This window comes from Cyclobacterium roseum, assembly GCF_010119225.1.
Taxonomy (GTDB): Bacteria; Bacteroidota; Bacteroidia; order Cytophagales; family Cyclobacteriaceae; genus Cyclobacterium; species Cyclobacterium roseum.
On the sequence record NZ_WNKF01000015.1, the window covers coordinates 1 to 115,343 of the forward strand.

General features: G+C 45.6%; 99 protein-coding genes, 1 pseudogene and 1 riboswitch (1 of these 101 running past the window's edge). Of the genes and pseudogenes, 54 read left to right on the forward strand and 46 right to left on the reverse strand.

Annotated features, from left to right (window positions below; translation table 11 throughout):
- Positions 1-297 precede the first annotated feature (297 nt).
- The 6 genes from GJQ68_RS17760 (at position 298) to GJQ68_RS17785 (ending at position 7,958) form a co-directional block, all read left to right on the forward strand.
- Positions 298-1,272 carry an MraY family glycosyltransferase gene (locus tag GJQ68_RS17760; protein WP_235941725.1) on the forward strand — a complete coding sequence of 325 codons (975 nt, stop codon included), beginning with the start codon at positions 298-300 and terminating at the stop codon, positions 1,270-1,272.
- A gap of 226 nt (positions 1,273-1,498) precedes the next feature.
- Positions 1,499-2,665, forward strand: a complete 1,167-nt coding sequence (locus tag GJQ68_RS17765) for a DegT/DnrJ/EryC1/StrS family aminotransferase (RefSeq protein WP_162418643.1) — start codon at positions 1,499-1,501, stop codon at positions 2,663-2,665.
- Positions 2,666-2,667: 2 nt separating this feature from the next.
- The gene (locus GJQ68_RS17770) at positions 2,668-3,270 is read left to right on the forward strand and encodes a sugar transferase (protein WP_317174455.1); all 603 of its coding nucleotides are present in this window, start codon (positions 2,668-2,670) and stop codon (positions 3,268-3,270) included.
- A 20-nt stretch (positions 3,271-3,290) separates the two neighbouring features.
- The gene (locus tag GJQ68_RS17775; RefSeq protein ID WP_162418645.1) at positions 3,291-3,908 is read left to right on the forward strand and encodes an acetyltransferase; all 618 of its coding nucleotides are present in this window, start codon (positions 3,291-3,293) and stop codon (positions 3,906-3,908) included.
- Positions 3,909-4,325: 417 nt separating this feature from the next.
- On the forward strand, positions 4,326-5,885 hold the full coding sequence (locus tag GJQ68_RS17780; RefSeq protein WP_162418646.1) for a capsule assembly Wzi family protein: 1,560 nt from the start codon (positions 4,326-4,328) through the stop codon (positions 5,883-5,885).
- 156 nt (positions 5,886-6,041) lie between these two features.
- Positions 6,042-7,958 carry a polysaccharide biosynthesis protein gene (locus tag GJQ68_RS17785; RefSeq protein WP_162418647.1) on the forward strand — a complete coding sequence of 639 codons (1,917 nt, stop codon included), beginning with the start codon at positions 6,042-6,044 and terminating at the stop codon, positions 7,956-7,958.
- Positions 7,959-8,661: 703 nt separating this feature from the next.
- On the opposite strand, the gene fabG is transcribed toward GJQ68_RS17785, so the two are convergent.
- Together fabG and GJQ68_RS23560 are read right to left on the reverse strand one after the other, a co-directional pair.
- Positions 8,662-9,408: a 3-oxoacyl-[acyl-carrier-protein] reductase gene (fabG, locus tag GJQ68_RS17790; RefSeq protein ID WP_162418648.1), complete on the reverse strand. Its 747-nt coding sequence runs from the start codon at positions 9,406-9,408 to the stop codon at positions 8,662-8,664.
- A gap of 42 nt (positions 9,409-9,450) precedes the next feature.
- Positions 9,451-9,579, reverse strand: a complete 129-nt coding sequence (locus tag GJQ68_RS23560; protein WP_262888122.1) for a hypothetical protein — start codon at positions 9,577-9,579, stop codon at positions 9,451-9,453.
- A 47-nt stretch (positions 9,580-9,626) separates the two neighbouring features.
- Here GJQ68_RS23560 and lpdA point away from each other — a divergent pair, with 47 nt between their 5' ends.
- The 6 genes from lpdA (at position 9,627) to GJQ68_RS17820 (ending at position 15,399) form a co-directional block, all read left to right on the forward strand.
- Positions 9,627-11,024 (forward strand): dihydrolipoyl dehydrogenase, encoded by a 1,398-nt coding sequence (lpdA, locus tag GJQ68_RS17795; RefSeq protein ID WP_162418649.1) that lies wholly within the window; start codon positions 9,627-9,629, stop codon positions 11,022-11,024.
- Positions 11,025-11,083: 59 nt separating this feature from the next.
- Positions 11,084-11,617, forward strand: coding sequence for an RNA polymerase sigma factor (locus GJQ68_RS17800; RefSeq protein WP_162418650.1), 534 nt, complete (start codon positions 11,084-11,086; stop codon positions 11,615-11,617).
- A complete protein-coding gene (locus tag GJQ68_RS17805; RefSeq protein WP_162418651.1) occupies positions 11,617-12,438 on the forward strand; it encodes an anti-sigma factor in 822 nt (273 codons plus the stop codon). Before GJQ68_RS17800 ends, GJQ68_RS17805 begins: the two co-directional genes overlap by 1 nt.
- 95 nt (positions 12,439-12,533) lie before the next feature.
- Positions 12,534-12,983: a DUF2721 domain-containing protein gene (locus GJQ68_RS17810; protein WP_162418652.1), complete on the forward strand. Its 450-nt coding sequence runs from the start codon at positions 12,534-12,536 to the stop codon at positions 12,981-12,983.
- A gap of 5 nt (positions 12,984-12,988) precedes the next feature.
- Complete coding sequence (locus GJQ68_RS17815) at positions 12,989-14,029, forward strand: threonine aldolase family protein (protein ID WP_162418653.1); 1,041 nt, start codon at positions 12,989-12,991, stop codon at positions 14,027-14,029.
- 107 nt (positions 14,030-14,136) lie between these two features.
- Positions 14,137-15,399: a replication-associated recombination protein A gene (locus GJQ68_RS17820; protein ID WP_162418654.1), complete on the forward strand. Its 1,263-nt coding sequence runs from the start codon at positions 14,137-14,139 to the stop codon at positions 15,397-15,399.
- A gap of 676 nt (positions 15,400-16,075) precedes the next feature.
- Here GJQ68_RS17820 and GJQ68_RS23420 read toward each other — a convergent pair.
- Entirely contained in the window at positions 16,076-16,825 is a 750-nt protein-coding gene (locus tag GJQ68_RS23420) for a hypothetical protein (protein ID WP_235941726.1), read from the reverse strand.
- Positions 16,826-16,987: 162 nt separating this feature from the next.
- Here GJQ68_RS23420 and GJQ68_RS17830 point away from each other — a divergent pair, with 162 nt between their 5' ends.
- The gene (locus tag GJQ68_RS17830; protein ID WP_162418655.1) at positions 16,988-17,905 is read left to right on the forward strand and encodes a ThuA domain-containing protein; all 918 of its coding nucleotides are present in this window, start codon (positions 16,988-16,990) and stop codon (positions 17,903-17,905) included.
- Positions 17,906-18,463: 558 nt separating this feature from the next.
- On the opposite strand, the gene topA is transcribed toward GJQ68_RS17830, so the two are convergent.
- Complete coding sequence (gene topA / locus GJQ68_RS17835) at positions 18,464-20,809, reverse strand: type I DNA topoisomerase (protein ID WP_162418656.1); 2,346 nt, start codon at positions 20,807-20,809, stop codon at positions 18,464-18,466.
- Between the two features lie 169 nt (positions 20,810-20,978).
- On the opposite strand from topA, the gene GJQ68_RS17840 reads away from it, so the two are divergent.
- From GJQ68_RS17840 to GJQ68_RS17850, 3 genes are all read left to right on the forward strand, one after another.
- A complete protein-coding gene (locus GJQ68_RS17840; RefSeq protein ID WP_162418657.1) occupies positions 20,979-21,455 on the forward strand; it encodes a SixA phosphatase family protein in 477 nt (158 codons plus the stop codon).
- Between the two features lie 53 nt (positions 21,456-21,508).
- Entirely contained in the window at positions 21,509-22,576 is a 1,068-nt protein-coding gene (locus GJQ68_RS17845; RefSeq protein ID WP_162418658.1) for an agmatinase family protein, read from the forward strand.
- A 130-nt stretch (positions 22,577-22,706) separates the two neighbouring features.
- Positions 22,707-24,101 carry an MATE family efflux transporter gene (locus GJQ68_RS17850; protein ID WP_162418659.1) on the forward strand — a complete coding sequence of 465 codons (1,395 nt, stop codon included), beginning with the start codon at positions 22,707-22,709 and terminating at the stop codon, positions 24,099-24,101.
- A gap of 513 nt (positions 24,102-24,614) precedes the next feature.
- On the opposite strand, the gene GJQ68_RS17855 is transcribed toward GJQ68_RS17850, so the two are convergent.
- The 5 genes from GJQ68_RS17855 to GJQ68_RS17875 form a co-directional block, all read right to left on the reverse strand.
- Positions 24,615-26,576, reverse strand: coding sequence for a CASTOR/POLLUX-related putative ion channel (locus GJQ68_RS17855; RefSeq protein WP_162418660.1), 1,962 nt, complete (start codon positions 26,574-26,576; stop codon positions 24,615-24,617).
- Positions 26,577-26,759: 183 nt separating this feature from the next.
- Positions 26,760-27,062, reverse strand: coding sequence for a Trm112 family protein (locus GJQ68_RS17860; protein WP_162418661.1), 303 nt, complete (start codon positions 27,060-27,062; stop codon positions 26,760-26,762).
- A complete protein-coding gene (locus GJQ68_RS17865) occupies positions 27,043-27,708 on the reverse strand; it encodes a thiamine phosphate synthase (RefSeq protein WP_162418662.1) in 666 nt (221 codons plus the stop codon). The genes GJQ68_RS17860 and GJQ68_RS17865 overlap by 20 nt, the downstream gene beginning before the upstream one ends.
- Positions 27,705-28,751 carry an AIR synthase family protein gene (locus GJQ68_RS17870; protein WP_162418663.1) on the reverse strand — a complete coding sequence of 349 codons (1,047 nt, stop codon included), beginning with the start codon at positions 28,749-28,751 and terminating at the stop codon, positions 27,705-27,707. The genes GJQ68_RS17865 and GJQ68_RS17870 overlap by 4 nt, the downstream gene beginning before the upstream one ends.
- A complete protein-coding gene (locus GJQ68_RS17875; protein WP_162418664.1) occupies positions 28,748-29,467 on the reverse strand; it encodes a class I SAM-dependent methyltransferase in 720 nt (239 codons plus the stop codon). Before GJQ68_RS17875 ends, GJQ68_RS17870 begins: the two co-directional genes overlap by 4 nt.
- Positions 29,468-29,538: 71 nt before the next feature.
- Positions 29,539-29,634: riboswitch (TPP riboswitch) on the reverse strand.
- Positions 29,635-29,802: 168 nt separating this feature from the next.
- Between GJQ68_RS17875 and GJQ68_RS17880 the strand changes: the two genes are divergently transcribed.
- The gene (locus GJQ68_RS17880) at positions 29,803-31,719 is read left to right on the forward strand and encodes a D-arabinono-1,4-lactone oxidase (protein ID WP_162418665.1); all 1,917 of its coding nucleotides are present in this window, start codon (positions 29,803-29,805) and stop codon (positions 31,717-31,719) included.
- Between the two features lie 97 nt (positions 31,720-31,816).
- A complete protein-coding gene (locus tag GJQ68_RS23565; protein WP_262888123.1) occupies positions 31,817-31,948 on the forward strand; it encodes a hypothetical protein in 132 nt (43 codons plus the stop codon).
- 186 nt (positions 31,949-32,134) lie between these two features.
- Here the strand turns inward: GJQ68_RS23565 and GJQ68_RS17885 are convergent, their stop codons facing one another.
- Complete coding sequence (locus tag GJQ68_RS17885) at positions 32,135-33,697, reverse strand: purple acid phosphatase family protein (RefSeq protein ID WP_162418666.1); 1,563 nt, start codon at positions 33,695-33,697, stop codon at positions 32,135-32,137.
- 537 nt (positions 33,698-34,234) lie between these two features.
- Between GJQ68_RS17885 and GJQ68_RS17890 the strand changes: the two genes are divergently transcribed.
- Entirely contained in the window at positions 34,235-35,719 is a 1,485-nt protein-coding gene (locus GJQ68_RS17890; RefSeq protein WP_162418667.1) for an NAD(P)H-hydrate dehydratase, read from the forward strand.
- 3 nt (positions 35,720-35,722) lie between these two features.
- On the opposite strand, the gene GJQ68_RS17895 is transcribed toward GJQ68_RS17890, so the two are convergent.
- The 7 genes from GJQ68_RS17895 to GJQ68_RS17925 all read right to left on the reverse strand — a co-directional run bounded on the left by GJQ68_RS17895 (position 35,723) and on the right by GJQ68_RS17925 (position 45,242).
- On the reverse strand, positions 35,723-36,898 hold the full coding sequence (locus GJQ68_RS17895) for a PQQ-dependent sugar dehydrogenase (protein ID WP_162418668.1): 1,176 nt from the start codon (positions 36,896-36,898) through the stop codon (positions 35,723-35,725).
- Positions 36,899-36,971: 73 nt separating this feature from the next.
- A complete protein-coding gene (locus tag GJQ68_RS17900; protein ID WP_162340324.1) occupies positions 36,972-37,571 on the reverse strand; it encodes a ribonuclease HII in 600 nt (199 codons plus the stop codon).
- Positions 37,546-40,218 (reverse strand): MGH1-like glycoside hydrolase domain-containing protein, encoded by a 2,673-nt coding sequence (locus GJQ68_RS17905; RefSeq protein ID WP_162418669.1) that lies wholly within the window; start codon positions 40,216-40,218, stop codon positions 37,546-37,548. The genes GJQ68_RS17900 and GJQ68_RS17905 overlap by 26 nt, the downstream gene beginning before the upstream one ends.
- 225 nt (positions 40,219-40,443) lie before the next feature.
- Positions 40,444-41,562, reverse strand: a complete 1,119-nt coding sequence (locus GJQ68_RS17910) for a glycosyltransferase family protein (RefSeq protein WP_162418670.1) — start codon at positions 41,560-41,562, stop codon at positions 40,444-40,446.
- Positions 41,563-41,568: 6 nt separating this feature from the next.
- Positions 41,569-42,387, reverse strand: a complete 819-nt coding sequence (locus GJQ68_RS17915; protein ID WP_162418671.1) for a UDP-2,3-diacylglucosamine diphosphatase — start codon at positions 42,385-42,387, stop codon at positions 41,569-41,571.
- Between the two features lie 142 nt (positions 42,388-42,529).
- Complete coding sequence (locus GJQ68_RS17920) at positions 42,530-43,873, reverse strand: sensor histidine kinase (RefSeq protein WP_162418672.1); 1,344 nt, start codon at positions 43,871-43,873, stop codon at positions 42,530-42,532.
- Positions 43,863-45,242 (reverse strand): sigma-54-dependent transcriptional regulator, encoded by a 1,380-nt coding sequence (locus GJQ68_RS17925; RefSeq protein ID WP_162418673.1) that lies wholly within the window; start codon positions 45,240-45,242, stop codon positions 43,863-43,865. The genes GJQ68_RS17920 and GJQ68_RS17925 overlap by 11 nt, the downstream gene beginning before the upstream one ends.
- A 200-nt stretch (positions 45,243-45,442) precedes the next feature.
- On the opposite strand from GJQ68_RS17925, the gene GJQ68_RS17930 reads away from it, so the two are divergent.
- Positions 45,443-45,871 carry an FKBP-type peptidyl-prolyl cis-trans isomerase gene (locus GJQ68_RS17930; RefSeq protein WP_162418674.1) on the forward strand — a complete coding sequence of 143 codons (429 nt, stop codon included), beginning with the start codon at positions 45,443-45,445 and terminating at the stop codon, positions 45,869-45,871.
- Positions 45,872-45,921: 50 nt separating this feature from the next.
- Here GJQ68_RS17930 and GJQ68_RS17935 read toward each other — a convergent pair whose 3' ends face one another.
- The 5 genes from GJQ68_RS17935 to rsfS all read right to left on the reverse strand — a co-directional run bounded on the left by GJQ68_RS17935 (position 45,922) and on the right by rsfS (position 50,869).
- Entirely contained in the window at positions 45,922-46,356 is a 435-nt protein-coding gene (locus GJQ68_RS17935; protein ID WP_235941728.1) for a hypothetical protein, read from the reverse strand.
- A gap of 159 nt (positions 46,357-46,515) precedes the next feature.
- Positions 46,516-47,349 (reverse strand): hypothetical protein, encoded by an 834-nt coding sequence (locus tag GJQ68_RS17940; protein WP_162418675.1) that lies wholly within the window; start codon positions 47,347-47,349, stop codon positions 46,516-46,518.
- Positions 47,330-48,115, reverse strand: a complete 786-nt coding sequence (locus GJQ68_RS17945) for a UDP-2,3-diacylglucosamine diphosphatase (protein WP_162340489.1) — start codon at positions 48,113-48,115, stop codon at positions 47,330-47,332. The genes GJQ68_RS17940 and GJQ68_RS17945 overlap by 20 nt, the downstream gene beginning before the upstream one ends.
- Positions 48,116-48,396: 281 nt before the next feature.
- Positions 48,397-50,445 (reverse strand): ATP-dependent zinc metalloprotease FtsH, encoded by a 2,049-nt coding sequence (ftsH, locus tag GJQ68_RS17950; RefSeq protein WP_162340332.1) that lies wholly within the window; start codon positions 50,443-50,445, stop codon positions 48,397-48,399.
- A 70-nt stretch (positions 50,446-50,515) separates the two neighbouring features.
- Positions 50,516-50,869: a ribosome silencing factor gene (rsfS, locus tag GJQ68_RS17955; RefSeq protein WP_162340333.1), complete on the reverse strand. Its 354-nt coding sequence runs from the start codon at positions 50,867-50,869 to the stop codon at positions 50,516-50,518.
- Between the two features lie 98 nt (positions 50,870-50,967).
- Between rsfS and GJQ68_RS17960 the strand changes: the two genes are divergently transcribed.
- The 7 genes from GJQ68_RS17960 to GJQ68_RS17990 all read left to right on the forward strand — a co-directional run bounded on the left by GJQ68_RS17960 (position 50,968) and on the right by GJQ68_RS17990 (position 60,981).
- Positions 50,968-51,723 carry a biotin--[acetyl-CoA-carboxylase] ligase gene (locus GJQ68_RS17960; RefSeq protein ID WP_162340334.1) on the forward strand — a complete coding sequence of 252 codons (756 nt, stop codon included), beginning with the start codon at positions 50,968-50,970 and terminating at the stop codon, positions 51,721-51,723.
- A gap of 73 nt (positions 51,724-51,796) precedes the next feature.
- Entirely contained in the window at positions 51,797-53,116 is a 1,320-nt protein-coding gene (ahcY, locus tag GJQ68_RS17965; RefSeq protein ID WP_162418676.1) for an adenosylhomocysteinase, read from the forward strand.
- Between the two features lie 192 nt (positions 53,117-53,308).
- Positions 53,309-53,707, forward strand: a complete 399-nt coding sequence (locus GJQ68_RS17970) for a DoxX family membrane protein (protein ID WP_162340336.1) — start codon at positions 53,309-53,311, stop codon at positions 53,705-53,707.
- A 9-nt stretch (positions 53,708-53,716) separates the two neighbouring features.
- Positions 53,717-54,373, forward strand: a complete 657-nt coding sequence (locus tag GJQ68_RS17975) for a Crp/Fnr family transcriptional regulator (RefSeq protein ID WP_162340490.1) — start codon at positions 53,717-53,719, stop codon at positions 54,371-54,373.
- 219 nt (positions 54,374-54,592) lie between these two features.
- A complete protein-coding gene (locus GJQ68_RS17980; RefSeq protein WP_162418677.1) occupies positions 54,593-58,627 on the forward strand; it encodes a two-component regulator propeller domain-containing protein in 4,035 nt (1,344 codons plus the stop codon).
- Positions 58,620-60,692 carry an alpha-L-fucosidase gene (locus GJQ68_RS17985; protein WP_162418678.1) on the forward strand — a complete coding sequence of 691 codons (2,073 nt, stop codon included), beginning with the start codon at positions 58,620-58,622 and terminating at the stop codon, positions 60,690-60,692. Before GJQ68_RS17980 ends, GJQ68_RS17985 begins: the two co-directional genes overlap by 8 nt.
- A 124-nt stretch (positions 60,693-60,816) precedes the next feature.
- Positions 60,817-60,981 carry a DUF1328 domain-containing protein gene (locus GJQ68_RS17990; RefSeq protein ID WP_162340339.1) on the forward strand — a complete coding sequence of 55 codons (165 nt, stop codon included), beginning with the start codon at positions 60,817-60,819 and terminating at the stop codon, positions 60,979-60,981.
- A 68-nt stretch (positions 60,982-61,049) separates the two neighbouring features.
- On the opposite strand, the gene GJQ68_RS17995 is transcribed toward GJQ68_RS17990, so the two are convergent.
- The 7 genes from GJQ68_RS17995 to GJQ68_RS18025 form a co-directional block, all read right to left on the reverse strand.
- Complete coding sequence (locus tag GJQ68_RS17995) at positions 61,050-62,069, reverse strand: alpha/beta hydrolase (RefSeq protein WP_162340340.1); 1,020 nt, start codon at positions 62,067-62,069, stop codon at positions 61,050-61,052.
- Between the two features lie 4 nt (positions 62,070-62,073).
- On the reverse strand, positions 62,074-62,874 hold the full coding sequence (gene proC / locus GJQ68_RS18000) for a pyrroline-5-carboxylate reductase (RefSeq protein ID WP_162340341.1): 801 nt from the start codon (positions 62,872-62,874) through the stop codon (positions 62,074-62,076).
- Positions 62,875-62,942: 68 nt separating this feature from the next.
- A complete protein-coding gene (locus GJQ68_RS18005; RefSeq protein ID WP_235941730.1) occupies positions 62,943-64,637 on the reverse strand; it encodes a M1 family metallopeptidase in 1,695 nt (564 codons plus the stop codon).
- The gene (locus GJQ68_RS18010) at positions 64,638-65,399 is read right to left on the reverse strand and encodes a creatininase family protein (RefSeq protein ID WP_162418679.1); all 762 of its coding nucleotides are present in this window, start codon (positions 65,397-65,399) and stop codon (positions 64,638-64,640) included.
- Between the two features lie 194 nt (positions 65,400-65,593).
- Entirely contained in the window at positions 65,594-66,979 is a 1,386-nt protein-coding gene (locus tag GJQ68_RS18015; protein ID WP_162418680.1) for an amidohydrolase family protein, read from the reverse strand.
- Positions 66,980-67,027: 48 nt separating this feature from the next.
- Positions 67,028-68,005, reverse strand: a complete 978-nt coding sequence (locus tag GJQ68_RS18020; RefSeq protein WP_162418681.1) for an NAD(P)H-quinone oxidoreductase — start codon at positions 68,003-68,005, stop codon at positions 67,028-67,030.
- Positions 68,006-68,009: 4 nt separating this feature from the next.
- Positions 68,010-68,810, reverse strand: a complete 801-nt coding sequence (locus GJQ68_RS18025) for a universal stress protein (protein WP_162418682.1) — start codon at positions 68,808-68,810, stop codon at positions 68,010-68,012.
- 96 nt (positions 68,811-68,906) lie between these two features.
- Here GJQ68_RS18025 and GJQ68_RS18030 point away from each other — a divergent pair, with 96 nt between their 5' ends.
- Positions 68,907-69,413: an acyl-CoA thioesterase gene (locus GJQ68_RS18030; protein WP_162418721.1), complete on the forward strand. Its 507-nt coding sequence runs from the start codon at positions 68,907-68,909 to the stop codon at positions 69,411-69,413.
- Between the two features lie 23 nt (positions 69,414-69,436).
- Here the strand turns inward: GJQ68_RS18030 and GJQ68_RS18035 are convergent, their stop codons facing one another.
- Together GJQ68_RS18035 and GJQ68_RS18040 are read right to left on the reverse strand one after the other, a co-directional pair.
- Complete coding sequence (locus tag GJQ68_RS18035) at positions 69,437-69,694, reverse strand: hypothetical protein (protein WP_162418683.1); 258 nt, start codon at positions 69,692-69,694, stop codon at positions 69,437-69,439.
- A gap of 72 nt (positions 69,695-69,766) precedes the next feature.
- Entirely contained in the window at positions 69,767-71,770 is a 2,004-nt protein-coding gene (locus tag GJQ68_RS18040; RefSeq protein WP_162418684.1) for an alpha/beta hydrolase, read from the reverse strand.
- Positions 71,771-71,923: 153 nt separating this feature from the next.
- Here GJQ68_RS18040 and GJQ68_RS18045 point away from each other — a divergent pair, with 153 nt between their 5' ends.
- Positions 71,924-72,784 carry a phytanoyl-CoA dioxygenase family protein gene (locus GJQ68_RS18045; RefSeq protein WP_162418685.1) on the forward strand — a complete coding sequence of 287 codons (861 nt, stop codon included), beginning with the start codon at positions 71,924-71,926 and terminating at the stop codon, positions 72,782-72,784.
- A 30-nt stretch (positions 72,785-72,814) separates the two neighbouring features.
- Positions 72,815-73,192 (forward strand): hypothetical protein, encoded by a 378-nt coding sequence (locus GJQ68_RS18050; RefSeq protein WP_202927968.1) that lies wholly within the window; start codon positions 72,815-72,817, stop codon positions 73,190-73,192.
- A gap of 116 nt (positions 73,193-73,308) precedes the next feature.
- On the opposite strand, the gene GJQ68_RS18055 is transcribed toward GJQ68_RS18050, so the two are convergent.
- The 3 genes from GJQ68_RS18055 to GJQ68_RS18065 all read right to left on the reverse strand — a co-directional run bounded on the left by GJQ68_RS18055 (position 73,309) and on the right by GJQ68_RS18065 (position 75,893).
- Complete coding sequence (locus GJQ68_RS18055; protein WP_162418686.1) at positions 73,309-74,121, reverse strand: TlpA family protein disulfide reductase; 813 nt, start codon at positions 74,119-74,121, stop codon at positions 73,309-73,311.
- 161 nt (positions 74,122-74,282) lie between these two features.
- Entirely contained in the window at positions 74,283-75,533 is a 1,251-nt protein-coding gene (locus tag GJQ68_RS18060) for a M56 family metallopeptidase (protein WP_162418687.1), read from the reverse strand.
- Between the two features lie 3 nt (positions 75,534-75,536).
- Positions 75,537-75,893 carry a BlaI/MecI/CopY family transcriptional regulator gene (locus GJQ68_RS18065; RefSeq protein WP_162340353.1) on the reverse strand — a complete coding sequence of 119 codons (357 nt, stop codon included), beginning with the start codon at positions 75,891-75,893 and terminating at the stop codon, positions 75,537-75,539.
- A 115-nt stretch (positions 75,894-76,008) separates the two neighbouring features.
- On the opposite strand from GJQ68_RS18065, the gene GJQ68_RS18070 reads away from it, so the two are divergent.
- Together GJQ68_RS18070 and GJQ68_RS18075 are read left to right on the forward strand one after the other, a co-directional pair.
- Positions 76,009-76,881 carry an ATP-binding protein gene (locus tag GJQ68_RS18070; RefSeq protein WP_162418688.1) on the forward strand — a complete coding sequence of 291 codons (873 nt, stop codon included), beginning with the start codon at positions 76,009-76,011 and terminating at the stop codon, positions 76,879-76,881.
- 167 nt (positions 76,882-77,048) lie between these two features.
- Positions 77,049-77,594: an REP-associated tyrosine transposase gene (locus GJQ68_RS18075; RefSeq protein WP_162340356.1), complete on the forward strand. Its 546-nt coding sequence runs from the start codon at positions 77,049-77,051 to the stop codon at positions 77,592-77,594.
- Positions 77,595-77,768: 174 nt separating this feature from the next.
- Here GJQ68_RS18075 and GJQ68_RS18080 read toward each other — a convergent pair whose 3' ends face one another.
- From GJQ68_RS18080 to GJQ68_RS18105, 6 genes are all read right to left on the reverse strand, one after another.
- Positions 77,769-77,981, reverse strand: a complete 213-nt coding sequence (locus tag GJQ68_RS18080) for a hypothetical protein (RefSeq protein WP_162418689.1) — start codon at positions 77,979-77,981, stop codon at positions 77,769-77,771.
- A gap of 301 nt (positions 77,982-78,282) precedes the next feature.
- Complete coding sequence (locus GJQ68_RS18085) at positions 78,283-79,608, reverse strand: DEAD/DEAH box helicase (protein WP_162418690.1); 1,326 nt, start codon at positions 79,606-79,608, stop codon at positions 78,283-78,285.
- Between the two features lie 167 nt (positions 79,609-79,775).
- Positions 79,776-80,357 (reverse strand): DUF4136 domain-containing protein, encoded by a 582-nt coding sequence (locus GJQ68_RS18090; RefSeq protein WP_162340359.1) that lies wholly within the window; start codon positions 80,355-80,357, stop codon positions 79,776-79,778.
- A 339-nt stretch (positions 80,358-80,696) separates the two neighbouring features.
- Entirely contained in the window at positions 80,697-82,364 is a 1,668-nt protein-coding gene (locus GJQ68_RS18095; protein WP_162418691.1) for a ribulokinase, read from the reverse strand.
- A gap of 116 nt (positions 82,365-82,480) precedes the next feature.
- Positions 82,481-83,005 (reverse strand): hypothetical protein, encoded by a 525-nt coding sequence (locus GJQ68_RS18100; protein WP_162340361.1) that lies wholly within the window; start codon positions 83,003-83,005, stop codon positions 82,481-82,483.
- Positions 83,006-83,288: 283 nt separating this feature from the next.
- The gene (locus GJQ68_RS18105) at positions 83,289-83,795 is read right to left on the reverse strand and encodes a hypothetical protein (RefSeq protein WP_162418692.1); all 507 of its coding nucleotides are present in this window, start codon (positions 83,793-83,795) and stop codon (positions 83,289-83,291) included.
- Between the two features lie 603 nt (positions 83,796-84,398).
- Here GJQ68_RS18105 and GJQ68_RS18110 point away from each other — a divergent pair.
- A complete protein-coding gene (locus GJQ68_RS18110; RefSeq protein ID WP_162418693.1) occupies positions 84,399-85,358 on the forward strand; it encodes a calcium/sodium antiporter in 960 nt (319 codons plus the stop codon).
- A 71-nt stretch (positions 85,359-85,429) separates the two neighbouring features.
- Here GJQ68_RS18110 and GJQ68_RS18115 read toward each other — a convergent pair whose 3' ends face one another.
- Together GJQ68_RS18115 and GJQ68_RS18120 are read right to left on the reverse strand one after the other, a co-directional pair.
- Positions 85,430-85,627, reverse strand: coding sequence for a hypothetical protein (locus GJQ68_RS18115; RefSeq protein WP_162418694.1), 198 nt, complete (start codon positions 85,625-85,627; stop codon positions 85,430-85,432).
- A 201-nt stretch (positions 85,628-85,828) separates the two neighbouring features.
- The gene (locus GJQ68_RS18120; protein ID WP_162418695.1) at positions 85,829-86,404 is read right to left on the reverse strand and encodes a DUF3244 domain-containing protein; all 576 of its coding nucleotides are present in this window, start codon (positions 86,402-86,404) and stop codon (positions 85,829-85,831) included.
- A gap of 467 nt (positions 86,405-86,871) precedes the next feature.
- On the opposite strand from GJQ68_RS18120, the gene GJQ68_RS18125 reads away from it, so the two are divergent.
- The 8 genes and pseudogenes from GJQ68_RS18125 to GJQ68_RS18160 all read left to right on the forward strand — a co-directional run bounded on the left by GJQ68_RS18125 (position 86,872) and on the right by GJQ68_RS18160 (position 97,851).
- On the forward strand, positions 86,872-89,268 hold the full coding sequence (locus GJQ68_RS18125) for a PSD1 and planctomycete cytochrome C domain-containing protein (RefSeq protein ID WP_235941735.1): 2,397 nt from the start codon (positions 86,872-86,874) through the stop codon (positions 89,266-89,268).
- A 3-nt stretch (positions 89,269-89,271) separates the two neighbouring features.
- Positions 89,272-90,729 carry a DUF1501 domain-containing protein gene (locus GJQ68_RS18130; protein ID WP_162418696.1) on the forward strand — a complete coding sequence of 486 codons (1,458 nt, stop codon included), beginning with the start codon at positions 89,272-89,274 and terminating at the stop codon, positions 90,727-90,729.
- Positions 90,730-90,854: 125 nt separating this feature from the next.
- A complete protein-coding gene (locus GJQ68_RS18135) occupies positions 90,855-91,814 on the forward strand; it encodes an aldo/keto reductase (protein WP_162418697.1) in 960 nt (319 codons plus the stop codon).
- A 27-nt stretch (positions 91,815-91,841) separates the two neighbouring features.
- On the forward strand, positions 91,842-92,801 hold the full coding sequence (locus tag GJQ68_RS18140; protein ID WP_162418698.1) for an aldo/keto reductase: 960 nt from the start codon (positions 91,842-91,844) through the stop codon (positions 92,799-92,801).
- 191 nt (positions 92,802-92,992) lie between these two features.
- Complete coding sequence (locus tag GJQ68_RS18145) at positions 92,993-93,421, forward strand: response regulator (protein WP_162418699.1); 429 nt, start codon at positions 92,993-92,995, stop codon at positions 93,419-93,421.
- Between the two features lie 88 nt (positions 93,422-93,509).
- Entirely contained in the window at positions 93,510-94,979 is a 1,470-nt protein-coding gene (locus GJQ68_RS18150) for a sulfatase family protein (protein WP_162418700.1), read from the forward strand.
- An 84-nt stretch (positions 94,980-95,063) separates the two neighbouring features.
- Positions 95,064-96,482, forward strand: a complete 1,419-nt coding sequence (locus GJQ68_RS18155; RefSeq protein ID WP_162418701.1) for a Glu/Leu/Phe/Val family dehydrogenase — start codon at positions 95,064-95,066, stop codon at positions 96,480-96,482.
- 13 nt (positions 96,483-96,495) lie between these two features.
- Positions 96,496-97,851: pseudogene (locus GJQ68_RS18160) on the forward strand (D-arabinono-1,4-lactone oxidase).
- Between the two features lie 38 nt (positions 97,852-97,889).
- Here GJQ68_RS18160 and GJQ68_RS18165 read toward each other — a convergent pair.
- Both GJQ68_RS18165 and GJQ68_RS18170 read right to left on the reverse strand, forming a co-directional pair.
- Complete coding sequence (locus GJQ68_RS18165) at positions 97,890-98,756, reverse strand: 3-keto-disaccharide hydrolase (protein ID WP_394351325.1); 867 nt, start codon at positions 98,754-98,756, stop codon at positions 97,890-97,892.
- A gap of 26 nt (positions 98,757-98,782) precedes the next feature.
- On the reverse strand, positions 98,783-99,883 hold the full coding sequence (locus GJQ68_RS18170) for a hypothetical protein (protein ID WP_162418704.1): 1,101 nt from the start codon (positions 99,881-99,883) through the stop codon (positions 98,783-98,785).
- 155 nt (positions 99,884-100,038) lie between these two features.
- On the opposite strand from GJQ68_RS18170, the gene GJQ68_RS18175 reads away from it, so the two are divergent.
- From GJQ68_RS18175 to GJQ68_RS18200, 6 genes are all read left to right on the forward strand, one after another.
- Entirely contained in the window at positions 100,039-101,451 is a 1,413-nt protein-coding gene (locus GJQ68_RS18175; RefSeq protein WP_162418705.1) for a Gfo/Idh/MocA family protein, read from the forward strand.
- 10 nt (positions 101,452-101,461) lie between these two features.
- On the forward strand, positions 101,462-102,514 hold the full coding sequence (locus GJQ68_RS18180) for a glycoside hydrolase family protein (RefSeq protein ID WP_235941736.1): 1,053 nt from the start codon (positions 101,462-101,464) through the stop codon (positions 102,512-102,514).
- A 6-nt stretch (positions 102,515-102,520) separates the two neighbouring features.
- Positions 102,521-104,068, forward strand: a complete 1,548-nt coding sequence (locus GJQ68_RS18185) for a sulfatase family protein (protein WP_162418706.1) — start codon at positions 102,521-102,523, stop codon at positions 104,066-104,068.
- A 216-nt stretch (positions 104,069-104,284) separates the two neighbouring features.
- On the forward strand, positions 104,285-104,554 hold the full coding sequence (locus GJQ68_RS18190) for a hypothetical protein (RefSeq protein ID WP_235941738.1): 270 nt from the start codon (positions 104,285-104,287) through the stop codon (positions 104,552-104,554).
- Between the two features lie 5 nt (positions 104,555-104,559).
- A complete protein-coding gene (locus GJQ68_RS18195; protein WP_162418707.1) occupies positions 104,560-104,871 on the forward strand; it encodes a type II toxin-antitoxin system RelE/ParE family toxin in 312 nt (103 codons plus the stop codon).
- 83 nt (positions 104,872-104,954) lie between these two features.
- Entirely contained in the window at positions 104,955-105,149 is a 195-nt protein-coding gene (locus tag GJQ68_RS18200) for a hypothetical protein (RefSeq protein WP_162418708.1), read from the forward strand.
- Between the two features lie 211 nt (positions 105,150-105,360).
- Here the strand turns inward: GJQ68_RS18200 and GJQ68_RS18205 are convergent, their stop codons facing one another.
- The gene (locus GJQ68_RS18205) at positions 105,361-105,885 is read right to left on the reverse strand and encodes a VanZ family protein (RefSeq protein ID WP_162418709.1); all 525 of its coding nucleotides are present in this window, start codon (positions 105,883-105,885) and stop codon (positions 105,361-105,363) included.
- A 262-nt stretch (positions 105,886-106,147) separates the two neighbouring features.
- Positions 106,148-109,165, reverse strand: coding sequence for a DEAD/DEAH box helicase (locus GJQ68_RS18210; RefSeq protein WP_162418710.1), 3,018 nt, complete (start codon positions 109,163-109,165; stop codon positions 106,148-106,150).
- 887 nt (positions 109,166-110,052) lie between these two features.
- Here GJQ68_RS18210 and GJQ68_RS18215 point away from each other — a divergent pair.
- From GJQ68_RS18215 to GJQ68_RS18245, 7 genes are all read left to right on the forward strand, one after another.
- Positions 110,053-111,375, forward strand: coding sequence for a site-specific integrase (locus GJQ68_RS18215; protein WP_162418711.1), 1,323 nt, complete (start codon positions 110,053-110,055; stop codon positions 111,373-111,375).
- Positions 111,376-111,393: 18 nt separating this feature from the next.
- Positions 111,394-112,272, forward strand: a complete 879-nt coding sequence (locus GJQ68_RS18220) for a hypothetical protein (protein WP_162418712.1) — start codon at positions 111,394-111,396, stop codon at positions 112,270-112,272.
- A gap of 70 nt (positions 112,273-112,342) precedes the next feature.
- Positions 112,343-112,561: a hypothetical protein gene (locus tag GJQ68_RS18225; protein ID WP_162418713.1), complete on the forward strand. Its 219-nt coding sequence runs from the start codon at positions 112,343-112,345 to the stop codon at positions 112,559-112,561.
- Positions 112,555-112,887 carry a type II toxin-antitoxin system RelE/ParE family toxin gene (locus tag GJQ68_RS18230; RefSeq protein ID WP_162418714.1) on the forward strand — a complete coding sequence of 111 codons (333 nt, stop codon included), beginning with the start codon at positions 112,555-112,557 and terminating at the stop codon, positions 112,885-112,887. Before GJQ68_RS18225 ends, GJQ68_RS18230 begins: the two co-directional genes overlap by 7 nt.
- Before the next feature lie 69 nt (positions 112,888-112,956).
- A complete protein-coding gene (locus tag GJQ68_RS18235; protein ID WP_162418715.1) occupies positions 112,957-114,111 on the forward strand; it encodes an RHS repeat domain-containing protein in 1,155 nt (384 codons plus the stop codon).
- Between the two features lie 126 nt (positions 114,112-114,237).
- On the forward strand, positions 114,238-115,191 hold the full coding sequence (locus GJQ68_RS18240; RefSeq protein ID WP_262888124.1) for an RHS repeat-associated core domain-containing protein: 954 nt from the start codon (positions 114,238-114,240) through the stop codon (positions 115,189-115,191).
- Positions 115,181-115,343, forward strand: partial view of a hypothetical protein gene (locus tag GJQ68_RS18245; RefSeq protein WP_162418717.1) — the beginning only. The gene runs 260 nt beyond the window's last position; the window shows 163 of its 423 coding nt (coding positions 1-163); the start codon lies at positions 115,181-115,183; the stop codon falls past the right edge of the window. The genes GJQ68_RS18240 and GJQ68_RS18245 overlap by 11 nt, the downstream gene beginning before the upstream one ends.

Genomic DNA, 115,343 nt, shown 5'->3' on the forward strand with positions numbered 1-115,343 from the left:
GCGCAAGACCGCGACTACCCCGGGCTGCGCCTCCCTTGTCGGCTTACCCGGGGCTAGTGATATTTCACCCCGTCGGGGCTTGGATTAATTGATTTTCAGTTAATCAGTTAAACAATTAAACCATCGCACCATCATCAAATCACCACATCCTCACAACATCCCTTTGTGCCCTTGGTGACTAAAAAATTCCTGTACGTTCCATCCGTCCCCCAGTCACTGAGTCTCCCCCTCTCTAAGTCTCTTCGTCTCTCAGTCTTCCCCAAATGCCTCTTTAAAATAAATAATAATTAATTACCTTTGCCAGAACCCTTTTTTACAGCCATGTACTACCTGATTGCCTTCCTTTTTTTTCTGGGCGCATTGCTCCTCTATTTTCGCCTGGCCGAACGCTACCGGATCATTGACAAACCCAATGAACGCTCCTCCCATACCCAAAGTACCATCCGTGGTGGGGGCATGGTGTTCGTCCTGGCAGTGATCCTGGCCTGGCTGACGGGGGCAGCCTCCTGGCCACTGGCGCTGGCCATACTGCTGGTCGGTGGGATCAGCATGTGGGACGATATCCGTCCCCTGCATCAATTGCCGCGCATCAGCGCTCACTTCCTGGCCACTGCACTGCTGCTGCTGGACCTGGGGCAGGGCACCCACCTGGGAGTCTGGATACCCCTGCTGTTTTTCATGCTGATCGGCTGGACCAACCTGTTTAATTTTATGGATGGCATCAATGGGATTACCGTGCTCTACGCGCTGGTAGCCCTGGGGAGTTTTGCCCTGGTTCCGGAAATGGCAGGGGAAAGGCAACTGCTCCTGCTGCTGGCACTGGCTTGCCTTGCCTTTGCCTGGTTCAATGTGCGGAAAAAAGCCCGCTGTTTTGCCGGGGACGTCGGCTCTGTCAGCATGGCCATGGTGCTGGGCTACCTGATGATCAAGCTAATTATCCTTACAGGTAATCCGGCGTACCTGTTTTTCTTTACCATATATGGCCTGGATGCCGTGATCACCCTCTTGCTGCGTCTTTACCGAAGGGAAAATATCTTCCAACCCCACCGCAGCCACCTCTACCAGTACCTGGCCAATGAGGCAGGTATTCCCCATGTGCAGGTCTCCCTGGCCTATGCCGGACTGCAGTTGATGATCAACGGGATATGGGTCTATGGTATAGGCCTGGAAACCTTTCATTGGTTCGCTGCCATGATCTTTGTTTTGGTGATGATATCGGGCTATTTGGGATTCCGGCATTGGCTAATTAAAAAAAAACGTAAAAAATATTGAAAAAAAAATTCCTGAGATCCAACCGCCTTATACGGATCAAATAGTTTTAATTATCAGGAAAATGCCACAAGCCCATAAGAAAAAGTACTTGATTTTTTTGGTGAAAAAATTATCCGATTTTTAAGAATTATGGGGGGTTAAATTTGCTTTACCTGGAAGGAATATCATTTAATTTTTCTGCAAATATTTATATCTTTAGCAAGTAGTATCGAATTACAGGGAAGTAATGGAAAAATGTAAAGAAAGAATTTACCTGTCTTTTCCGGAATTTCAGGGTGCAGAAATAAAGCATGTCATGGCGGCCATGGAAGAAGGGCAAATCGCTACTCATGGCAGGTTTATTACCGCATTCGAGCTGGGATTGTCCAGGAAGTTTGAGGCTTCCCATGTAGTGGCCATCAATTCCGGTACTTCCGCTATTCATCTGGCCTTGCACCTGCTGGGGGTAGGACCTGGAGACGAGGTGCTCTGCCAGAGTTTTACATTTATTGCCTCTACCAATCCCATTCTTTACCTGGGAGCCCAACCCCTACTGGTGGACAGTGAAAGGGAAACATGGAACATGTGTCCGGATACCCTGGAACGAACGATTCAGGAGCGGCTTCGAATGGGAAAAAAGCCCAAGGCCATCGTGGTAGTCAACCTTTTCGGCATGCCGGCCAACTGGCCCCGAATCAGGGACATCAGCCAACGGTACCAAATACCCGTGATTGAAGATGCAGCAGAGGCGGTAGGATCCCGTATTGGGGGACAGTATGCCGGAACATTTGGAGATTTGGGCATTTTTTCTTTCAACGGCAACAAGATCATCACCACCGGAAGTGGAGGAGCCTTACTTACCGACAACCGATTTCTGGCCAAAAAAGCCAGCTACCTTTCAACTCAGGCAAAGCTGGATTTTCCCCATTACGAGCATTCCGAATTGGGATTCAATTATAAAATGAACAATATTTCTGCTGGGATCGGTCTGGCGCAGCTCGACAGCCTGGAGGAGCGGATCCAAAAAAGAAGGGCCATCTTCCGGAGGTACCAGCAATTCCTGCAGGAACTCCCAGGTATCCACTTTTTGAAGGAACCAGCAGGTTTTTTCTCCAACCGCTGGCTCACCACCATGGTAATAGACCCCCTTCTGGCAGGGTTTTCTTCCAGGGAGTTGATGATTAGCCTGCAGGATCAGGAAATCGAATCCAGGTTATTGTGGAAACCCATGCACCTGCAGCCCCTATATAAAAACACGCCCTTCTTTGGAACAGGTGTCTCTTCGGCCCTTTTCTCTCAGGGCATCTGCCTTCCGAGTAGCACAGGCCTGACGGAGGAAGAAATGGACCGGGTATTGGATGTGGTTTTTTTGTTGCACAAGGACATCATGAAGGTGTCAGATAAACTGTCGTGAAAGTGGGAAAACGAATCTTTGATTTTTTAGTAGCCCTGGTACTGTTGACGGTGCTTTCTCCGCTGATGGCAGCCTTGGTGGTTCTGCTCTGGTTGAAAGAGGAGGGGCCGGTGTTTTTTACGCAAACCCGTACCGGCAGGTCTGGCAGGCCCTTTGCCTTGCTGAAATTCCGCACCATGTCCGAAGCCCGGGACCTGTCGGGAAAACTATTGAGCGATGAAGAACGGATGACCGAGGTTGGCAGCTGGTTAAGGCAAAGTTCGCTGGATGAATTGCCGCAATTGTATTGTGTGCTCCGGGGAGAAATGAGTTTGGTGGGGCCCCGGCCCCTGCTGCCGGAATACCTCCCCCTCTATTCTGAAGAACAAAACCGCCGCCATGAAGTCCTACCGGGCATCACCGGTATCGCCCAGATCAAAGGCCGCAACATGCTGAGTTGGGAAGAAAAGTTCCGCTATGATACCTGGTATGTACGGAATCGCTGTTTTCTGTTGGATATAAAAATCCTGTACCTGACCATCAGGCCGCTGATCCGAAAGGAATATATTTATCCGGAAGGAAGCCTTTCGGTAGCACCATTCCGCGGAAAGCGGCAAAGTGCCTGAACCAAAAATTTTCTGATTACATGTATATCTTTGGAGCATCCGGCCATGGGAAAGTAATCATTGACCTGCTAGGCCCGGAGGACCGGGTGCATGGTGTCTTTGATGACAATACCCACTTAACCCGACTGATGGAGTTTCCGGTGCTTGGGCCTGTTCCCGATCATTTTATTTTTGATCATCCCTTATTGATAGCCATAGGAGACAATAGCGCACGCCAAAAGGTTTACCTGCGGTACCGGGAAAGGGCGGATTTTGGCCGCCTGATCCATAATTCCGCTATTTTCAGCAAGCGGGCTGCGATGGGAGCAGGCACGGTAGTGATGGAAAGGTGCCTGGTGAAAGTGGACAGCTGGTTGGGCAGGCAGGTCATCGTCAATACGGCGGCTTCCATCGACCACGATTGCAGGATTTCGGATTTTGCACACATCGCTCCCGGAGCCATCCTCTGCGGAGGGGTCCGTGTGGGGGAGGGAACCCTGATTGGTGCTGGCAGTACGGTTTTGCCGGGCATCCAAATCGGGTCCTGGGCCAAAATAGGTGCCGGATCAGTAGTCACCCGCAACGTACCCGATGGCAGCACCTGGATTGGAAATGGCTTGCGTACCGCTCCTCGGGACCCCGCTCCTCGGGATTTGTAATCCCGAGGACAGATAAAGGGGGGCCCGCTCCTCGGGATTTGCAATTCCGATGACAGATAAAGGGGATTTGCAATCCCCGAAACGTCTCCAATTTCCCAAAACGATTCCGCAACCAGGATTACAAATCCTGCTCATCTGTGATTCGACATTGCAAATGTCGAACAGCAAGTATCCTGAGGACAGATAAAGGGGATTTGCAATCCCCGAAACGTCTCCAATTTCCCAAAACGATTCCGCAACCAGGATTGCCAATCCTGCTCATCTGTGATTCGACATTGCAAATTTCGAACAGCGCGGTGCCGGGTGGCGAGCCATAAGATTGCCATTCTTTCCTATTTTTTTTGTAAAAAAGTTTATCTTTCGGCTCAAATGCTACGAACCCTCTTTTTTACAATCCTCTTTCTTTGTGTAAACCACATGACCTTGCAGGCCCAGGTTTTTGCCGGTGAGCCCATGCTGGAAGAAGCCGGCAGGAGAATGCAGCTCCTGGGCAAGGGAGACCACCGGGCCAGTTACCTGATCCGTCCCTTTGATTTACCACTTGCGGAGCTGATGGAAGGTGATAGCCTGGCTCCCGGAAAGGAAATCAGGGAAAATTGGAAATGGTTACCGGTAAGGGCATCCCTGGGCCATTCCGCCAGCAGGCCCTATGGCTACTATCCTTACCTGAAGGTACCCGCCAGAGGACCCCAGCTCTGGTTAAATCCCGGGCTGCTATTCCGTAAAAATTGGCTGGAATTCCGCTTTCAACCGGAATTGGTTTTGGCTGGAAACACCACCTATGAGGGATTTCCGGATAGCTACGGACTGGCCACCAACCGCAGGTATTTCCGTTATCCCAATACACTCAACTATCCGGAGCGTTTTGGTAAGGGAATGCTGTTTCGCCTGGGCTGGGGGCAATCCAAACTGGCCGCGCACTGGCGCAAATGGGAATTAAGCCTCAGTACCAGCAATATCTGGTGGGGTCCGGGACAGTTTCAGTCGCTTATTTTCAGTCATCATGCTCCGGGGTTTCCTCACCTGAGCCTGGGTACCAGGGCACCGCTGCCCACCTTTTTGGGAACCTTTGAAGGACAGGTATTGGTGGGTAGGCTGGCCAGCACCGCTTATGCTCCCTTGCAGGTGGAGGCACTCAATCAGCAATTTTACCGGCCGCACCGGGAAGATCCGCGCTACCTGAATGCACTGATCCTTGCCTACTCTCCCAAGTGGATCAATGGTTTGTCATTGGGTTTTTCGCGGACTTTTCAGATCCATAACCAGGATCGGCCGGCAGGCTTCAGGGCGCTGATGCCGGTAATCATGCCCCTGATCAAGGAAAATTACGGATTTACCAATGCCAATGGGGAATGGGACCAGCAGGTAGCCGTGTTTGGTAGGTGGGTGTTGCCACAGGCACAATCAGAGCTTTATTTTGAATATGGACGGCGGGACCATGCATTGAATTGGCGGGAGTTTATCCTCAATCCCGAACATGCCCGGGCTTATTTGCTGGGATTTTCCAAACTATGGACCCTGGAAAAAGGACATTTTCAAATCCGTGGCGAGATGACTCAGCAGCAGGAATCCATCAACCGCCTGGTCCGCTATTCCGGGAACGCCGGCCTTACCTGGCACGGCCATTCCAGGCTTCGCGGATTTACCCATAGGGGAGAGCCGCTGGGAGTGGGCCTGGGTTCCGGTACCAATATGCAAACCTTGGAATTGGCCTATGTACAGGGCTGGAAAAAAACGGGAATACGAATGGAGCGGGTGGCCCGAAATGAGGATTTTTATTATGCGGCAGCAGGTGCAAATGCAGATTTGGAGCCCTGGACCGATTTGGCCCTGGCCTTGTTATGGGAAAGAAAATTGGCGAACATCAACTTTTCGGCTACCGGGCAATTTATTCATTCCCACCATTACCAATGGCAGGCTGCAGCGGGCTTACGTTCTAATTTCAATTTGGAGGTACAAATGGTTTACCATTGGTGAAAATCGATTCAAAAGCCAGGTATGCGCCTTTTACTGAATGTTATATTCATTTTGAGAAAGTATTTTTCAAAGAATAAGTTTGGCTTTTTTGTAAGGTGAAAAACCATTATCTTTGGTATATATTTATTGGCAGCTCCTAACCATAAGTTTTTATTCATGTTTTTTTCGAAAAAAATCAGCATTCTACCCAGGTGGCTTATCGCTTGTCTTGATAGTATTATTCTTTTCGTATCCATTTTCTTTGCCTATTTCCTCGCTACCAATTTCGATTGGTTACGGATGGCTGACCTGCAGGTTTTTCAGGGAACCCTCACGTTTGTTTTAATTGGCCTTTTTGTAATGTTTCAGACAAAAAGTTATACCGGAATCGTGCGTCATACCGGTATCATGGATGGGATGTTAATCCTGCGTACAGTTGGCTTTACGGTATTGGCGGTGTCGGTTCTTAATTTGTTAAAGGTGATGCTATATGGTGGGGGCAGGGTGGTACCCTTTGCTGTGCTGATCATCGGCGGAGTACTCGCTTTGTTCTTCCTGATTACCTACCGCCTGCTGGTAAAGGATTTTTTCAGAAAAAACAAGCTCAAAGGGATGGATTTGCCAAAGAAAAAAATACTGATCTATGGAGCAGGTGAGGCGGGAAGCATTACCTACCGGGCCGTGGTCAAAGACAGCCAGTACCAGTTTCTGGTCTACGGTTTTTTGGATGATGACCCCCGGAAGAAAGGCAAGTATTTTGAGGGATTGCCCGTGTTCGGTAACGTTGACGAATTGGCGGACCTGGCGGAAAGATATGAGCTGGAAGAATTGATCATCGCCATCATTGACCTCCCGCCCAGACGAAAGCGGGAAATCATTGATGCCTGCATCCGGTTGGATATCCATGCGATGACGATACCTCCGGTAAACCAGTGGATAGGGGGGAACCTTAGTCCCGGGGCACTTAGAGATGTAAAAATAGAGGATTTGCTCGGTAGGGAATCCATATGTCTGAAAAACAGCAGGGTTTCCGCGCTGATATCAGGCAAGCGGGTGCTGGTCACAGGGGCCGCCGGATCCATAGGAAGTGAATTGTCCAAACAGATAGCCAGGTGCGCTCCGGAGGTTTTGGTCTTGCTGGATATGGCCGAATCTCCCCTGCATGATCAGGAGGTATTTATCCAGAATGAATTCAAAGAGCTGCCGCTTCATGCCATTTTGGAGGATGTGACCAACCTGGAAGGGCTCAAAAAGGTGTTTGAGGTTTACAAGCCCGATTTTGTTTTCCATGCCGCGGCGTTAAAACATGTGCCCATGATGGAAAAGTATCCGGTCAAAGCCGTTCAGTGTAATCTCCTGGGCACAAAAAATGTGGCGGATTGTGCGGTGGCCTATGGCGTAAAAAAAATGGTCATGGTCAGCACAGACAAGGCCGTAAATCCCACCAATGTGATGGGGGCCAGCAAAAGGTTGGCTGAGATGTATGTACAATCCCTGGACAAATCTCAAAAGGAGGAACACAAATCAGGTACAGCCTTTATCACTACCCGCTTTGGAAATGTATTGGGATCAAACGGTTCTGTCATTCCCTTGTTCAAACGGCAGATTAAAAATGGAGGACCTTTGACGGTCACTGACCCCGACGTTACGCGATATTTCATGACCATACCCGAGGCCTGTGACTTGGTATTGGAGGCAGGAGCCATGGGTAAGGGAGGTGAGATTTTTGTTTTTGACATGGGTGAACCGATCAGGATCATTGATCTGGCAAGAAAAATGATTTACCTCAGTGGTAAAAAGCCCGGTGTGGACATCGACATAGAAATTACGGGATTGCGGCCCGGAGAAAAGTTGTACGAGGAAGTATTGGATTCCGGAGAACAGTCCGTTGAAACCCACCATCCCAAGATAAAAATAGCCCTGGTCCGCCCCGGCAACTTTCAGGAAATCAAAAGAAAAATGCGATTGTTTGAAACCTTATTTGATCCCGAAGATGAAATGCAGCTGGTGTTGCACATGAAAAAAATGGTCCCCGAATACATCAGCAAAATGTCCCGCTTTGAAGTTCTGGATGGGCAGAAAGTGGAGAAATAATTTCTCCCGCACCGCGTGATTTGCAATAACGTGGTGCAGATAAAAGGGATTTGCAATCCCGATAACGTCCTCATCATCCCCGGACTCAGGGCTCCTCGGGATTTGCAATCCCCATACCGTTCCCCTCATCCCCGAAACGATTCCGCAACCAGGATCGCTAACCCTGTTCCGCTTTCATCCCACAGGGCAACTATCGAACAGCCCGGACTCAGGGCTCCTCGGGATTTGCAATTCCGAGGACAGATAAGGGGGATTTGTAATCCCCATACCGTCCCCATCACCCCCGAAACGATTCCGTAACCAGGATTGCCAATCCTGTTCATCTGTGGTTCGACCTTGCAAATATCGAACAGCTAGTGCTCCTCGGGATTTGCAATTTCGAGGACAGATAAAAGAGATTTGTAATCCCGATAACGTCCTCACCACCCCCAAAACGATCCCACAATCAGGATTGCCAATACTGTTCAGCTGTGGTTTGACATTACAAATGTCGGATAGTCCGGCTCCTCACCAAGCCCTGGCAGCTTTAGGCGCATAGCTCTCGTTTGCTACGTCAAGTGCTACGGCCAGTGTCAGTCAGGCCCATCAGGCATAGAGTAGCAAGTATGGATTAGGCTTGTTTCGAAAAATATCCGAAACAGAAAGGTCGGGAAGGGCATGGCTATTTTGGGTTTAATCGTTATTAATTAGCGTTTGGGTGCCATCAGGTAAGCATGGCACCATTGACCTGAAGGGTCTGTCCGGAAATGTACTTGCTCCTATCCGAGCCCAGGAAGACACAGGCATCCGCGACTTCTTCCGGCTTGCCGCCTCGTTTCATGGGAATGGCATCCCGCCAGCCCTGAACGGTCTTTTCGTCCAGTACGGCTGTCATTTCCGTTTCAATAAAACCGGGGGCAATTGCATTGCAGCGGATATTTCGCGATCCCAGCTCCAAGGCCACGGATTTGGTGAATCCGATGATTCCCGCCTTGGAGGCCGCGTAGTTGGCTTGCCCGGCATTTCCTTTAATACCCACCACGGAGGTGATGTTGATAATGGAGCCGGATTTGGCCTTCATCATGGTGCGGGTAGCGGCTTTTACGGTATTGAAACAGGACTTCAGGTTGATGTTAATGACCTCATCCCAGTTTTCTTCGCTCATGCGCATCAGCAGGTTATCCCGTGTGATTCCGGCGTTATTGACCAGAATATCCAGTCCACCAAATTCGGAAACGACATCGGCAATAAGTTGCTCTGCTGCCTGAAAATCAGAAGCATCGGAGCGAAACCCCTTGGCCTTGATCCCGTAGGTCGCCAGTTCCTTTTCCAGTGCTTCACCTTTTTCCACACTGGACAAAAAAGTAAAGGCCACGTCTGCCCCTTCTTCGGCGAAGCGAATGGCAATGGCCCTTCCAATGCCTTTGGAAGCCCCGGTTACCAGGGCCTTTTTTCCTGTAAGTAATCCCATATTCAAAATTTTTATGTTTATTTCTTTTTCAAAAATAGGTATTTATTCCAAAACATCGGAAAGGAGCTCCCAAATAATGCTTTTGCCTTCTTTGGCATTTTTGTTCTGTTCTATGTTATCATTGCGTTTCTGTCGGCTTTGATTATCAAAACCAAATTTTTTTCTGAACATTATTATTATAAATTTGCATAGCAAAAAAGAAAACAAAATCGAATCATATGTCTTCAACAAAATTTGATGTCATCGTACTGGGCACCGGCCCAGGAGGTTATGTAGCAGCGATCCGGGCCTCACAACTGGGGCTGAAAGTGGCCGTGGTGGAAGCAGAGGAACTCGGAGGAATTTGCCTCAATTGGGGTTGTATCCCTACCAAAGCCCTGATCAAGAGTGCCCAGGTATTTGAATACATCAACCATGCAGCCGATTATGGAATCTCTGTAGACAAGGCCAGTGTCAATTTTGAAGACATGATCAAAAGAAGCCGCGACGTTGCCCACGGTATGAGCAAAGGCGTGCAGTTTTTGATGAAGAAAAATAAAATCGAGCAGCTTTTGGGCTGGGGAAAAGTGAAACCCGGAAAAAAAGTTGAAGTAGAAGACAAGGACGGAAAGAAAACCGAATACAGCGCAGACCACATCATCGTTGCTACCGGTGGCAGGTCCAAGGAATTGCCGGCATTGAAGATTGACAACAAGAAGATTGTGGGGTATCGCAAAGCGATGACCCTGGATAAAATGCCTAAAAAGATGGTTGTGGTAGGCTCCGGAGCCATTGGAGTGGAATTTGCCTACGTGTACCGTTCCATCGGGGTGGAGGTGACCATCGTGGAATTTTTGGACCGCATCGTTCCGAACGAAGACGAGGAAGTGTCCAAAGCACTGGAAAAAATATATAAGAAAAAGGGCATTGAAATCATGACCAGTGCCGAAGTGACCCAGGTGGATACCAAAGGTTCTGGTTGCAAGGTGACCGTCAAAACCAAAAAAGGAGAAGAAAAAATTGATTGCGACCTGGTATTATCCGCCGTAGGCGTGGTATCCAACGTAGAAAATTGTGGTCTGGAAGACGTAGGGATTTTGGTGGATAAGGGCAAGATCAAGGTGGATGAGTATTACAACACCAATATGCCTGGCTATTATGCGATTGGAGACGTGGTAGCCGGTCCTGCTTTGGCCCACGTGGCCTCCGCAGAAGGGATCATCTGCGTGGAGAAAATTGCCGGTCAAAATCCCCAACCCCTGGATTATAACAATATCCCAGGTTGTACCTACTGCATTCCGGAAATTTCATCCGTAGGCTATACGGAAGCAAAGGCAAAAGAAGCCGGGTACGAATTGAAAATTGGTAAATTCCCCTTTTCAGCTTCCGGCAAAGCATCTGCCGCCGGTGCCAAAGATGGGTTCGTGAAATTGATTTTTGATGCCAAATATGGAGAGTTGCTGGGAGCTCACATGATCGGTTCCAACGTCACCGAAATGATAGCCGAAATCGTCGCCATCCGCAAACTGGAGACCACCGGACACGAATTGATCAAAACCGTGCACCCTCACCCTACGATGTCAGAGGCAGTGATGGAGGCCGCAGCGGCCGCCTATGGAGAGGTGATCCACCTGTAAAAACAGGTTCAATGCCGGCATTCAAAAATGATTAACTACCACCTACGGATAACGTTTTTTTGGAAGAACAGGATTTAATAAAGGGGTTACAGGTCAGTGACCGACAGGTGCAGGAATATTTATACGAGAAATATTCCAGGGCGCTGTATGGCATCATCCGTCGGATTATTTTCGATCAGGAGCTGGCCGAGGAGGTGTTTCACGATGCCTTTCTCAAAATCACCAAAAAGATCGGTTCTTACGATGAATCCAAAGGACGCTTGTATACCTGGATGGCCAATATTTGCCGGAATGCAGCCATAGATAAAACCCGGTCCAAAGAATTTTCAAAAAGTAGCAAGACCAATACCATCGATGATTACGTATATGGAATGGAAAGCGAATCCGGAACGGCAGCAGCCGTAGATGGAATCGGGGTCAGAGAACTTATGGAAGATTTGAATGAAGAGCAGCGGCTGGTTATGGAGTGCATTTACTTTAAGGGGTATACGCATACGGAAGTGGCAGAAGCGCATGCCATTCCCCTGGGAACGGTAAAATCCCGGGTTCGCTCGGCCCTACAGGTATTAAAAAAGAAAGCTGATAAAATCTAGTGGATATCCAAGCCTACATATCGTCCGGTAAATTGGAACTCTTCGTTTTGGGAGACCTCAACGAAACAGAGCAGCAAGAGGTGTTGTCCATGGCCAAAAAGTACCCCGAAATCCAACAGGAGATTGAGGAAATTGAAGCGGCCATGTTTGCCTTCGACCAGGCATCAGGTCCGGAGCCATCCCCTTCGGTGAAGAATAAGATTTTTGCCAGCCTGGATGCGGAACGGGAATCCGCAGGCCCTTCCGATAAGTACCTGGAGAAGGAAGTGAAGTTGTATCCCGCAGCGAACCCATGGAAACCGTTTGCCGTTGCCGCTTCCCTGACTGCCGTAATAGCAATTGGTGCTGCGGCATACTTTGGGTACCGCTACTATGATGCGGAAGAGCGCGTTTTGCTGGTATTGGAGCAGAACGCTTCCCTGGCCGAAAACCTCCAACGTACCGAATTTAGATTGGATCAGTTGGATGCGGATACCAAACAGTTACTTTCCGGTAATTTTGACCGGGTCCCCATGAAAGGGGAAGGACTTCCCATGCAGGAAGATGCCCGGGTAGACGTCTTCTGGGACAGGGAAAGCAGCGAAGTGTTCCTGTCTGTAAATCAACTGGCCGAGCTGGACGAGAACAGCGATTACCAACTTTGGGCCATTGGAGAGGATGGTCCGGTGGGAATTGGATTGGTTGATCCGGAGGCAAAGTTAAACCTGCAATCCATGCAGGCTGCCGGAGACGCACAGGCCTTTGCCATTACCATCGAGCCCAAAGGAGGCAGTGAGAGTCCTACCCTCGAAAAACTAGTGGTGCTGGGAGAAATTTCCTGATCGGATACGTAAAAATAATTGCAGAGACCCCGTCGAATCTTGATGGGGTTTTTATTTTGTTTTAACTTGTAAGCGGAACCTTTTGAACCCCACCCATGGAATTACAATTATCTACCCCGGGCCTGCTTTTTTCAGCCATTACCCTGTTGATGCTTGCCTATACCAACCGCTTTCTGGCCATGGCAAACCTGATTCGGGGGCTTCATAAAAAATACCTGGAAAACAGCGGACAGGAAAAGGTGCTGATTGGGCAAATCAAAAACCTGAGAAAGCGACTGAACATGATTAAAAACATGCAGATTTTCGGCGTCTTAAGCTTTTTACTTTGTGTGATTTGCATGTTCTTGCTGTACCAGGAATTCATCACTGCCGCCAATTGGGTATTTATGGGCAGCATGCTCTGCCTGCTGGTTTCACTGGCCATTTCCCTGCTTGAACTACAAATATCCACCAACGCGTTGAACCTGGAACTGCTGGACATGGAAGATGTTCTCAGTAGGAAGACCGGCTCGGGACTGGATCAATTCTTTACCAAAAAAGACTAAAACGAATGGATCAGGAAGATTTTGTCATAGACCTGCGAAGCGACACGCTTACCCAACCCACCCGGGAAATGAAAGAAGCCATGATGATGGCCAGTCTGGGAGACGATGTGTTTGGAGAAGACCCAACAGTCCGCCAACTGGAGGGCAAGCTGGCGGGGATTTTTGGTATGGAAGCGGGCCTGTTTTGTCCCTCCGGTACCATGACCAATCAAATTGCCATCCGGCTCCACACGCGGCCGCAAACGGAGCTGATCTGCCACAAAAATTCCCATATTTACCTGTACGAAGGTGGCGGAATCATGTCCAATAGCCATGCCTCTGTAAAATTACTGGAGGGGGAAGCAGGTAAGATAGATGCAGAAGCCATCCGGGAAGCCATCAATCCCGATGACGATCACGCGCCGGAGACGACGCTGGTATCCCTGGAAAACACCATGAACAAAGGGGGAGGCAGCGTTTATTTTCTCGAAGAAATCCGGCCCATCCGGCAATTGTGCAAGGAAACCGGCCTGAAGCTACACCTGGACGGTGCCCGTCTGTTTAATGCCTTGATCCATTCCGGAGAGCGGGCCCACGATTGGGGTAAAATGTGCGATACCATCTCCCTATGCCTCAGCAAAGGACTGGGATGCCCGGTGGGTTCCGTCTTATTAGGTACTCAGGCAGACATAAAAAAGGCCAGAAAAATACGGAAAGCCCTGGGAGGGGGCATGCGACAGGCAGGGATGCTGGCGGCAGCGGGTATCTACGCTCTGGATCATCACGTAGCCCGGCTGGAGGATGACCACGAACGTGCCCGGTCAGTGGGGGAGATCTTGGGTAAAATTCCCAATGTGACGGAGATGCTACCCGTGCGTACCAATATCGTAATTGCCCGCTTGGAGAAAATAAGCCCGGAGTCTTTCCTGGACCAACTGGCTGAAAAAAATATCCGGGCAGTGAAATTTGGAAAAGACCAAATCCGAATGGTCACCCATCTGGACATAGAAGACAGGCATCTGCATGCACTGGAAAAGCGGCTTTCAACCTGGAAAACCAGGTTATGATCTTTATATAGGCCACTTCTTTACCGATAGGCAAAATTCAGGTTGCCAAAAAACGGTATTTCCCGGATCGGGCATGCCTTTTGATCAATTCTATTAATAAAGAAAACATGGACCAAACCCCATTGGCGGAGCGAATGCGGCCAACAAGGCTGGAAGAACTGATTGGACAGGAACACCTATCCAAACCCGGAACCTTTCTATTCAATGCCATTCGTTCCGGAGCTGTACCTTCCCTGATTTTGTGGGGTCCTCCCGGAGTAGGAAAGACGACCATCGCCAACATCATTGCCAACGAAGTAAAGGTCCCTTTCTATACATTAAGTGCCATCAGTTCCGGTGTCAAAGACATCCGGGAAGTCATCCAAAAAGCTCGGTTTCAGCAAGGAGTGGTCCTTTTTATTGATGAAATCCATCGGTTCAATAAATCCCAGCAGGATGCCTTGCTGGGGGCGGTGGAAAAGGGGATTATCCGATTAATAGGTGCTACCACCGAAAATCCTTCCTTTGAAGTGAATGCTGCCTTACTGTCCAGATGCCAGATTTTCACCTTAAACCCACTGGGCAGGGAAGAACTGGAAGCCATGATGCGGCAGGCCCTGGAAAAAGACCCGGTGTTGAAAAAAGTTACCGTCGAGTTAAAGGAAACCGATGCCTTGTTGCGGATTTCCGGAGGGGATGGCAGAAAGCTGCTCAACCTGCTCGAAATTGTCATCGACAGCTTCCAGGGTGAAAAGGTTGTCATTGAAAACGAAGGGGTCATGCAAGTTGCCCAGCAGAAGGTAGCCTTGTACGATAAATCCGGCGAGCAGCATTACGACATCATTTCGGCTTTTATCAAGTCCATTCGGGGCTCGGACCCCAATGCGGCCGTTTATTGGCTGGCCCGGATGATTGAAGGTGGGGAGGACGTAAAATTCATTGCACGCCGACTATTAATCCTGGCCTCCGAAGACATCGGAAATGCCAATCCCAATGCCCTCCTACTGGCCACTAATTGCTTTCAGGCCGTCAATGTCATCGGTTACCCGGAATCCCGCATCATCCTGTCTCAATGCGTGACCTACCTGGCTTCCTCTCCAAAAAGCAATGCCAGCTACATGGCCATCAATCAGGCACAGACCTTAGTAAGGCAGGAAGGGGACTTGCCCGTGCCCCTGCACCTGCGAAACGCACCGACCAAACTGATGAAAGATCTGGACTACGGTAAATCGTACCGGTATGCCCATGATTTTGAAAATAATTTTGTGTTTCAGGAATTTCTGCCGGATAAAATTGCCCATACCAAACTCTACGATCCCGGAAACAATCCCCGGGAAAATGAATTGAGGAAACAGCTTCAAAAGTTGTGGGGAAAGAAATACGGATATTAGTTTTTCCGGCTGACCTACTCAGGTCACTCCCAATCGACAACATCTAACCATTAAATCCGGAAATGGATAAAGCGGTTCGTGGATCTTAAAATGCCCTAACATTAAGTGGGTCTACTTTATAAATGATTTAGGGCATATACGTTTTTATAAGCTTACTAACCTACGTTGGATCTAAGGTTGGAGGTATTTTTTTTGTTTGCTGTCCGTGGGCTGCACCCAGGGTTATGGTTTTTCAGGCCCTTCAGGCCTGGGTTACCGTGTAGAAATTTTTTCCCTTTAGCCCAATCACATCATAGTGAGGTCCCATATACCTCCCCAGGAAATAAGCTCCTATTCGACTCCGAAGCCTGAAGGGCTTTAATGTCAATAACCCCGGGCGAAACCCGGGGTTTGCGTGCTAATCTATCCTTCCATCAACCCCGGAGTGGGTTGAATTTTTTCCAAAAAAGCCCGGTACCTAATACGAAAACGTTCAAGCGAACCAAATTGCCCTTTATTAAAATCGAACTCAGGGTACTAGTATCCCTTACATGTCCTTCCATCCCTTATAGGGTTCCATTTTTTCAGGCTACTTTAGGTTCCTATAAGCCTATTCGTATTGCTTACATGTGTATTTGGTTCCATTTTTCTAATCCGATTACGTAACCCCATGATAAACTGGTATCAGTGATCCAGGTTAATATTCCTTGCGAAAGGTATACCGTAAGCCTACCAGTGCCCGAAAGCTAAAATGAAAGGCATAGAGCGGTGTTGCCTCCAGTACCAGGGCAAATTGCCGGTGCTCGGCAATGGGTTTGATGCTTAATCCAACCGGTACTCCAAATCTACCTTCATCCATTTCTGAATAGCCGACCATAAGCCCTGCATGCACGTTGTACCAATCGGTTTGTTTCAGATTGTAATGCCCCAGCGCTTCCAGGCCCAGGTAGGGGTTTATTTCGCCTCCGGCCAGGATACGGGCCTCCCCGAAAAAGGGGTTTTCAGGATCCGTTCCCACACCAATATGGCTTAAAATCCCTCCCTGATACAAGCCCACCTGAACCTGGGAATATGCCGTTGAAAAAAGACCAAATACTAAAAATAACAGGAATACCTTTCTCATATAAAGTTGGTTTTCAATTTGGCTGCAAATATAATGAAAAATGTCGTTTAAAGAATCTTTTCGTTTTGGTGAACCGATGTATTTGGTGGGAGGAAGCGTGAGTACCGCTAGAAATCCGTTCTTACCAGGTCCTTGACCAAGCCTGGCATGAATCGAAGCCCTCAAAGGGTCAGGAATGTTCACTTTAAACAGTGCTTCTCGAACCAGGTAAAACTCTCCGGAGCCACTGGCCCATTTTACTCCCGATAAAAGCCGGAATTTCGCTATCTTCAGCCGGAAGGAGGATGATTTTAACGTAGAACAGGTTTTTTCCGTTGTGACCATCAATTTTTTGAGCTATCTTCACCTTCTGATGCTCCCCCAAAGGCTAAAATCGGTTCCTAACACGTTTTCGGGTTGGTGGGGGTGGGCTTACAAAATTTCTATTCTACACAGGATTAATAGATTTACTAACAAAATAACCAATTGATTTACCAGGTAATGACAATGAACAAGACAATTTACACCTTACTTTTCTTTCTTTTTACGGGCAGTATGTTTGCTCAGAGCCAAAAAGATTTTCCGGTAACCGAGGAATGGCTGGAGAAAATAGAATCATTGGCCCCTTCCGATACAAGAATACAAGCATCGGTAAAAAAAGTGCTGGTTTTTTCCCAACATACCGGATTTTATCATTGGACGATTCCCCATAATGATGAACTGCTGAAAATAATGGCCAAGAAAACAGGTGCTTTCGAGATTACCATCGCCCGGGATATTGATAGTTTCGACAAGAAGAATTTAAAGCAGTACGATGCCGTCATACTGAATAATTCCAACCCTTCCGGTCCGGACCGGGATCTTTTTGCAGATCTCCTGAAAAAAAATTCCAGTTATGACGAGGCGACCATCGCCGAGTTGTCCGCACAGTACGAAAATAATTTAATGGACTATGTGGCCAAAGGTGGGGGATTAATGATCCTGCACGGAGCGATTACCGTGCAAAACAATTCCGAAAAATTCAGTGCCATGGTAGGAGGGAGCTTTGACTACCACCCCAAGCAACAGGAAATGCACGTGAAAGAGGTCGACTCGAATCATCCCCTGGTACAAGCCTTTGAAGGCAATGGCTTTACCCATATTGACGAACCCTACTTTTTTAAGAATGCCTATTTTGATTACAATTTCAGGCCGCTCTTGTACATCGAAGCCGATCAATTGGAAGGTAAAAGAGCGGAAGTCAGCAACAATACCATTTACGTGGCTTGGATCAAAAAGCATGGCAAGGGCAGGGTATTTTACACTTCCCCTTCTCATAACGCCCAAAGCATGGACAATCCTGAGTTGCTTCAGTTTTTCCTCGATGGCATGCAATACGTAGTGGGCGACCTGCCTGCTGACGATAGTCCGATGGAGGTTAATTAAGCTAACGTATTCAAGTGGAGAGCGAAGGTATCGGTTTTGTAGCACTATTTAACGCGCTAGACGGGTCTTTCCAGGAATTCGCTTGATTTCTTACCCTTGATGTATCAAAGAACCGCTTCCTTGTTTAGGGGCGGTTTTTTTGTTTTTGCGGTTCGCCAGGGTAAACATTTGGACAGGTTACATAGTCTACTCAGTCCACAAAGGTTTCTTTGAGTACCCCCTTCTGGGATCAATAGTATGACCCAATTTCCAGAAGAGCTATTCTTGCGAGGCATGCCATTCAGGTTCAACCCCTTTCGGGGTTGGAGGTATTTGGTAGTCCATGAGCCGTGGGCTGCACCTACGGTTAGTGTCGTTCAGGCCCTTCATGCCTGCCTTTACTGAGAAAATCATCAACAGTCCAAAACAGCTTTGAATGAAATGAATTTTCCTGTAGTCCAATCCGATGAAGTGAAGTACCACATCACTCCCCAAGAAACTAGTCCCTAGTCAACTCCCAAGCCTGCAGGGCTTCAACAACAATAACCCCGGGCGAAACCCGGGGTTTATTCCCAATACTCATTTCTTCGTCTTCTTTTTCGCTGCAGCGGCTTTTTTGGGTTTGGCTTTTCCCTTTTTGGCATCTGCCTGGCTTTCGATAATTTCCATGGTTTCGGTATAAGACAGGGATTCCGCCTCTTTATCTTTGGGGATCTTGTAGTTGTTTTTGCCCATTTTGATATAGGGACCCCAGCGACCGTTCAGGATCTGTAGTTCGGGGTTTTCGTCAAAGGACTTGATATGCTTTTTGGCATCGGCTTCCCGCTTGGCCTTGATCAGTTCGATCGCTTCTTCCTCGCTGACCGAGAGGGGATCGTATTCTTTTCCCAGGGAAACAAACTTCCCGTCGTGCCGAATATAGGGTCCAAAACGGCCAATGGCTGCTACAATTTTCTTGTCTTCAAAATGCCCCACATCCCGGGGCAATTTGAAGAGCTCCAGCGCATCTTCCAGGGTCATGCTTTCGATAAACTGCCCTTTCAGCATGCTGGCAAATTGTTTTTCCTCGTCTTCCTGATCGCCGATCTGCACCAGGGGGCCGAATTTGCCCAGGCGGGCAATGATCTTTTTACCCGTTTTGGGGTCGATGCCAAGTTCCTTAGAGGAATTGACATCGGTGCGTTTGATGTTTTCCGTTTGCTCTACCTTTGAGTGGAAAGCTCCGTAAAAATTCTGAATCATTTCCTCCCAGGGTTGCTCTCCATGGGCAATGTGGTCAAATTCCTTTTCTACCTTGGCGGTAAATGAAAAATCGATGACGTTGGGAAAATGTTCGACCAGAAAATCGTTGACCACCATGGCAATATTGGTAGGGAAGAGCTTGTTTTTTTCCGTGCCAGTGGTTTCGGTTTTCTCCGCAGAGACGAATTCTCCGTCTTTGATAACCATTTCGCTGTACTTTCGGGGCGTTCCTTCCCGGGATTCCTTCAGCACGTAATTTCGTTTTTGAATGGTGGAAATGGTCGGCGCATAGGTGGAAGGACGTCCAATACCCATCTCTTCCAATTTTTTTACCAGGGAGGCTTCCGTGTACCGCGCGGGTGGACGGGTAAAGGACTGCCTGCCCTTCATTTCGATCAGCTGCAATTCCTGTCCAACGGTCAAGGGCGGTAACAAGCCTTTGGCAGTCGATTCTTCCTCGTCTTCTTCGTCGGTGCTTTCCAGGTACACCTTGAGGAATCCTTGAAATTTGATAACTTCTCCGCTGGCACTCAGGGTCTGATCCGCATTGGAGATGGCAATGGAAACATTCGTTTTTTCCAGTTGGGCATCGGCCATCTGGGAGGCAATGGCCCGCTTCCAGATCAGTTCGTACAGGCGTTGCTCGTTGCGGTCCTTACCGGCTTCGGTGACTGAAAAATCGGTGGGCCGGATCGCTTCGTGCGCCTCCTGCGCTCCCTCGGATTTGGAGGTGAATTTACGTTTATGATGGTATTCGTTTCCAAACGCTCCCTTGATCTCGCCCTCGGCGCTTTTCAGCGCGTCTTCGGAAAGGTTCACGCTATCGGTACGCATGTAGGTGATCTTGCCGGATTCGTAGAGCTTCTGGGCAATGTTCATGGTTTGGGCCACCGAGAAATATAGCTTTCTACTGGCCTCTTGCTGCAAGGTGGAGGTGGTAAAGGGGGCAGCCGGTGTTTTTTTCGCCGGCTTGGTTTCCAGGGATTTGATGGAGAAATCCGCCTCCAGGCAATTTTTCAGAAAGGCTTCGGCCGCTTCTTTCGTATCGAATTTCTTGGGCAATTCCGCCTGCAGTTGCTTGCCTTCTACATCAAACTGTGCAGTAATCTTATAGGAGGAGCTGGCCTCAAATTTTTCGATTTCCCGCTCCCGGTCCACGATAAAGCGCACTGCTACAGACTGCACCCGGCCAGCGGAAAGGCCCGCTTTTATTTTTTTCCATAATACCGGCGAAAGCTCAAAGCCCACCAAGCGGTCCAGAATACGTCGGGCTTGTTGGGCATTGACCAGATCCAGGTCGATTTTGCGGGGAGATTCCAGGGCCTTGATGATAGCGGATTTGGTGATTTCCCGGAATACAATGCGTTTGGTATTTTCGTCTTTTAGGTTGAGAACTTCCTTTAAATGCCAGGAAATGGCCTCTCCTTCGCGGTCATCGTCACTTGCCAGGAAGATGGTCTCTGCCTCCTTTACTAATTTTTTTAATTCCCGGATAACTTCCTTTTTATCGGGACTGACTTCGTAGGTAGGCTTGAATTTATTTTTGATGTCAATCGCATTTTCCCCTTTCGGCAGATCCCGAACATGCCCGTAACTGGAAGTGACTTTAAAGTCCTTTCCAAGGTAACCTTCTATGGTCTTGGCTTTTGCAGGGGACTCGACAATGACTAAATTCTTTGGCATGGTTGATTTCGTTAAAGATAAAAATACATGGGATCAGGTAAATCTCCGCTAATTAAGGCCTAAAAATAGATGTCATATAATTAGCTTCCAAATATTCCTCCCATCCAATTTTTATTGCCGGCGTAAAATCTACATATTTAATTTTCAAAGAACAGACCAACGAACGCTTATGGTTAAGGAATTACTATTGGCCCGACACGGGCAGGCGGAAGCCCCCTCTTTCGCGGTGGACGATAAAGACCGGAAACTGACTCCTACAGGGATGCAACAATTGCAGCGGCTTGGGAAATTGTTGTCCATCAACCGTCAACCTTGCAATTACCTGGTCCACAGCCCCGCTACGCGCTGCCGACATACGGCCGAGATCCTTGGGCGGCAATTGAAGGTCAAAACCCTGGTATCCGTTTCCAGTATCTACCGGGCCGGGCGGGAAGAATTGCTCCGTGTAATTACCGATTTTCCTCCGAATACCAACCATGTCCTTTTGGTAGGGCACAATCCTGCCATTAGCCAGATGGCGGCCTACCTTACCGGGGAGTCCCACCTGGTATTCTCGCCCGGAATGATGGCCCGCATACATTTTCGGGAGCTGGATTGGGCCGCGGTATCCAAGGAGGCAGGTACCCTGGAGGAAATCCTCCAATAGCGTTCTCCCATCATTTTACACTTATTTTTCATTTCAACAAACCTTATACACGCATGTCAGCTAGAAATGCCGCTATTACCAATTTTGACCCGAATGGCTTGGGAATTGCCGGGAATTTATTTGGACTTCCCTACGAGCCCGAAAACAGCCAATTGACGATACTACCCGTGCCCTGGGAGGTGACGGTGTCCTACAGTTCGGGTACGGCCCGGGGACCCGCAGCCATTCTTGAAGCTTCCGTTCAGGTGGATTTGTTTCAGGAGGACATCCGCGATGCCTGGAAGCTGGGAATCTCCATGCTGCCGATGGATCAGGATATCGAAGCAGCGAATAACAAGTATCGCTTTCTGGCCGACAATTACATCCAATGGTTGCAGGCGGGTTCGCAGCCGGATCAGGACGAACGCTTTGCCGCTGTTCCGGAAATTATCAACGGGGCTTGTCGGGAAATGAATGATTGGGTGTACCAGCAGGCAAAAGATCAATTGGAACAAGGCAAACTGGTAGGTTTGCTGGGCGGAGACCATAGCACCCCCTTGGGGCTGGTCCAGGCCCTGGCAGAACGAAACGAAGCTTTTGGTATCCTGCAAATTGATGCGCACGCAGATTTGCGGACTGCTTACGAAGGCTTCGATTTTTCCCATGCCTCGATTGCCCACAATTTTCTAAAAATACCGCAGCTGCAGCGCCTGGTACAGGTGGGGATTCGGGATTTCTGCGAACAGGAATGGAATCTCAGCCAATCCGATGCCCGTTGCCGGATGTATACCGACGGCAATTTGAAGGAGCAATTGTTTCAGGGCAAGACCTGGGATACCCTTTGCCAGGAAATCATCGCGGACTTACCGGAGCAGGTTTACCTAAGCATCGATATAGACGGTTTGATTCCCCAGTTGTGTCCGAATACCGGCACGCCGGTGCCCGGTGGACTGGATTACCAGCAACTGATGCATTTAATTAAATTATTGGTTACATCCGGCAGGAAATTGATTGGATTTGACCTGGTAGAAGTAGCACCCGGTACGGATGGAGGCGAATGGGATGCCAACGTCGGTGCACGTGTCCTGTACCGCATCGCCAACCTGGCTGCTGTTTCGCAGGGCAAGTTGCAATGGGCTTAGTGAAAAAATCCGTCCCGATCAGTGTGGGGAGGGAATTAAAGACGTAAACCCAGTTAATCTAAATTTCCTTTCCTATGACAAGAAAAAATCCGGCACAATATTCCGATATTTGCTGCTCAATTTTTTTCTGATGAAAAAGCGCATTCCTTTCGGGCAATTGATAGCGGAATCCATCCGGGGTAAGGAGCAGGACTATACCCGTATCCCCATAAAAACGGGGATTGTGCTGCTGGCGGTTCCCATGATTCTGGAAATGATTATGGAATCCCTGTTTGCCGTGGTAGACATATTTTTTGTAGGCAGGCTGGGAGAGGATGCCGTGGCCACGGTGGGACTTACCGAAGCCGTACTCACGATAATCTATTCGCTGGGAGTGGGTATCAGTATGGCCGGAACGGCCATGGTGGCCCGCCGTTTCGGAGAGAAAAACTACAAGCGGGCCGGTACCGTTGCCTTTCAATTGCTGCTGGTAGGCATGCTGGCCTCCCTGGCATTGGGCATAGGAGGATACCTTTACTCCCGGGAAATACTGGCCATCATGGGAGCGGAATTGCAGGTATTGGAAATTGGAACGGCCTATACGGAAATCATTTTTGCCGGAAATACGGCCATTATGCTCTTGTTTTTAATCAACGGGATTTTCAGGGGTGCCGGTGCTCCCCATCTGGCCATGCGGGCGCTTTGGATTTCCAATGGCTTGAACATTGTCTTGGACCCCTTGTTGATTTTTGGCCTGGGTTCCTTCGAAGGCTTAGGCCTGGTAGGTGCTGCCTGGGCCACTACCATTGGAAGAAGTGTGGGCGTGCTGTACCAGGTATACCATCTGGTAAACGGCAAGCACCGCCTGGTCATTGGCCGGCAAAACCTGAAAGTACGTTGGATAACCCTGCAAAAAATCATTCGCATATCCGTCGGGGGAATGGGGCAGTTTCTGGTGGATTCGGCCGCCTGGATCGTGCTTACCCGCATCGCTGCGGAGTTTGGAAGTGCTGCGGTGGCCGGATATACCATTGCCTTCCGGATTTTGCTCTTTAGCCTGATGCCGGCCTGGGGGCTTTCCTCCGCTGCGGCCACGCTGGTGGGTCAAAACCTGGGGGCTGGGAAAGCCTTCCGGGCAGAACTTGCGACCTACCTGACAGCCCGCTACAACTTTATCTTTCTGGCCTGCGTCACCCTTGTTTACCTGTTGTTTGCAGATAGCCTTGCCGGCATATTTGTGCAAGGAGAGGAAGTGAGGGAAATTGCCGCTACCGGATTAAAAGTAACCGTTTTGGGGTATATCTTCTATGCGGTGGGCATGGTCATGGTGCAGGCGTTTAATGGTGCAGGCGATACCCGTACCCCGGCCTATATTAACGTGGGGGTATTTTGGTTGCTGGAAATCCCCATGGCTTATGTCCTGGCAATTACCTTCCAGTTGGGTACGCTGGGAATTTTTAGCACGATTGCCTTTTGTCATTCCCTTCATGCTGTGATTGCGTTATGGTTTTTTCGAAAAGGGCGGTGGAAGTTTGCGAAGGCTTAGGGATGGATGTGGTGATTTGATGATGCGGGGATGTGATGGTGGAACTAATATTTAAAAAAAAGCAGAAATCTGGATAACAGTATTTCTTATTAACTATTTAATAATCAAAATGTTAAAAATATACATCATCGGTAGACGTATTGATAAAGAGAAATTTTTAGTTACAAAGGAAATGGGAGATAGCGGGACGAAGGGGCTTAGAGAGGAGGGGACTGTTAGGCGGAGAGATTGACCATTTCCGGTCCCTGAGCGGAGCTGAAGCGATGGTGTGATGGGGGGTGGGTAAAAAAAACTACCGATCGTTCAGCAGACCGGTAGTTAGGTTAGGTAAAATAGGTATTGATAAGGTAAATAGCTTTGTGAATCCTATCCTTTCTTTCAACAATGTAAAACTAACCTTTACTGATGGATTTGGGGGTGCTCATTTGTAACCATATAGGGTATAAAATGTTGCATCGGGCTGAAAAAGTCTTTCTGTATGCTTTTTTCGGTAGCCGCTCAGTTTATCCCTCACTAATAAACCGTGGTCAGCACCACCAATTGATCTTTTTCAGTAAGGACGATTTTTCGGTTCTTGTCCGGATTGAGGAGTAGGTGATTTTTTCTGCGCGGTTTTGGCTGCAGTGCCAGGCCGAGAGCCGTTTCACCATGAGAGGCGGCCAGGGCTTCGATTTCATGGAAAGCGATTTCTCCCGGAGAAATACCATAGGTGGCGATTTCTCTAAAAATAATTTCCGCTCCGCCAACGGTAAATAATTCGCTATAAATACTACTCAGCTCCCGCTGCAGGGCTATACCTGCCAGCAGGTGACTTAATACCATCGGGCTGATAATCACCTCACTTTGATAGCGCCGGATCAGGGATTCATTGCTGGGATCTGCCAGTTCAAGCAACACAGAAGGCCTTTTTTTGGCATTTTCCAACACTTCTTCCAGTAAAACATATCCTACCATGGTGCGTGCATCGGCTTCTTCCTCCTCTTCCATGCGGTCACTACTGATCATCAGGATATGGTCAAAGCTTTCGGCTCCGGTTTTTTGGATCTCCGATTCCCGGATATAATCGGCCACCACGTGATCCAGCGATACCCGATTCGGGTTTTCTTTCAAAAACTGCAATTCTTTTTCCCTTTCCATGATGGGCCGCATGGCCACCAGGCGGACAAAGTAAGTCTCCTCTTCATAGGAACATAATTCCTTGATCAGGGAAGGAACATGCTCATTCCAACCCAAAATCAACACCCGGATGGTGTCGGTCGTTTCTTCCGGGGCAAATGGGGACCGAAGGAAGGAATCAGGTGCCTCCCTGGAAAGAGAAGTAGTTTTCCAGACCAGGTCCGCGGAACTTCGGGCCATTACTACCAGCCGCTCTCCCTTTTCCAATAGGTGATTTTCCGGGATATTCAATTTGGGAGTGTATTGATCTTCAGAATTACTAACCACGCCCATGACAACGGCTTTGGTAAAGGCCTTTTTTATACTTGCCAGGGAAAATCCGACGAGATCGGGAAATTGTTGACAAAAAAGGTTGTTGTTTACGATTTGGGAAAGGATCTCATTGTAAACTTCCGAGAGCCCTGGATGCCGGATATTTTGCGCCATCAGCCTGCTGATAATGGTATTGCTACCGACCACTTCCAATGGCCCCGAATAGGCCCTGTAGGCAGCCTTTACTTTGTATTCATCCTGAATCTCTGCCACCACATAGGGTAATTTATGTCTCGGATGCAGGCTGGCTTCTGCATTGAGGGAAAGCAGGCATTTGATGGTTTCTATGTCAGGGCTGATCAGCTCTCTTTTGCCATAAGCCAAACTGGGAATAATAATCGCCGAGGCATTCAGGCTGTCTACCCGGCGTAGGTGTTCCCGGTCTATGGCCAGTCCGGTACGCAACACAATTTCATTTGCACGGTTCCTGATGATGGGATGGTCTTTAAGCTCCTGCCATTGGAACGGCCCAACTTCTTCCGAAAGGATAATTAGTTGCAATTTTCGGGCACCAAAACGTATCAAAAATCGCTTGATTCTCCCTACGGACTGGAATATTTCCGCTGCAATATGGATGGTCCGGTTGGACCAACCCAGAATCAATAGGTGGTTATTTGCCGTGACTGGAGTCAATCCCTGTTCCAGGTGCCGGATCTTACGGTTCATCCAGGTAGTAATGATGGCTACCAAGGAGCCCAAAAACACCACATATCCGGCGACGGTGATCAGCGTCGAAATAAATCGCCGCCAGCCCCCTTCATCATCTCCCAGGTAGCCGGGATCGGACAAGCGTAAAAAGGCCCACCAAACCGATTCTCCAAAGGTGGAGGTGGGAGGTCCGGAAGGCATCACAAGTAGTCCCCCGACCAGGGAAATCAACCCAATAAAAGCAGCGACCAGCAGTAGCTGGAAGGAGGCACCTTTTACCAATTGCCGTTCAAGGGTGAAAAGAATCTTTTGGCGAATACGGAGTTTTTTGAGTCGCATAGGGGTAGTTAAAGGTGGTTGGTTTTTCTGCCACAATATACCCAATTCATCAGATTAAACGAATCGGTTTTTAGCACCCGATTTCGTTCCACCCCAAATCCCATTATTTTCAACTCGAATTCCTGCCCAACCATAGCGGTGAAGTAGCTTTATAAGCTGTCCTACCACGGAGGGCTAATCTAATCAGGGATTATCCGCTGTATCCGACTCTTTCTGCGCCTTATCCAGTAGCCTGAAATTTCTCACCTGCTTTCCTTTCAATTGTTTTTGCCAACGTTCGAGCAGGGGCTGTTCCAAGCTAAATTCCCGGTATTCATCGGGATTCATGATGGGAATGCCTTTGACTATGGGGTACATCCGTTTGCATTGCGTACAATGCAGCCAGCCCTCCGCTATATTACCATCCAGGTCTTCCGTAATTCGCGTCAATTCCAAATCCGATCTATCAAAGGGACAACATAATTTTTCAATCGTTGCTAACTTCATTGCTTTTTTTCGTTTTAAGTAGGTATGAAAACTGTTCCATAGCTTTTGCCGGGTTAGCTTGCCCCATGATGCCGGAGATCAGGGCCAGCCCCCGGTGAGGAATAGCGTCCAATTCGTTAAGGTTTTCTGGACGGATTCCTCCCGCCAGAAAAAACGGCAGGTGGCTGGAGTCGGCCGCTTTCCGAAGGGTGTCTTTGCTGACCAATTCACAGGCTTCTGCATTGGGTGAAGGAAATACCGAACAAAATGAAATATAGTCGAAACCGTTTGCTGCTGCTTTTTGAAGTAAGGACAAATCATTTGTACAGGTCAGTCCCAGGACGGTATTTTCCGGTAAACGCTGTCTGATAGGAGTGAAATTGGCAGGAATTTGATCAAAGTGAACCCCATCCAGTGCCGTCTTACTCACCCATTCCCAGGAATTATTGATCAAAACCGGAAAGGGGTAGGGTTTGGCCAACTCACAAACATTCTCAATGAATTTCCTTGCATCCTGTTCCGGACTAAAATGATCCCAAATTTGTAAGGCAATGAGCGGATACTGAAACACCCCTTTTAAATCCTGAAACAATTCCTTTTCGGATTTTGCCTGTGGATCAAGGACCAGGTAGATTCCTCTTTCGGAGCTTAGGTTAAGTCTTTTCATTTCCATCCTTGTTTGATGGCTTGAAAAAAGGCCTCCCAGTACGGATCTTTTTTCTGATAAATAAGTGCTTTGTCTTGCCCATTTTCCGCTAGCACCATGCCCTGCCTGGCACTTGTCAGTTCTCCCACTGCCGCGCAGGGGATACCTGCGGATACCAGTCGGTTTTCCACCGATGCTGCATTTTCCTTTTTGCAGGCAATGATCATGGAGCCTGCCCCGATACAATGTAGGGGATCCAAATCAAAAACCTCACAGACAGCAGCCTGCGCGGAGCCAACCGGAAGTTTGTTTTTGTCGAGATGCACGCCGCAACCGGCAGCGGTTGCCAATTCGTAAATGGCGCCCAGTATTCCTCCTTCGGTGACATCGTGCATAGCGGTAACGTCACTAGCGGTTCCCTTTGCCTCCAGGCCATCTTGCAGAGAGGAAGTATCATAGAACGCATCGCAGGCCTCTACGTATCGTTCCCGGCCTATCCGGTTCTGGATCGTTTCCGGAAAACTCATTGCCAGAATGGCAGAAGAAGAAATGGCCGCTGATTTGGTCACCAGCAGTACCTCGCCTGCCTGCGCTTTGTCAGCGGTCAGCGCTTGATCAGCGGGAAGAATACTAATAAAAGTACCCCCTCCGGCGATGGTAGAATTTTGTCCGGCAACAAATCCGGTATGCCCACCGGTGATGGCCATGCCTATTTTCTGGCAAAAAGTGTGGATATGCTCCCAGTAGGTTTTGAAATCCTCCTGGCTAAACTCAGCCGGAAGGTTTAACACAAATTGACCGTATTGGGGGGCAAAGCCAGTGGTAGCCATGTCATTGGCCATCAATTGCACGGATAGCCAGGCCGATTCCTGCAATCCCAGACCGGGGATCAGCGATAAGGGATCGCTGGTGAGGGCCATGACCTGATTTCCTGGCAAGGCTACCAGCGATACGTCCAGACCAAAACCCGGTTTCACCAGCACTTCCGGTCGTTTTTCGCCGCATCGTGAGGCGATAAAGGTCTCCAGAAACGTTTCATCTATTTTTCCAATCGTATTGCTCATTCGTCATGAAGTTGTATGTATAAACCAAAGAAATCGCCATAAGGTATTCGCCACTGCTGCACGGGAAACCACTTAGGCAACCCGGTGCAGCTCCATTCGATGGTATAAGACCTTCCTTTTAAGGCTTCCTCAATTACCGCTATTAGTTTTTCAGGGGTATAAAAGGTAGCCGTCACGTAAAAAGGGTTTTTTCCAAATAGCTGCTGCACTCTGCGCCTAAGTACCTTTGGCGAATTGCGGTTCATCATGCCCATGGCAATGCCATATCGGGCCACTCGGGCCGCCTCCCGGATGACCCTTACCGGATCACGGTAGTATTCGAAGGTGGTTATAAAGGCCAGGGCGTCAAAGGTATTGTCCTTGAAGGGCATGTAATGGGAATCGGCCATGACCAGATCCCCGTCAAAAAGGTGGATGGCCTGAGAAAGCATTAGTGGGGAAATGTCCCCTCCCGAGGCTTCGATACCAATTTCTTTCCACCATCTGGTAAATCGGGTGGTGCCGCAGCCAAACTCCAGCAGCGTTTGGATCCGTTTATCTTTGGAGACCAACTGCTCCATTACCTTTTTCTGCCAGATTTCGGCCCGCTTGTACCGGCCTTCGTACCAAAGTTCGTAGGTATCGGTATGTTTCCGGTTAAAAAACCATTCCGGCCGGTTTTGCCAGTTTTGCTGTTGTTGGGGAATCAGTTCTCCTCCTGCCTGTTTTATTTCCATAGTTGCATTAAAATAAAAATTCCATCCGATTGGACTGGCCAAAGGAATGGAGCGGCAACTAACACGATGGAAATTTGGCTGGCTGGCATCCCTACGTTGGCATTATCCAAATCAGGTTTCGGGTTTGATCTCAGCCTGATTTTCACCAAGCACCCCGTGCGATTATTTCAAGAGTCAAAAGTATTCAATTTATCCGGTGAAGCAAATAATTGGCTTTTTTTTAACAATTGGCTCGTTCTTTTTTGATTCACCCAAAAAAACATGCCCCTACAATTTTTTATCCTTTCAGAAAATACTTATTATTCCTAAAGCATTGAAAAGAAACCCCTTAACTCATGACAGTAGTATCCAAATTTCTCTCCTGGAAAAAAGGAAATACCCATGTTTCCTGGGCATTATTAGGCTTGGTAACTCAGGTAATTTTTAACCGGGACAAGGTACCCAAACACATCGAAATCCTGGATGATACCCTGACCAATCACTGCTCCCGTCAAAAACGAAGTCGCTGGGTAAGGACGATCAATTTTCTGGTCACTCCCCGGTTTGTGCGGAGGTTGGTAGAGAACAGGCTGAACAAAAACATGGCAAAGCACGAGCGGGTGTTGTTGTCCCTGGATAAAGAATTGACCCAGGAGGACATCTTTTCGAAAGATAAAAAAGTTCGGCAAAAATGGGGTAATTGGTACGGCAATCATTTTTCCGAACCCCTGCGGTTTTTTGTACCGGGAAATGGTGAGTACGAACATTTTTCCCCAAAAAATGAGGCCTGCACCCGATACGATTACCAGGGCCTGGAAGAAGTGGTAGCATTGGTCAAGCTGGCGGAAGAAAACGATAAAAAAATCCGAGCGGTAGGTTCAGGCCACGCGCTGACAGCCGTGGCACAATGCGAGGATTACCTGGTTTGCACCCAGCACATGAACATGACCCAACGGCCCGCCGAGGACTGTATTAAGGACGAGTACCGGGTTGGCTTTGAAGTGACGGTTAATTACGAAAACAAGAAGCGCAAAGAAAGGCATTTCCTGTTTGAAACCGGGGGAGGAACTAAGATCAGGCATCTGATCCAGGCACTTACCTATCATGGGTTTGCCCTGATCAATCAGGGCGGATCCAGCATCCAGTCCATTTCCGGTGCCATTGCTACCTCCACCCATGGATCAGGAATCGGCATTGGTCCGGTTTCAGCATTTGTAAAATCCATCACCTTGGTCGGAAAAGGAGGGAAGGTATTACGCGTAGAACCTACCGATGGGATCACCGATCCGGAGCTATTCGCCAAGGATAAAATGGTTATTGATTACAAAGCAACTCTGATTCAGGACGACGAGAAATTCAATGCGGTCATGGTGGGCATTGGCTCGGTGGGCATTATTTTTTCCATGATCCTGGAGGCCCAGCCCGAATACCGGCTTATGGAGGAACGAATCATGCGAAATTGGGAGGAAGTAAAGGCGGAAATGCAAAAAGATATGTATCGATATATTAATGCCCACAGGCATTTTGAGGTACTGATCAACCCCTACCGGGACATGGAAGCGGGAACGGAAGAAGAGCGAAAGCGAAAATGCCTGGTAACTACCCGAAACTACAGCCAGCAACAACACGAAAAGCACCATGCGGGAAGGGAGCGGAATTACATTTCTACTTTTATATCAGGTATCGCCATTTCAGGAAGGCTTTCTCCCTGGGTGTTTAATAAGAACCATTTATCGATCCCCAGGATGACAAACAACTCCATTAAAAGACTGGTGGACCATACCGGAGACGAGGGGGGAGGCTTCGAAGACCTGGCCAGAAACGTTCTGGATCAGGGTTTGGGAGAGCTGAAGTTCTATGGGTATGCCATCGAATTTGGGTTTCCCCTGGACAAGGTTTTTGAGGCAGTAGACCTGATTATTCGGGTATGCGAGGAGTCCCAACATTACGATCACCTGCTGGCCGCTCCGTTTTCCCTGCGTTTTGTAAAACAATGCCCGGCGCATTTGTCCATGATGCAACAGTCTGATATGTGCATGATTGAGTTGGTAAGCGTCAAAGGGGTTACGGGCAGCCTGCCTTTATTCATGCGGCTGGAGCGGGAGCTACTCGCTGCGGGAGCCATACCGCATTGGGGGCTTTCCGTAGAACCCTGGCACCGGGAAATGGTGGAAAAAGCCTTTCCCCGATTCAATGACTGGGAAAAAGAACAGGAATTTTTTGGAGGGGCTACCTTCCGAAATGCCTTTCTGGAGCGGATCAAACAATCGTAACGGTCAGGGCTTAGTTAACGTTCGGATTTACAATATCCAAAACCCTTGCCGTCATTCAGCCCAACTACATCACGCAACTTCAGCAAAAAATCACATTTTGAGCAAATCCCCCTTGCCCTCCGCCGCGGAGGGATTTGTTCACAATCCAATTAATGTATACGATATTTATATCGCTGATTTGGAAGAGGTCAGCACTGCCCATAATGTACGGCAGCTGGCTGGAATTTAGTACCTGGAAATCCGACCGGTAGCGAAATCCCCCTTTCTCTTAAAGGGGGATTTCTTTCACAAGTACTCCTAACTTTTCCAAAGTTTGGAACTTTGGAAAAGTTATACAATTTCTACGAAACCAACTCCCTCTTTCTCAAAGGAGGCTGGTGGATTTTTACGCAAATGTCAAGTAATTCACCATGACTTACTCACTGATATTACCTTTCTCGTCTATGCTGATTTCTTTCCTTTCCCCGTCTTTTTCCAGGCGAACATTGAAATGCAATATTTCACCTTCTCTTCTTGCAGACACCCGGGTGATTTCATGTCCGGGATAGTTGGAAAGCAGGATGGTTTCAAGATTTTCCGGGAGGGGATCTTCGTAGGGAATGGTGTTGGAGAATCTTTTTTCCTCTACCGCTTCGGATTTTCTTTCAATAAATTTATTAGTGCCATCTGCTTGTTTTTCCAAGTCAAAGGCATCATAAAGCTCTCCAATGGCGGTATACGATTCAAAGCTGAGCTTATCCCCTTCAATGTTAATGACCTGAAAGAGCTGGGTGTTTTCCGCAGCGCGGTCCCTTTCTGCCTCATAGTCATTCCAGGCATTCTTTTTCAATCCGTACATTTTGCCTCCGCTTACGGAGACCACATAAACGGTTCCGGTTTTATCCCTGGCATTGACCCCATCCAAAACATTGTCTTCAGGAGAAACCCTACCCCGGGCATAGCTGTGGTCGTGCCCCTGAAGGGCCAGGTCCACCTGGTATTTGTCAAAGAGTGGCTTCCAGGCCTCCCGGAGCCGCGTATTTTCCCGGCCCTCAGAAGCTGAAAATAAGGGGTGGTGATAGGTGACTATGGTCCACTTTTGTGGGTTCTCCGACAGGACCTTTTCCAACCAGGGGATCTGCTCCGCCTGTAGAACATTGCTATTCAATACTATAATTCTGGTGTTTTGGTAATCCATGTAATAGACCGTTTCGTCCAATGCCGTTATATTTTCCGGGCCATTTTCAGGCAAGGTAAATTGAGGTTTCCATTGGACAGAAAGGCGACGATCTGCGCCCTCTCCATCCAACTCGGGGATGCTGCGGTATTCATGGTTTCCGGGTGTGACTACTGACGGTACCATGCTGTGAATAAAGCCCCCGGCGGTAAACCATTCATGCCATTCGGTTTCCCTGTGTGCCACATTCACCAGGTCACCTGCATGGATAATGAATTTGGCATCCGGTGCCTTCCGATAGCCTTCCCGAATCAGCCGGGACCATAGCTCCAAAATATAGTTCTGCGTATCTCCCACATAGAGAAAGGCAAAGGGGCTTTCCTTGTCCTCGGAAGCGGTGCTGAATTGGATCCACTCTGTCCAGGATTCTCCATCTCCCACCCGATAGGCGTAAATGGTGCCAGGTTTTAAATCCCTAAAACGGACCGAATGGAAATGTGCCTTTACATTTGCCACTTCTACGTCTGTAGCGTCCAGCAATTCGGTTTTTGCTTCCATGGTCCGGGCATTTCTCCAGAATTTGGGAGCCCCATCGGCAACGGCAATTTCTGCAAAGGCTTTTTCGATACTGGTATCGGTTCTCCAGGTAACATTGGCCTGACTGGAAGGGTCCTCTCCAAAATTGAGGATGACGCGATCAGGATAATCCGAAGGTTTGCTCCATTCTTCCCGGAAGGTGGGGGCTTTGTATACGCGGTATTCCTGCGCCATGCTCCACTGGCAGGCGGCTATTAGTAAAAGGGTTAAAAGAAGGTTTTTCATTTTTTGGGGTATGCTTTAGACTGATGTTGGACAAGGTACGAAAATCAGATTTGGATTTCAACGGATTTAAAATCAAAGCTACGAATCCCAGATTACCCTGTTGTTACGAAAAGGGTAAGGGTTGGTGAAATAGAGTCGATTCAAAGGAGTTTGAAATTGATTTTGGCGGGCAAGGCGACTATTTCCCGTTTTCAGGAAAAATGAAGGCGCGTGACAATGCCGTTCATCTTTTAGAAAACCTTCATACCATACACCTGGGGCAGAACGTTCGCCCTCATCAAAACAGCTTCGAAACGTTTTGGTGGTCTTTAATGATCATTTCAGCAGCATTTCATTAGGTTATCTTTTTAAAAATCCCGAAATTCTTTTCTATTTCGAAAGGAAAGCAAGCAAGTTCCAGCAAATTTGTTTTTGGTAGCGTCCTGGGTAATTTCGTCTGTTCGATTAATGGAAACCGTTCCGAATCCGAAATCAGGAAACTGATTCGAAAGCAGCCGCTACTTCCGCTGTTATTTTCTTAAATAATATAGAAACATCATGCAAAAGATACTTTCAGGAAATCAGGTAAAATCCCTGGATCAAAAATACATAGAAGGAGAGGTCATTCATTCTTACCAATTGATGGAACGGGCTGCTCATGCCTTTTGTAACTGGTTTGTGGCTCAGGTACCAAAAGAAAAATCGGTATCGATTTATTGCGGTACCGGAAACAATGGCGGCGATGGACTTGCCATATCCAGGATTCTGAACCAAATGGGCTATTCTGTGGCGGTAGGGTATATAGGCAATCCGGATAAGGGTTCTGCTGACTTTCAGCACAATCTACACTTGTTACCCGATAAATTACCGGTTAGCAACTGGGAAAAGGTAGCTGAATCAGAGGTGCTCATTGATGCGGTTTTCGGTGTCGGAATCAACAGGCCCCTGGAAGGGGAATACCTTGAATTGATTCGGTACTTAAATGAAAGGACTTCATTGAAAATAAGTGTGGACATGCCATCTGGCTTGCCTTCCGACGGTCCCCTGGAAGGGGAGGTATTTCGGGCGGATTATACCTTGAGTTTCCAGTTTCCAAAACTTTCCTTGCTCGCTCCGGAACATGCAGCCTGTACAGGAAAACTGACGGTACAAAGCATCGGCATAGAACAACGGTATTTTGATTCCTTTGAATCGAATCGGTTCTTCTTTTCCGGCGAAAATTTAATTAACTACCATAAGAAATTCCTTACATCTAGTCATAAAGGAGATTTTGGAAGAGTTGTTTTGGCAGGAGGGAGTTATGGAAAAATGGGATCCATTGGTTTGAGTACACGAGCGGCATTGCGAACCGGAAGCGGGCTGGTTTTCTGCCACATTCCTACCTGTGGTGTGGAAATTATTCAAGGCAGTATTCCTGAGGCAATGGTTTTGTCGCCGGGAAGTGAACAGGAAGTGGGGGACAAGTTGGATACGGAAGGAATAGATGCCGTAGGTATTGGCCCCGGATTGGGAAAAGGCAAGAATGCTGCTAAACTGGTTTATCAACTTCTGAGCCACTATTCCGGACCGACGGTATTGGACGCAGATGCCATTAATATTTTGGGAGAAAACCCTGTCTGGTTGAATTCCTTGCATTCCAATGTGGTACTTACGCCTCACCTGAAAGAATTCGAGCGTCTTACCGGGGTTGCTGCAAAAAACCACTTTCACCGTATGGATCAGGCCAGAGACTTTGCCAGGAAATACAGCTGCACGCTGGTATTGAAAGGGGCCTTCACATTGATTAGTTTTCCGGATGGGCAGCAGGTATTTAACAATTCAGGGTCCCTTCACATGGCTACGGGGGGCTCAGGAGATGTACTCACTGGAATCCTCACTTCGTTCCTTGGGCAAGGCTATTCGATGAAAAACGCGGTACTAGGTGGCGTTTTTCATCATGGACATGCAGGAGAACTGGCAGGTGCGGATCGTGGTAGGGGTACGCTGGCATCCGATATACTCGAGAGAATCCCGGATAGCCTCCTGCATTACGGGATTGTATGATTATTATTCGAAGGTCAATTTTAAGATCTTGTCATCGTGAATGCGTAATGCTGCCCTGCCGTCGGTATTGCTGGTGGTGACATACAGGTTTCCATCCGGTCCAACTGTCACGTCGCGCATCCGTCCATAGACACCTTTGGAAGGGGCATATGAAAACCAACGCTCTACTTTCTTGACTTCGTAATCATTTTCTTTATCAAAAACCAGGCGGATTAAGGCTTGTCCTCCAAGAGAGGCGACAAACAGATCTCCCTTGTAAAACGTCATGCCTGCGGGAGGTACGGCCGCTTTATTCCAGGAGACTTTTGGGTCCACATAGGTTGCCATTCCAGGAGCCCCTACGACTATGGGCCAGCCATGGTTGCCGCCTTTTTTGACCTTATTCACCTCATCCCGGTAGCGAACGCTCCCTTCCACTTCGGCACCGGAAGGACCGTGTTCGGAATTAAAAAATGCCCCCGTATCGGGATCCCAGGCAAAGCCCTGCACTACGCGGTGTCCATACGAGTAAACCGGAGATCCGGGAAAAGGATTGTCGGAAGGGATTTCACCTTCTTCCGTTATGCGAAGGATTTTCGACGCCAGGTGGTTTACATCCTGCGCCACAAAGGGCTGAGACATATCGCCCGTGCCAATGTAGAGCATGCCGTCCGGACCAAAAGCAATTCTACCACCCAGGTGGATGGCATATGCGGGTATGTTGTCCAAAATCACTTTGTCCACCACGGCTCGGGTACCAAGATCGTTTAGCCGGACGATCCTGCTGAGAAGCTGATTTTCATCGTTTCGGTAGGCATGCATGATGTAGATCCAATGGTTGGTTTCGAAATTGGGGTGAACAGCCAATCCCATTAATCCCGCGTCCACCTCGTGCACGCTGCCGGGAACCTCCATATAAGGAGTTGGGTTGTTTTCTCCGGAAGGAATTCTTAGGATCGTACCGGGTCTTTGGGCTACCAGGGCATCTCCATTGGGGAGAAAGCGTAGAGACCAGGGAATAGTCAGGCTGTCCACCCACACTTCTACCTTTACTCCCGGAACTTCTGGTAAAAAGACATCTTCGGTTTTTTGGGGTAATTCACCCAGAATGGGTTGGGCTTTTTGGACAGCGTCCTGGGCTTGCAGGGAGAGCGTAAGTCCCAGATAAAGGAGTATCAAAAAAACGTGTTTTGGGTTCATAAGCTTTTTGGTTTATTTCAATTACTTAACTGAGCGTACGAATCATTCGTTCCTGATGCGAGGCGTTATGTTTTTATAAATCCATTTTCAATTGTTCCGGTAGCAGGCGGAACGATTTCCGATGTAAGGGGCTTGGACCTAATTTCCGGATTCCTTCACGATGCGCCTTAGTAGGATATCCCACATTTTTTTCCCACCCATACCCCGGGTATTCCCTGGCGAGATGGGCCATCCACTCATCCCTATACGTTTTGGCCAGGATGGAGGCGGCAGCAATGCTGGCAAATTTCCCATCCCCCTTGACCACGCAGTCAAAGGGAATGGAACTTGTTGATTTGAACCTGTTGCCATCAATCAGTAAATGATCCGGTTTCATAGTGAGCGCCGCTACAGCCCGATTCATGGCCAGGAAGGAGGCATTTAAGATATTCAGCCGGTCGATTTCTTCCACATCCGCACTGCCAATAGCCCAGCACAACGCCTTGGATTTAATTTCTTCCGTTAACACTTCCCTCCGGGTTTTTGCTAATTTTTTGGAATCGTTGATCCATTCGTTGGCGTAACGATGTGGAAAGATCACGGCTGCGGCTACCACAGGTCCGGAGAGGCAGCCCCGGCCTACTTCATCGCAACCCGCTTCGGTTCTGTCAGCTTTTAAATAGGGTAGCAGCATTGGGGTAAAATTCCTTTTCCTTGTAATATTTATGAATAAGTTCGGCTACCAAACCCGTCCAACCGGTCTGGTGAGAAGCTCCTAACCCCCTGCCATTGTCACCATGGAAATATTCGTAAAACAAAATGAGGTCCTGAAAATGAGGGTCCTGCTGCATTTTCTCATTGTCTGCATAAATGGGGCGGTTTCCGTTTTCATCCTTTCGAAACAGGTTGATCAGGCGCAGGGACAATTCCTTGGCAATCAAGTCCAGCGTGATAAATTTTCCTGATCCTGTCGGATATTCGATGGAGAAAGTGCCCCCATAATAGAAGTCAAACTTTTTAAGGGATTCGATGATCAAAAAGTTTATGGGGAACCAGATGGGGCCGCGCCAGTTGCTGTTTCCTCCAAACATCGTGGTTTCGGATTCTCCTGGGGCATATTTGACGGAAAATCGGTTGCCGTTGATTTGAACGGAATAGGGTTTTTTTAGATGATCCTTGGAGAGGGAACGGATTCCATAATCTGATAGGAATTCACTTTCGTCGAGCATTTTGTGAAGGATACTTTTCATCCGATGTCCCCTTAACAAGGAAAAAAGCCTCCTTTTTTCGTGTCCTGGATGTATCCAATTGGATACCAGGGCAGCTAACTTCGGTTTTTCTTTAAAAAAGAAATCCAGTCGATTTTTGAATTCCGGAAGATCGTCAAAAAGCTCCTCCCGGATCGGCTCTACCGCAAATAAGGGGATGATGCCTACAATAGACTTGACTTTCATTAGCCTGGGCTCTTCACCGGAAAGGTGCAGCACATCGAAGAAAAAATTATCTTCGTCGTCCCATAAGCTGATATTTTCTTTTGAAATATTGCTCATGGCACCGGCAATGTACAGAAAGTGTTCCAGGAACTTGGTAGCGGTATGCTGATAGACCTTATTGAATTCACAAAGGTCCAGGGATATTCGCAGCATGTTGAGACAAAACATGGCCATCCAGGATGTGGCATCCGCTTGCTCCAGCTTCCCAAACAACTTGTCTACATGGCTTCGGTCAAAAACACTAATATTATCAAGTCCCAGGAAGCCGCCCTCAAAGATGTTTTTCCCTTCTTCGTCTTTCTGATTCACCCACCAGGTAAAGTTTAGCAGTAGTTTATGAAACGCACGCTCTAAAAATTCCTGATCGCCTTTATTTTTCCCATTGTATTTCTTGTCAATTTGATAAACCCGCTGAACCGCATAGGCATGTACAGGAGGGTTCACATCGTTAAAATTCCATTCATAGGCTGGCATTTGCCCGTTTGGATGCATGTACCAATCATTCAATAGCAACAGCAGTTGGTCCTTAGCAAAATCAGGATCTAATCTGGCCAGGGGAATACAGTGAAAGGCCAGATCCCAGGCGGCATACCAGGGGTATTCCCATTTATCCGGCATGGAAATGATGTCGTAGTTTTGCAAGTGGCGCCAATTACCGTTTCTGCCCGATTTTCTTTCCTGGGGCGGTTGATACCTTCCCGGGTCTCCTTCCAGCCAGCGCTCGACGTTGAAGTAGTAAAATTGTTTGCTCCATAACATCCCGGCATAAGCCTGGCGTTGGATCAATTTCATTTCCTTATCCTTAACCCGTTCTTGCAAGCCTTCGTAAAATGACTCCGTGTCCTGTATACGCTCCTGAAAGATATCATTTGCCGCTTCCAGGGGAGCGTCTGTTTCCGCATGCTGCATGCGCAATGTTACTTCCGCTTTCCCCCCTGCCGGGATGGTTAGTTTATAGATAGCGGCCGCTTTGGTACCCACAAATTTTGGGTTGAGGTGCTTTTTTTCCCCATGTACGAGGTAGTCATTGATGGCATCTTTGAGGAACTTTTTCTGGTTTCCAATATGATACAGTCGCTCCCTGTTTGTTTCGTTATCACAAAATTGTAATTCGGGTTCATCTGAAAATGTAAAATGATAATTCCCCGATTTGGGAGAAAAAGCCTTGATCTTGTTTGGCCCTTCCTTTTTCAAGCTGGGCATAAAAGGCTCATCTCCTGTAAACCAGGTTTTTCTAAACCAGATGGTGGGCATCACCCAAAGCGTGGCTTCTTCTGTCCCTCTATTGTAGACCGTCGCTTTTCCCAGGATATCTTCTACATCTGCTTTAGCGTACTCTAAAAAAATATCGAAATAGGCATTCTTATCAAATACACCTGTATCTAACAGTTCAAATTCTTTTTCATTTTTTCCCCGCAACTGGTTTTCTTCCAATAATTGCTGATACGGAAATGCTTCTTGTGGGTATTTATAAAGCATTTTCATATAGCTATGGGTAGGAGAAGCGTCCAGGTAATAATAGAGCTCTTTTACATCTTCTCCGTGATTGCCTTCATTTCCGGTAAGTCCATATAAACGCTCTTTTATCAGGGGATCTTTTCCATTCCAGAATGCCCAGGCCAGGCAGAGTTTCTGCTTGTGATCGCTGATTCCTCCGATACCTTCCTCTCCCCATCGATAAGCTTTACTCCGGGCATCGTCATGGGTGACATTTTCCCAGGCAGATCCGTCCGGACTGTAATCCTCCCTCACCGTTCCCCATTGTCTTTCGGTAAGATAGGGTCCCCATTTCTTCCAATGACGGATTTTCTCTCTGTTTTCTTTTAATCGCTCTAACTCTATATTCATGGGTATTTCCGTCCTACGTAAACAAAGAGCGAATTTAAGTCATTTACGGTTCAAATTGCCAAATTTTCCCGGTTCTATTTGGATTTTTTTGCTTCAGGGTTGAATCACTCACTCCAAACCTTCGTGTTGGCTACCAAACTTATTTTCGCTTGTTTTTTTTAGCCTGGCAAATTGATTTTTGACTACTAAAAACGGATTGTTACCCATAAAAATATGCCGGATACATTAATTTGCTACCGGAATTTTAGATCCTTGCATTTCTTGCATCCATTCGGCAAAGCAGGAATCCAGAGAGTGCTGCCATTCGGCAAATTGCTCGAAGGAATCGGTAGACGATGAATTGGATGCTGTTAATCGCGCTAGTAATTGCGGATCAAAGTTTTTAGCACCCAGGCCGGCACCCGATTTTTCTGCATCCAACGCATTACACTGTTGCTCATATTGCCCTTCCACCGGCACCATTAAGGTTTTTTTTCCCAGATACATGGCCTCGGCGATCGACTCAAATCCGGCAGTGGATAAGTACGCTTTGCATTGGCTTAACTTTTCTACAAACAAACGATCGTCAATTTGGTGAAACGTCAGGTTAGCCAATGGCTGGTATCTACGTGGCATTTCTCCGGCATCCCAGAAGGCCTCAATGGTTATTTCCGGGTATTTTTTTGCCAATTCAAAAATTTCCCGGGCATAGCCCGAATTGACAATGTAAACCAGAAAGAAGTTTCCCGAAAGTGGGAGAGCGGAACGAACCGATTTTTTCACCATGGGAGGCCAAACACTGTAGTTCTTTACAGCAGCCTTTCTTACCGGTTTCCATAGGGATAAGGCGATGATTTTGGAGGCATTCCAACAGGTGATTTTGGTATTTAGTTTAAACAATAGTTTTTGAATACCCCCCGGCTGGGCAAACGTGAAATCCGGATGATAAATCAGGTATTGATGTCCTATCACAACAAAGGACGATCTGGAAGGATAGATCATCGCATAAATTCCTCCCAGCATATCGTAAAAATTCAGGATACAATCCGGCCTCTCAGCGAGGACAAGCTGATCTAGTTTTCGGATGCTTTCTGTATAGTAGGGGAGTTTCTTTACGTTGTCCCATAAGGTAGCCCCCATTTTGATGGCTTTATTGGCTTTGTCGGTCACAAAATTGGGACTTTGAATCCGGTGGATGGGACAGGGAAAAGCTTCCAGAAAATAATCCGGTGCTTTTCTTCGGTCGCTGGAGCCCAGTACGACCGACCCGATATCGTGGCCATGTTGCTGTAACAACGCTCCAATCACCATGGCCTGCGTCATGTGCCCCCTTCCTTCTCCTTGTACAATAAACAGGAATTTCATTGTCGGCTAGCTAAATTTATCCAGCGGTCTGGCAATAGGCTCCTTTAGGGGAATTACCTTGCTTTCGAATGGTTTGGCTTTCCCGAAATCCAACTCATTGTAATAAATGAGTTGCCAGTTTCCTTCCTGATCTTCTGCCAGGGCACTTAACGATTCCACCCAGTCACCTGAATTGTAATATTCGATGCCGTCAATGGTCCTGATTTCTGCCTTGTGTATGTGACCACAGATAATGCCATCGCAGCCTTTAGAGCGGGCTATTTTACACAATTCCGTTTCAAATCCGTCGATATAGGTAACGGCCGATTTAACCCTGGATTTCACATACTGGGACAAGGAAAAATAGGGCAATCCTTTTTTCCTACGGTAGTGGTTCACACGGGTGTTGAGCCAAAGTAAAAAAGTATATCCCATATCCCCCAGGTAAGCTATCCAGCGCAGGTTAGTAGTGATATTGTCAAATACATCTCCGTGAGTAATAAAGTATTTCTTTCCGTTGCTTTCGTAAATCAGGTCTTTACGTATGGAAAGGTTGCCGATTTCCAAGGGCAGTACCTGGTCCAGAAAATCATCGTGATTTCCCCGCAGGTAGATCACTTTGGTACGATCGCAGTCGATCATTTTCAGAACCCTTTTGAAAACCCGGGTGTGTTTTCGCTTCCAACTGCCTGATTTTTTAAGCTGCCATCCATCGATAATGTCGCCGTTGAGAATCAGATTTTCGCATTGATATTGTTTGAGAAACCTGACCACTTCTTTGGCCTTGGACCCTTTTGTTCCCAAATGAATGTCGGAAAGAACGATGGTTTTAAAGTTTGTTTCCAAAGTATTCTTGTTTTGGAAGCAATATAGGCCGGCAAGATAAACTGTTGATGAATTGCTGTTTATCAAAATGCTATGAAAGTACTTGAGCGACCGATCGTTGTGAATGAATTGTTACCGGGCCGTTAAGTACGGGAACAGGATATCAGGCATTAAAGATCAATTTAAAGATGGTTCCCTGGCCCAGGGTGGATTTTACCTGAATATTGCCCTTATGCCTGCGCATGATTTGCTTGGAAAGGCTAAGCCCGATCCCAGAGCCTTTCTTTTTGGTCGTGAAAAAGGGGATAAATATCTTGCTAAGCGCTTCCTCTTCGATGCCTTTACCACTGTCTTCTACTTCGATGATGATTTTTCCATTGTCATCGATAAAGGCACGTAGGTAGATTTTCTTATCGGGAAGGTTTTCGACGGCATGAATGGCATTCTGAGTAAGGTTAATCATCACTTGTTCGATTTGCGAACTGTCTGCAAACAAGAGCAGGTCTTCAGGGGTAATTTGTTTTTCAAGTTTCACATCCTGGGACTCCAGCTGGTTTTGAAGTAAAAGATCCATCTGGTCAAACAATTCCCGGATTTTTATCGCAGAAAATTTGGGAAACGGGATATGTGCCAGGCTTCTGAAATCACTTACAAAATTGATCAATCCTTCACTTCGCTTCTCTATCGTAGACAATCCCATTTGATAATCTCTCAGTTCCTCCATTTCTACGGTTTCTTTTTGCCGCATCTTGGACTTTATATCCGAGCTGATGGTCGCCGCCAGAGAGGAAATCGGAGCGATGGAATTCATTATTTCATGCGTCAGTACCCGAATAAGATTTTGCCATGCTTCCATCTCCTTTTCTTCTAACTCACTCTGAATATTTTGCAAGGAGACTAATTTAAATTTTACGTCCCTTAGTACCAATTCAATCGCATAAACAGAAAGCTGCATAATCCCATCCGGATGGGCAATCTTTATCAATTCGCTTCCCCCGGTTCGCAGGTTTTCGATGGCATGATGTAGCTCTTTATTAATGGATGCGATTTCCTGAATATGGGATAGTTTGTCGATGTTGAGCATGCGCTTGGCAGCCGTATTGAGAATCTGCACGCTGCCATCTGACTCAAACGTGATCAATCCGATACTGAGGTGTTGGAATACTGTCCTGAAATAATGGAAGTTGGCCTCTTTTTCTATCTGGTCTTCCTTGAGTTTGGCCAGAATCGCATTGAATTCGATGTGCAAGTCATCGGTTTCTGTACCGTCAAATTTTACCGGATATACCGTTGCGTAGTTGTTTTGTTTTATATTGTCTAGAAATTGGCGCACTTTTTTAAAGCTACTTTCTGCATAGCGAATCAGCAGGATCAGTTGCACAAATGTCAGGATAATAAATAGCGAAATCGCAAAGACTCCGGAATCATTAACAATGATGTAAGCTAGTAAAAAGAGCGTGAGGGTTAGTACAAAAATTCTTCCCAGTAAGCCGACTTTATAATCCATATTTCTCCAACCTTCTGTACAAAGAGGCTCGTGTCAACCCCAGTGCTTTTGCTGCTTTGGAAATGTTGCCGCCGTTTTTGTCTATGGCTTTCTGAATAAGGTTTTTTTCCACCTCGTCCAAATTGTAAGTGTTGCTGCTTACTTTATCATTGGATGGTTTGGCCGACAGAAAGAAAAAATCCCTGCTATCCAGCTCATCTCCTTCTGCCATGATGATGGCCCTTTCGATGGCATGCTGCAGTTCCCGAATATTTCCCGGCCAACTATACCGTTGCAACAACTGCAGCGCATTTGGCTTTAGTCCTTTAAATTGTTTACGGTATTTTGCGGCGTACACGGTAAGAAAATGTGATGCCAGAATGGGAATGTCATCCTGCCTGTCACGAAGGGGGGGAAGGAAGATTTCTACCGTATTGATCCGATATAGCAGGTCTTGCCGAAAGGAATTTTCAAGGATCATGTCGTGCACCGGCATGTTGGTGGCGCAGATGAGTCGAATGTCTACCGGAATGGATTTATTGGTTCCGATACGGGTAACTTCTCTTTTTTGCAATACGGTCAGCAGTTTGGATTGTAGGGGCATGCTGAGGTTTCCGATTTCATCCAGAAATAAGGTACCCTTATCCGCTATTTCGAACCTGCCGGCACGGTCTTCCTTTGCATCTGTGTACGCTCCTCGTTTGTGACCAAAAAGCTCACTTTCGAATAAACTTTCCGTAATAGCACCCATATCCACCCCAACGAAAATTTCATCTTTTCTTTCGGATCGATCATGGATGGCACGGGCGATCAACTCTTTTCCGGTCCCGTTTTCGCCAAGAATAAGAATATTGGCATCGGTTCCAGCCACCTTTTCGATGATGGAAAACACGTTCTTCATCGAGGCACTTTGGCCAATGATCTCTGAAAAAGGTTTTTTTAGATCTGCCTGCAATTGCTTTTGCCGATTGGACAACTTATCTACCTGATTGTAGCTTTCTTTTAGCTTGACCGCCGTCGAAAGCGTGGCCAGTAATTTCTCGTTTTGCCAGGGCTTCAAGATAAAATCCGTCGCTCCCTCTTTTAACGCCTGCACCGCCATTTCCACATCTCCAAAAGCAGTGATCAGGATGACGACTGCCTTGGGATCTATTTCTTTGATCTGTCGCAGCCAGTGAAACCCTTCTTTACCGGAAGTGGTGTCTTCCGTGAAATTCATATCCAGAAGAATGACGTCAAAACTCGTGTTATTGACTAAAAACGGAATTCTTCTGGGATCTTTTTCAATAAACACCTCTTTCGCATGCTTCTTTAGCAACATTTTAGCCGCGAATAACAGGTCCTCATTGTCATCCACTATCAAAATCTTCCCCAAATTCGTCTCTTCCATTTTTTTAATTTTATCAATGCTTAAATAATGCCAGGTTTCCATCGGCTAATTTAACCAGAAAAAGCCAATTCTTGAATTTATTTGTTCGTAAATGGACATTTTAAGTACGCAATTGGACAAGTAGCGATTCCTTGTACAATGAATTTTAATAGCCTGATAAAAATGTTACCTTTGTTGTTTAAACAAACAAATACAAACTTATGTCTGTAGCAACTAAAGGAAATACCGTAAAGGTACACTACACAGGAAAACTAAAAGACGGAACTATATTTGACTCTTCTCAAGATCGTGAACCGTTGGAATTCATCTTGGGAGATGGGAAAATGATCAAAGGATTTGATGTTGCCGTTGAGGGCATGCAAGTTGGAGATGATAAAAGTGTTACCATTCCTTCTGAGGAAGCTTACGGCCAGAAAAGAGAAGATATGATGCTGGATGTTCCTTTGGAGCAGGTTCCTGCCGAAATTAAGCCTGAAGTAGGAATGGATCTTTCCATCCAAAATCAACAAGGACAACCAACTCCGGTAAAGGTAGTCCATGTCGATGAAGCTAAAATCACGCTTGATGCCAATCACCCGCTTGCTGGAGAAGATCTGGTTTTCGATATCAAATTGGTAGAAGTAAAGTAATCGTTATTTAAAGCCGGTTAAGAAAAAAGGGAGCGTTTGGCTCCCTTTTTTTATTCGTCAAGATTCACGTTTCTTTCCATGCTTCCGGGTGGGTTGGCATACACACTTTTGGTCTTATTATACTTTGCATTGCCCACTTCTACCACAAACAGTTTGCTGTTTAAATGGGTAAAATCATAGTTTTTTTGCATACCGTCTGTAGGATTTAGTTGGTCGTGCAAAATCAAATTCCCTAAAATATCGTATATTTTTACATCCGTCAGTTGTTTTCTCGGCTTTTCCAAAACCAACTTGAATCGCTTATTCCCCAGGGATTGAAGGTTAAAGTTTACCGGAGCAGAACCCAAGTCTGAGGGAAATGATATTTCAGTTTCAATCAGTTGCCTGACATTCTGTGCACCTACAAAGAATGTACTTGCACCATAAAAAGCTAACAAAAGGAATACTAAGGGTATGTATTTTTTCGTAATTTTATCTCCATCCATTAACGCACAAATTGCAAAAATTGAACCGAAAAATTTTAATTTTTCACCTATAATTAATATTAATTAACAAATTTATAATTTATTAATTAATTTTTTGTCCCGATAGATATACAATATGAGCGGTTTTATGTAAGTGGTGCTGCCCGGTTAAGTATGGATTCAAAAAGCCTCCGGGCGGTTGAATGCCCGTAAGATATGAGTATCCAATAAAATCACTTTATTCGTTGTTAATGCCAACGCCTTAATTTCCGGTAAATCGGGCAAACGAAGTTGGGTACTCACATCCGATAGAAAGTTGGTTTTAAGCAAGTAATCACCCTCCAGGTAGTAGATAAACTCCTGATCAATAAAGGCCGGAACCTCTCCGGGAATGTGTATTTTTTTAATAAAATTTGCCTGATTATCAAAAAGATATATCCCCTCCGTCGCTATTTGTAGAAACAATAAATTTTTTCTTTCCTGTATCTGCAGGATTTCCAAACTACTATGAGGAAGTAATGCCATTAGGGGTTGTTGCTGTACCAGGTTACCGGAAGACAGGTCGATTTTTTTAAGCCTCAAGTCGGTCTCGTCGTACAGCCAAAGCCCATGATTATTTCCCTGGCTAGCATGACTGATATAACCCGTAATACCCAGGTCGGCCATTGTACTCCTATTGATTGGGTTTAGAAAACGATCGAGGATTTCAATTTGCTGCTGGCTTGCCGAAAACAAGAAAATGGATACCGTCCAAAACGCATCCAATTGGCTCAATGGCGCGCTGAACGCGGGAGCATAAATATTCAGCGAATCACCCTGTTCGCTAAATTGTCTTAAGTAGCCGTTTTGGTCACTTACGAAAATATTTCCTCTCCGGTCAACGGATAACTTGTCTGCTTGCTGCAACTCCAGCGTCCAGGCCGTTTCGGATAGTTGCTGCACGTGGCCGGGGAAGCTTATGCCCAAGCTGAAAGCCTGAATCAAGAGAATAGTTTTAATCAGATTTAATCGCATATCCATTGTACGATTTGAGTTGAAAAAACCATCCGTCAAATTCGCCATAGTGGGATTGATTGACCCATTCCCCTAAATTGAAATAGGTGGAATTTCCATGAAGGGGCAGGTTTAACGGTAAGTGCCGGTGGCCGAAAACATAATAATCAAAATGCATCTTTTTTTCAATTTCCAGGCAATATTGGTAAAGCCACTCGTTGTCTTTTCCCTTAAATTCCCCCTCTTGTTTCTGATCATTGGTTAGCCGGCTGTTTTTTGACCAGGAATGGGCGATAGCCATGCCAATGTCCGGATGAATCCACTTGAATAGCCATTGGCAGTATTTGCTTGTAAAAATCCGTTTTAAGATCTTGTATTTTCGGTCTCCCGGACCCAGCCCGTCTCCATGGCCTACCAAAAACTTTTTCTGGTTAATTTCCATTTCCAGGGGATGGTGAAATACCGGGATTTCGAGTTCCTCTGTAAAATAATCCCGCATCCACAGGTCATGATTGCCAGTAAAGAAAAAAAGCGGAATGCCATCGGCCCGCATGGAAGTTATTTTAGAAATAAAACGGACAAACCCTTTCGGAATAACTTTTTCATATTCAAACCAAAAATCAAAAATATCTCCTAAAAAGAATACCGCGGCGGCATCTTTTTCAATTTCTCCCAGCCACTTGATGATTTTTTGTTCCCGCTCCCTGCTCGATTTCAAGTCCGGAGTTCCCAGATGAAAGTCAGAAACAAAATATACTTTTTGCTGATCTTTTAACCGGATCTTCATTTTGCCAGGGAGAGAGGTATTGGTTCCGGACACGGACATAATTGTTCTCAATTTTCTAAAAAGAGTCATACCGGGAAAATCATACCGACCGGCATTGACCTATCAATGACTTTAACACTATAAATATAGCGGAATAAAAACGAATCACTAAAGCAAAGCCTTGCCCATCGGCTTGATTTTTTATCTCCTGTTCCTGAGAGCTATTAAAATAATGAATTCCGGTAAAAAAGTGGCTTAGCCTCTCCTTTTTACCGGAATCATCAATTAGAATAACAAGGAAATCAATCCCTATTTTCGATTACGTCTTCCTTCGTCTCTTCCTGCTCTCCAGAGGCATCTTCCTTTTTGGGTTCGATTGTTTCTATTTTCTTACCATCTACCACCTTTGTAAATTTTTCATACGTGGTTTCCTTATCAAAAGGCCTCTTTCCGATGAGGTTCTCCAGGTCTGACTGAAACAATATTTCCTTTTCAAGCAACTTCTGGGCAATTATCTCAAGTTCCTTTTTTCGCTCCTTAAGTAAGGTGATTGTTTTTACGTAAGAAAACTCAATTAACTTCCGGACCTCTTCATCGATGGTTTGAGCAGTATTTTCAGAATAGGGCTTATCTAATTTGTACTCGCTTCCCTTGCTGTCATAAAAGGAAACATTTCCTATTTTTTCATTCATCCCGTAGATGGACACGATGGAATATGCCATTTTGGTTATCCTTTCCAAATCGCTCAAAGCTCCGGTGGATATTTTTCCGAATATGATTTCCTCGGCAGCACGGCCGCCGAGTGCCATGCACATCTCGTCGATCAATTGCTCGGTTTGGTAAAGGAATTGTTCTTTGGGCAGGTATTGGGCGTATCCCAACGCAGCAATTCCTCTTGGGACAATACTGACTTTTACCAAAGGATCTGCATGCTCTAAAAACCAGCCAGCCACTGCATGGCCCGCCTCATGGTAGGCAACAATTTTCTTTTCCTCTGGAGAAATGATTTTGTTTTTCTTCTCAAGACCTCCTATGACCCGATCCACGGCATCCTGAAAATCCTGCATATCGACCGCCTCTTTATTTCTTCTGGCAGCAATCAACGCCGCTTCATTACAAACGTTGGCTATTTCAGCACCTGCGAATCCCGGGGTTTGAGCAGCCAGTTTTTTCGGTTCCACATCATCAGCTGTCTTAATAGGCTCCAGATGGACTTTGAAAATGGCTTCTCTACCGACCATATCCGGCTTGTCTATACTAATTTGACGATCAAAACGACCCGCTCTAAGAAGTGCACTGTCCAATACATCCGGCCGGTTAGTCGCTGCTAAAACGATCACTCCTGAGTCCGTTCCGAAGCCATCCATTTCCACCAATAAGGAGTTCAGGGTATTCTCCCTTTCATCATTGGATCCTGGCATCTGTCCTTTGCCTCTTGAACGACCGATTGCATCTATTTCATCTATAAATATAATACAAGGAGCTTTTTCTTTTGCCTGCTTAAAAAGGTCACGGACTCTAGCCGCTCCTACTCCCACAAACATTTCTACAAAATCAGAACCTGACAAAGTAAAGAATGGGACCCCTGCTTCACCGGCAACGGCTTTGGCCAATAACGTTTTACCGGTACCGGGAGGGCCAATTAATAAGGCTCCTTTGGGAATTTTGCCTCCCAACTTGGTGAATTTACCCGGCGTTTTAAGAAATTCTACAATTTCTTCTACTTCTTCTTTGGCTTCGTCCAAGCCTGCCACGTTGTCAAAAGTGATCTTGACCTTATTTTCAGCGTCAAATAACTGGGCCTTGGATTTCCCCACATTGAAGATCTGACCTCCGGGCCCACTCGGTCCCGACATCCGGCGCATCATCATCCAAAAAAGGAAAAAGATTAATATCAAAAAGCCGAAGCTGGAAATCCAATTACCCCAACTCTCCTCTTCTTTGGCAGAATAACCTATGCGTTCTTCCTCAGGCAACTGTTCTTCCAAACGGGTATAGCTTTCAATAAAATTGTCTACAGAAGCAATGTTGATCCGATAGTGAGGTCCGGTAGGATTATAGAATCTGTTCTGGGCCTCCAATTCATCTTTATAACGTTGATTTTCCAATGCGGCCTCCCGTAGCGAAACTTCTACGTAGTTCTGGTTGTAGATCACGGTTACTTTCTGAACATCGTTACTTAGCACCATGTCTTCAAAACGCTTCATCGTGATTTCCAGGGTGGCCGAATTCTGATTGAACCAAGTCACGCCTATCAAAACAATTACCGCGGTAATTATCAACCAGAGTTGAAAATTGGGCTTTTGAGGTGGCTTTGGAACAAACTTTTTAGATTTATTTTTATCACTCATGTTGATTTTTTTATTACTATAAACTTTTTGTACAACGAAATAAAAAAATGAAAGTTTAAATCCATCGGATTTAGTGACTGTTTATTTTGGTCACCTTGGCATCTCCCCAAAGCTCTTCCAACTGATAAAATTCTCTTTTCTCTTTCAGGAATATGTGCACGACCACATTAACATAGTCCATTAAGACCCATTGCCGGTTATTTTTACCCTCACTTTTCCAGGGTTTTTCACGGTTGGTTTTGTAAACTTCTTCTTCCACGGAATTGGAAATACCTTCAATCTGAGTGTCAGAGGTACCCGAACAAATCACAAAAAAGTCAGTTATCGTGCTGTTGATGTCTCGTAAATCCATTACCACTATCTCGGAAGCTTTTTTATCTTCCATTCCTTTCACTATCACTTTGCTCAACTCCTCTGCCGTCATATATTTTTTCTGGTATTTTTTTTAGTAATCTCCATTTTTTGGCTAATTTCAATGCAATTTTAAATATCCTGATTATGCAATAAAATAACTAATTATAAATGCATAAAATCCTTGCCAATACGGTATTTTTGGGAAAAGATTTGCAAATACTGACAGACTGTCACTCTACGAATGATTTAGCCGTCTCCCGGCTCCGGTCTGGAATGGCAGCAGAAGGTACCGTCATCCTCACCCATCATCAAACGCAGGGGAGAGGACAAAGAACGAATACCTGGCATGCCAAACCCGGGTTGAACCTCACGTTTTCCATGATTTTCAAACCGGATTTTCTCAAGGTAGATCAGCAATTTGTTCTCAATATGGCCATTGCCCTTGGAGTGCAAAAGGAACTCTGCCGTTTGGTTTCCGGAATTACCATCAAATGGCCCAATGATTTTCTCTCCCCGGAAGGAAAGAAAATTGGCGGAATGCTGATCGAAAACACCCTGTCTGCCAACCGGATAGCTGCTTCGGTGGCTGGGATAGGAATTAATGTAAATCAACATGAGTTTCCGGTTCCGATGGCGACATCCCTTGCCAACCTCACCAACAAATCCTATTCATTGGAACAGTTGCTCGAATGTTTGCTGATTTCGGTGGAACGCTATTACCTGCGGTTAAAAGCCGGTGATCAGGAAGCGATCCACAAAGAATACCTTAGTCAGTTACACCGCTTTGGAACCTGGGCGAGTTATGAAGATGAGCAGGTATTTACTGGTAAAATAGTTGGGGTCGGTAAGCACGGACACCTAAAAATCAAGAAACAAAATGGAACGACATCCAGTTATGATTTAAAACAAATCCGATTCATTTAATTACCCTATTTTCTTTTGTGTCCTCGAATACTTAAATTTGCTAAAATTTAATTTAAACCATAGTAAAATAAACATGTCTACAACCAAATCTCAAAAATATACCCAATACAAAGTCAAGGATATCTCGCTTGCTGCATATGGAAGAAAGGAAATCAGGCTGGCGGAAAGTGAAATGCCCGGACTGATGGCATTGAGAGAAGAGTATGGTGCTTCTCAGCCCCTTAAAGGGGCACGGATTGCCGGATGCCTTCACATGACCATACAGACAGCGGTACTGATAGAGACCTTGGTTGCACTTGGGGCGGAGGTAACCTGGTCCTCCTGTAACATATTTTCCACACAGGATCACGCAGCCGCTGCCATAGCAGAAGCGGGAATAAGTGTTTATGCCTGGAAAGGCCTTTCTGCCGAGGATTTTGATTGGTGTATCGAACAAACCTTATTTTTTGGAGAAGATCGCAAACCCTTAAACATGATTTTGGATGATGGGGGAGATCTGACGAATATGGTTTTGGATAATTACCCTGAGTTAGTTTCCGGAATCAAAGGGCTGTCGGAAGAAACAACTACTGGCGTTCACCGACTCTACGAACGAATGAAAAATGGAACGTTAACCATTCCAGCGATTAATGTAAACGATTCGGTTACCAAATCGAAATTTGATAACAAATACGGCTGTAAGGAATCGCTGGTAGATGCCATCCGAAGAGCTACTGATATCATGATGGCGGGAAAAGTAGCGGCAGTAGCCGGTTATGGTGATGTTGGAAAAGGTTCGGCTGCCTCATTGAGAGGTGCTGGCGCACGGGTGATCGTATCGGAAATTGATCCGATTTGTGCCCTGCAAGCAGCCATGGATGGGTTTGAAGTTAAAAAAATGATGGATGCGGTAAAAGAGGCCGATATCGTCGTAACCGCGACTGGTAATAAAGACATCATTGGCGAGGCACATTTCAAAGCATTGAAGGATAAAGCGATTGTTTGCAATATCGGCCATTTCGACAATGAAATAGACATGGCCTGGTTGAATGGGAATTATGGGCATACCAAGGACGAAATCAAACCTCAGGTAGATCTTTACCACTTGGATGGCAAGGATATCATCCTATTGGCGGAAGGCAGGTTGGTGAATTTGGGCTGTGCCACGGGACATCCTTCATTTGTTATGTCTAATTCCTTCACCAACCAAACGCTGGCGCAAATGGAACTTTGGAACAATACGGATCAATACGAAGCGGGTGTGTACATGCTACCCAAACATCTGGACGAAAAAGTAGCTGCCTTGCATTTGAAAAAGTTGGGTGTCGAGCTAGACGAGTTGACGGGTGACCAAGCATCATATATAGGTGTAAATCAACAGGGACCCTTCAAACCCGACTATTACCGGTATTAATCAGTCCTTTAGAATAGCAAAAGGTAAAGCCCGGACGTTGTGTCCGGGCTTTTTTATTGCGTTGGAATGCATTGAATACCCCTATCTGAAAGATCCAAAAGGTTAAAATTTTTGTAAAGTGAGCGCATATAGGCAGGTAAAGACTTGGTGCGAAAGCTTGTAACGATTAATTTTAGAGTATAATCCAATTTGATGAAGACACTTTCTTTTGTATTTATACGGTTAGGTATTGGAATTAGCATGTTTGGTCATGGCCTGGTAAGGATTCCCAAACTCAACGAATTTAGTAGCGGGATGGTAAGCCGTTTTAGCGAATCTTTCTTACCCGGCCAAGTGGTACTACCATTTAGTCTGATTTTACCGTTTCTGGAGTTGTTAATAGGACTCTTGCTAATCCTTGGGTGGAAAACCCGACTTACGGGAATTTCCGGAGCCATATTGATGCTCTTCCTGATGTTCGGAACCTCCATGATAGAAAACTGGGGGGCGCTGCCCTCGCAGATGATTCATTTATTATTTTTCGTTTTGGTATACGAGTTTCATCAGGTAAATACGTTGGCTCTAGACCGAATTAATGCTCCATCTAATTAAATGTATATGATCGAAAAAGAAGATCTTAAATCTCATTTACCTTTTATCACCGATTCCAGACTGAGAGATGCCCTGGTGAAAGAGGGTAGGCTTATGGAAATTGAAAAGGGGAAGGCCATTATGGAACCTGGTCAGTTTATAAAGATGGTGCCCATCATTTTAGAGGGTAGCATCAAGGTCTTACGAATGGACGAGGAAGGTAGGGAGTTATTTTTATATTACCTGGAACCGGGGCAGACCTGCGCCCTTTCCCTAACCTGTTGCTCTGCTTCCAAACCCAGCGAGATAAAGGCCGTTGCCGAAGAGCGTTCGGTTATATTGGCCATACCTGTTCAGGTACACGAGCAATGGTCCGATGAATTTAAACAATGGAAGGACTATGTGTCCAGTACCTACCAATTCCGGTTTCAGGAAATGCTGGAGACACTGGATGCGGTAGCCTTTAAGCGCATGGATGAGCGACTGATGCGCTACATTGTAACCAAAATGAAACAGGCCAAAGCCAACGAACTGCACACCACTCATCAGGAAATTGCCTCCGAATTGGGAACATCGCGTGAAGTAATTTCCCGCTTGCTAAAGCAGTTGGAAAAGAAGAAGTGGATAGAACTGGGTAGGAATGTGATTTATATCAGAGATGATTTTGAAGAGTTGATTAGCAAATAAAATCCCTCTAAACCAGCGCATTGATGGCAACCTCTATATCTGCTAAACAGAGCTACCGGGTGGTTCACTGGCAGGCATTTTTCTGCTACCAATAGGTTTTCACGACATGAATAGGTAATGAATAAGTGGTTCCTTTTTCTGAGTACTTGCTTTGGGTTTTTGTGGCTACCTATACTCAACGCGCAGGACACGAATTCCCTTAAGTTCAAAAAACTGGAAATGGATAAAAACCTTTCCAGTGGAAATGTGCAGGCCATTTTTCAGGATGAAGATGGATACATGTGGTTGGGGACAAATAATGGACTGAATCGATATGACGGATTCAGGCTTAAGAATTTTTTTGCAGATCAGCGAGATTCCAGTACCATTAGCAGCAATTCGATATATAAGATTTTCCAAGGTCCCGAAGGAAATGTATGGTTTAAAGATTTCGATAAAATTGTTGATGTCTACCTGAAAGATAAAGGCATTTTTGAACGGGACATGGACGAGATTTCCAGGCAGTATAAGTTACGGAGTTCCGACATCACCCGGGTTTTTGAAGATTCAGAAAAAAGATTCTGGTTTTTACATCCCTATGAAGGTATTAGTCTATTAGATAGCGGACTACAAGAGACCCAGTATTTTTTCTCCAAAAATTCGGAGGAAGGTACCATCAGCAGTAACCTGGTGACAGATATACAGGAAGATCCCCATGGTGATTTTTGGTTGGTTCATGCCAATGGATGGATCGACATCGTTTCCGGAAAGACGTTAACGGTTATTAAGCGTATTCCATTATCGGATGCAAAGAAAGACCTTCTCGAATGCTCCTTTGAGATGGTAATAGACCATGCCGGAAATGCCTGGGTCTTTTGTCCGGATTACGCATTCGGTGTGTTTTGGGTTTCGGGGAGCACCTACATGGTACAATCTATTGATGATACCTCCGAGGAGATTCGACTGAATAATCCACTGGTTAAATCAGTGCTGGAATATGCTCCCGGTCAAATTTGGGTAGCGACGGATCATGGAGGAATCAACATAATTGATACCCAAAAAAAAGAGGTACGGTACGTACTCAACCAACCGGAAAACCCCCAATCGCTGTCACATAATGCTGTTTATGCCTTGTTTCTGGATACCGATGGGATTGTATGGGTTGGAACGTTTAAAAGAGGAATCGATCTGTATCATCCGAGATTGAACCGCTTTGGTCTGATAAAACGGGAAATAGACCCGGAAAACCCCATTCCAAGAAATGATGTGAATGCCATAGAGGAAGATTCTGAGGGCAATATCATCGTTGGCTCAAATGGCGGTGGCTTGTGGCGTTATGATCCTAAATCGAACGATTATTTGGATGGTGCCCAATGGGAAAATGGGGGAAGTAAAGCGCCCGGATCGGATGCAGTGATAGTAGACCTGCTAACAGACCAATCGGGCACCCTTTGGATTGGTACCTACCAACGTGGCCTTTACAATTACGATGGGAAGGAATTTACACATTTTGAGGCGGAGCCGGGGAAATCAGGTGCCTTACAGGACAATAATGTATGGAAAATATTTGAAGATAGTGCTGGAAGGTTGTGGGTAGGAACCCTGCGGGAAGGACTTTTCCTGATGGACAGGGAAAATGGCACCTTTACTCAATACAGGGCGGAGGGGCAAGGTATCCCATTGAATAACCAATATATTACTGGAATTACCGAAGATAAGGAAGGAAATATATGGGTAGGAGGGGGACGTGGTATCGATGTCTTTCACCCCGAAAATGGCTATCAGCGGTATTTTTCAGGGGAGGGAACAGACGGTACCGGACTTAGTAATGCGAATGTTTCGGAAATGATCCGGGATTCATTCGGAAATATTTGGGTAAGTACCGGAAAAGGCTTGTTTTATTACAATGAATCCACCGAATCATTTAAGGTTTTTGACCAATCCAGCGGTTTGAAAAATGATTTTCTGGTTAGCTTGGTGCCGGACCAGAATGGAGATTTGTGGCTAAGTTCCCAGAACGGACTGATTCACGCCGCCGTAAATCGTCACTCACGGGAATTGTCTCTAGGATTTAGGTGTTTTGCTACAGGAGATGGCTTACAGGGGGATTATTTTAATAAAAACGCTGCCTATTTGTCGGCAGAAGGCAGGGTGTATTTTGGAGGAGCGGATGGTATCAGTTACCTGGATCCGGAGACCTTTCCTTTCGTTGAGAAGGAATCTCAGGTGAAATTCACCGGTTTTCAGCTGTTTAACCAGCCAATTGGCATCAATGAGACGGTTAATGGAAGGATATTGCTTGAAAAACCCCTGGATAAAACCCGATCCATACAATTGAAGCACCATGAGAATGTTTTTACCGTTTCCTTTTCGTCTCTGAATTACCTCAACCCTGAAAAAAGCAGCTTTCTTTATCGACTGGATGGATTTAGTAAGGATTGGGCGAGTAAGGAAGCCGGTCCTTTTGAAGTTACGTTTACTAATCTTGATCCGGGCACCTACACCTTGCAGGTTAGAGCTGCTTCGAGTGATGGGGTATGGGGGGATGAAGTGGCATCCCTTAGCATAGAAATATTAACTCCTTTCTGGTTAACGCCCCTGGCCTACGGGATGTACGGGCTGTCGTTTTTCCTGGCTTTCCTGTTTTTCTGGAAGTGGTTGGTGTCCCGGGAACGACAAAGGCTCCAGCGTGCGGAGGAAATCAAGGAGAATAAACGGCTAGCCGAACTGGATCAAATGAAGAATCGGTTTTTCACGAACGTGAGCCATGAATTTCGGACACCCTTGACGCTCATACTGGCCCCCATAGAAAAATTACTTAAAGACAAAAAAGAATCGGCTCCAGAGGCTTTTCAACTCCAAACCATTCAAAAAAATGCTCAAAAGCTATTGCAGATGGTTAATCAGTTGCTAGAGGTACGTAAATTGGAAAATGACAGCCTGAAATTGGTATTGACCCAAGGAGACATGGTGACATTCATGGAGGAGCAAGTCCGTTCTTTTCAAAGTCTGGCCATACAGAAGCATATCGGCCTGACCTTTAGCTCCAATGTCCGGAACATCCCCGCCTCCTTTGATACCGATATGATGGGTAAAATGATTACCAACCTGCTATCCAATGCCTTTAAGTTTACCCCAGCTAATGGGGAAATAAATGTTAGTCTGGACTTTCAACAACACAGCCTTGAAAAAGGCTTCCTTCAAATCAAGGTGAAAGATTCAGGAGTAGGAATAGGAAAAGAGCAATTAGATCGAATCTTTGAACGCTATGTTACCCTGGGTTCCCACGAAAACCAGGGTACAGGCATCGGGCTTGCTTTGGTCAGGGAGTATGCGAAAGTGCATGGCGGTACTGCCCGTGTTTCCAGCCTTCCGGGTCAGGGGGCTACGTTTACCGTCTCTCTCCCCTTGGATTTGAGTGAAGGCTACCTGATTTGGGAAGAATTTTTCATGGATGCCGGAAAAGAAGAGTTGATCGCATCCGGTACCGGATCGGGAGTTCCCAGGGAGGAGCTTCCCACGATGTTGTTGGTGGAAGATAATCCGGACCTCAGGCAGTACCTGGTGGAAGTACTGAAGGATGCTTATTTTATTTATCAGGCCTCGAACGGAAAAGAAGCCCTTGAATTAGCTTTCCGGCACCTTCCGGACATCATTCTTTCGGATGTGCTAATGCCGGAAATGGATGGGGTAGCTTTTTGCCGGGCGGTAAAGAATGATATTAAGACTTCGCATGTGCCGGTAGTCTTACTTACCGCCAGGACGGCCGATGAGGATCGGTTGCTTGGATTGGATTCCGGTTGCAACCTTTATTTAAATAAACCTTTCAATCTGGAAATTTTACGTTCATCCCTGAGTAATCTGTTGAAGGAAAAAGAAAGGCTCCAGAGACGGTATCGAAAGTTGATAACCGTGGAAACGAGTGAAGCCGAATTGGAATCACTCGATGATAAATTAATGCAAAAAGCGGTAGCTTTGGTGGAAAAGCAAATCGACAATCCTGATTTTTCCGTGGAAATTTTAAGTAAATCCATGGGAATGAGCAGGGTACACTTGTACAAAAAAATAATCGCCCTTACCGGTCAAAGCCCGCTGGAATTTATCAGGACCATTCGCTTGCAGCGGGCAGCTCAATTACTGGGAATGAATCAGTATACGGTAGCCGAGGTTGCATACAAAGTAGGATACAACAATGCCAAATATTTCTCCAAACATTTTAAAGCCAACTATGGAAAAATTCCATCCCAATACCAAAAAGAAATTGAGAATGATTAATCGTAACTTGCTGATAGTCCTGTTTTGTTTTATAGCTGCCTGTTCTGCTCCTAAAGCGGATCCTCCCGAAGCCGTCTTGCCGGTGCCTCACGAGCGGCAGCTTGTTTGGCAGGACATGGAATTCTATGCCTTTGCCCATTTTAATATGAACACCTTTACCAATATGGAATGGGGCCTGGGAGATGAAGATCCTGCCTTGTTTAACCCCACTGAATTCGACCCGGCGCAATGGGCCAGGATCTGTAAAGCTGCCGGAATGAAAGGGATCATTCTTACCGCCAAACACCACGATGGATTTTGCCTCTGGCCCACAGCTACTACTGATCATTCGGTTAAAAATGCTGCCTGGAAAGAGGGTAAGGGGGATATCATTCGGGAGGTGTCGGATGCTTTCCGTGCGGAAGGACTTAAATTTGGGGTTTACCTATCTCCCTGGGACAGAAATCATCCGGATTATGGTAAACCGGAATACATAGCGGTCTTTCGGGAACAACTTCGGGAATTATTGACCAATTACGGGGATATCTTTGAAGTGTGGTTTGACGGGGCTAATGGAGGCACCGGTTATTACGGAGGTGCCAACGAAGAAAGGCGAGTGGATAAGCGAAACTATTACGATTGGAAAACTACCTACGAATTAATCCGTGAACTGCAGCCCAATGCCGTTATATTTGGAGATGCAGGACCGGATGTACGGTGGGTAGGCAATGAGCACGGATATGCCTATGAAACCACCTGGTCAAACCTGATGCGGGACTCCATTTATGGAGGCATGCCTGAATATGCGGAAAAGTATTCCGCCGGTCAGGAAAATGGAACCCATTGGGTTCCGGCAGAGGCAGACGTTTCCATCCGGCCGGGTTGGTATTATCATCCCTATGAAGATCACAAAGTAAAGTCCCTGCCTCAACTGTTGGATATCTATTACCGAAGTATAGGCAGAAACAGTTCCTTACTATTGAACTTTCCCATTGACAAGCGTGGTAAAATTCACGAGAATGACGAGGCCCAGCTTATGAAATTGGTTGATAAAATCCACGAGGATTTTTCTTCGCCCCTGCCTTTAGAGAACGCAAGGCTTTCGGCAAGCTCCACGCATGGTCAGGGGTTTGAAGTAGAAAATACAATTAGCGGGGATGATGACCTGTATTGGGCGGCTGAAGATGGAACAACCAATGCCACTATTCAAATTGAATTTGATGAACCAGTTCGGTTTAACCGATTTTTGGCTCAAGAAAATATAGCCCTGGGACAACGGATTAAGTCCTTTGACCTGGAAATAAAAACGACGAATGGGGGCTGGCAAAAGCTGTCCTCCGGAACGACGGTCGGTTATAAAAGGATACTTCGGTTGCCGGATACAGAAACCACAGCTGTTCGGTTGGTGATAACAGATGCGAAAGCCAGTCCTACCCTTCAGCACCTGGGTTTTTTCCTGGCACCGAAGGTGTTGCTTCCCCCCAGCATTACCAGAGAAAAATCCGGTTTGGTGAGGCTGAAAGCACCGGAGGAAGGCCTGGAACTGCTGTACACCCTGGACGGGACCGACCCGAAAGAGAATGGACAAGTATATACCGATGCCTTCACCGTATTGCAGCCAACCGAAATCCAGGTACTTTCCAGGGATAAAGGTACGGGCGAGACGAGTGAAGTGGCTAAAAAGGAACTTCAAATAGCTCGAAAAAACTGGAAAGTATTGGGTGATGGGGAGAATACCGACCATTTAATTGATGAGAATCCGGAAACAAATTACTTTACAGAAACCAATGCGGTATCCATAGATTTGGGGGAATCCTATTTACTTAAAGGATTTACCTATTACCCCATGCAAAACAGGTATTTGTCCGGCTTGATCACCAATTATGCATTTTATGTTAGCAATAATGGGTCACAATGGAAGAAAGTCAGCGAGGGCGAATTCGGCAATATTGTAAACAGTCCCATCGAACAACGGGTAAATTTTGCCCCAGTAGAGGCCAGGTATATCCAGTTGAGGGCGCTGGATAAAATGGATGAAAATCCGGCAAGCTTTGCGGAGATTGGTGTCCTGGTTGATAACCAATAAATAAGCTGGTTTAAAGGCCGGTTATTGCTGTTTTATAATTTAAAACTTTAAGAGTTTGGAAGTTTGGTTTAGTTTTTGTGTTTTTTGAATAAATTGTTTTATTAATCAACCAAACCAATAAACTATGTTAACTTGGGTAATTGTATTTCTGGTAGTAGCCTTGATTGCTGCAATATTAGGTTTCTCCGGACTCGCTTCCGGACTCGCATCCATCGCTAAAATTATTTTTTACATATTTGTAATTCTGTTGGTGATCAGTCTTATAGCAGGGGGATTAAACGGATTTTAATGATAAAACGCGGCCAACCCTTAATTACGATTGGCCGCGTTTCCTAATCCGGAAGGTAAACTTCTCTCTTAGTAAGTCACTATTTCTTCCTTGGCCGAAACATGAACTACTTCTTCCAAAAAATCAATGGAAGCATCCAGTACTTCGTCCCAATGATCGGTTTTGATGCGAGAAGCAATCACATGATCGCCCGCATCGGGAAATGCCACTTTTCTTTTGAGCGATTCCGGTGTATCGATTTGCGCGTACATGTCTAGCATGGCGGGCACCGATACCACTTTGTCCTGGATTTCCTCATTTTTGTAAAAATAGCCCATAAACAGCGGCTGCTCCACCTCTTTAAACGTTTCGGCATTCATCTCACTTTTTACCAGAATAGCCAGGCTGCTGTATGCATTGATATGCAGGCGATCGGACCAGTACTTTCCTTCTTCGGTTTCCCGGGGTACTTCCATAATACCATCTTCCGTCATGGTCAACTTCATCAATGTTTTCATCCAGGGTTGGAAAAGGGGATCCAACCGGTCACCATAAATGCCTATACAGGGAGAATATAAAAGAACCGCATGGATTTCCGGTCGTTCTTCAGCCAAAACCAATGACAAAGCCCCGCCCATAGAGGTGCCAATTACAATCACTTTCTCTCCTAATTGCTTGCTGATCATATAGGCCTCCCGGGCTCCCTGAACCAAATCGGGGGCATTGAGATATTCAAATGCATTCGGCCGGCTAATCCCATGCTCCGGAAGCCGGCTTAAATAGAGATTAGCACCAAAATGTTCGGCAATTTTGCGATGTACCGGATCACCTTCCATGTGGCTGGCACCAAATCCATGCACGTACAAAATGCTATAGGGCGTTTTCGCTTTTCTAAGACTATCAGCCCAAATGATTTGTGCCCGATTGTGGGGTTTCAATCCGGCTACCGTATCTTCTTTCTGCTGGATATAGGTTTCGAGGCTTGCCAAATCTGCCGGGACTTCCGGATAAGTACCACTGAGGTCCTGGATGCTTTCTTTGGGACCCAACATGTATAGGAAAACCAGCAAAATGGCAGATCCCATCAGCCAGGGAATGATTCGTTTCATCTGTTTATTTCTTAATGTCTTCATAAGAGGCGACTACGCCCCTAACCATGGCAGAGCTAAACCCGTGGTGCTCCATTTCATTCAGCCCCTTGATCGTGCTACCCTTTGGAGTAGTCACCTTGTCAATGGCAGCTTCCGGATGAATTCCCTTTTGAATGATCAATTCCGCGGCCCCTTTTACCGTTTGATTTACGATTTTATTAGCCGTTTTGGCATCAAACCCGATCTGAATCCCTCCCTGGGTCATGGCCCGCATAAAGCGCAACACAAATGCCGTTCCACAGGCACCCAATACAGTGGCAGCCTCCATCAAATGTTCCTCTATGGTGATGGAGATACCCACACTATTGAAAATGGATTTTACCATGTCCTCGGATTCGCTCGTAAAATCCTCCCCGCAAATGCAAGTGATGGATTCTTTAATATCGGCCGCGATGTTTGGCATCACCCGGAACACGGTAGTACCGGGTTCTAATTCCTTTTTAATGGCAGCCAATGAGATTCCTGATGCTAACGAGGCAATCACCTGCTTTTCCTTAGACAGGAATGGCTGAATCTCCTGAAGAACAGGAACGATATTGTAGGGTTTAACCCCCAGAATGACAAAGTCGGCCTCCCGGACAGCTTCTTTGTTGTCTGCCAGTACGCGTACGCCCTGAGATTGCAGGTAAAAAAGGCTTTCCGGATGCCTTTTGGTAACGGTTAGGTTTTTACCATCGAAACCCTTACTTCCCAATAATCCATTGACGATGGAAAGTCCCAGGTTTCCACAACCTATGATGGCGATTTTTTTGTTGGTTTCCATTGCTGGTTTTTTTTATAACGTGAGGGGGTAAAATTAATCAATTATTCACGGAAAGGTAATTTTATTACTTATTCAGACGGGGGCTGAATTTGTTGGGTGTAGCTATAAAAGTTTGGATCTGTTTCGAACATTATTCCTGCCTGCAAGCGATCGGTCGATTGCCAGGTGCCTGTCGGTGAAAGCCAATAGATTTGCTCCCCTTGGCGGACCTTGATGGGCATGGAAAAGTCTTTTACCACCTCCTGCCAACGGTAATGGAGCCGTTCGCCTTTCCAGTAATACTGAAAAAGGGGAACCTTGGCAGTGCGAAGATACTGGTCAAAGAACGGTCTTAAGGAGAGGCCTGTCTCCTGAGCCAGAAAACCTTCAATATCCTCTGTGGATACCGTTTGGTGGTAAAACTGATGGTTCATTTTACGTAAAATTGCCCGCCATTTTTCGTCCTGGTCTATCCACTGCCTTAGGGTATGGAGTATATTGGCCCCTTTAAAATACATGTCTCCCGACCCTCTCTGATTTACCTCGTAATCACCAATGATGGGTATATCGTTTCTTATTACCTGACGGGCTCCCTGTAGGTAAGCATTCCCTGCCAACACGCCGTAGTGATAATCCAGGAAGAGGCTCTCCGAGTAGGTGGTAAAGCTCTCGTGAATCCACATATCGGCGATGTCGCGATAGGTAATGTTATTGGCAAACCATTCGTGCCCGGCTTCATGTATGATGATGTAATCAAAGGTAAGGCCCCAGCCGGTTTCACTAAAATCCTTTCCCTTGTAACCCTGCTGGTAACCGTTTCCGTAGGTCACCGCAGATTGGTGCTCCATGCCCAAATACGGCACTTCGATCAGTTTGAAACCATCTTCATAAAAGGGGTAAGGACCAAACCAGTGTTCGAAAGCCCGCATAAGGCGTGGGGCATCTTTAAATTGAACCTTGGCTTTTTCCAGGTTTTCCTTTAAGACATAATAGTCCATGGACAGGGACCCTTTTTCACCCAGGTATTCCTCTGAAAAATGGGCATAATCCGCTATGCTGATGTTTACACCGTAATTGCTAATGGGATTACTTACAAACCAATGATAGGTGGTTTTATCATCAGCTCGTTTTTCTTTTGAGCGCAACCTACCGTTAGAGACGTTTATCAGTGGATCAGGAGCCGTAACGCTGATCAGCATGCTATCAGGCTCGTCGTACATATGATCTTTGCAGGGCCACCAGAGACTTGCCCCGTCTCCCTGATTGGAATTGGCAATAAAGGGTTTTCCTTTCTGATCTTTCTCCCAGGTTAGCCCGCCACTCCAGGGTGGATTGGGACTGATTCTGGGCTTTCCCCCATAGCGAATCTCTAGCCTCTTGACCGTACCTACTTCCTGTGGCGATGCTAGTTGCACAAAATAGGCATTTCCTTCCTGCCAGTACCTCAGTTCCGTTCCTTCCTGATAAAATCCGTGAATTTCCATCGGTTCCTGCAAGTCGATCTGCAGCGTTTCTTCCTGTTCAAGGACCTTGTAATGGACGGTATTTTTTCCATATATGGATTTTTTTTTGGGATCCACCTCTATGTCCAGGTGATAATAGACCAGATCCCACCATGCCCGCTCGGGCGTGATGCTTCCCCGTAAACTGTCCTGCCGACTATAGGGGATGGTCGATTGCTGCGCTTGTAATCCGTTTGAGAATATAATCGAAAACCCCAGGCTAAAAATCACAATGAACCGGGGGTTGAGAAGGAAAAGCTTTTCCATAATTTGAATCTTCATTTATTCGTAGCGGTTTGCCAGGTCCAGCTTTTCAAGGTCAATCATCAATTGGGCCACTTTCTGGGATACATCTTTAAAAAACCGCTCCCCTTTTTCAGGACTGGAAGCTTTGGGATTTCCGATTCCCGTATCTTCGGTGACCATGGACCACTTTCGTTCTGCCCAGGCCCAGCCTTCTCTCAGTGCCGTTACGGTTGATTTTTTTTCGGCACCATCGCCTGCTTCTGCCAGCGGGCCGACCAGATGGGGATGCAGGTGCATGATCAGACTGGTTTCCATTTCGTCTGCATGATCGCCCATGTGTTCAAAGTAGATGGTCTTATCCATGGATTGAAACCAATTGCAAGTGCTGAAAAACATGTCGGGAAATTCCAGTCCAATTTCGCGCAAAATGGTTTTAAAGTCATTTCCTCCATGACTGTTTAATATCAACAGTTTAGGGACACCTTGCCGATGCAAGACATTGGTCAGGTCCCTGATAATGGCCAACTGGGTGCTGGGATTGAGATTCATGTCCAGGTAAATGTCCGACTGCCCGGTATTGACTCCAAAAGGAATGGTGGGGAGTATGGTGATTTTGGCTCCTGATTTCCAGGCTATTTCTCCGGCAGCAGCAGCGATGGCATCCGCCTCGTAAATATCGGTTCCATAGGGAAGGTGATAATTATGGGCTTCAGTGGCTGCCCAAGGCAATACAGCCAACTCTATTTTCTCATCTTTTAAGGCTTTCCAGTTGGTCTCTGCCAATATATAGGGTCTCATTGTAAATTTATTAATGATTTAAACCGGTACTCCAAAACGTAAATAAACCATATTTTTTTAGAAATTCCATCTCTCCACTGAGAAGACTTTCCTTTATCCCCTTAGCAAAAAACCAATTTGTCTACAACGACTGTCACTTTAAATGAAGGTTAGTTTCGGAGATTCTTTCGCTTTAAAGGATATAAGCTCGGGGGTCATTCCTGTCCCGGGTTATTGTATTTTTCGGCAATGGAGTTCAGTTTTTCTTCAATGAACTCGTTGTCCAGCCAGCGTCCCCGGACCATGACCCCGGCTGGATTCCGGAGATGGCTCAGGTCCTCCAGCGGGTTATTTTGTACCAGTATCAGGTCTGCTTCCATTCCTTCCTTTAGTTGGCCAAAATTTCCTTCGAAAAACGTAGCCGGATTAACGGTGCCAATCTGCAATGCCTCCAATGGGCTCAATCCCGCATCGAGCATGCCCTGCAATTCGTGGTGGATGGAAAATCCAGGTACATTGAATACCTGAGGGGCATCGGATCCCAATAGTAACCCTTGCCCTTCCATGTGGAGTGCTTTGATAAGCGCGTGTCTGATTTCATTGAATCGTCGCCATTGATCCGGATCATAGTTATCTCCCGTGGTCTGGTTATTTTTACTAGCGATCCAGTTTTTTATGGTTTCCGGATTCATGTACTTCATTTCTGGCTGCCTGGCCAACTCCTCTGCGGGAGTGGGCGAAAACCAGCGGTCAAAAAGTGCCTGCGTGGGCACCACCCAAACCCCATTTGCTTGGCTAAGGGCCACCAATTCGGGAATAAGTTCTTTATCAGCCAGATCTGTAAAATTATAACCAAAAAAACCATTTTCTATGGGATTTACTCCTTCCTCCTCCGGAACCAACCCTTCCAGAAAACCATCTACATGATCCACCGTCTGGTATCCGCTCGAAAGGGCATGACGAATACGCACCAGATTCGAAACGTGGCCCGCATAGGGGATTCCGACTTCCCTGGCCGTCTTTACCAGGGTGTCAAATACATGTAACCGAATACCGGGATGTAGCTTTAGAAAATCGTACCCGGCTTCAGCATAGGCGGTCACCTTCTCCCGGGCCTCTTCCGGGTTGCGCACCGTGTTGCCGTTCAGTGAGGGACTAGAAGTAAAAATTCTAGGAGAGAGGATTTCTCCCTTTTCCGCTTTCTCGCGCAAGGGTAGGTGTACCGGATTGCCCAGCATTCCCCGAATGGTGGTGATGCCATTGGAAAGGTAGAGGAACAGGGTTTCTTCCACCAAGGGGTCATTCCATTCCAGGGCAGGGATATGCGCATGCATTTCCGCCAGGCCCGGCAGGAGGTAGTTACCTTCCCCTGCTATGACGTTACCTTCGCCCCAATCAACAGGGGAGCCAGCAGGAACGATCCGGTCGATTAGCCGGCCATTAATGATGACATGGCTGGTATCTATTTTTCCGGATGTTATATCAATGACCCGAACATTTTCAAATACAGTATCTTCGGAAGATAAGGAATAATTTTCAGTCTGCTGTCCACAGGAGATGAAAACGAGACACAGAACTAGGGAGATTGAGAGGTTTTTCATTGGTACGTGGTTAGGTGGGGGTACGCTCGGTATTGGATCGATATTGGTTTATGCCAATAATAAGATTTTGCCTATATGTTTTGAACTTTCCATCAGTTGATGGGCTTTGAAAGCATCTTTCAAGGGGAATGCGGTATGAACCACCGGTCGAATCATATCCGGGAATAGGGGCCAGACCTGAGCCATTAATTCGGTTGCAAGGATTCCTTTGTATTCCACGGACTGAGGACGCAGGGTAGAACCGGTAAGTACCAGTTCCTTTTTCATTATCCGGATCAAATCAACTTCTCCAATTTTCCCATTCATGGCATTGATCATAATCAGCCGGCCCTTCTGAGCGAGCAGCCGAATGTTTTTTAGGGAATAGGAGCCGCCCACCATATCCAGGATCAGGTTAATTTTTGCCCCTTGCAACCTGGTTTTTAGCGTTTCTTCGAAGTCCTCGCGGCGATAATTGATAGCGAGGCTGGCACCCAATTCCATGCAGATTTCGCATTTTTCATCCGTTCCAGCCGTCGTGAACACCTCTCCGCCAAGTGCCCTGATCACCTGAATGGCCGCTACACCAATGCCGCTGCTGCCGCCATGTACCAGTACGTTTTCGCCCGATCGAAACCGGCCGATCTTGAAGACGTTATTCCAAACGGTAAAAAAGGTTTCCGGCAGGGAAGCCGCTTCTTCCAGGCTAACGCCTTCCGGGATCGTAAGGCACTGGTCTGCCGGGGCAACCACGTACTCCGCGTAGCCGCCACCGGCAATAAGCGCGCAAACCTCGTCCCCGATTTCCCAGGTTTTCACCGTTTTACCCAACTTCTCTACCCAGCCGGAAACCTCCAATCCCGGAATATCCTCCGGCACACCTTCCGGTGCAGGGTATTTTCCCAGGCGTTGGGCAAGATCGGGTCGGTTCACTCCTGCTGCCCGAACGCGGATAAGCACTTCGTTTTCCCTGGGCTCCGGCAGCGGTCTTTCTTCCAACTTCAAAACTTCCGGGGGACCGGCCTTGGTGATTACGATTGCTTTCATGTATTTATTTTATAACCAAAAGTGGAATGTGGGTGTGATAGGCCATCTCTACGCTATGACTTGTGGAAAACAGGGAATTGAAAAAACTTTTTTCCTTCGAAAACATCACCAGCAAACTTTCTGTTTTGCCCTGCAGGTAATCGTTTAGTCCCTGATCGCTGTCCTCTCCCATCAGTTTTTCAAAGGTAAAGTCACAGTCAGGAAACGTTTCCGTCAGATGGGCAGCAATGCCTTTAAAGCTGATGTCTTTGTCAAAATCAGCACCGGTTTCCACATGCACCACCTCATAGGGTAGGTTCCAGGTTTCTGTCAGTTCGATTAGTTTTCGGAACATGGCTTCGTTCTCGTTTTCCAATTCCAGGGCCACCCTTATATTTTTGACCGATTCGAAATTGGCATTAAAAGGCACGGCGATGACGGGTACCTCGCTTTCTTTGACCACAGTAGCGGTGTTGGATCCAATCAGGTTTTTTTTGATCCCGCTGGCTCCTTGGGTTCCCATGATGATCAGGTCATAATCCCCATTCGCTACCGTGGCAAATATGGCCGTCGAAACCGTGCCCTGGATGATTTTATAATCCACCTCTACCGAACCATCGGTCTCGCTGATCACTTTTTTTAATGCTGCCTTGGCATCGGATTCAATGGCCTGAATGATCTCTGCTGCCTGTGCGGCAAAATCATACACGGCATAGTACGAATACATTAAGGTAATGCTGGCATCTTGCTGTTGCGCATAAGACCTGGCAAAGGAAAAGGCGTTGGCCGCATTTTCGGACAAATCGGTAGGAACAAGGATCTTCATAGTGGTTTTTTTTACGATCCTTAAGATAATGAAATTTAATCTATTCGGCACAATGATTTAAATCATATATCTTTGTTATTCATTCCTAATCAAGCGATGTTTGAATTTGATAAAGAAAAACATTATCCAAAAGAAACGGAGAGCCGGGTGGTCGTTCGCTTTCAGGATTGTGACCCGTTGCAGCACTTGAACAATGCCAAGTATTTCGATTATTTCTTCAATGCACGAGAGGATCAGGTTCCCAAATTGTACGGCGTGGAAATGATTGATTTTATCCGCAAATACAAAGCTGCCTGGGTGGTGTACAATCATAACATTTCCTATGTCCGACCTGCCCGGGTGGGGGAATGGGTTCGCATCATGAGCCGGATCATCTGGCATGATCACCAAACCGTACTCATCGAATACTACATGACCGATGATAACAAGGAGGAGTTGAAAACCTTACTTTGGACAACCATGCGCTATGTAGATGTCAAAGAAGGAAAGTCTACCGAACACACCGGAGCCGTTAATGAATTCCTCATGGCCGTATCAGAATCAATGGACATTCAGAAGATGACTGTCAAAGACAGAATCAAAGAAATTAAATCGAAATTATAGACGCACCAAACCCATTGGATAAACTAGCTAAATAAGCTGTAGGTAACCTGGATCTGGTTTTCTTTTTCCCAGCGAATCCATCCATTTCCCAAAGGGTTGAAATCCTGGTCTAAAAGCGTAACGTTCAGCCATTGGCCCTTTACTGCTGCTGCTTGCAGAAATACAAACTCGGTACGAACCTCGTCCGCATTTTCCTGAGGTTTGATTCTGACGGCTACCGGCTGGCCAGGTAAGGCCTCTTCCGAAAAAACGGGCAAAAGAAATTCCGGCCAATAGATCAAGCTTTTAAAAATAATTGCTTTTTCTTTAATTCAAAAGAATTTTATTAGGATAACCATTTGATCCTGATAAACTTACTCTCGTATAAAACCGTTTTTTCCAGCCCTTTTCAGACTACGTTCAGACCAAAGGTATGCCTCGGGTACCGCTCCCAAAAAGCTGGTTTGGGTAGGGGCGATCAGGGCGGGAATTTGGTACATGTCTGTTATTTTTAGTACGTTTAGCAGCTCCAGGGCAGTATCCCTGCCGTTGACTGGGCTGGGTTGGTCATGAGTCTCCGGTGGATGGGACAAGATCAGCTTTTCGCATTCCTCGTCCAAAAAAGCCGCATACATGGCAACCAGCCCCATGTGGTCTCTGGCGGCGATGCTGATTTTTTCCGGATCTACCCCTGGCAAGGTTCGGGCATAGTCCAGGGCCCGCAAGGCATCGTATACCTGCATGGAAGGCAAAGTTCTTCCCGTCCAGGCCGCTGCCCTCCGCACGTGCCAGTTTAATTCTGGCGCCCAGCCAGCTTCCCCGGTTCCCCGTACTTCCAGATAGGCAACGTTTTGTCCGCGGGCGATTTTTTGGGCAAAGCTCTCCGAATCCCACCGTTGTTCCCCGGGGCTTCTTAAGATGATTACCAGGGGATGGTTTTCGTCCGGATTCTGCCGGTAAAATACGTTCAGCTTTAAGCGCCATCCGTTTTCGCTGGTAAAAGCAAACGTCTTATTACCAAAAGGAGCCAGGTCAGCCGTTCGGTATATTTCTTTACCTTCAAAGGCTGCCGTCGCTTTCGGAAATGCACCAAAGGTGCGGGTTAATAAGTATTCTTTAACCTTTTTGCGCTGCTCGTTTAACTCCTTTTCACTGTCAATTTCCGGTGGGGAAGGGATCTTTAGAAAGTGATCCTGAATGACAGGAGTTAGATCTCCCTCAGGTGCAGAATCACCGTACACCGCCAGGCTTTCGGCCGGAAGCAAGGCAGCGGGATCTGTTTCAATGTCTGCGATTTGCTCTGGCGGGACGTTTTTCCCCATCAGGTGTTTTACGAAGAATGAAAAAATGGCTTTGCGTGATTTTTCGTGGTAAGAATGCCCTCCGGGTGTTATTACCAGGGAAACCTGATCTTCCGCTTCCAGGTTTTTGTAAAAGGAGGATAACATCTGGTAGAATTCCCGAGTGGATTCGACGCCATAAAGTTCGTCCCGGTCCGACTGGGCAATCAATAGCGGCCTGGGAGCAATCAGGGCTCCAATGTCGGTGAAGTCCATTTGAAACGTGTTGTTCGGCATCATGCAATCGCAGTGTCCGTCAATCCTTCGATCGCCTATCTGGGAATCCATGGTGCCAGCCCCACATACAGGGGCAGTTGCTTTGATCCGGGGATCTGCTGCGGCCAGGTACCAGCTTTGGGAGCCGCCGCCGGAAATACCGGTGACCCCTACATTATTCATATCCACTTCCTTTCGTTCGGCCAGGTAGTCCAGGGCCCGGATGGCATTCCATAGCTCCACAGCGGCGGGATTGTATCCGCGGGAATACCAGTGAAACCAGCCTTTGTTATACGGCCCCCAATGATGGCCATCCACCTCGCCGAATTGCAAGGTGTCGAAAATCAAAGAGGCAAAGCCCAGTTGGGCAAGTCTACGTGGGTGGGCCTGGTAATGTGCTTTTTGCCCAGGTGCATGGCCGCAAAGGTACAAGACCAGCGGCCGTGGGGAGCTGGTATCGTCTGGTAAATACAAATTGGCCGGTACAAACAATCCCGGCAAGGACTCAAAATAGAATTTTTCAATCCTAAATCCATCTTCCTGAACGGTCCCCGTATGGCGGACGGTGGGTGCGGTACGCGGCCCTTCCATGGAAAAGCCCATCATTTCGATAAACTGCCGGTACCGCTCCGGTCTTTGGGTTTCCCAGTCGGAAGGGGAAAGGGTTGGTGGAGGAAAATCAGCGCTCAGGGCAGCAGCTTCCTGTTGCAAATAGGACAGGATCGAATTTTGGACCGGAGCGTCCTGAGCCAGGGAAGAAAACAGGGGGCAGCTTAGGAGTACTGCCAAATAGAATGAACGTAGCTTTGTAGGGCTTATCATGGGCATTTCAGTTATCGTAATTCGTCGCACACAGGAACAATGGCAAAGCCGGCCCAGCGGGGAAACGACCGCATAAGCTAGTTAAAAAACACTAAAATACCACCAAAATTGCCTTTCCTTTTATTTTTCAGTAATTCTGTTTAGATTAACTCTATGAAGCCATTTACCAAGCAACAAACCGAAGATTATGCCCGCGATGGATACCTGGTGGTACCTGGATTTTGCTCCCGGGAAGAGACGGATCGATTGTACCGGGTAGCTCTGGACGACGAGGCCATGCGGAAAAATGCCATGGACCTCAACGATCAGTCGGGAAAAAAGACCCGTTTATCCCTCTGGTTTAAGCCAGGAAAGGATGTTTTTGGCTACCTGACCCGCAGTGAAAAGATGGTGAATTGCGTAGGGCAGCTATTGGACAGTGATGCCCCGGTATGCCATTTTCATTCCAAATTGATGCAGAAAGAACCCAAGGTGGGTGGAGCCTGGGAGTGGCATCAGGACTACGGCTACTGGTACAAAAATCAGTTTATGTTTCCGGATCAGTTGCTCAGCGTGATGGTTGCCCTTACGCCGGCCAACAAGGAAAATGGTTGTTTGCAGGTAATTAAAGGTTCCCACAAATTGGGAAGGGTCAATCATGGATTTGCAGGTGAACAGGTAGGTGCCGATCAGGTAATGGTGGACAATGCCTTGAAGACCATGGAATTGGTATATTGTGAGCTACAGCCCGGCGATGCCTTGTTTTTTCATAGCAACCTGCTACACCGATCGGCCGCCAACTTATCCGACAAACCGAGGTGGAGCATTATCTCTTGTTTTAATTCCCTATCAAATATCGCATACAATGAAACCTCCACTGCCTGGAAGGAACCGATTGAACAGGTACCAGACGAGGCCATTTTGGAATGGGAAGCAGCTTCCCTTTCGGAGGCGGATTTTCTAAAAAAAGAAAATGACCCGGCCCTAAAAAACACTGGATGGGAATCGGATGTGGAGGTTCAGAAAGATAGCTGAAGTTAGCTTTTTTTGTTTGGTTATGTCATCATGACCAATCACCTTCTCTTGATTGCTCAACAAAAGGATGGAAAATTATCAGACTGGGTTCGGTATTACAAAAAGGTTACAAGCAAGAAATTAGTCAATATGATTCTGGAAAATCCTCAGGAAAGCAGAAAGGAATGGTTGAAGATGATTTTTGCTTATCATGCTAAGTTTAATAACAGATCTGGAGAAATGCAATTTTGGACACATGAAAACCATGCCATTGAACTTTATCGAACCGAGATGATCGAAAGTAGAATGAATTATATTCATGAGAATCCGGTAAGGGCGGGAATCGTGGAAAAACCGGAAGACTATATGTGTTCAAGCGCGAGAAATTATGCGGGATTAGATGGTTTGATAGCGGTGGATTATTGGTAATGACGTCCATTTCCAATTGCAAATTGAAAAGGATAGAAGGGTGTAGTTGCAAACCTACACCCAGATGGGGTAATTTCAGCGAAATTACCAAATTAGCTTTTCGATAAAATTCACCCTTAATCTTTCATATTTTTTGCGATACTTTCCTCATAGATTTTTACAACATCCAAGACCCTTGATCTGCTGCTATAATATACACCTGATTGGTTATTGCTGTTATCTATTTTTATTATGCTCAGCTTGCCGTTTTCAATGATGCCATATTTCGGCAAACTGTTAATTCCTACCCCATCTATCAATTCTTCCTGTAGTATTTTATTAGCTAAAAGATGTACACCGGATAAGTTTTTTTTATAAATGTAGGATTGCCATACCTCTTTTTTCTCAGGCTTGTCGAAAGAAACATACAAAATGCTCATATCCTTTTTGGAGTCTTTTAATAAGGATTTCATGATTTTATGATCGATCAAACACGGACCACACCATGTAGCCCAGAAATCAACAAATATTACCCGCTCCTTTATTGATTTTACCATGCTTTCCAAGGAACCGTAGGCGGCATTGTTCATGATGCTTATTGATGTGCTATCAATTTCATTAAGCCGTTGCCCGTTTATGGAGACTGTATTATCAAAATCTTTCACATCAGCCTGTATATTTACCGTATCCATGGGAAACATTAAAGTTTCCACTTGGTGGGTGCCAATGTTCATCCTAACATAAGAAGGAGCCATAAAACCGATGTTAATGAGAAAATCTCCCGAGGAATTTGTTCTCAAAATTATATTGCTTATATCCCCGAAGCTGTTGTCTAAGGCGGTTAAACTTATTTCCCCTGAATTGTAATTCCGGAAGTTTCCCATAATCAGTGTCTGCGAATGATTCTCCAAGGAAAAACCAAATAATAAAATTGTTATAAAAATTCTCATTGCGTAATTATTTATACCGTTATTGGCTTTCTTCCATATTAGCCAAAAGTAGAGAGTTCATTCCTATTTGTAATAAATCTTTTGCCCAGACTCTTCCGATGGCAATTACATTTGGGGCTGATATTATTCCGATCAGTTCTCAGTCCACTATAAACCGGTAGTTAAAAGACAATTACCTCGGTCGGTTTTTTATAAGAAACCGTATCAATGATTAAGTCCTCGATCCCATGATTGTTGAAAATTTCTTTAACATCTAGGATCTGTTTTAAAGGGATTTCAGTGTAGGTTTTTATCAATCCAGTCAGGGAGTATTTGTCCGGATCCAGTTTTTCTACCTCCAAAACTATTTTGCCGGAAATGTCTTCCAAAGGCACTTCTTTCCCTCTCAGAAGGACCCGGCCGTGTTTTTTAAAGAAAATATCAATATAGTGCCTATTCACAGGATCCGGTGATAGAGTGGCGACAGTAACAGATTTATCTTTTTTCAAATTCGGCGTCTGATGGACTTTATCATTTTTATTGGGATCATCAACAACAGCAACTGTTTCTTTTTCCGAAAGGGATACCAAAAGAACTGCAAACACCGGTACCAGTAGCAATCTTGCCAAACCGGCAAATCTGTTTTGATTTTTTGATTTCATCATAATTATTCGTTTTTTAAGGTTACTTGAATTAAGTTCTGTAAATAATGGGAGCTTAACCCTATTCTGCACCATTGACAGCATGGTTGACAGGTATATTTGGATATCAGATTCCTTGATAACCATATCATCAGCCCGGAATTCGAGGTTATTTCTAATAGCCTGACTATGAAGCCATCCAAAGGGGTTAAACCATTGGAGAATTAAAAGCAGTTCAGCAATTAAAATATCATAAAAATGTTTTTCTCTTGAGTGGACTGATTCATGGTTTAAAACCACCGCTATGGAAGGATTGTTAAGAATGTTTTTCCCTATAATAATCTTGTTAAGAAAAGTGAAAGCCCGGACATTATCTTCGGAAACATAAACATTTATTCCATTAACAACTTTCTCCCTGCATCTTTTTTGGATACGGGCAGCTACTCTATACCCATAGACTAGCTTTATAAAAAAATATATTACTCCTACCAGGTAAATGGTCAGCAAAACTTCCTGAAATCCTATAGATTTTTCTGCTTCTGTTGCATAGGTTACAGGTTCTAAAACATCGGCACCATTGACGCCATAGGAAAAATAATTGCTTGTCGGCCTGAGGTAGGAGCTTGCTTTAAAAGTTATATGGGGTATAATAAAAGAGGCAATAAAAGATCCTACAAGATAAAAGCGGTTAAATACGAAATGCTTGCTTTTCTGGAACAGAAAATGATAAGCAATATAGAAAACAGCAGTTCCAATAGCAACCTTCAATAGATAATAAAGAACATCTTCCATGGTTTATTTGGATTTTATAAGTTTCATTATTTCTTCAATTTCTTCCCGATCAAGTTCTTCATCATCTATAAAAGATGCTACCGCATTGGAAAATGAGTTGTCGAAGTAATCGCTAATTATCTTTTTCATAAAACCTTTACGGTATTCCTCCCTTCTGAGCAGTGGAAAATATTCATAGGTGTTTCCATATTGTTTAAATCCCACGATTCCTTTATCCTGTAATATCCTTACCAGTGATGAAATGGTATTGTTGTGTGGTTTAGGATCTGGGTATTTTGCCACAATATCTTTAACGAAAGCTTTTCTGAGTTTCCAGAGGATTTTCATTACCTCCTCTTCCTTTTTTGTAAGTTGGACCATACTGTATTAATTAATTATTTAAATATACAACGGATAAATCAGGTAAACAACTGATTTATCATTTATTTTAATTTTTTAATTAATTAACTTTTTGTTTAGCTAAAATTTAGCCTTGATGATGTTTACGGAAAATCCGGAAAAATACTTTCCCTATTCCAGGGTAGAGATCGTGCATTTTCCAAAGGGAGAATCCGATCCGGAGTTTTTTGAGGCTCCACACATTACGGGTCCGGTAGATTACATGATTAATCGTACCATGGAATACCTTAAGATCAATGTGCTGAAACAAATGACTCGAAAAATAAAGGGGCAGTCAGCATCCGTACGTGTTTGGAACTACCCTTTCGAGGCTTTTGAGGAAATAATTGCCAATGCACTTTACCATCGAGATTATCAAACCCGGGAACCAGTAGAAATACGGATTTATCCCGACAAGGTGATGGTGATCAACTATGGAGGACCGGATCGTAGTATAAAGATAAGCGAATTTCGAAAGGGTGCCGTTTTTCCTCGCAGGTATCGGAATCGGCGCTTGGGGGATTTTCTCAAAGAATTGGATTTAACGGAAGGCAAGGCAACAGGTATCCCTACCATTCGAAAAGCGATGAAAGCCAATGGTTCTCCCCTGCCCGATTTTATTACAGATCAGGAAAGGAGTTTCTTTCAGGTAAATGTTCTTGTTCACCCTTGGTTCCTTGAAGAAGTTGAAAAGGAGGAAATACCCCCCCAAATACCCCCCCAAATACCCCCCCAAACACCCCCCCAATCCGAGGATGAACCCGTCACAATCGGTTTGCCGGAGAAGCAAAAAGAGATCGTTCAATTGATAGTAAAAGATCCAACGGTCTCAGTAAAGACAATTTCTGAAAAGTTGGAGATAAACTACTACACAGCCAAAGAGCAGGTAAATACCCTTAAAGAAAAAGGGGTGTTGGAGAGAATAGGAGGGACCAGGGGATATTGGAAGGTTTTACCCAAGACTTATTGATTACCGAAGAAGTTCGGAGATCTAGTTGAAAGACCTCGAATCCCTCAACTGGGTGTAGAATCCGCTACATCCTATTATTCCTATCTTCCCCACCTAGGTGTAGTTTGTAACTACACCTTTTTATCCTTGGAATTTGTAATTCCAGTTTACAACAATTATTTTCAATTATGGGCGAAGCTTACCGGATAAGAGATCAGGAAATGCCCTATTTCTTCACCTTCCAAGTGGTTGGATGGGCAGATGTGTTTTCAAGAAAAATGTATAGGGATTTTATCTTGGAAAATCTGACTTATTGTAGAAATGAGAAGGGGCTTTTTTTGTTTGGTTATGTCATCATGACCAATCACCTTCACTTGATTGCTCAACAAAAGGATGGAAAATTATCAGACTGGGTTCGGGATTTCAAAAAGTTTACAAGCAAAAAATTGCTCAAAATGATATTGGAAAATCCTCAGGAAAGCAGAAAGGAATGGTTGAAGATGATTTTTGCTTATCATGCTAAGTTTAATAACAGATCTGGAGAAATGCAATTTTGGACACATGAAAACCATGCCATTGAACTTTATCGAACCGAGATGATCGAAAGTAGAATGAATTATATTCATGAGAATCCGGTAAGGTCGGGAATCGTGGAAAAACCTGAAGACTACATGTGTTCAAGCGCGAGAAATTATGCGGGATTAGACGGTTTGATAGCCGTGGATTATTGGTAATGATGTCCATTTCCAATTGCAAACTGAAAAGGATAGAAGGGTGTAGTTGCAAACTACACCCAGATGGGGTTTTTGGCAAGCTCATTGCCCAGGGCTTTCAGTTCAGTTTTTAGGGACCGGTATTTTTTGGTGAGCTTCTTAGCCTCTTTTTTGAAATGATCAGTAAGTTCAATCTCAAAGTTCATCGAGGAACTCTTGAAGCGGTGTACCCTTCATTTTGCCTTCCTGGATCAACTTCACCTCCCTAAAACCCTGCTCAAGCCCGTCTAAAGCTTCCTGGCTTGCTTCTATTGGTTCTTCCTTTATCTTTTCCAGTCCCAGGTTTTTCACCAGTTCCAGAAAGAAGGAATACTTGTGCTCGGGTATCATAATCGTTATCTTTTTCATAATCAGAAAGGATTATTTTGATTTTATTTTTTGGTAAAAGCGGTTCGTAAAGGCCACCGTGTTTACATGACATTTTTTTATGGATTAGGTCATTTTTGTAATACCCTTCCTATTTAATTTATTTCCATTTGCATTCATTAAAGCGTTTAATACGCCAATATAGGAACCTTTGGCCAGTTAAAAAAGTTGCAATGGCTCACTAAACAATCTCTTGGTAAACAAATACTCAATATGCTGAACAGTGTCTGGCCGAGATTTGAAAAAGTACACATGAAAACCATGCCATTGAACTATATCGAACTTAATTAGCGATTTCCAGTTTTACCTTCACTTTTTTTAATTTCTGGCCAGATGTATTTTTAAGCAGGTCCGAAACCTTTTGACGGGGAATCGCGACATAAGTTGCCGTTTCCAGAATACTGATCAAGCCAATTTCATTGCCCTTCAGTCCACCTGTTTTGGTCAAGAAGCCCAGCACATCCCCTTTACTGATTTTGTCTTTTTTCCCCCCGCTGATATACAGACATTCCATCGAAGACGGTTCGGGAATGGTGAAGTCCGCAGGGACCTGGTATTCCGGTAATTCTTTGGTCAAATATTCCGGAAGCTGTTCGTCATGGGCTAATACCAGGTAGCCGGTTCCCGAAGCATGCATGCGTGCCGTTCTACCATTGCGGTGAACATAAGCCTGTTCCGAGGTAGGAAGTTGGTAGTGCACCACTTGCCTTATTTCGGGAATATCCAGACCCCTTGAAGCCAAATCGGTTGCAATTAGTAGGTTCTGGCTGCCATTCCGAAAACGTATCAGGTTTTTCTCCCGATCTATCTGTTCCATGCCACCGTGCAGCAGGGCATGAGCGAAGTTGTTTTCGGTAAGCATCTGGCTGATCCGGTTCACGGCCTCCCGGTGATTGCAGAAAACCAACGTGCTTTCCCCGGCCAGGTCCGCTAGCAACCGGAGCAGTGTATCCGCTTTTTCTACGCTGGAGGTTCTCACTAGTTTTAGCTCCAGACTATTGGAGGAAGCGCCTTTCAGGAAATCCAATGTCTCCCATTCTCTGGCTGGAAGCATTTCGGGCAAGGGATGCAGCAGCGTGGCGGAGGTTAAATAAAACCGAGGTTCCCCTTTTATTTTTTCGAACAGCATGTTCAATTGTTCGTGAAAGCCCAGTTGAAGGGACTTGTCAAATTCGTCCAGGATAATAAGGGAAAAATCATCGGGCTCGATGTTTCCGCTGAGGACATGGTCGGAGAGCCTTCCGGGGGTTCCCAGCACCAGACCGGGATTGTCTTTCAGCCGATTGGTTTCCACCTTCATCTCGTGACCACCGTAACAGGTGCAGGAGGAAATACCCGTTTTTAGTGATTTGAATACTTGGTCAATCTGCACGGCAAGTTCCCGTGAGGGAACTACGATCAATGCCCTTTTGGTGGGGCCTTCTTCCTGCAGTTGTTGAACGAGGGGGATGAGGTAAGCCAGCGTTTTGCCGGAGCCCGTTGGGGCCAGTAGGATCACTTCTTTGCAAGATGCTGCCTTTTGGAAAAATGCCAGTTGCATTTCGTTAAATGCGTCGAATGGTAGATTTTCAAGAAGGGGCTGAAAGTCGGAATGGTTTGCTGCTGTCATTTGGCAAAGGTACGGATTGCGTTTTCGGAAACCGCATCCAGAGCAAGATTCAATAAGTAACCAATATTAATGAACCTGCGCCCGGTTGACGCTTTACATATTGAAAAACAAAAAAGCATCCCATCAGTGATGAAGGGATGCCTGATATCGGCGTTTCGATAATTTTATTAATTTCTAGTAAGAATCTTGAATTGGTCCATCACTTTATAGGTAGCCCGGGTAAGGTCAATGTGGATGTTTGGGGAGGCATAATCAAAATACGCCGAAGTGTATCCCTGCCAGATCGTATTGCCTTTTTTGTGATCGATGACCAAAACTACCAACATGCCGTCATTCTGGGTGTATTTTACGGCATTGTAATTTTCTCCTCGTTTTTGGCGCTCAAGACTGTCCAGGACGGATTCTTCTACCAATTCGATGCCTTGTTTTTTTAACCAGTAATCAAAATTGGGCTGATTGTAGCCCCTGTATCGGACTTCACTCATGTATAGCTTATGAATGATCAGCAAATCAGGATTATTCTCTTTTTGCCGGAAGCCCTGTGAACCCAGGCGGGAACTAATGGATTTTTCAATAATGCCGGTAAAATCGGCTTCGTTTTTTCCTTCCTCTTCCACAAAGCCAAAGGTTTTGTATTTTTTAAAAGCTCCTTTGTAGTTATAATCGTATTCGGCAATAAAATCTTTTTGAGACAAGCAAGCTGAATTAAGGATCAGCAAAACAAAGATGAAGTAGTTAAAATTTTTCATACAATTTTGTTTTGAACGTGTTGGTGATATGGCTTGAAGTAAAAACAGTGAGAACAAAAACGTCATTCATTTCAGAATACAATTTTGTCAATACTGATTAAACCTCATAATAGAAATTTTGTTTGCCGGGCCAAGGGTAAAATTCATTTTAATGTTAGCGATTTTCAAAAGGAATTCCAAAAATTTCCTATGGAAATGAAAAAACTTATCTTACTGAGGCTAAGAGAGATAGCTTTAGTTAAGAAATGTAGGGGGCAATTGCGTTTCAACGTATAAAAAAAGGCAATCAAAAATGATTGCCCGTGGAATAATTCTGTAAACCCATGTAAGGTGGAGCACCTACTGCTTTTGGCCGTTTTCGATATAATTTCCCAATTCCAGGTATCGGTGATATTTTTTTTGATAAACGTCACGATATTCCGCCCTGGGTTGATATACCTTATCGAAACCATTTCCCATTTTGGACACTGCATCCGTAACGGTATCATATAAACCTGCTGCCGTGGCGGCATAGATAGCAGCACCAAGCGCAGGGGCCTGTTCGGATTTGGCTACCTTGATGGGCATATCCAATACATCAGCCATGGTTTGCATGACCAGAGTCGATTTTTTGGCAACGCCTCCCAATCCGATCACCTGCTGTATGGGAACGCCCTCCTCTCTGAATCGCTCAATGATCCGTTTGGAGCCAAAACAAATGGATTCAACCAGGGCCAAAAAGATACTGCCGGCATGGGTACCCATATCCAATTCAGAAAGCGCTCCCTTTAGGTTTTGGTTGGCATCGGGTGTCCGGCGGCCATTGATCCAGTCCAGCGCCATTACCTGACTGGTGTCCGGAGAAAGTAAGGCTGCCTGGTTGGATAGGGTTTGTATTAAATTGGTTTCCAACGTTCGGCTTATCTCGGTATAAGTGGCTTCATCCAGGCCGGATTCAGAAAGGGTAGCCAGGACTGGTTTTTGAATCAATTGAACAAACCATGCCAATACATCTCCAAATCCTGACTGACCTGCTTCCAGCCCAATTTTACCGGGAATGACCGATCCATCTACCTGACCACAGATGCCTTTTACGGTTTTGTTTTCTAAAGAGGCCGGAGAGGTGACCATGATGTCGCAGGTAGATGTACCCATCACTTTTACCAGAGTTCCCTCCGCTACTTCTCCGCCCACGGCCCCGGCATGGGCATCAAAGGTGCCTACTGCCACGGTGGTTCCGGGTTCCAGCCCCAATCTGTCCGCCCATGATTCCGAAAGGTACCCTGCTATGGTATCGGATGTGTAAGTGTCTTTGTAAAGGTTATTTTTCAAGGCTGCCAATCGAGGGTCTAACTGTTCTAAAAATTGAGAATCCGGAAGCCCACCCCAGCTTTCATGCCATAGGGCTTTGTGACCTGCAGCACAGCGGCTTCTTTTAAAGCCAGGAAGGTGTTGTCCCCCAATGAGTTCGTAGGTAAGGTAGTCGCAATGCTCCATCCACGAATGAGCGGCCTCGGCCACTTCCCGGTCCTCGCGGATAATGTGAAGAATCTTTGCCCAAAACCATTCCGATGAATAAATCCCTCCTTCGTACTTGGTAAAATCTTCCCCTCCCCAGGATCTGGCCAGCTCATTGATTTCGTCCGCCTCTGCCACCGCCGTGTGGTCCTTCCATAAAACCATCTGGGCATTGGGGTTTTCCTTGAACTTTTGCGACAAGGCTAGTGCTTTTCCCTGCTCATCTACCGGAAGTGGGGAAGAACCGGTGGTATCTACACAGATCCCCTTGACCGCTGTCTTGGGGACGCCGCTGTTTCCCATAATGGCTCGAATGGTATGCTCCAAGCCCTCCAAATGATCTAAAGGATGCTGTCGGAATTGATTTTTGCCAGGGTTGCAATACCTTCCTTCCTTCCACCTGGGATAGGCAAAAACTTCGCTGGCCACCGTTTTCCCGTCTGCTGCATTCACCAAGACGGACCTGACGGAGTCGGTTCCAAAATCAACTCCCAATACGTATTTGTCCATGTGTTCTTTATTTTGGGTTGATAAAAAATCCACCTTTCAAGATGGCTTTCTATTGGTAAAAATATACCCAAATATTGAAAAATGACCCATTCCTGACTTAAAAATAGCAGAATGACTTAGTAAAGATCCGATTCGGAAGGGTCTTCCTGATGCCAGGTCTGTACTTCCAATATGGAATCGTTTTCGGTTTTTATTGCCATGTGGTATTCGTATTTGATTGATTTTAAGGTCTCTCCATCCAATGCGGAGAAAGTAGTCCAAACCAGCGTCCAGTCCCCTTTCAAAATTCCCCGGTTTACCCGAATGCTTTTAAGAATCGGGTCACTAAAGGACAGGTGGCTCATTTTTTTATGTTGGGACTTCCAATGGGCTAGTTCCTGCATGCTGTCCCGAATGGAATCCGTATTGGTATTGATACATTTAAAGTCCTCGTGAATCAGTTCTTTGATGTAATCGTAACTTTCCAGTTGCAAACCCTCCAGGTAGCGTCGAATTAACTTTTGATCCGATTTTTCCTGAGGGTTGGCGGTGACAGGAGGGGGGGAATCCCCTTTAACATGGATCGGCTGCTTTTCGTATTGACTGGAAAACAAGTATCCAGGTAAAAAAGCCAGCGCCAGTGAATTTTGGATGTTGGTCATGTCTATAAATTATTTTCTAAAAATAGTTTCTTTGCTCGAACACGGGTTAGAGATTCGAAGCACGGTGATATCATCTACAAAATACAAAAAAAAGTATTAAAAATTCAAATTTGAGTGTTTTTTATTTTCTTTTCTGTGTAAATACCTTACATTCGGGATTTTTAAAACCAATTCCCGACCCAATTGGGCTGGAATTTACCATACTTCCGGCTACGCACTCCCTCCCGAAACGGTAAAAAAAAAGCCGGGGAATAATTCGATTTCCCCGGTTTTAAGCAACTAATTAATCTTTAATCGGATGGACAAGTTGCGCATTGATAATTTGAACCCACTTTTTAGCCAACGGCCCCTCACCGAATAAGTCTGAGTGTCTTTCTCCATCGAAAAAGAGCAATCGAGCACTGCCTGTTTCCGGATTCCAAAACGTTATCTGAATCTCTAAACGGTCAATTATCTCCTCTCTTTCCCTTCCCCTTCCTTTAAACCGGCTGGATTTTAGCAGGTATGCGTCTTTTATTTCGTCGATCTGAAGTTGAATCAATTCCTGAGGTGAAGAGGTGTTTGTATAGTGTATTATTCGGTTGGTTTCGTCCAAACCGATCGCGTATTGACCCCGCCAAAAATCGAATTGGTGGAGCTGAACTCCCTGATCCAGGGCTGCCTGGAAAAACCTCTGGCGATGCCCTGTCTCCAGGCGCTTTCGTTTGTTGGAATGATAAATCAATGGCGTAATAAATGCCACAATAGCCAGCAAGGACATGCCCAGGCTGACGGGTTCTATTGGTATCATTTGAAAATATCAGAATTAAGTAAAGAAATGAGTTCTGTGCACGGATACGGGAAATCATACTTCTACCATTTGAAGTACGTTTCCCTTCTATGCTACACCAGGTAAGCTCATGCGTTAATCATAAAAATGGAAGGGGAACAGGACCAACCTTAGCCGGAAAAAAGCAAACTCTCCTGAAATCCAGCCGGCAAGGCCAGGTAATTCGGAGGGCACGTCCACCCACTCGTACCGATTTTTACCTAATCCCGATAATAGATGGTAGGTAGGTTCAGTATTCCTGCTCGAATCCTGCTCGATGCTTTTGTAGAATACTGGTGAATCCTGCTGGAAATCAGTGCTACTAACGGACTGAAAGGTACGAGTAGTTGAGGTTATTTCTTTGCCAGGATCGGCGCATGAGGAGAGAACCGGAATTACTAGTCCGGATAGAACTAGCAACAAAAAAGTCTTTAATCCGGAATAAGCTCTCATGTTCTATTGAAGTTATCCGGTTTAACGAAAAATTAAAAAGAGAGGATTAGTTTAAAAAAAATTATTTTTGTTTATCTTGTTTTATGGCATAAAATAAGCCTATATATTCGGAGTTTAAATCTTAGCCTCTGAATGATACTTTCACTCGTATTGCTTGTAATTGGATTTGTTCTGTTGGTATACGGAGCAGATAAATTGGTGGAATCAGCCTCCAGTATCGCTTCCCGGCTGTCCATTCCCAATATGGTGATCGGGCTAACGGTGGTGGCCTTTGGTACCTCCGCACCCGAATTGTCAGTAAGTGTGATGGCGGCGATGGAGGGATCCGGAGAAATGGTCATGGCCAATGTACTTGGCAGCAACATATTCAACGGACTGGTGATTTTGGGAGTTTGCTCGCTTGTTTTTCCACTCACCGTAAAGTCAAATACTACCTGGATAGAGATACCGTTGAGTTTTCTGGCAGCCCTGTTGGTCTGGACCCTGGCCAGTGATCGCTGGTTGGATGGGGGAGAAGTTAATTTGGTAAGCAGAAGCGAAGGGCTGGTGCTGATATCGTTTTTCGTCATTTTCTTAGTTTATAACGTGATGGTTTCAAAAAACCCCGAAACCCAATCGGAAGAAGTGCCTGTAACTGAAATGAAAGTGAGCAGTGCTATTTTCTGGTTTGTGCTGGGATTAGCTGGTTTGGTATTCGGAGGACATTTAATCGTGAGCAATGCCATTTTTATTGCCCAGACCTTCGGGTTATCCGAACGGGTTATCGGATTAACCATCGTCTCTATAGGAACTTCCCTGCCGGAACTCGCCACTTCCCTGGCAGCCGTAAGAAAGAAAAAAGTGGATATTGCGATCGGCAATGTGGTGGGTTCAAATATCTTCAATGTCTTTCTGATACTAGGGCTGTCCTCGACTATTTTCCCGGTAGTGATTCACGATGCGACATTTTTAGACATTGTGATGAATTGTGTGGCGGGATTGCTACTATTTTTATTTGTTTTCTCAGGAAAAGGTAGAATGCTCGAAAGGTGGGAAGGAATCACTTTCCTATTAATCTATGCCGGGTATTTGTATTATTTACTCTTTTTGTAACGGTTTATCTTATAAATCAAGGGTCAAAAAAAAGCTGCCATTTGAGGTGGCAGCTTAGGTTAGTGGGTAGCTTATTGAACTACAGCCGGTGAAAGATTCTCCGACTGGGTAGAATCCGCCTGCAGAGGCATTTCCTCCTTGATTTCAGCCTCGGAGACTTCCTCGATCTGTTCAGTAGGTACAACTAAGGTTTCCTCTGTGGCTTTTTTTCCGCAGGAAAGCAGAAGGCCTGCTGAGCAGACCATCAAGGCTAAGATGATTGTTTTCATTTGTTTTGTTTTTTTAGCGTCGCTTGGACAAAACAAACGATCTAATTTGCGTGCCAGTTTGTGCATTTTTTATTCTTTGGCAGAAAATTATTTTTGAAAGAAATTATTCTCATTTATTGTGGTTTGAATTTGTCGGGTAATAAGAAAAAAAAATGGGACTTATCGCTAAGTCCCACCTGTTCGATTTACAATTAGTAATTATCAATTATCAAATCGGATGTACTTTTCCCTTCCATCGGCATCCGCTACCATTAATGTCAACCCATTAACGGGAATGTGTTCAAATACATAATCTTTTCGAAAGCCCTTGGGTTCGTTAATGGTTTCATTCAGCAGGAGCCGGTTGGCATGGTCAAAAAATTTAACAATTGTCCCTGGCTTTTCGAGGCCTACTACCAGTAGCGATACTTTATGAGGTCCCGCTTGTTTCCCGTAGGCCATCAAGGGAAGCAGGACTTTTTTTCGGTTTTCTATTTCATATGAGTTGCTTCCCTCATCCCCGATAACGTGCAGTACGTAATTGCCTTCATCAAGCTGCGATAAATTAAGCGGGATGATAACCGGTTCCTTTGTCTGGTATTTTTCATTGAATAACGTTTTTCCGCTTTTGTCTGTAAGCCGCAACGTTACCCTTTCGATCGCTGATTTGAAATGGACCCGGACCAACTGGTCTTTTGCTTCAATTCGGGTGTTTTCTTTCAATTCTTTCAGACCAGGATTTGCCATGGAACCAAAAGATAAAACAAGAAAAAAGAGGAAGGAAAATATGGTTTTCATGATTTTGATGGTTAATTGTTTTGGAATATTTAGTAACATTTTTGTTGCCTATTTACATGACTAATGGCCAAATACAAGCCAAAAAATCGAAGTACTGCATGTTGGGTATCCACAGCACCGCATTTAAAAATGGTAGTGGGAGCTTTTGGACCAAAATGATGTCCGCTTATGAAACATATCCCTGGCAGGATGTACGAATAAGAACAAAAACGTCCCTTCAGACTACTAAACTGGAAAAAAATCAATTCACAATATTTTTTAAAATTATTTGTGAAGGTTTCATTTTTGCTAAAAACGATAGGATTGATTGTTCGATATTGAACAAAACGGTGCACGGATCTGCATCACTAATTTGTCCAGAATAAGGAGTGAACGAGGTATCCCTTTCCACAGATAGAAAAAAATACCAGAAGCCAAATGTTCGACTCCATTTTTGTAATTCACAGGTATTTGGCTAATTTAAGAACATGATTGGAGTGCTAGTACGGATGAAGGTATTGTTAGGGTTACTGCCAGGCATTTGCTTGCTATTATTGGCTTGTGGTGGTGAGAGCAACCGGGGACATTCTATTCCGGAAACGATTAGCTATAATTTGCATATCAGACCTATTTTGTCCGAAAACTGCTTTGCCTGCCACGGCCCGGATGCCAATAAGCGGGAAGCTGGATTACGGCTGGATCGGGAAGCGGATGCGCTTTCTGCTTTGAAAGAACAACCCGATCGGCATGCCCTGGTACCGGGAAATGCGGAAGCCTCGGAAGCCTATCGGCGGATACTTAGTACGGACAAGAATGAACGCATGCCCCCGCCGTCTTCGAACCTGAGCCTAACGGACAATCAAATCCAGTTGATAAAGAAATGGATTCGCCAGGGTGCGGAGTACGAACCTCATTGGGCATTTGTTCCTCCGAAAAAGGCCGTGTTGCCGGACATAGAGACCAAAGATTGGGTACAAAACGAAATAGATTATTTTGTTTTGGCAGCCATGGAGGAAGCCGGATTAGCTCCCAATGAACCTGCAGATAAGTGGAGTTTGATCCGAAGGGTCTACTTTGACGTTCTTGGCTTGCCCCCGAATGCGAAGGATTTGGATCGATTGGCCGATAAGGATTTGAACCTGGATGCCCTGCTGGATACCTTGTTTGCCAATCCTGCCTACGGGGAAAAAATGGCCGTTCACTGGATGGATTTGTCCCGGTACGCTGACTCTCATGGGTATCAGGATGATTACTACCGTACCCAATGGCCCTGGAGGGATTGGGTCATTCATGCCTTTAATCAGAATTTGCCCTATGACCGCTTTATTACCTGGCAACTGGCGGGTGACCTGTTGCCAGGAGCCGGAAAAGAGCAGTTGCTAGCCACGGCCTTTAACCGAAACCACAAAATTACGGAAGAATCTGGTGCGATAGATGAAGAATATCGGGTGATGTATGCGGTGGACCGCACCAATACGCTTGGAAAAGCCCTCTTGGGAATGACCCTGGAATGTGCCCAATGCCACGATCATAAATACGACCCCATCTCTCAGAAAGAATATTACCAGACCTTTGCGTTTTTTAACACAGTGGCCGAATGGGGCATTGAGGAAGCAAGTCCGGGATTTTCTAAAAAAAGCCCTGCCAAAGTGCCATTAATGGAAATCGGGGAGGAGGATGTAAAAGACATCCTTCATTTTGTTAACCTACCGGACAGTGCCAGGAGGGTACAGACCTTGCTGGCAAATATGGGAAAGGGGACCAACTACAATTCCCTGCTGGCCGAGGCTGATGTGCTAAAGGTTTCCGTTATGGGTGAGCCGGACAGTACACGGCGCACCTTCTTGTTGGATCGGGGAATGTACGATGCACCAAAAGAAGCCGTCGAACCTGGAATTCCCAAGGCTATCCTCCCTTTTCCGGATCATTTGCCGAAAAATCGCCTGGGGTTATCAAAATGGCTTTTTGATTCGGAAAATCCCCTGACGGCCAGGGTTTTTGTAAATCGTATCTGGCAGGAACTATTCGGAAAGGGCCTGGTAGCGACTCCCGGTGATTTCGGCATGCAGGGCAATTTGCCTGTAAACCAGCCCTTGCTGGACTGGCTGGCGGTGGATTTTATGGAAAGTGGTTGGGATATTCAGGGGTTAATCCGGAAAATAATGCAGTCTGCGACCTACCAGCAGTCTTCGGTAGTTCCTCCTGAAAAATTCGAAAAAGATCCTGAAAACAGGCTATTGTCCCGTTTTCCGCGACAGCGGCTGCCTGCAGAGGCAATACGAGATCTGGTCCTGGCCAGCAGCGGGCTCTTACACCCTGAAATTGGCGGGCCCAGCGTGAAGCCTTACCAACCGGAGGGGTTATGGGAAGCGGCTACTTCGGGTAGGGGAAATCTCTCCAGGTACCTGCAGGATAGTGGAAAATATTTGTACCGAAGGGGATTGTATACCTTTATTAAACGAACCGTACCTCCTCCCTCCATGATGATTTTTGATGCCAGCAACCGGGATGCCTGTGAAGTGGAGCGGCTGCAGACCAACACCCCCTTGCAAGCCCTGGTCATGATGAATGACCCCGTCGTGCTGGAAGCTTCCCGGGTGCTGGCTGAACAACTTCTGGAAACCGGAAGCCCCACGCCAAACCTTATCCGGGCTGCTTTTTCCCGAATATTGGGCAGAACGCCCGAAAAAGAAGAGTTTCAAATTCTTCTGAATAATTACGATTCTTTTTATTCAGGATATCGTGAGGAACCGGAGCGAGCCGATACCATGCTTTCAGTAGGGGAGTATCCACGAAAAGACTCCTTGCCCTTGGTGGAAAGGGCGGCCTTAATGCAGGTAATTTCATTGATGTATAATTTGGAAGAAACCATTACAAAATCCTGAGTTATGGAAAAGGAAATGTTAGATCATCGTCTACACATCAATCGCAGGCATTTTCTGTCGAAGTTGAGCCTGGGCCTGGGAAGCGCCGCCTTGGGATCCTTGATGATTCCGGATCTATTTCGTGGCAATGAACTTTCAGGAGATGGTGGCGGGCAACTTGGGATTCCGCATTTTGCTCCCAAGGCGAAGCGCGTCATCTACCTATTTCAGAACGGCGCACCTTCTCAGTTGGAATCCTTTGACTATAAACCCAAACTTCGGGAAATGTGGGGAGAGGAGTTACCGGAATCCATTCGTATGGGGCAGCGGTTGACCGGCATGACTTCCAGCCAAAACGCTTTCCCCCTGGTCGGTTCCTTCAGCGATTTTCAGCAATATGGAGAGGCCAGGGCCTGGATAAGTGATCTCTTTCCCCATACGGCTGGTATCGTAGATGATATCTGTATCATCAAATCCATGCATACGGAAGCCATCAATCACGACCCGGCACTCACTTTCTTTCAGACCGGAGCGCAGCAGGGCAATCGACCCAGTATGGGGTCCTGGCTGAGTTACGGACTGGGTAGCGAAAATAGCAACTTACCGGCATTTACGGTGTTGTTATCGAAAGGTAAAGGCAACGGGCAGGGAGTGTACTCAAAATTATGGAACAATGGGTTTTTGCCGGCTACCCATCAGGGCGTACAATTCAGCAATGGGGAGGATCCCGTACTTTATTTGAATGACCCGAATGGAATGCGCGCTGCCGAGAGAAGAAAGATGTTAGACCATTTGGCGGCCTTGAATCAATTATCATTTGAAAAATCGGGGGATCCCGAGATACAGGCTAAAATAGCTCAGTACGAGATGGCCTATCGCATGCAGACAGCAGTGCCTGAGGCCACTGACCTCTCCCGGGAGCCGGAGCATGTTTTTGAAATGTACGGAGAGGATAGTCGTAAACCGGGGACTTTTGCTGCCAATTGCCTTTTGGCAAGAAAATTATCTGAAAGTGGCGTGCGATTTGTGCAACTGTACCATCAGGGCTGGGACCAGCATGGCAATCTGCCTTCCGAAATGGCCTTGCAGGCCAAAGATGTGGATCAGCCCTCCGCTGCGCTGGTAAAAGATTTGAAACAGCGGGGCCTGTTGGATGAGACCCTGGTTATCTGGGGGGGAGAATTTGGACGGACCAACTATTCTCAGGGAAAGTTGACCAAAGATAATTACGGGCGCGATCATCACCCCAGGTGTTTCAGTATATGGATGGCAGGTGGAGGCGTTAAGCCGGGTATGGTGTACGGAGCCACGGACGAATTTGGATACAACATTACTGAAAATCCCGTACATGTACATGATTTTCAGGCAACCGTTTTGCACCTACTGGGACTGGATCATGAACGGCTGATCTACAGACATCTGGGTAGAAAGTTCCGGCTTACCGATGTTTCCGGATCCGTGGTTCCTGCGCTTTTAACCTGATAAGGATTGGGATATCGAACTTGGTACGATGCGAAAAGGAAGGTTCAAAATTTGGGATTAAAATCAAAAAGATGCATTTTTAAATGCCATGACCATTTTTAATTTTTAGATAACCAAACCAATATATGAGAGAATTACAGTTCACCAATGGTGATACCATGCCTGCTTTGGGTTTGGGCACCTGGAAATCCAAACCAAATGAAGTTTACGAAGCTGTCCTGCAGGCATTAAAAGTCGGATACCGGCATATTGACTGTGCCCCCATCTATAAAAATGAGCAAGAAATCGGTAAAGCTCTTTCCAGGGCTTTTGCAGAGGGATGGGTCAGCAGGGAGGAGGTATGGATCACTTCCAAACTATGGAACGACAGTCACCTGCCGGAAGACGTGCTTCCTGCCATGAAGGCCACATTGGCCGATTTGCAACTAGAATACCTGGATTTATACCTGGTGCATTGGCCGGTGGCGATCAAAAAAGGCGTGGATTTTCCATCTGCCAAGGAAGATTTCCTGAGTTACGAGGAAGCGCCCCTGTCCGATACCTGGAAGGAAATGGAAACATTGCACCAGAAGGGGCTGACCCGGCATATTGGGGTCTCCAATTTCAATACCAGCAAGCTGGAAGAAATCAGGGAAGTGGCGAGCAAGCAGCCGGAACTAAATCAAGTAGAGTTGCATCCCTACCTTCCCCAAAACGAGTTGAAAGGGTATTGCGAAGAACATTCCATCCTGATGACAGGATATGGTCCGCTGGGTGCTGCGTACCGGGTAGCGAATAACGAAGTGGATTTCCCCCTTTTATTGGAGGATAAAGTTCTTAACCGAATTGGCAGCAAACACGGAGCCACGGCCGCACAAGTAGCGTTAGCCTGGGCGCTGGAGCGAAATACTTCCGTAGTACCAAAATCGGTCCATCCGCAACGAATTCAGGAAAATTTTAATGCTGCCAAATTGCATTTGGATGCGGAGGACATGTCCCTTCTGAATAAATTGGAGGGCCCTTACCGCTATACTCCCGGGCCTGCCTGGGTGGTCAATGGCAGTCCATATACCTATGCCGACCTCTGGCAAGAATTTATTAATTGATTTACAACTACTTTAATACTACAGAAAATGAAGTTCATTACATTTGAAAATAACGATAAGCTGCCCATGTTGGGTTTGGGGACCTGGAAGTCTGCGCCCGGTGAAGTATATCAGGCTGTATTATGGGCTTTGGAAGCCGGTTACCGACACATTGACTGTGCAGCCATCTATCAAAATGAAAAGGAAGTAGGGGATGCATTGAAGAAAGCTTTTGATGATGGATTGGTCAAAAGGGAAGAGGTGTTTGTGACCTCTAAATTATGGAACAATGCCCACGAGAAAGACCAGGTAAAAGTAGGATTGAATAAAACCCTACAAGACCTGCAGTTGGATTACCTGGACCTTTACCTCATCCATTGGCCGGTATCCCTTAAGTCTCATGTTATGTTTCCTGAAAAAGGCGAGGATTTTCTAGATTATTCGCAGGTTCCGCTATCAGAAACATGGGCAGCAATGGAATCCCTGAAAGCGGAGGGGAAATTAAAGCACATTGGCGTATCAAATTTCAACCAGGGTAAAATTGAGGAATTGCTGGATTCTTGTCAGGTAAAACCCGAGATGAATCAGATCGAATTGCATCCCTACCTTCCTCAGATCGATTTGGTCAATTATTGCAAAAAAAATGGAATCCATGTGACGGCTTATTCCCCACTGGGATCTGCTGACCGGCCCAAGGCAAGAAAAAAAGAGGATGATCCCATCTTGCTGGAACATCCCTTGTTTAAAGAAATAGCGGATAAGCATGGCGTATCTACTGCGCAGGTTCTGATTGCCTGGTCTCTGCATCGGGATATTGCCGTGATTCCAAAATCGGCAAATAAAGAAAGAATCAAGCAAAATCTGGAAGCGGCGGATATTCGCCTGGATGCTGCGGATATGAAGGCAATCGAAGGGATTTCCGTTCAGCATCGATACATCGACGGAACCTTCTTTACCGAAGTGCCCGGCAGCCCATTTAGCCAATCTGACCTATGGGATTCTGTTTGAGCATAATAAACCAGCCCTATTTTTTAAACAGGGCTGGTTTATCTTATTACCGGATTGTTTTTTAAGTTTATCAAGTGAATTTATTTTTTTATTGTGATACATTTGTAATGGAAATATGTAAGAAATTTCTTTTTCGATGTAAATTGAGAGAGTTTGATTGTCAGAATAATTCATTGCAGTAAGATCCGATTATGAAGTCAGTACACGTTTTATTGGTAGAAGATAACGAAGGTGATGTTTTCCTAACGACAGAGGCATTGGAGGATAGTAAATTCGTGGGAGAGATCAGTATTGCCCGGGATGGACAGGAAGCCTTGGATTATGTTTTTAAAACCAATGGCTTTGAGGACAGAAATACGCCGGACCTAATCCTTTTAGATGTTAACCTTCCGAAGAAAAGTGGTCACGAGGTTCTTGAGGAACTAAAGGCCCACCCAATCCATAAGCGAATCCCGGTAATTATGCTGACCACCTCCTCTTCCAGACGGGACATTGATAGGTGTTATGAAAATCATGCCAACTGTTATATAACCAAACCAGTCGAAGTAAACGATTTTTTGGAGGCCATATCCTCGATTGAGCAATTTTGGATGAATATTGCCAGTTTGCCTTGCGGATAATTTTCCTGTAGAGCTGAAAGGGGAAATTTGGTTTTGTTAAGTCAGCGAAGATTACTAAATTTTGAGATCAAATTTTTCTCAATAAATCATGACCCATTTCCTAACCGGTAACGTAATTTATTCATTTCTACTTGTATTAGCTGGTATATCCGTTTCATGTACCGGTAACTCCGTAAAAGAAAGTGGCCATTCTAAAAATGAATTACCCAATATTGTACTGATCTTTACGGATGACCAGGGGTATGGGGACTTGGGGGTTTTCGGCGCTCAGGGGTATCAAACTCCCCACTTAGATCAAATGGCCCGGGAGGGAACTCAATTTACCAATTTTCATGTCGCAAATGCCGTTTGCTCTGCTTCAAGGGCTTCTATCCTGACCGGTTGTTATTCCAATCGATTGGGGATTTTCGGAGCACTTTCCCACCAGAGCGAACATGGCCTGAACCCGAACGAAGAAACGATAGCCGAAATAGTCAAACCGCTGGGGTATGCCACCGCCCTTTTCGGAAAGTGGCACCTTGGACATAAGGATCCTTTTTTGCCCACCCGGCAAGGTTTTGATGAATTTTTCGGCCTGCCCTATTCGAATGATATGTGGCCGTACCATCCGGAAAGACCTGATTTTTATCCCCCCCTTCCCTTGTACGAAAACGTAACGATCATCGACACCCTGGAGGATCAGAGCCTGTTGACCACCTGGTATACAGAAAAGGCGGTGGATTTTATCGAGCGAAAAAAGGAGCAGCCCTTTTTTCTTTACCTGGCTCACAGCATGCCCCATGTACCGTTGTTTGTATCCGATAAATTCAAGGGTAAATCGGAGAATGGATTGTATGGAGATGTTATCATGGAAATAGACTGGTCGGTAGGGGAGGTAATCAAGGCCCTTAGGCAAAACGGATTGGAGGAAAACACCCTGGTCATTTTTACTTCGGATAATGGTCCCTGGCTTTCCTACGGCACCCACGCTGGCAGCACAGGGGGCTTGAAGGAAGGAAAGGGGACTTCCTGGGAAGGAGGGATACGGGTACCTACCCTTATGAAATGGCCCGGAAAAATACCTGCCGGCAAGGTGCAGGATCAGGCAGCCATGAGCATCGATTTATTGCCCAGTATTGCCCATGTTACCGGAGCGACCCTTCCCGAAAAACCCATTGACGGAAAAAATATCTGGCCCCTTATCGTTCAGGAAGAAGGAGCTAAATCGCCTCAGGAAGCTTATTATATCTATTACAACCGAAACGAGCTGCAGGCAATGATCATGGGTAAATGGAAGCTTGTTTTTCCGCACCGTTACCGATCCCTCCCCGAAGGAAGTACGCTTCCTTCCGATGGTAGTCCCATAGCTTATGAGATGCTATCGTTGGAGGAAATGGCATTATATGATCTGTCTGAGGACAGAGAAGAACGAAACAATGTACGGGAGCAATATCCGGATGTGGTGAAGGAAATGATGGCGTTGGGGGATCTTGCCCGGGAGGACATGGGAGATGCCCTACAGGGTATGCCCGGGAAAAACCTTCGGTCAGCGGGAGAACTATCCGAAAAAGGTGACTAATCTAATCTGAAAGGTTGGTTTCAGCATTTTAGGCATACCCCTTGCTACTAGTTATATTTTTAAGAACGTAAACCAAGAAGATGTATGAAAAATATGGAAGAGTACAGTTTGTTTGATGATGTATCCAAGGTGGTGGATCATGCCGCCAGTCACATGGACATCCATCCCGGACTTTTAGATCAGATCAAGCAGTGTAATAGCGTTTACAAATTTAATTTTCCACTCAGAAATGGGGACGGTACCTATCAGGTAATTGAAGGTTTCCGGGTACAACATTCCCACCACAAATTACCCGTAAAAGGAGGGATCCGTTTTAGTAGTTTTGTGAATGAAGAGGAAGTGAAAGGCCTGGCTGCATTGATGACCTACAAATGCGCCTTGGTAAACATTCCCTATGGAGGGGCAAAGGGAGGTGTCACCATTGATCCTACCAAATACAATACCGACCAACTGGAAAAGATTACCCGTAGGTATACCTCCGAATTGATCAAAAAGAAATTTATCGGTCCGGCCATTGATGTTCCTGCTCCTGATTATGGTACAGGAAGTAGGGAAATGGCCTGGATTGTGGATACGTTTGAAGCCTTTAATCCCGATGCGATAAACGCAAAAGGCTGCGTCACCGGCAAACCATTATCTCAACATGGAATTGAAGGCCGAACCGAAGCCACGGGTATGGGCGTATTTATCGGAATACGCGAGGCCGTAAGTATTAAAGAGGACATGGATGCCCTGGGCTTGACGGTTGGTCTGGCCGGAAAGAAAATTATTGTTCAGGGCTTGGGGAATGTAGGCTATTATTCGGCAAAATTTTTAGAAGAGGCAGGAGCCAAAATCATAGGAATCGCCGAATACAATGGCGGCATCTGGAATGAAGAGGGAATTGATATTGAAGATATAAAAAGGTATCAGGTAGCCAACAAGGGATTTAAAGGGTACAGTAAGGGTACCTTTATGGAAGATACCATGTCGCTGTTGACTTACCCCTGTGACATCCTGATACCTGCTGCTCTGGAAAACCAGATTACACTAGAAAATGCCAATCAGATACAGGCAAAGATTATTGGCGAAGCAGCCAACGGGCCTGTGACGCAGGATGCTGATGTTATCCTTTTGGAAAAAGGAATCATGATCATTCCGGATATGTACCTGAATGCAGGAGGGGTAACGGTTTCGTATTTTGAATGGCTTAAGAATCTGTCCCGAGTATCTTTCGGAAAATTGGAAAAAAGATACGATATGAAAAAGTATGACCTACTTTTGGAAAGTATCGAGAAAGCTACGGGAGATACCTTCAGCGAATCCCAAAAAGAAATAATCGTCCGGGGAGCTAGTGAGCGAGACCTGGTCAATTCAGGTCTGGAAGAAACAATGGTCACTGCTTACCACCACATGAATGGGGTGCGTAAAGAAAAGCAAATCAAGGATCTGAGAACTGCGGGCTTTATTGTTGCGCTGGAACGAATCGCGATCTCTTATATGGATTTGGGAATATTCCCCTAAAACATGCCCGAAAATGAAGAAACGGCAGTTTTTAAAAAAGTCCTCTATAGTAATTGGAACCAACCTTATGTAACCCATGGTGGGCTGTGAACCAGGAAATAAAGTACAATCGGGACCGGAAAGGGTGAACTGGGCAGGAAATCTTCGGTACAGTACCCGAAACCTGAATGTACCTGCGGATAGAAATTCACTCCGGCTAGTCATCAAAAATACAGCGCATGTGAAGGCTTTGGGAACCACCCATTCCTTTAACAGCATTGCCGATAGTACTCATCATCAGGTCTCTCTGAAGGAGTTGGATCCGGATATCCAGCTGGATACGGCACAGCGAACGGTCAGGGTTAGCGGTGGCGTTCAATATGGGGTGTTAGCGCGCAAACTTCACGAGCAGGGGTTTGCCTTACACAATTTAGCCTCCCTTCCTCATATTTCGGTAGCAGGTGCTTGCGCAACGGCTACCCACGGGTCGGGTGATAACAATGGAAACCTGGCTACCGCCGTTACTGCTATGGAAATGATGAAAGCAGACGGAGAAATCCTGGTCCTCAGCGAAGTCCAAAATCCGGAAGTATTTCAGGCTGCTGTCGTACATTTAGGAGCTTTGGGGATCGTAACGAGGATTACCCTGAGCATACAGCCCACCTTCGAGGTGAGGCAGTATGTGTATGAAAACCTGTCGCTGGAGCAATTAGGCTCAAATTTCGATTCGGTCTTTTCTTCGGGCTACAGTGTGAGCCTGTTTACCGATTGGCAGTCAAAACGATTTAATCAACTGTGGATTAAACGACGAGATACAGAAGAGATGCCAGCGGAGATTTTTGGGGCAAGTGCGGCGACTACGCATTTGCACCCAATCAAGGAAATTTCAGCGGTGAATTGTACGGAGCAAATGGGCATCCCCGGTCCCTGGCACGAACGCCTTCCCCACTTTAAAATGGACTTTACACCCAGCAGTGGAGAAGAACTCCAATCAGAATACTTTGTTCCAAGGGAACATGCAATAGAGGCCCTTGCCGCCATTTTTTCGTTGGGAGGAGCCATTTTTCCCCATTTGTTGATTTCGGAAATTCGCTCCATCCGGAAGGACTCCTTATGGCTAAGTCCTGCCTATGATCGGGAAAGTATTGCCATCCACTTTACCTGGAAGCGGGATTGGGAAAACGTGCAGAAATTGCTTCCTTTAATTGAAAACAAGTTAAGGCCTTTTGGTGTGAGACCTCACTGGGGAAAACTGTTTACCCTTGAGCCGGCCTACCTTCAGGCTCAGTACGAACACCTGGAAGATTTTACGGATCTTATGAAAAAAATGGATCCCGTGGAGAAATTTGTCAATGATTTTCTGAAAGAAAATTTGCTGAATAAAGGATAAAAAAAGGGCTTTCCGATAATCAAAAAGCCCTTTCTCTGTTATTCTGAAGTCTTAAGAAGTTCCAAGACTTCTTCCAATTTTGCGGGATCGTCTTTGTAAGGGGATAGATCAAAAATGGCAACTTTTCTAAAGTCAATGGGGTGACTTTCGCTTTGAAGAGAAATAAAGCCCTCAGAAATCAATTGTCCGTCCTTTTTGATATTGGGGTTGTGGTTACTTACATTTCCTCCCCCCATCTGCGGTTGGTGATAGCTGAGGACTGTATCCCCCTCAACAATGTGATGAATGATAGAGTCACCCAAAACCAGAAAATCAGCCGTAACCCATTGCTCTCCGTGATAGGTTTCGGATGAAGAACTGGTACAATGAGGAGTAAATAGTTCTCCATCCATTACCACATTGGTGCCAGGGGTACACAGGTTACTGGTGGTTCGTGGATTTTCACCGTCTCCGCCCAGCAACTGACCTTCAATGGAAATCGGGAAATCCTGGTCTCTCGTCATGGATTCCGGATCCTGTCCGTGAAGCATCACGCCTGAATTCCGAAGCGCCCATCCTTCCCCTTCCGGCGCCTGTTCCCCTACAAAGCGGTATTCTACCCGGTATAGGTAATATGAAAAGGATTCGTCGTAAAAGATATGCCCGTATTGCCGGTCAAAAGCTTCGTACCCGTCGTAGCGAACCTTTAGTAAACCGTCCTCTACCCGGAATGTATTTTCATAGTTTTCGTCCAGTTCGTGCTTGGAAATTTTGATCCGCCAGTTTTCAAGATCTTCCCCATTAAAAAGCGAGCGCCATTCGGATTTTACATCTATGGTTTCTGTTTCGGTACTTTTGGAACAAGCTATCAGCGTCATACAGGCTAATAGAAGTGTAAATACGTGGGTAGGATAGAATTTCTTCATCATTTTTTTCTAAAATAAGGCTTTTATCAGCTGGGTTTTACCCGCAATTTAAGAATTTTTACATCATTTGACCCTCCTTTCAGGTACGAAGGATTAAGAATGGCATAAAAAGGATTTTCAATACCCTCAAAGTTAAGTAGAAATAAGATTTCAGCGGGAAGCGTTAAAGGGGCAGACCACCCTTTATCCGGGCGAAACCATTTAAGTTGTTGTCCCGGAAGGGAAGTTGGGGTACGCTTGGGATCCTGAAGCAAGCCTTCCAAATAACTGACGGCAAACCCATTGTCCATAGCGAACAGACCGGTAATCTCTCCTTCAGCGAGCACCGATCCGTCGTTTCCAAGAGGGATGGATTGCCCTTTTATTTGCACGAAATCTGGGGTTTCCAGAGAAATACTCGCTTGCCAGCTTCCTTCATTGGCCAAATCATAGCGGTGTACTAGTGGCTCTTTGTTAAAGGCAAAGTACAACTGATTATCCCTCACGCTTATCAACGGGGTCGGTTGTTCAAAATGAAGGTCCTCCTGGTATTTACTTTCCGGAGAGAGTTGCAAAAAGGGGGCGATTTCACCGGTGTTCATGTTTACTTTTTCCAACAAGTGATTGTCCCGGAAGTAGCCTTTGTCATAGGGGCTTTTGTTATCTCTTCCCGGGTAAAAAAGTAACAGGGCATCCTGCCATTTGGCCATGATCTGTACGTTTCGCTTCAGGTCCATGGCACCATTGGGAAAGGGCATGAACATTTTTTCTTTCAGTTGAAGGTTTTGGTCCAGCAAGCCTATTTCTCCCTTAATGGAATGCGCCAACACCTCGCCGTCAGGCAAGATCTTCAATCCATTGACATAAAATAATCCATTTTTACCCTCAGCCGGAAGGGAATTGCTGACCAAAATGGAGCCGGTACTGTCGAAGGCAAGGTAATTTCCGGACCGGTAATTATAGATGATGCCACGGTTTCCTTCATAATCTGCCGCATGCACTTCCCCCTCAAAAGGAATAGACAAGGTATCCAAAACGATTACCTCGTACCGGTCATACTGGTGGGGCTGGCAGGAACCGATCAAAAGGGCAGCAAACAAGGCTGAAAGGAGCGAATAGGTAGTATTCATGTCGAAAGTTAAGAGCATTTTTTAGCCTTTTCAAACATTTCACGGAAAGTAATTTTTGGTTTTTTAATGAAATTCTCCACATTTCTTTTATCTTCAAGGCTGCTTTTCGATACCCTGATGTATCCGAATCGGCACCCAATAAATAGTAGCGAACAAAATAACCATTCAATTATATGAACGATAAACGTAGACAATTTATCAAATCCGGACTGGTAGGTGCAGCCGGTATTTCCATTTTGCCCTCTTTTGTATTCGGCAAACCGCTGGGCCACGTAGCCCCCAGTGAAAAGGTTAACCTGGCCTGTTGCGGAATCGGCCACCGGGGAGGAAGCATCACCAAATCCCTTCACGAGACCGGATTGGCCAATATTGTGGCCCTTTGCGATGTGGACATGGGAGCACCGCATACCGAAGAAGTCATGAAAATGTTTCCCAACGTGCCCCGATTCAAAGATTTCAGGGAAATGTTTGACAAGATGGGGAAAGATATCGAAGCCGTCAGCGTAGGTACGCCGGATTTTTCTCACTTTCCGATTACCATGCTGGCCATGTCGCTCGGCAAGCACGTGTACGTAGAAAAGCCCATGGCCCGAACCTTTCAGGAGGTGCAGCTAATGATGGATGGTGCCAAAAAATACAAGGTGGCTACCCAGATGGGAAATCAGGGGCATTCGGAAGCCAATTATTTCCAATTTAAAGCCTGGAAGGAAGCCGGAATTATCAAAGACGTGACCAATATGACGGCCCATATGAACGGTCGCAGAAGGTGGCACGGATGGGATACCAATATCATCTCCTTCCCGGATAAGCAGCCGATACCCGATACCCTGGATTGGGATACCTGGCACACCACCGCTCACGAGCATGCCTATAACGAAGACCTGGTAAACGGGCAATGGCGCTGCTGGTACGATTTCGGCATGGGTGCGCTGGGCGATTGGGGCGCACACATCATGGATACGGCACACGAATTCCTGGATTTAGGGCTTCCGGAAGAAATTATTCCTACCCGATTGGATGGGCACAATACCTTTTTCTTCCCCATGGAAACCACCCTCGAATTTAAATTCCCCAAACGAGCTGACATGCCGGCCATGACCATTACCTGGTACGATGGACAGAAAAACATTCCTCCCGTACCCGAAGGATACGGGGTATCCGAATTGGATCCCAATATCCCACCGCCAAGTGACGGGCAACTGCAACCAGCGAAGCTCAACCCTGGTAAAATCATTTATGGAAAAGACCTTACCTTTAAAGGAGGTTCGCATGGCAGCACGCTATCCATCATACCAGAGGACAAAGCCAAAGACATGGCTTCCCAGCTCCCCGAAGTCATGGAAAGCCCTTCCAATCACTTTGCCAATTTCCTCAAAGCCTGCAAAGGGGAGGAAAAATGCCGGTCTTCCTTTGATATCGCTGGACCCTTAAGTCAGGTGTTTACCCTGGGAGTCCTTTCCCAACGACTCAAGGCCCATTTGAAGTTTGACCGGGAGTCCAAGCAAATTACCAATCACGCACTGGCCAATCAATTGCTGGCAGGCGTTCCGCCAAGAAAAGGCTGGGAAGAATATTACAAGCTTTAAAAGCTTGTAGATGAATCGTTTTCAGCAATTTCTGCTGGTCATGCTATGCTGCTGGGGAGGGGTTTGCTGCAAGCCTTCCCCCCAGCTACCCGTGGAGGTGGCTGCCGAACGCATGCAGGAAGTTTACCAGCGGATTAAAACTCCCTATAAGTACGGTGTGGTGTTTCAGCACAGTGATACCACTAAATTGGTGGACAGCCCCACCATCTTTCGGAACGAAGGCCAATGGTACATGACTTACATCGTCTTTGATGGTAAGGGGTATGAAACCTGGCTGGCAACAAGCAGCAATCTGTTGGATTGGCAAGAGCTGGGCAGGTTGCTCTCGTTTACACAGGACACCTGGGATGCCAATCAAAAGGCCGGCTACCTGGCACTTGTAGATACCGATTGGGGTGCCGGAAACAAAGTAGGGACGCATGCAGGAAAGTACTGGATGTCCTACCTGGGAGGAGCCACAGAAGGCTATGAAGCAGGTACGCTTGGGGTTGGAATGGCGAAATCGGATCACCTGGATAGGGCCGAAGAATGGGAGCGGATCGCTGACCCGGTTTTGCTGCCTGGGGATTCTTCCGCGCGCTGGTTTGAAACCGATAAAATCTACAAATCCCACATTATCCGGGATGAAGATCTGCTTACTGGTTACCCTTTTGTCATGTATTACAATGCCAAAGGGGATACCGCTACCTACGAAAGTATCGGTATGGCGGGGTCGGAGGACATGATAAACTGGACCCGGATCGGCGAAGAACCGGTCATCACCCGAGGAGAGGGTATTTGCGGAGATGCGCAGGTAGTTAAGATAGACGAGGTGTACGTGATGTTTTACTTTGGCGCTTTCTGGAAACGCGGGGCTTTTGAGCGCTTTGCCTGCTCCTACGACCTGGTCCACTGGACGGATTGGGAAGGGGAGGACCTGGTGGCGCCCTCCGAGCCTTACGACTCCCAGTATGCCCATAAGCCCTGGGTGATTCTTTGGGAGGGAGTTACCTATCATTTTTACAATGCAGTCGGAGACCAGGGCCGGGTGATTGCACTTGCCACCTCCGTTCCTTTAAATTGAGAACCCATGAAAAATTGGTTGAATTATAGCCTTTTCCTGTACCTGATCCTTTTACAGGGAACAGATGTCCATGCTCAGGGCCTGGATGGGAAAGCGAATCCCTCCAATATTGTCATCATCTTTGCCGATGATATGGGTTACGGGGATATCAAGGGGCTGAACCCCTTGTCCAAAATTGAAACCCCGGCTCTGGATGAGATGGTTGCGGAAGGCATTACCTTTTCCAATGCCCATGCCAGTGCCTCGGTGTGTACACCTTCCCGTTTCGGATTACTTACGGGGGAATACGCCTTTCGAACGCCAGCTGCTGCCCGGGGAATCGGGGGATTTGCGCCACCGGTGATGGATAAAAATCAACTATCAATGGCCGCTTTTCTTAGAAATGCCGGTTACCAAACCGGCATCGTAGGGAAGTGGCACCTGGGGTTGGAATGGGTCACCAAAGACGGTAAACCCGCCGTATTGGATGCTGAGACCGGGCATTCCAACGTGGATTACAGGCAGCCCATTGGAGCAGGACCGAATGATTTTGGTTTTGACTATTCCTTTATCCACCCGGCATCGCTGGATATTCCTCCCTATGTTTTTCTGGAGAACCATCGGGTCTTGGATCCGGGGGTGATCCTGACTACGGAGGTGTACCCTACCCGAAAGGAAAACACGGAATTTTCCTGGGATAAGAAACACAGCAACGATCAGGCCGTGTACTGGGAAAAAGGCGTGTGGTGGCGACAGGGAGAGATGGCCCCTACCTTTCGGGTGGCGGATTGCCTGGATGAAATCACCGGGCAGGGTCTGGCCTTTATCGAACGCCAATCGGCAGCTAAACCGTTTTTTCTGTATTTGCCGCTGACCGGGCCCCATACCCCCTGGCTACCCTCGGAGGAGCATAAAGGTAAATCGGGAGCGGGGCTTTACGGAGATTTTGTCATGGATATCGATCAGGTGGTGGCAAGCATAAAGGAGCAGCTCCAAGCGCAGGGCTTGCTGGAAAACACCCTATTGGTTTTTGCCAGCGACAACGGGGCCTACTGGCCGGAAGAAGAGATTTTGCTGTATGGTCACGATTCAAATAGGGGTGTGCGGGGCCAAAAAGGGGATGTGTGGGATGGAGGCCACCGGATTCCCTTGATTATTTCCTGGCCGGAAGGGATACAGGAACCAGCAGCCTATTCCGGGCTGGTCAGCCTGACCGATCTTTTCGCAACGGTTGCCGGCTTGCTGGATCAAAGCATACCAGAAGGTGCGGCGATGGACAGCTACAGTTTTTTGCCGGTATTGCAGGGAGATACCGGTTTCGTGTCCCGTACCGAGATGGTGCACCATTCCTCTTCCGGCATGTTTGCCATCCGGACACCGGAATGGAAATACATTGATGGGCTGGGATCGGGAGGCTTTAGCTATCCCAATAGGTTGCAGCCCGAGAAAGGTGGGCCCAAGGGGCAGTTGTACCGAATCCGGGAAGACCCCGAGGAAAAAGACAACCTATATTCGAACTATCCACGGGTGGTAGAGCAGCTTAAATCGCAGCTGGAAGGGGTAGTCAATAGGTAACCCGGTTTTTTCTAATAAAATATTGGAATTACGGCCCCCGACCGGATGTAAAATCGGCCATACCCTTTTATACCGAACCTTCTTTTAAAGTCGTCATCCACTAGTAAACAAATGTCCAAAATTTTGGATAGTGTCTGGCTGAGCTGAAAAGGGCGGTGTTGATGAAATATCATCCTTTGAAATGAAACCCACAAATCCCAAAAAAACGTTAACTTTATGAGGACAATACATGATAGAGGAATGGACATCAAAGCAGAAAAATTATACCTGATAGAACAGTTGGCTAGACTGGAAGATATAGAGATAATACATCAGATCAAAGATATATTGAGTTCCCAGAAAGAACCAATAGCTGGTTATAAACCGGGCGGCGGCCCCATTACCAGGTCAGAATTGGTAGCCAGGGCAAGGGACTCAAATAAAGCCATCAAAGAAGGAAGGGTGATCAGTATTGAGGATCTGGAAAAAGAATCGGAAAACTGGTAAGCAGGATGAATGTTTTAATCACCGAGCCAGCCAAAGAATCATTGAAAGAAATTTGTAAACACTACAGAAGTTTGGAATTAGATTCTTATGCTATAAAGGTAAGAAAGACAATACTTGGAAAAGCCAAGAGTTTATCGGATAACCCGGAGAGAGGGCAGAAAGAAGAAATGTTAAAATCCCTCGATCAGGGCCACCGCTATTTATTGGTCGAATCCCACTTTAAAATCATTTATCTGATAGACGAAAAACGGGTCATAGTGACGGATATAATTGACACCCACCAACATCCCGACCAAATGCTCAAAGGGAACCGGTAACGATCAATCTATCCTGGAATAGATAAGACGCTACACCCTAATATTCCGAGCCTCCATTAAAGTCGTCATCCATTAGTAAACAAATGTTCAAAATTTTGGATAGTGTCTGGCTGAGCTTTGAAAAAGTACACATGAAAACCATCCCATTGAACGTTATCGAACTGAAAGGATCGAAAGTAGCATGCTTTATATTATTGAGAATCCAGGAAGGGCAGGAATCGTGGAAAAACCGGAACGCTATAGGTGTTCAAGTGCAAGGAATGATGTTGGATTGGTAGGTTTGATAGCGGTGGATTATTGGTGATCCCGTCCAATTTCCCATTACAAATCGGTATTGATAGACGAGTGTAGTTGCAAACTCAGAGGGGGGGATTATAGATCATTTCTTTTTTCTGTTGAATGGATTGAAGGGGGTCAAAATTGGAATAATGAAAATAAGATGGACAATTTACTTTTCTAACAACAGGACTCGAAGAAATATAGAATCTATCACTGATACCTCACCGGAAGCAGATTCATTTTTAGTAACACCAACAGTAAAATCAACAGGGCTGTTGCCGGGACAGCAAGGAAGTTGATGAACTTTTGCGCCTTAATTCCATTACGGAAAGCCCTTTCCAGGCCTGAAAATACCAGTAGCCCAATGAGTCCGCCTAAGGTATTGGTCATTAGATCGGTCACATCAAACGCTCCAATCCGGAAGAGGTATTGAAGGCCTTCAACCAGCAAACTAAGCAGGAAAAGGAAGAAAAGTTTTTTACCGAAAATCCATCGGGTAAATAAAACACCTACATAGATGCCAAGAGGCACAAAAATCAGTACGTTCAAAAAGTTTTCTCCGGTAAAGATTACCGGTTCATTAAAGGGAATGAAGTTGGTACTTCTGGTTCCCATATAAGAAAATTGTACTCCTAACTTTAGAAGCAGGATCCAGACCAGGGCAAGCCCGTAAATAATAAATAATACGGTAGTCAACCTGGTTGCGGGATTATTGTTGCTGGATTCTTCCTTCATCGTGTGTGCAGGTTTGTTCTATTTGCTTGGCTTTAAATCACCTGAAAATTACCAATTTTTTTTCAGAGCGAAAATTAGTTCAAAGGATGACTGTTTCAATCAGATAAAACTTATGGCTTTTTCGATGTGTTAACATTTGCTAGTTTACATGAAAGTTGCAAATGATGCCGGGAGGGGTTGGATACTGGCGATGCCATATCGTAGGGTTAATACGAATATTTCCCCCTTTTGGCGTGCCAGTCTGCCTCAGGCTGGCTCGATTTCATAATAATCTTTCTTCTAAGTTATCTTTCCAAATGACAAATCCTTTTCTTTCGTCCGTATAGTCATGGAAGATTCGGCTGAAATTTTCGGGTTGCTTTTCAAGAAACATTTGTCGGCCTTTGTTTCGGATAATATTTAGATCCTTGTCAATTGTCCGTAGCTTTTGTGGGAGCAGTTGCCTGTTTTTCTCAACATGCCAGATGTAAGTAGCTTCTTCAGTGTCCAGTGTTTCTAAAACAACATGATATTGTTCTGTTCCGGAAAGAAGGAACACGAATGAGAATGGATTTAAGACAAACCTGAGTTTTAATGTAGTACCGTCATGCCTGGATGCCAGATACCGTAGTTGCCTGTAATGCTTCACTTTCTCATTTTTCAAAAGGTCGGTTAGCAACTGGTCTTCTGAATCATAGAACGGTTTACCATTTTGTTTTTCCTGTATCTTGTCTAGCCCGAGTAAATTTTCTTCCATACCTGGAACATATTGCTTACCCAGAATTCCCTGTTCAATAAATCGGAATTTTACGCTTTCAATGATCTCCCGGTTGATACTTTCCAGACTAGTCGAACTCGCTTTTTGTGAAACCAACAAGTTATTTTCAAACTCCGCAAAAACTTCAGCTTCCACGTATTTTGACTTTAATACTTTGGAGAAGTATGGCTTTAAAACATCAAATTCAGGCCTTACCTCCTCATTTTCTATCTCAAACTCCACTTCCGTCTTTATCTCAGATACTCGGTAACTGAAAGCAATCGCACCATAACGAAAATCCAATTGATCAATAAGCACCTTGATCTTTTTGTCAACTGTAAATGTTTGCCCGAATGGGGTCTCGGCAATCTCTGTATCATCAAACAATGTTGTTTGCCGATTAAGCTGTCGGTAATAGGTATTCCTTTTCAGGAATAACCGGTTCAGGTATTCAATTTTTTGATCTCTGTAATCATAAATAACCGGAGTTATTTCAGATCGTTGAACACGACCAATATATTGAATCAGTTTTCCTTTAAACGAGAAAGGATAAACAAGGAAAAGGCAGGAAGCATTTTGCAAGTCGGTTCCCTCTCCGAAAAATTGTCCGGTTGTGATTAGTGCCTGGTAATTTCCGCTGTTGAGTATTTGCCATTTTGCTTTACGGTTGCTTTCCGAATCATCTCCAGAAAGTGTTACCACTTCAAAAGACTGTTTCAGAAACTGATAAAGCGCATCAATATGCTCTTTTCTTTCTGTAATAATAACAGCCTTTCTTCCTTTATTCAATTCAGTGCTAATATCCCCAAGAATCAACTTGTTTCTGGCGGAATCGTGAACCAATACCTTTGATAAGTTTTCGAACGGGTCTGTTTTTGGATTGAAGGGAATATCTAAAGCCGTTTCCCTTACGATTATTTTTGCCTGCTTGTATTTTTCAATTTCCTGCGGTTTAATGTCTGCAATGATGTCGCCCAAATGGGTAAAAATTATTTTGCCATCATTTCCTTTCCGAAAAGGAGTTGCCGTTAACCCATATTGGTAGTAAGACGGAAAGTTTGAAATGGTATTTCGGAATGTTTCTGCTGGGATATGGTGGCATTCATCAACGATAATAATCCCGAAAGACAGGGCAAATTCATCTGTTTCCTGTTTGTCAAGATACTTACCCAAACTCTGGATCATTGCTACCGTAATCGCTTTTCCGGTTTTGGCATTTCCTTGTCCAATCCTACCGATCTCGTTTTTCGGTATGCCTAGAAAAGCCTGAATCCGCTCAACCCATTGTTCCAACAGCTGTTTACGATGCACAATAATTAGAGCAGGTTGCTGTTTTTCAGCAATGATTTTCAACCCGATTACTGTTTTTCCGGAACCCGGAGGTGCGGTAATGACACCAAATTCTTTGCGGGAGGTTACTTCTATTGCGGATTTCTGGTGTGACTTTAGACTGAAATTTGTTGTGAATAAAACAGGATCCTGCTTCTTCCGTTCATCCTGAAATTCGAAATCAATGTTTTGCTGTTTGCAGTACCGGATCAATCTACCTATAAATCCTCTCGGAAGAATTATCTCATGCGTTGTTTCCTCTACAAACCGGAAATACCGCTCGGTTCCCCATGTGTTTCTGCCACTTTTCTTTTTAATGAAATATTCCGAATTGGTAAAATTTAATTCCTCTTTTAGAAAATTGATCAGTTTGGGTGTCATACCTGACCGATTAAGGTGAATTAAATTGTTGAGTTGTATATGCAGCTTACCTGAATCGATGTTGTTTGGGACATGATCGTTCTTCGGGTTGAGTGAATGAAAGATCGTATCAAGATGAGATACAGTCACCCTCTGGATTGACGACAAAAATTCCCATTGATCCTGATATGGGTTCAATTGTTCATCAACAAAACAACTGTTGCCTTCTTTCATTGTCGGTTTATATAGTGGTAATGCAATTAGATTACCCAACCTCTCTCCTGTATGGAAATCCTGATTGGGAAAAAGTCTGTCAAAGCTGGAGCTTTTGTCAAATACAGAGAAGATACCTGCCTGCTCCAGAAGAGAGATTAAAATCTTACGACTTTTAATGGCAGGATAGGGCTCGTCGAAAAATATCCAGACGTGACCTCCTTTACCGGAACGGGATCGTTCCAGATAAGCCGGAATAGCATGTTCTTTGCAAATATTGAGAAATTCACGGCATTCCTCCGCCCATTTCTCTTTATCAAAATCTGCAGCAATGAACCAGGATGTATTATCCTGCAGTAGTGGGTAGATGCCTATCAGCCGTTCGCCATTAAAATGCTTTAGAAGTTGCTGATCAGTAAGTGGACGGTAGGTTTTATCTTTATAGTTTTTGAAGGATCCCCCATTCATTTTATGGAGCCTGTACATGTAGGGGTCATATTGATATGCAGGCATGTATCCGCTTTTAATCCTTCCTCCAGCGGATTTGGCAGCTTTTTCCCAACGTATGGCAAAGACATCCTCCCTACCTTTGAATAGGCTTTTGAACAAACTCAGTTTTTCAATTTCTGAATGTTGGTTCATATTGGCCGTTTATCAATTGGGCAATTTTATTTGGGTTTTCCAACGTACGGTTTTTCTGGATCCATCTTTTTTTATTACACGGGCAACTCTCAATTTTTAATGGTCTTTTCTATGGTGCTTTCGCTCTTGGCTATTTTTTTAGCAATTTCTTCAACCGCCATTTCCGAGTCCAAGTTATTTAGTTGGCTTTTTTCAGTTTTAAGCAGGCAGCCCGCATTTGCTATATCTAAAATATGTAACTTGAATGGTGAATATAGGTCAAAAAAATGACCGTTCCAACACGTAAACACCGGTGCCGAAGCATTTTGGTAGCTCGTGCCTATTTCTATCGGTATCGCTTGTATGCTGGATTCGGATCCCTACGCATTGGCAGGGCACAAAGGACCCGAGGCTTTGGGTCAGGATACGATTAGGCTTACTACAATCACTTTTTCCGGCTTAAGAAGGTGAGATTTTGAATCTACGCTTTCCTATTACCTCAAAACGAAACACAAATTCCAGTGAATTAGGCTGAACGTTAAAAAAAGGATCATTTTAGTGAGGAGCCGGGATGCGGGGCGGTTGCAGCCTGTCCCGTATTTACGGGAGGACTCGAACCGGCGACCTTCCCGACGCGTCGGGACAATCTACCCAGCTGAGATTGGGTTAGGAAGGGGTTAAACCAAAAAAGCCCGGGAAACCCCAGGCTTTTAAGCGGAATGGAAGGGAATCGAACCTAATGATTATCGTGAACCAAAAATATTCATAAATGGCTTATATACAAATATATAGATATATTTTCCAAAATGTAATGACCAGTAAAAACCTGTTTTGATCCATATTTTAGCCCCACAATTAGCCCCACAAAATTTTTTTGTTTAAATTAATGCTTTCAAAACTAAATGATAATGGAAGCAACATTAAGATTCGAGCTAAGGTTGGATACGGTTAATAAAAATGGAGAGCACCCTTTGATTTTTATTATTCGCATAGCCGGACAACGCAGGAAAGTTTCTACTGGCATTAAGCTATTTCCTGAACTCTGGGAAAACCAAAGTCAGCAAATAGTTGGACTAACTCAAAGAGTGAAAATGCTTTTGAGTAAAAAGTACGGAGAGAACATTCCGACTAAAAGCAAGCTGATCCAATATCAGGATCAAATGTCAGCATTGATCTCTGAGGTGAGGTCCATAGAATCAAGGTTTATTTTTGAGAAGACTCCTTATAGTGCAGATATGATTGCCGAGGAGATTAAATTGAAACAAAAGCAAGCCACAAAAAAGGAAAACCCTTCCTCGATTGTCTACGATTTTATTGATCAATATATCGAAGAACATAAGCATATTAGAGAAAAGGGTAGCCTTTCAGTTTATAAGTCACTTAAAAAACACCTCACCAATTATCAAAACCACACCCGAATAAAAGTTCGGTTTGATCAGATCGATTATAACTTCCTGCAGGGATTTCAGCGCTTTTTGATTGATTGGGAGGAGGTAAACGAGAACACCAAAAGAGTAAGCACGCTAAACAATACAACCATTTCCAAACAGCTGAGGACTTTGAAAACCTTTCTTAGCTATGCAAAGAAGAAGGGAATCGAAGTCAATCCAGGGCATAAGGACTTTTCCATAAAAGAATACAAAATGGAAGTCATTGCACTGACCCAATCCGAGCTTGACCTTTTATTCGAATTGAATCTTCAAAATAATAAACGATTGGACCAGGTACGGGATGTATTTTGCTTCAGTTGTGTAACCGGCTTCCGGTACTCCGACCTGGAGCAGCTTCACCGGGGCCATATTAAAAATGGCGAAATTAGGTTGACGGTGAAAAAAACAAAAAAGCCATTAATTGTGCCACTTAACAGGTATTCAAAAACCATCCTGGAAAAATACAAGGACCTGGCAAGCCCCATTCCGATGATCTCCAATCAGAAGTTCAACAAATACATCAAGGAGCTCTGCAAGCTGGCGGGGATCGACGATCCTATAGAAATAATCCGGTACAAGGGTGCCACCAAGCAATCTACCATTTACAAAAAACACGAAATTATCAGTGCGCATACCGGAAGGAAAACCTTTGCCACCTTATCCCTGGAAAAAGGAATCCCTGCAGAGACCGTAATGAAGATTACCGGCCATGCCGATTACAAAAGCTTTCACCGGTATGTGAAAGTGACGGAAGAAAGAAAGAGAAACGAGATGCAGAAAGCCTGGGGAGCCCCAGTGTGAAAAATCAAACCTTGAACCATGAAAAAGTTCGATCCAAAAAGGCCCCTTTGGCTGTACAAACTCCGGGAGTACCTGCTGCTTTTTGACGGGAGTTCTGAAGAAGAAAGGATGCTGGCTTACCGGTACGGTTGGCATATTTTTTCCAGTAATCGGCACCACTTTGAAGATTTCGCTCATTTCATCCGGCGGAGAAAATGGTTTATTTACCTGTCCTTAATCTATCCCATTATCCTTACTTTTCTTAGCCTTTTGCTAGCGGTTTCGGTTTTGACGATTGACGTTACATTAAAAGTACCCATGGCCCTTATTTTTTCAGGGATTACGGCGGGGATTATTTATAACCTGATTGGCAATACCCTTAAGAACATTCGGGAGACCGGCATTTTTCTAAAGTATGTGGATCCTACTGAGAAATTGGCCAATTTCCGCGAATTTGAAACCCTGGATATTCTTGACAGGGAGGCTGCACACCAATTTTATGAAAATATGCGTGCAAAAAGAGATTATACCCAAATCGAAGCGTTAGAAAATAGACTGGATAAAACCGAAAAACTGCTGGCCCTTGATTTTTTATTGGGCGAACCAGGGATCTTAAATGAACTGATCAACAAACTGTGTCTTGATCAAAACTGCAGCTTGTCCAAAGAAGGAGTTTACCGGGTTTTGGGTGAAGTACTGACCGCATCTTCGGATAATATTAAGAAGGACATTACAAAAAGAGTAATTGAAATTCGATCCGGAGAATGCCTGTCTCCGAAAAGGATCGATCAGCTTAGAAATGTCAAAGCAATATTCAATCAGGCAAAATTGGGATCGAAGGCCGGTGAAATCGACAGACTTATTGACACCATGGAAAGTCCAAGGGTTGGATTGAAAAATGGAGTTGAATACCATTAACGGAAATAGTCAGAAAAATCTAAATTCCTTTAAAATCGTTATATTTGAAAAGACTTAAATATTGATAAGAATGGAAACAATTGCCGCCAGAAAATACGCGATTATAGAGAAGGTAATGCACTTGAATGAAGAAGAACTCACTGAATTAGAAACTTCTTTGATTAAGTTCAAGAAAGGTCCTATCAGCGTTGAGCAATACAACCGGGAAATGGATGAGTCTGAAGCCGAAATGGATCGGGGCGAATTCTACAGCCAGGATGAAGTAGAGAAAATGGCTAAAAAATGGTAGAAGGTAATCCTGTAGAGAATTTTTCCAAACAACGACCTACGGTATCCTGGACCAAAAGTGCTTTTATTTCACTTCAAAAAGCTTACAAAAAAATTAAAGAAAACTCCCCTGCAAGTGCTGAGAAAGTGAAAGACACCATTCTATTCATGACCCGCAACTTGGCAGATCACCCAGAAAAATATCCGTTGGACAGGTTTAAAAAGGACAACCCAGGGAGCTACAGGGCTTTTGAGAAATACTCCTATCGGGTAGCTTATCGGCATACGGATAGCGAAATCAAAATCCTCCGGGTAAGGCATGTAAAACAAGAACCTAAGTCTTACTAGTGTCCCACCAAGTATTCTGACTCAGAATAAATTATAGCTATGATGCGCATGAGGACAGAGCGTTAAGAATTGCTCCGGTGGAGCAATTTAGCGAAGGGCCGGGCTGCAGGGTGGGTTAAGTCCCTACTTCAGGACCTGCCGGAGATAGGCAGCAAACGTACCGATTACATCTACGACCTGATCAGTGGCAATGTAAATGCGGTGATCTACCAAAGCGGTCATGAGGATCAACTGATCCACCGCTACCGCTACGATGCCGACAACCGCATAGAGGAAGTAATGAGCAGCACCGATGGGTTCGTTTGGAGCACAGATGCCACTTACTTTTACTACCCGCACGGTCCATTGGCCCGGGTAGAGCTGGGTGAGTACAACGTACAGGGGCTGGATTACTACTATACCCTGCAGGGCTGGCTGAAGGGGGTAAATACGCCGTATACTGGCGATCCCGGAGGGGATGGGGAAAACGGTCTGCGTACCGGCGGGGATGCCATGGCCTTTTCGCTGGGCTATTATCAGGATGATTACACGCCGATCGGCAGCGGCATCACGCTCTCCGATACCCGGGACAACCTATGGACCAGGTACCAGGACGACCGGGGCACGACCGAGTCAAAAGGCTTATACAATGGCAATATAAGCTGGATGAACACCGACCTGCCCAGCCTGGGCGAGTCCGACCGCATGCAGGCGATGGTCTACGCCTACGATCAGCTTCACAGAATAGTTAGGGCCAGAAGCCTGAGTACCTATGGCCAGAACGGTTTAACGAGGACTGATCCTACGGATAAATATGACACCGATTACAGCTATGATGCTAACGGAAATTTATTAACTTTACAAAGGAGGGACTCGCAGACGGCGATTCTTGATGAATTGACATACAGCTACTACGAGGAGAGCAACAAACTAAAGAACGTAGACGGTTCGGATGTTGAAAACTACTCCTACGACCAGATTGGCAACCTTATTGGTGACAATGCGGAGGGAATCGATAGTATCGCATGGACCCCATATGGAAAGGTACGAGCAGTATTTAAAGATGACAATTCTGAGGTACATTTCCGATATGATGCATCAGGAAACCGAATAGCCAAGATCACCGATAGTGACACAACCATTTATGTAAGGGATGCTTCTGGTAATGTGATGGGGGTGTACAATAATAGAACGCTCAAGGAACAGGCTATCTACGGCAGTTCCAGGCTTGGTTTGGTTAATTAAGCTTCCAAAACAGGATATAGAAGTCTTGGTGGCAAAAAGTACGAACTTACAAACCACCTTGGAAACGTCCTTGCGGTCGTAAGTGACAATATCCACCTGGACCAGGACAGCACCTGGACGACAGCTATCAACACCACGGATTACTATCCGTTCGGATTGGCTATGGATGGTCGTACGGTTCAGGACAGTACGTACCGTTATGGGTTTAACGGCAAGGAACATGATTCCAATGGCGAATGGGGTTCAAAGAGCCATTATGATTACGGGTTTAGGATCTATAATCCACGTATAGCGAAGTTTTTGAGTGTGGATCCTTTGGCATCCGAATTTCCATGGAACAGTCCGTACGCGTTTGCTGAGAATGATGTTATTAGAAGTATTGATTTGGAAGGACTTGAAAAGGCAATAATCACTGAATACAACATAGCAGGTGATGGATCAACAAAACTTCGACTAACCCATACTTATGATAATCTAGGAGGAGGTCAATGGGAGGGGACAAAGAATTTAGAACAATACAACAAGGTTGACAACGAAGGAAAGGTCACAAATATTTATACTGATTATAATGATAGGGACGGGACATGGCAGTCTGGGGTTGCAAGCTTAAAGATGAAAGAGGATGGTGTTCAACGGATGGCATCAAAGGCAGACCTGAATTATGGAAATTTACTTTCAAACTTTAACCAAAGTTATAGGGGGCAGAAGTTTAACAGTACTGTATCAAATTATATTACCTCCGTCTCCCTGCCTATTTCTGGAATCGGGATCTTAAAAGCACCCACAATGCTTCAAAAAGCTTTTGCAGGGATGAGCTTCCTGAATGGGATTGACGATTTAACTGGAAATTTTTCAAATGATGGAAATACCGTCATCCAAAATCAATTTGGAGGGACATTGGGGAATGTTACCAAGAGTGCCTTTAGTTTAGCGGGAATTCTTGGAGGTGGTAGCGGTTTGATGAATAAACCCTATACAGGTACTGCTCCAATCGATAATATTATTGGCATTGGAAGTGATACAAAAAGTTTCTATGACGGTGTGAAAAATACTAAGGATTCAATTTCAAATGACGAATGAGAATAAGGCGACTAAAAATTATTTTCTTAAAGATCTTCTTAACCCGGCCTGGATAATCGCTGGAGTCGTAGGAGCTTTTGCCCACTATTTAGCACTTTTTGCTGTTATGGTTCCTGCTTTGATATACGTAATGTGGCAAATTCCTGTTATTG

Excerpts from the sequence above, each read along its gene's own strand:
- GJQ68_RS17765 (WP_162418643.1), top strand. The coding sequence starts at position 1,499 with ATGGAAAAATGTAAAGAAAGAATTTACCTGTCTTTTCCGGAATTTCAG.
- GJQ68_RS17775 (WP_162418645.1), top strand. The coding sequence starts at position 3,291 with ATGTATATCTTTGGAGCATCCGGCCATGGGAAAGTAATCATTGACCTG.
- GJQ68_RS17780 (WP_162418646.1), top strand. The coding sequence starts at position 4,326 with ATGACCTTGCAGGCCCAGGTTTTTGCCGGTGAGCCCATGCTGGAAGAA.
- GJQ68_RS17785 (WP_162418647.1), top strand. The coding sequence starts at position 6,042 with ATGTTTTTTTCGAAAAAAATCAGCATTCTACCCAGGTGGCTTATCGCT.
- fabG (WP_162418648.1), bottom strand. The coding sequence starts at position 9,408 with ATGGGATTACTTACAGGAAAAAAGGCCCTGGTAACCGGGGCTTCCAAA.
- GJQ68_RS23560 (WP_262888122.1), bottom strand. The coding sequence starts at position 9,579 with ATGTTCAGAAAAAAATTTGGTTTTGATAATCAAAGCCGACAGAAACGC.
- lpdA (WP_162418649.1), top strand. The coding sequence starts at position 9,627 with ATGTCTTCAACAAAATTTGATGTCATCGTACTGGGCACCGGCCCAGGA.
- GJQ68_RS17810 (WP_162418652.1), top strand. The coding sequence starts at position 12,534 with ATGGAATTACAATTATCTACCCCGGGCCTGCTTTTTTCAGCCATTACC.
- GJQ68_RS17815 (WP_162418653.1), top strand. The coding sequence starts at position 12,989 with ATGGATCAGGAAGATTTTGTCATAGACCTGCGAAGCGACACGCTTACC.
- GJQ68_RS17820 (WP_162418654.1), top strand. The coding sequence starts at position 14,137 with ATGGACCAAACCCCATTGGCGGAGCGAATGCGGCCAACAAGGCTGGAA.
- GJQ68_RS23420 (WP_235941726.1), bottom strand. The coding sequence starts at position 16,825 with ATGGTCACAACGGAAAAAACCTGTTCTACGTTAAAATCATCCTCCTTC.
- GJQ68_RS17830 (WP_162418655.1), top strand. The coding sequence starts at position 16,988 with ATGAACAAGACAATTTACACCTTACTTTTCTTTCTTTTTACGGGCAGT.
- topA (WP_162418656.1), bottom strand. The coding sequence starts at position 20,809 with ATGCCAAAGAATTTAGTCATTGTCGAGTCCCCTGCAAAAGCCAAGACC.
- GJQ68_RS17840 (WP_162418657.1), top strand. The coding sequence starts at position 20,979 with ATGGTTAAGGAATTACTATTGGCCCGACACGGGCAGGCGGAAGCCCCC.
- GJQ68_RS17845 (WP_162418658.1), top strand. The coding sequence starts at position 21,509 with ATGTCAGCTAGAAATGCCGCTATTACCAATTTTGACCCGAATGGCTTG.
- GJQ68_RS17850 (WP_162418659.1), top strand. The coding sequence starts at position 22,707 with ATGAAAAAGCGCATTCCTTTCGGGCAATTGATAGCGGAATCCATCCGG.
- GJQ68_RS17855 (WP_162418660.1), bottom strand. The coding sequence starts at position 26,576 with ATGCGACTCAAAAAACTCCGTATTCGCCAAAAGATTCTTTTCACCCTT.
- GJQ68_RS17860 (WP_162418661.1), bottom strand. The coding sequence starts at position 27,062 with ATGAAGTTAGCAACGATTGAAAAATTATGTTGTCCCTTTGATAGATCG.
- GJQ68_RS17865 (WP_162418662.1), bottom strand. The coding sequence starts at position 27,708 with ATGAAAAGACTTAACCTAAGCTCCGAAAGAGGAATCTACCTGGTCCTT.
- GJQ68_RS17870 (WP_162418663.1), bottom strand. The coding sequence starts at position 28,751 with ATGAGCAATACGATTGGAAAAATAGATGAAACGTTTCTGGAGACCTTT.
- GJQ68_RS17875 (WP_162418664.1), bottom strand. The coding sequence starts at position 29,467 with ATGGAAATAAAACAGGCAGGAGGAGAACTGATTCCCCAACAACAGCAA.
- GJQ68_RS17880 (WP_162418665.1), top strand. The coding sequence starts at position 29,803 with ATGACAGTAGTATCCAAATTTCTCTCCTGGAAAAAAGGAAATACCCAT.
- GJQ68_RS17885 (WP_162418666.1), bottom strand. The coding sequence starts at position 33,697 with ATGAAAAACCTTCTTTTAACCCTTTTACTAATAGCCGCCTGCCAGTGG.
- GJQ68_RS17890 (WP_162418667.1), top strand. The coding sequence starts at position 34,235 with ATGCAAAAGATACTTTCAGGAAATCAGGTAAAATCCCTGGATCAAAAA.
- GJQ68_RS17895 (WP_162418668.1), bottom strand. The coding sequence starts at position 36,898 with ATGAACCCAAAACACGTTTTTTTGATACTCCTTTATCTGGGACTTACG.
- GJQ68_RS17900 (WP_162340324.1), bottom strand. The coding sequence starts at position 37,571 with ATGCTGCTACCCTATTTAAAAGCTGACAGAACCGAAGCGGGTTGCGAT.
- GJQ68_RS17905 (WP_162418669.1), bottom strand. The coding sequence starts at position 40,218 with ATGAATATAGAGTTAGAGCGATTAAAAGAAAACAGAGAGAAAATCCGT.
- GJQ68_RS17910 (WP_162418670.1), bottom strand. The coding sequence starts at position 41,562 with ATGAAATTCCTGTTTATTGTACAAGGAGAAGGAAGGGGGCACATGACG.
- GJQ68_RS17920 (WP_162418672.1), bottom strand. The coding sequence starts at position 43,873 with ATGGATTATAAAGTCGGCTTACTGGGAAGAATTTTTGTACTAACCCTC.
- GJQ68_RS17925 (WP_162418673.1), bottom strand. The coding sequence starts at position 45,242 with ATGGAAGAGACGAATTTGGGGAAGATTTTGATAGTGGATGACAATGAG.
- GJQ68_RS17930 (WP_162418674.1), top strand. The coding sequence starts at position 45,443 with ATGTCTGTAGCAACTAAAGGAAATACCGTAAAGGTACACTACACAGGA.
- GJQ68_RS17935 (WP_235941728.1), bottom strand. The coding sequence starts at position 46,356 with ATGGATGGAGATAAAATTACGAAAAAATACATACCCTTAGTATTCCTT.
- GJQ68_RS17940 (WP_162418675.1), bottom strand. The coding sequence starts at position 47,349 with ATGCGATTAAATCTGATTAAAACTATTCTCTTGATTCAGGCTTTCAGC.
- GJQ68_RS17945 (WP_162340489.1), bottom strand. The coding sequence starts at position 48,115 with ATGAAGATCCGGTTAAAAGATCAGCAAAAAGTATATTTTGTTTCTGAC.
- ftsH (WP_162340332.1), bottom strand. The coding sequence starts at position 50,445 with ATGAGTGATAAAAATAAATCTAAAAAGTTTGTTCCAAAGCCACCTCAA.
- rsfS (WP_162340333.1), bottom strand. The coding sequence starts at position 50,869 with ATGACGGCAGAGGAGTTGAGCAAAGTGATAGTGAAAGGAATGGAAGAT.
- GJQ68_RS17960 (WP_162340334.1), top strand. The coding sequence starts at position 50,968 with ATGCATAAAATCCTTGCCAATACGGTATTTTTGGGAAAAGATTTGCAA.
- ahcY (WP_162418676.1), top strand. The coding sequence starts at position 51,797 with ATGTCTACAACCAAATCTCAAAAATATACCCAATACAAAGTCAAGGAT.
- GJQ68_RS17970 (WP_162340336.1), top strand. The coding sequence starts at position 53,309 with ATGAAGACACTTTCTTTTGTATTTATACGGTTAGGTATTGGAATTAGC.
- GJQ68_RS17980 (WP_162418677.1), top strand. The coding sequence starts at position 54,593 with ATGGATAAAAACCTTTCCAGTGGAAATGTGCAGGCCATTTTTCAGGAT.
- GJQ68_RS17985 (WP_162418678.1), top strand. The coding sequence starts at position 58,620 with ATGATTAATCGTAACTTGCTGATAGTCCTGTTTTGTTTTATAGCTGCC.
- GJQ68_RS17990 (WP_162340339.1), top strand. The coding sequence starts at position 60,817 with ATGTTAACTTGGGTAATTGTATTTCTGGTAGTAGCCTTGATTGCTGCA.
- GJQ68_RS17995 (WP_162340340.1), bottom strand. The coding sequence starts at position 62,069 with ATGAAACGAATCATTCCCTGGCTGATGGGATCTGCCATTTTGCTGGTT.
- proC (WP_162340341.1), bottom strand. The coding sequence starts at position 62,874 with ATGGAAACCAACAAAAAAATCGCCATCATAGGTTGTGGAAACCTGGGA.
- GJQ68_RS18005 (WP_235941730.1), bottom strand. The coding sequence starts at position 64,637 with ATGAAGATTCAAATTATGGAAAAGCTTTTCCTTCTCAACCCCCGGTTC.
- GJQ68_RS18010 (WP_162418679.1), bottom strand. The coding sequence starts at position 65,399 with ATGAGACCCTATATATTGGCAGAGACCAACTGGAAAGCCTTAAAAGAT.
- GJQ68_RS18015 (WP_162418680.1), bottom strand. The coding sequence starts at position 66,979 with ATGAAAAACCTCTCAATCTCCCTAGTTCTGTGTCTCGTTTTCATCTCC.
- GJQ68_RS18020 (WP_162418681.1), bottom strand. The coding sequence starts at position 68,005 with ATGAAAGCAATCGTAATCACCAAGGCCGGTCCCCCGGAAGTTTTGAAG.
- GJQ68_RS18025 (WP_162418682.1), bottom strand. The coding sequence starts at position 68,810 with ATGAAGATCCTTGTTCCTACCGATTTGTCCGAAAATGCGGCCAACGCC.
- GJQ68_RS18030 (WP_162418721.1), top strand. The coding sequence starts at position 68,907 with ATGTTTGAATTTGATAAAGAAAAACATTATCCAAAAGAAACGGAGAGC.
- GJQ68_RS18040 (WP_162418684.1), bottom strand. The coding sequence starts at position 71,770 with ATGATAAGCCCTACAAAGCTACGTTCATTCTATTTGGCAGTACTCCTA.
- GJQ68_RS18045 (WP_162418685.1), top strand. The coding sequence starts at position 71,924 with ATGAAGCCATTTACCAAGCAACAAACCGAAGATTATGCCCGCGATGGA.
- GJQ68_RS18050 (WP_202927968.1), top strand. The coding sequence starts at position 72,815 with ATGACCAATCACCTTCTCTTGATTGCTCAACAAAAGGATGGAAAATTA.
- GJQ68_RS18055 (WP_162418686.1), bottom strand. The coding sequence starts at position 74,121 with ATGAGAATTTTTATAACAATTTTATTATTTGGTTTTTCCTTGGAGAAT.
- GJQ68_RS18060 (WP_162418687.1), bottom strand. The coding sequence starts at position 75,533 with ATGGAAGATGTTCTTTATTATCTATTGAAGGTTGCTATTGGAACTGCT.
- GJQ68_RS18065 (WP_162340353.1), bottom strand. The coding sequence starts at position 75,893 with ATGGTCCAACTTACAAAAAAGGAAGAGGAGGTAATGAAAATCCTCTGG.
- GJQ68_RS18070 (WP_162418688.1), top strand. The coding sequence starts at position 76,009 with ATGATGTTTACGGAAAATCCGGAAAAATACTTTCCCTATTCCAGGGTA.
- GJQ68_RS18075 (WP_162340356.1), top strand. The coding sequence starts at position 77,049 with ATGGGCGAAGCTTACCGGATAAGAGATCAGGAAATGCCCTATTTCTTC.
- GJQ68_RS18080 (WP_162418689.1), bottom strand. The coding sequence starts at position 77,981 with ATGAAAAAGATAACGATTATGATACCCGAGCACAAGTATTCCTTCTTT.
- GJQ68_RS18085 (WP_162418690.1), bottom strand. The coding sequence starts at position 79,608 with ATGACAGCAGCAAACCATTCCGACTTTCAGCCCCTTCTTGAAAATCTA.
- GJQ68_RS18090 (WP_162340359.1), bottom strand. The coding sequence starts at position 80,357 with ATGAAAAATTTTAACTACTTCATCTTTGTTTTGCTGATCCTTAATTCA.
- GJQ68_RS18095 (WP_162418691.1), bottom strand. The coding sequence starts at position 82,364 with ATGGACAAATACGTATTGGGAGTTGATTTTGGAACCGACTCCGTCAGG.
- GJQ68_RS18100 (WP_162340361.1), bottom strand. The coding sequence starts at position 83,005 with ATGACCAACATCCAAAATTCACTGGCGCTGGCTTTTTTACCTGGATAC.
- GJQ68_RS18105 (WP_162418692.1), bottom strand. The coding sequence starts at position 83,795 with ATGATACCAATAGAACCCGTCAGCCTGGGCATGTCCTTGCTGGCTATT.
- GJQ68_RS18110 (WP_162418693.1), top strand. The coding sequence starts at position 84,399 with ATGATACTTTCACTCGTATTGCTTGTAATTGGATTTGTTCTGTTGGTA.
- GJQ68_RS18115 (WP_162418694.1), bottom strand. The coding sequence starts at position 85,627 with ATGAAAACAATCATCTTAGCCTTGATGGTCTGCTCAGCAGGCCTTCTG.
- GJQ68_RS18120 (WP_162418695.1), bottom strand. The coding sequence starts at position 86,404 with ATGAAAACCATATTTTCCTTCCTCTTTTTTCTTGTTTTATCTTTTGGT.
- GJQ68_RS18125 (WP_235941735.1), top strand. The coding sequence starts at position 86,872 with ATGATTGGAGTGCTAGTACGGATGAAGGTATTGTTAGGGTTACTGCCA.
- GJQ68_RS18130 (WP_162418696.1), top strand. The coding sequence starts at position 89,272 with ATGGAAAAGGAAATGTTAGATCATCGTCTACACATCAATCGCAGGCAT.
- GJQ68_RS18135 (WP_162418697.1), top strand. The coding sequence starts at position 90,855 with ATGAGAGAATTACAGTTCACCAATGGTGATACCATGCCTGCTTTGGGT.
- GJQ68_RS18140 (WP_162418698.1), top strand. The coding sequence starts at position 91,842 with ATGAAGTTCATTACATTTGAAAATAACGATAAGCTGCCCATGTTGGGT.
- GJQ68_RS18145 (WP_162418699.1), top strand. The coding sequence starts at position 92,993 with ATGAAGTCAGTACACGTTTTATTGGTAGAAGATAACGAAGGTGATGTT.
- GJQ68_RS18150 (WP_162418700.1), top strand. The coding sequence starts at position 93,510 with ATGACCCATTTCCTAACCGGTAACGTAATTTATTCATTTCTACTTGTA.
- GJQ68_RS18155 (WP_162418701.1), top strand. The coding sequence starts at position 95,064 with ATGAAAAATATGGAAGAGTACAGTTTGTTTGATGATGTATCCAAGGTG.
- GJQ68_RS18165 (WP_394351325.1), bottom strand. The coding sequence starts at position 98,756 with ATGAAGAAATTCTATCCTACCCACGTATTTACACTTCTATTAGCCTGT.
- GJQ68_RS18170 (WP_162418704.1), bottom strand. The coding sequence starts at position 99,883 with ATGCTCTTAACTTTCGACATGAATACTACCTATTCGCTCCTTTCAGCC.
- GJQ68_RS18175 (WP_162418705.1), top strand. The coding sequence starts at position 100,039 with ATGAACGATAAACGTAGACAATTTATCAAATCCGGACTGGTAGGTGCA.
- GJQ68_RS18180 (WP_235941736.1), top strand. The coding sequence starts at position 101,462 with ATGAATCGTTTTCAGCAATTTCTGCTGGTCATGCTATGCTGCTGGGGA.
- GJQ68_RS18185 (WP_162418706.1), top strand. The coding sequence starts at position 102,521 with ATGAAAAATTGGTTGAATTATAGCCTTTTCCTGTACCTGATCCTTTTA.
- GJQ68_RS18190 (WP_235941738.1), top strand. The coding sequence starts at position 104,285 with ATGAGGACAATACATGATAGAGGAATGGACATCAAAGCAGAAAAATTA.
- GJQ68_RS18195 (WP_162418707.1), top strand. The coding sequence starts at position 104,560 with ATGAATGTTTTAATCACCGAGCCAGCCAAAGAATCATTGAAAGAAATT.
- GJQ68_RS18200 (WP_162418708.1), top strand. The coding sequence starts at position 104,955 with ATGTTCAAAATTTTGGATAGTGTCTGGCTGAGCTTTGAAAAAGTACAC.
- GJQ68_RS18205 (WP_162418709.1), bottom strand. The coding sequence starts at position 105,885 with ATGAAGGAAGAATCCAGCAACAATAATCCCGCAACCAGGTTGACTACC.
- GJQ68_RS18210 (WP_162418710.1), bottom strand. The coding sequence starts at position 109,165 with ATGAACCAACATTCAGAAATTGAAAAACTGAGTTTGTTCAAAAGCCTA.
- GJQ68_RS18215 (WP_162418711.1), top strand. The coding sequence starts at position 110,053 with ATGGAAGCAACATTAAGATTCGAGCTAAGGTTGGATACGGTTAATAAA.
- GJQ68_RS18220 (WP_162418712.1), top strand. The coding sequence starts at position 111,394 with ATGAAAAAGTTCGATCCAAAAAGGCCCCTTTGGCTGTACAAACTCCGG.
- GJQ68_RS18225 (WP_162418713.1), top strand. The coding sequence starts at position 112,343 with ATGGAAACAATTGCCGCCAGAAAATACGCGATTATAGAGAAGGTAATG.
- GJQ68_RS18230 (WP_162418714.1), top strand. The coding sequence starts at position 112,555 with ATGGTAGAAGGTAATCCTGTAGAGAATTTTTCCAAACAACGACCTACG.